99 protein-coding genes and 4 pseudogenes (1 of these 103 cut by a window edge) are annotated in these 112194 nt (G+C 71.3%); 44 read left to right on the top strand and 59 right to left on the bottom strand.

All coding sequences use genetic code 11. The annotated features are described in order from the left end of the window. Positions 1 to 144 carry the 3' end of a methyltransferase domain-containing protein gene (locus tag ACGFZK_RS05595; protein WP_393847539.1) on the top strand. The gene continues 678 nt to the left of window position 1, outside the view, so 144 of the gene's 822 nt are visible here — the last part of the coding sequence; its start codon lies off the left edge, out of view; it ends in the stop codon at positions 142 to 144. 22 nt (positions 145 to 166) lie between these two features. Here the strand turns inward: ACGFZK_RS05595 and ACGFZK_RS05590 are convergent, their stop codons facing one another. The 3 genes from ACGFZK_RS05590 to ACGFZK_RS05580 all read right to left on the bottom strand — a co-directional run bounded on the left by ACGFZK_RS05590 (position 167) and on the right by ACGFZK_RS05580 (position 3720). After that, entirely contained in the window at positions 167 to 2134 is a 1968-nt protein-coding gene (locus ACGFZK_RS05590; RefSeq protein ID WP_393847538.1) for a DUF5107 domain-containing protein, read from the bottom strand. Positions 2135 to 2237: 103 nt separating this feature from the next. Further along, positions 2238 to 3137 carry an arginase family protein gene (locus tag ACGFZK_RS05585; protein WP_393847537.1) on the bottom strand — a complete coding sequence of 300 codons (900 nt, stop codon included), beginning with the start codon at positions 3135 to 3137 and terminating at the stop codon, positions 2238 to 2240. 4 nt (positions 3138 to 3141) lie between these two features. Further along, positions 3142 to 3720 carry a GNAT family N-acetyltransferase gene (locus tag ACGFZK_RS05580; protein WP_393847536.1) on the bottom strand — a complete coding sequence of 193 codons (579 nt, stop codon included), beginning with the start codon at positions 3718 to 3720 and terminating at the stop codon, positions 3142 to 3144. Between the two features lie 86 nt (positions 3721 to 3806). Between ACGFZK_RS05580 and ACGFZK_RS05575 the strand changes: the two genes are divergently transcribed. Beyond that, positions 3807 to 4544 carry a hypothetical protein gene (locus tag ACGFZK_RS05575; RefSeq protein WP_393847535.1) on the top strand — a complete coding sequence of 246 codons (738 nt, stop codon included), beginning with the start codon at positions 3807 to 3809 and terminating at the stop codon, positions 4542 to 4544. Positions 4545 to 4568: 24 nt separating this feature from the next. Beyond that, positions 4569 to 5111 carry a hypothetical protein gene (locus ACGFZK_RS05570; protein WP_393847534.1) on the top strand — a complete coding sequence of 181 codons (543 nt, stop codon included), beginning with the start codon at positions 4569 to 4571 and terminating at the stop codon, positions 5109 to 5111. On the opposite strand, the gene ACGFZK_RS05565 is transcribed toward ACGFZK_RS05570, so the two are convergent. From ACGFZK_RS05565 to ACGFZK_RS05545, 5 genes are all read right to left on the bottom strand, one after another. Then, the gene (locus ACGFZK_RS05565) at positions 5108 to 7135 is read right to left on the bottom strand and encodes a prolyl oligopeptidase family serine peptidase (protein ID WP_393847533.1); all 2028 of its coding nucleotides are present in this window, start codon (positions 7133 to 7135) and stop codon (positions 5108 to 5110) included. The genes ACGFZK_RS05570 and ACGFZK_RS05565 overlap by 4 nt on opposite strands. Before the next feature lie 13 nt (positions 7136 to 7148). Continuing rightward, complete coding sequence (locus ACGFZK_RS05560) at positions 7149 to 8573, bottom strand: M20/M25/M40 family metallo-hydrolase (protein ID WP_393847532.1); 1425 nt, start codon at positions 8571 to 8573, stop codon at positions 7149 to 7151. 1 nt (position 8574) lies between these two features. Further along, complete coding sequence (locus tag ACGFZK_RS05555) at positions 8575 to 9408, bottom strand: M55 family metallopeptidase (protein WP_393847531.1); 834 nt, start codon at positions 9406 to 9408, stop codon at positions 8575 to 8577. Positions 9409 to 9569: 161 nt separating this feature from the next. Further along, positions 9570 to 10013: an SRPBCC family protein gene (locus ACGFZK_RS05550; RefSeq protein ID WP_393847530.1), complete on the bottom strand. Its 444-nt coding sequence runs from the start codon at positions 10011 to 10013 to the stop codon at positions 9570 to 9572. 96 nt (positions 10014 to 10109) lie between these two features. Continuing rightward, complete coding sequence (locus ACGFZK_RS05545; protein ID WP_393847529.1) at positions 10110 to 10268, bottom strand: hypothetical protein; 159 nt, start codon at positions 10266 to 10268, stop codon at positions 10110 to 10112. Between the two features lie 102 nt (positions 10269 to 10370). On the opposite strand from ACGFZK_RS05545, the pseudogene ACGFZK_RS05540 reads away from it, so the two are divergent. Then, positions 10371 to 10769, top strand: a pseudogene (locus ACGFZK_RS05540) (radical SAM protein); the annotation flags it as partial. Between the two features lie 98 nt (positions 10770 to 10867). Here the strand turns inward: ACGFZK_RS05540 and ACGFZK_RS05535 are convergent. Together ACGFZK_RS05535 and ACGFZK_RS05530 are read right to left on the bottom strand one after the other, a co-directional pair. Then, positions 10868 to 12037, bottom strand: coding sequence for a methyltransferase domain-containing protein (locus tag ACGFZK_RS05535; RefSeq protein ID WP_393847528.1), 1170 nt, complete (start codon positions 12035 to 12037; stop codon positions 10868 to 10870). Between the two features lie 6 nt (positions 12038 to 12043). After that, positions 12044 to 12190: a hypothetical protein gene (locus tag ACGFZK_RS05530; protein WP_393847527.1), complete on the bottom strand. Its 147-nt coding sequence runs from the start codon at positions 12188 to 12190 to the stop codon at positions 12044 to 12046. Positions 12191 to 12868: 678 nt separating this feature from the next. Here ACGFZK_RS05530 and ACGFZK_RS05525 point away from each other — a divergent pair. The 4 genes from ACGFZK_RS05525 to ACGFZK_RS05510 all read left to right on the top strand — a co-directional run bounded on the left by ACGFZK_RS05525 (position 12869) and on the right by ACGFZK_RS05510 (position 15400). Next, positions 12869 to 13123 carry a hypothetical protein gene (locus ACGFZK_RS05525; RefSeq protein WP_393847864.1) on the top strand — a complete coding sequence of 85 codons (255 nt, stop codon included), beginning with the start codon at positions 12869 to 12871 and terminating at the stop codon, positions 13121 to 13123. Beyond that, a complete protein-coding gene (locus ACGFZK_RS05520) occupies positions 13095 to 13610 on the top strand; it encodes a DUF6879 family protein (protein ID WP_393847526.1) in 516 nt (171 codons plus the stop codon). Before ACGFZK_RS05525 ends, ACGFZK_RS05520 begins: the two co-directional genes overlap by 29 nt. 21 nt (positions 13611 to 13631) lie before the next feature. Next, positions 13632 to 14477: a helix-turn-helix domain-containing protein gene (locus tag ACGFZK_RS05515; RefSeq protein WP_393847525.1), complete on the top strand. Its 846-nt coding sequence runs from the start codon at positions 13632 to 13634 to the stop codon at positions 14475 to 14477. 161 nt (positions 14478 to 14638) lie between these two features. Next, the gene (locus tag ACGFZK_RS05510) at positions 14639 to 15400 is read left to right on the top strand and encodes a hypothetical protein (protein ID WP_393847524.1); all 762 of its coding nucleotides are present in this window, start codon (positions 14639 to 14641) and stop codon (positions 15398 to 15400) included. 2552 nt (positions 15401 to 17952) lie between these two features. Here ACGFZK_RS05510 and ACGFZK_RS05505 read toward each other — a convergent pair. Next, positions 17953 to 19599: a recombinase family protein gene (locus ACGFZK_RS05505; protein ID WP_393847523.1), complete on the bottom strand. Its 1647-nt coding sequence runs from the start codon at positions 19597 to 19599 to the stop codon at positions 17953 to 17955. A 41-nt stretch (positions 19600 to 19640) separates the two neighbouring features. Between ACGFZK_RS05505 and ACGFZK_RS05500 the strand changes: the two are divergent. Then, positions 19641 to 20288, top strand: a pseudogene (locus ACGFZK_RS05500) (radical SAM protein); the annotation flags it as partial. A gap of 112 nt (positions 20289 to 20400) precedes the next feature. Beyond that, the gene (locus tag ACGFZK_RS05495) at positions 20401 to 21981 is read left to right on the top strand and encodes an alpha/beta hydrolase (RefSeq protein WP_393847522.1); all 1581 of its coding nucleotides are present in this window, start codon (positions 20401 to 20403) and stop codon (positions 21979 to 21981) included. Between the two features lie 138 nt (positions 21982 to 22119). On the opposite strand, the gene ACGFZK_RS05490 is transcribed toward ACGFZK_RS05495, so the two are convergent. After that, on the bottom strand, positions 22120 to 22671 hold the full coding sequence (locus ACGFZK_RS05490; protein WP_393847521.1) for an adenylosuccinate lyase: 552 nt from the start codon (positions 22669 to 22671) through the stop codon (positions 22120 to 22122). A gap of 391 nt (positions 22672 to 23062) precedes the next feature. Here ACGFZK_RS05490 and ACGFZK_RS05485 point away from each other — a divergent pair, with 391 nt between their 5' ends. From ACGFZK_RS05485 to ACGFZK_RS05430, 12 genes are all read left to right on the top strand, one after another. Then, positions 23063 to 24862 carry a 3-hydroxyacyl-CoA dehydrogenase family protein gene (locus ACGFZK_RS05485; protein WP_393847520.1) on the top strand — a complete coding sequence of 600 codons (1800 nt, stop codon included), beginning with the start codon at positions 23063 to 23065 and terminating at the stop codon, positions 24860 to 24862. A gap of 163 nt (positions 24863 to 25025) precedes the next feature. Then, complete coding sequence (locus ACGFZK_RS05480) at positions 25026 to 25838, top strand: TetR family transcriptional regulator (RefSeq protein WP_393847519.1); 813 nt, start codon at positions 25026 to 25028, stop codon at positions 25836 to 25838. A gap of 406 nt (positions 25839 to 26244) precedes the next feature. Then, complete coding sequence (gene ccrA, locus ACGFZK_RS05475; RefSeq protein ID WP_393847518.1) at positions 26245 to 27582, top strand: crotonyl-CoA carboxylase/reductase; 1338 nt, start codon at positions 26245 to 26247, stop codon at positions 27580 to 27582. 31 nt (positions 27583 to 27613) lie between these two features. Next, positions 27614 to 29683 (top strand): protein meaA, encoded by a 2070-nt coding sequence (locus ACGFZK_RS05470; RefSeq protein ID WP_393847517.1) that lies wholly within the window; start codon positions 27614 to 27616, stop codon positions 29681 to 29683. Further along, positions 29680 to 30672 carry an HpcH/HpaI aldolase/citrate lyase family protein gene (locus ACGFZK_RS05465; protein WP_393847516.1) on the top strand — a complete coding sequence of 331 codons (993 nt, stop codon included), beginning with the start codon at positions 29680 to 29682 and terminating at the stop codon, positions 30670 to 30672. The genes ACGFZK_RS05470 and ACGFZK_RS05465 overlap by 4 nt, the downstream gene beginning before the upstream one ends. Positions 30673 to 30677: 5 nt before the next feature. Further along, the gene (locus ACGFZK_RS05460; RefSeq protein ID WP_393847515.1) at positions 30678 to 31190 is read left to right on the top strand and encodes a MaoC family dehydratase; all 513 of its coding nucleotides are present in this window, start codon (positions 30678 to 30680) and stop codon (positions 31188 to 31190) included. Positions 31191 to 31192: 2 nt separating this feature from the next. After that, positions 31193 to 32398: an acyl-CoA dehydrogenase family protein gene (locus tag ACGFZK_RS05455; RefSeq protein WP_189967951.1), complete on the top strand. Its 1206-nt coding sequence runs from the start codon at positions 31193 to 31195 to the stop codon at positions 32396 to 32398. A gap of 186 nt (positions 32399 to 32584) precedes the next feature. Continuing rightward, positions 32585 to 33241 carry a phosphatidylserine decarboxylase gene (locus ACGFZK_RS05450; protein ID WP_030010161.1) on the top strand — a complete coding sequence of 219 codons (657 nt, stop codon included), beginning with the start codon at positions 32585 to 32587 and terminating at the stop codon, positions 33239 to 33241. After that, positions 33228 to 34088 (top strand): CDP-diacylglycerol--serine O-phosphatidyltransferase, encoded by an 861-nt coding sequence (gene pssA, locus ACGFZK_RS05445; protein WP_189740836.1) that lies wholly within the window; start codon positions 33228 to 33230, stop codon positions 34086 to 34088. The genes ACGFZK_RS05450 and pssA overlap by 14 nt, the downstream gene beginning before the upstream one ends. 144 nt (positions 34089 to 34232) lie before the next feature. Continuing rightward, positions 34233 to 35717, top strand: coding sequence for an AlkA N-terminal domain-containing protein (locus ACGFZK_RS05440; RefSeq protein ID WP_393847514.1), 1485 nt, complete (start codon positions 34233 to 34235; stop codon positions 35715 to 35717). Between the two features lie 12 nt (positions 35718 to 35729). Then, a complete protein-coding gene (locus ACGFZK_RS05435) occupies positions 35730 to 36281 on the top strand; it encodes a methylated-DNA--[protein]-cysteine S-methyltransferase (protein ID WP_393847513.1) in 552 nt (183 codons plus the stop codon). Between the two features lie 27 nt (positions 36282 to 36308). Then, entirely contained in the window at positions 36309 to 36704 is a 396-nt protein-coding gene (locus tag ACGFZK_RS05430; RefSeq protein ID WP_393847512.1) for an SHOCT domain-containing protein, read from the top strand. 25 nt (positions 36705 to 36729) lie between these two features. Here ACGFZK_RS05430 and ACGFZK_RS05425 read toward each other — a convergent pair whose 3' ends face one another. From ACGFZK_RS05425 to ACGFZK_RS05415, 3 genes and pseudogenes are all read right to left on the bottom strand, one after another. Next, positions 36730 to 37158: a hypothetical protein gene (locus tag ACGFZK_RS05425; protein ID WP_393847511.1), complete on the bottom strand. Its 429-nt coding sequence runs from the start codon at positions 37156 to 37158 to the stop codon at positions 36730 to 36732. A gap of 63 nt (positions 37159 to 37221) precedes the next feature. Further along, complete coding sequence (locus ACGFZK_RS05420) at positions 37222 to 37722, bottom strand: NUDIX domain-containing protein (protein WP_393847510.1); 501 nt, start codon at positions 37720 to 37722, stop codon at positions 37222 to 37224. After that, positions 37706 to 37951 (bottom strand): annotated as a pseudogene (locus tag ACGFZK_RS05415) (BCCT family transporter); the annotation flags it as partial. The gene ACGFZK_RS05420 and the pseudogene ACGFZK_RS05415, both read right to left, overlap by 17 nt. A 298-nt stretch (positions 37952 to 38249) precedes the next feature. Between ACGFZK_RS05415 and ACGFZK_RS05410 the strand changes: the two are divergent. After that, a complete protein-coding gene (locus ACGFZK_RS05410) occupies positions 38250 to 39398 on the top strand; it encodes a glycerate kinase (RefSeq protein WP_393847509.1) in 1149 nt (382 codons plus the stop codon). 233 nt (positions 39399 to 39631) lie between these two features. Here ACGFZK_RS05410 and ACGFZK_RS05405 read toward each other — a convergent pair whose 3' ends face one another. Then, positions 39632 to 40213 (bottom strand): cysteine hydrolase family protein, encoded by a 582-nt coding sequence (locus ACGFZK_RS05405; protein ID WP_393847508.1) that lies wholly within the window; start codon positions 40211 to 40213, stop codon positions 39632 to 39634. A gap of 106 nt (positions 40214 to 40319) precedes the next feature. Between ACGFZK_RS05405 and ACGFZK_RS05400 the strand changes: the two genes are divergently transcribed. Both ACGFZK_RS05400 and ACGFZK_RS05395 read left to right on the top strand, forming a co-directional pair. Then, complete coding sequence (locus ACGFZK_RS05400) at positions 40320 to 41315, top strand: GlxA family transcriptional regulator (protein ID WP_393847507.1); 996 nt, start codon at positions 40320 to 40322, stop codon at positions 41313 to 41315. A 41-nt stretch (positions 41316 to 41356) separates the two neighbouring features. Continuing rightward, positions 41357 to 44122, top strand: a complete 2766-nt coding sequence (locus tag ACGFZK_RS05395) for a SpoIIE family protein phosphatase (protein WP_393847506.1) — start codon at positions 41357 to 41359, stop codon at positions 44120 to 44122. A gap of 30 nt (positions 44123 to 44152) precedes the next feature. Here ACGFZK_RS05395 and ACGFZK_RS05390 read toward each other — a convergent pair whose 3' ends face one another. From ACGFZK_RS05390 to ACGFZK_RS05375, 4 genes are all read right to left on the bottom strand, one after another. After that, positions 44153 to 46219, bottom strand: coding sequence for a SpoIIE family protein phosphatase (locus ACGFZK_RS05390; RefSeq protein ID WP_393847505.1), 2067 nt, complete (start codon positions 46217 to 46219; stop codon positions 44153 to 44155). 74 nt (positions 46220 to 46293) lie between these two features. Then, a complete protein-coding gene (locus tag ACGFZK_RS05385; protein WP_393847504.1) occupies positions 46294 to 47406 on the bottom strand; it encodes a molybdopterin-dependent oxidoreductase in 1113 nt (370 codons plus the stop codon). Positions 47407 to 47452: 46 nt separating this feature from the next. Beyond that, a complete protein-coding gene (locus tag ACGFZK_RS05380; protein ID WP_393847503.1) occupies positions 47453 to 48724 on the bottom strand; it encodes an aromatic amino acid transaminase in 1272 nt (423 codons plus the stop codon). Further along, positions 48717 to 49694, bottom strand: coding sequence for a DMT family transporter (locus tag ACGFZK_RS05375; protein WP_393847502.1), 978 nt, complete (start codon positions 49692 to 49694; stop codon positions 48717 to 48719). The genes ACGFZK_RS05380 and ACGFZK_RS05375 overlap by 8 nt, the downstream gene beginning before the upstream one ends. Before the next feature lie 134 nt (positions 49695 to 49828). On the opposite strand from ACGFZK_RS05375, the gene ACGFZK_RS05370 reads away from it, so the two are divergent. Beyond that, a complete protein-coding gene (locus ACGFZK_RS05370) occupies positions 49829 to 50314 on the top strand; it encodes an Lrp/AsnC family transcriptional regulator (protein ID WP_393847501.1) in 486 nt (161 codons plus the stop codon). A gap of 22 nt (positions 50315 to 50336) precedes the next feature. Here ACGFZK_RS05370 and ACGFZK_RS05365 read toward each other — a convergent pair whose 3' ends face one another. The 4 genes from ACGFZK_RS05365 to ACGFZK_RS05350 form a co-directional block, all read right to left on the bottom strand. After that, entirely contained in the window at positions 50337 to 50855 is a 519-nt protein-coding gene (locus ACGFZK_RS05365; RefSeq protein WP_393847500.1) for an O-acetyl-ADP-ribose deacetylase, read from the bottom strand. Next, positions 50855 to 52273 (bottom strand): phytoene desaturase family protein, encoded by a 1419-nt coding sequence (locus ACGFZK_RS05360; RefSeq protein WP_393847499.1) that lies wholly within the window; start codon positions 52271 to 52273, stop codon positions 50855 to 50857. Before ACGFZK_RS05360 ends, ACGFZK_RS05365 begins: the two co-directional genes overlap by 1 nt. 81 nt (positions 52274 to 52354) lie before the next feature. After that, on the bottom strand, positions 52355 to 53179 hold the full coding sequence (locus tag ACGFZK_RS05355; RefSeq protein WP_393847498.1) for an inositol monophosphatase family protein: 825 nt from the start codon (positions 53177 to 53179) through the stop codon (positions 52355 to 52357). Between the two features lie 113 nt (positions 53180 to 53292). Then, positions 53293 to 54114 carry a helix-turn-helix transcriptional regulator gene (locus tag ACGFZK_RS05350; RefSeq protein WP_393847863.1) on the bottom strand — a complete coding sequence of 274 codons (822 nt, stop codon included), beginning with the start codon at positions 54112 to 54114 and terminating at the stop codon, positions 53293 to 53295. 141 nt (positions 54115 to 54255) lie between these two features. On the opposite strand from ACGFZK_RS05350, the gene ACGFZK_RS05345 reads away from it, so the two are divergent. Continuing rightward, positions 54256 to 55668 carry an MFS transporter gene (locus ACGFZK_RS05345; protein WP_393847497.1) on the top strand — a complete coding sequence of 471 codons (1413 nt, stop codon included), beginning with the start codon at positions 54256 to 54258 and terminating at the stop codon, positions 55666 to 55668. A 159-nt stretch (positions 55669 to 55827) separates the two neighbouring features. On the opposite strand, the gene ACGFZK_RS05340 is transcribed toward ACGFZK_RS05345, so the two are convergent. The 7 genes from ACGFZK_RS05340 to ACGFZK_RS05310 all read right to left on the bottom strand — a co-directional run bounded on the left by ACGFZK_RS05340 (position 55828) and on the right by ACGFZK_RS05310 (position 62884). Further along, entirely contained in the window at positions 55828 to 56829 is a 1002-nt protein-coding gene (locus ACGFZK_RS05340; protein WP_393847496.1) for a TIGR03842 family LLM class F420-dependent oxidoreductase, read from the bottom strand. Positions 56830 to 56851: 22 nt separating this feature from the next. After that, a complete protein-coding gene (hydA, locus tag ACGFZK_RS05335) occupies positions 56852 to 58252 on the bottom strand; it encodes a dihydropyrimidinase (protein ID WP_393847495.1) in 1401 nt (466 codons plus the stop codon). 9 nt (positions 58253 to 58261) lie between these two features. Beyond that, entirely contained in the window at positions 58262 to 59557 is a 1296-nt protein-coding gene (locus tag ACGFZK_RS05330; protein ID WP_393847494.1) for an aspartate aminotransferase family protein, read from the bottom strand. Next, the gene (locus ACGFZK_RS05325; protein ID WP_393847493.1) at positions 59554 to 60396 is read right to left on the bottom strand and encodes a nitrilase-related carbon-nitrogen hydrolase; all 843 of its coding nucleotides are present in this window, start codon (positions 60394 to 60396) and stop codon (positions 59554 to 59556) included. Before ACGFZK_RS05325 ends, ACGFZK_RS05330 begins: the two co-directional genes overlap by 4 nt. 167 nt (positions 60397 to 60563) lie before the next feature. Continuing rightward, a complete protein-coding gene (locus ACGFZK_RS05320) occupies positions 60564 to 62000 on the bottom strand; it encodes a hypothetical protein (RefSeq protein ID WP_393847492.1) in 1437 nt (478 codons plus the stop codon). A gap of 45 nt (positions 62001 to 62045) precedes the next feature. Then, positions 62046 to 62426 (bottom strand): PPOX class F420-dependent oxidoreductase, encoded by a 381-nt coding sequence (locus ACGFZK_RS05315; protein WP_393847491.1) that lies wholly within the window; start codon positions 62424 to 62426, stop codon positions 62046 to 62048. A 206-nt stretch (positions 62427 to 62632) separates the two neighbouring features. Continuing rightward, positions 62633 to 62884 (bottom strand): helix-turn-helix domain-containing protein, encoded by a 252-nt coding sequence (locus ACGFZK_RS05310; protein ID WP_393847490.1) that lies wholly within the window; start codon positions 62882 to 62884, stop codon positions 62633 to 62635. Positions 62885 to 62948: 64 nt separating this feature from the next. Here ACGFZK_RS05310 and map point away from each other — a divergent pair, with 64 nt between their 5' ends. Next, positions 62949 to 63716, top strand: coding sequence for a type I methionyl aminopeptidase (gene map / locus ACGFZK_RS05305; RefSeq protein ID WP_393847489.1), 768 nt, complete (start codon positions 62949 to 62951; stop codon positions 63714 to 63716). 12 nt (positions 63717 to 63728) lie between these two features. Here map and ggt read toward each other — a convergent pair whose 3' ends face one another. Further along, entirely contained in the window at positions 63729 to 65528 is a 1800-nt protein-coding gene (gene ggt, locus ACGFZK_RS05300) for a gamma-glutamyltransferase (RefSeq protein ID WP_393847488.1), read from the bottom strand. Positions 65529 to 65661: 133 nt separating this feature from the next. Between ggt and ACGFZK_RS05295 the strand changes: the two genes are divergently transcribed. Continuing rightward, on the top strand, positions 65662 to 66387 hold the full coding sequence (locus ACGFZK_RS05295) for a hypothetical protein (protein ID WP_393847487.1): 726 nt from the start codon (positions 65662 to 65664) through the stop codon (positions 66385 to 66387). Here ACGFZK_RS05295 and ACGFZK_RS05290 read toward each other — a convergent pair. The 6 genes from ACGFZK_RS05290 to ACGFZK_RS05265 all read right to left on the bottom strand — a co-directional run bounded on the left by ACGFZK_RS05290 (position 66347) and on the right by ACGFZK_RS05265 (position 73250). Beyond that, complete coding sequence (locus ACGFZK_RS05290; RefSeq protein ID WP_393847486.1) at positions 66347 to 67606, bottom strand: cytochrome P450; 1260 nt, start codon at positions 67604 to 67606, stop codon at positions 66347 to 66349. The genes ACGFZK_RS05295 and ACGFZK_RS05290 overlap by 41 nt on opposite strands. A gap of 91 nt (positions 67607 to 67697) precedes the next feature. Beyond that, positions 67698 to 68231, bottom strand: a complete 534-nt coding sequence (locus ACGFZK_RS05285) for a hypothetical protein (protein ID WP_393847485.1) — start codon at positions 68229 to 68231, stop codon at positions 67698 to 67700. After that, the gene (locus ACGFZK_RS05280; RefSeq protein ID WP_393847484.1) at positions 68228 to 69673 is read right to left on the bottom strand and encodes an ATP-binding protein; all 1446 of its coding nucleotides are present in this window, start codon (positions 69671 to 69673) and stop codon (positions 68228 to 68230) included. Before ACGFZK_RS05280 ends, ACGFZK_RS05285 begins: the two co-directional genes overlap by 4 nt. A 6-nt stretch (positions 69674 to 69679) precedes the next feature. Next, positions 69680 to 70363 (bottom strand): response regulator, encoded by a 684-nt coding sequence (locus ACGFZK_RS05275; protein WP_393847483.1) that lies wholly within the window; start codon positions 70361 to 70363, stop codon positions 69680 to 69682. Positions 70364 to 70404: 41 nt separating this feature from the next. Beyond that, positions 70405 to 72084, bottom strand: coding sequence for a murein biosynthesis integral membrane protein MurJ (gene murJ, locus ACGFZK_RS05270; protein ID WP_393847482.1), 1680 nt, complete (start codon positions 72082 to 72084; stop codon positions 70405 to 70407). Next, positions 72081 to 73250 carry a lipid II:glycine glycyltransferase FemX gene (locus ACGFZK_RS05265; RefSeq protein WP_393847481.1) on the bottom strand — a complete coding sequence of 390 codons (1170 nt, stop codon included), beginning with the start codon at positions 73248 to 73250 and terminating at the stop codon, positions 72081 to 72083. The genes murJ and ACGFZK_RS05265 overlap by 4 nt, the downstream gene beginning before the upstream one ends. A 247-nt stretch (positions 73251 to 73497) precedes the next feature. On the opposite strand from ACGFZK_RS05265, the gene ACGFZK_RS05260 reads away from it, so the two are divergent. Beyond that, entirely contained in the window at positions 73498 to 74673 is a 1176-nt protein-coding gene (locus ACGFZK_RS05260; RefSeq protein ID WP_393847862.1) for an Ig-like domain-containing protein, read from the top strand. A gap of 136 nt (positions 74674 to 74809) precedes the next feature. After that, positions 74810 to 76396 carry a CocE/NonD family hydrolase gene (locus tag ACGFZK_RS05255; protein WP_393847480.1) on the top strand — a complete coding sequence of 529 codons (1587 nt, stop codon included), beginning with the start codon at positions 74810 to 74812 and terminating at the stop codon, positions 76394 to 76396. Positions 76397 to 76448: 52 nt separating this feature from the next. Here ACGFZK_RS05255 and ACGFZK_RS05250 read toward each other — a convergent pair whose 3' ends face one another. The 9 genes from ACGFZK_RS05250 to ACGFZK_RS05210 form a co-directional block, all read right to left on the bottom strand. Then, the gene (locus ACGFZK_RS05250; protein WP_393847479.1) at positions 76449 to 77192 is read right to left on the bottom strand and encodes an amino acid ABC transporter ATP-binding protein; all 744 of its coding nucleotides are present in this window, start codon (positions 77190 to 77192) and stop codon (positions 76449 to 76451) included. A 141-nt stretch (positions 77193 to 77333) separates the two neighbouring features. Then, on the bottom strand, positions 77334 to 77774 hold the full coding sequence (locus tag ACGFZK_RS05245) for a DUF6278 family protein (RefSeq protein WP_393847478.1): 441 nt from the start codon (positions 77772 to 77774) through the stop codon (positions 77334 to 77336). Between the two features lie 88 nt (positions 77775 to 77862). Next, entirely contained in the window at positions 77863 to 78642 is a 780-nt protein-coding gene (locus ACGFZK_RS05240) for an exodeoxyribonuclease III (RefSeq protein WP_393847477.1), read from the bottom strand. A 30-nt stretch (positions 78643 to 78672) separates the two neighbouring features. Next, positions 78673 to 79305, bottom strand: coding sequence for an MBL fold metallo-hydrolase (locus ACGFZK_RS05235; protein WP_393847476.1), 633 nt, complete (start codon positions 79303 to 79305; stop codon positions 78673 to 78675). Between the two features lie 19 nt (positions 79306 to 79324). Beyond that, entirely contained in the window at positions 79325 to 79915 is a 591-nt protein-coding gene (locus tag ACGFZK_RS05230; protein ID WP_393847475.1) for a hypothetical protein, read from the bottom strand. Next, positions 79912 to 81084 carry an ROK family glucokinase gene (locus ACGFZK_RS05225; RefSeq protein WP_393847474.1) on the bottom strand — a complete coding sequence of 391 codons (1173 nt, stop codon included), beginning with the start codon at positions 81082 to 81084 and terminating at the stop codon, positions 79912 to 79914. Before ACGFZK_RS05225 ends, ACGFZK_RS05230 begins: the two co-directional genes overlap by 4 nt. Next, entirely contained in the window at positions 81081 to 82058 is a 978-nt protein-coding gene (locus ACGFZK_RS05220) for an ATP-binding cassette domain-containing protein (protein ID WP_393847473.1), read from the bottom strand. Before ACGFZK_RS05220 ends, ACGFZK_RS05225 begins: the two co-directional genes overlap by 4 nt. Next, positions 82025 to 83071, bottom strand: a complete 1047-nt coding sequence (locus tag ACGFZK_RS05215) for an ABC transporter permease (protein ID WP_393847472.1) — start codon at positions 83069 to 83071, stop codon at positions 82025 to 82027. The genes ACGFZK_RS05220 and ACGFZK_RS05215 overlap by 34 nt, the downstream gene beginning before the upstream one ends. Beyond that, positions 83068 to 84048: a substrate-binding domain-containing protein gene (locus tag ACGFZK_RS05210; protein ID WP_393847471.1), complete on the bottom strand. Its 981-nt coding sequence runs from the start codon at positions 84046 to 84048 to the stop codon at positions 83068 to 83070. The genes ACGFZK_RS05215 and ACGFZK_RS05210 overlap by 4 nt, the downstream gene beginning before the upstream one ends. Before the next feature lie 225 nt (positions 84049 to 84273). Between ACGFZK_RS05210 and ACGFZK_RS05205 the strand changes: the two genes are divergently transcribed. Continuing rightward, the gene (locus tag ACGFZK_RS05205) at positions 84274 to 85287 is read left to right on the top strand and encodes a Gfo/Idh/MocA family oxidoreductase (protein WP_393847470.1); all 1014 of its coding nucleotides are present in this window, start codon (positions 84274 to 84276) and stop codon (positions 85285 to 85287) included. Between the two features lie 62 nt (positions 85288 to 85349). Here the strand turns inward: ACGFZK_RS05205 and ACGFZK_RS05200 are convergent, their stop codons facing one another. Then, complete coding sequence (locus tag ACGFZK_RS05200) at positions 85350 to 86270, bottom strand: DMT family transporter (protein ID WP_393847469.1); 921 nt, start codon at positions 86268 to 86270, stop codon at positions 85350 to 85352. 133 nt (positions 86271 to 86403) lie between these two features. Here ACGFZK_RS05200 and ACGFZK_RS05195 point away from each other — a divergent pair, with 133 nt between their 5' ends. Beyond that, positions 86404 to 86772, top strand: coding sequence for a hypothetical protein (locus tag ACGFZK_RS05195; protein WP_393847468.1), 369 nt, complete (start codon positions 86404 to 86406; stop codon positions 86770 to 86772). 292 nt (positions 86773 to 87064) lie between these two features. On the opposite strand, the gene ACGFZK_RS05190 is transcribed toward ACGFZK_RS05195, so the two are convergent. After that, on the bottom strand, positions 87065 to 87679 hold the full coding sequence (locus tag ACGFZK_RS05190) for a dihydrofolate reductase family protein (protein WP_393847467.1): 615 nt from the start codon (positions 87677 to 87679) through the stop codon (positions 87065 to 87067). Between the two features lie 200 nt (positions 87680 to 87879). On the opposite strand from ACGFZK_RS05190, the gene ACGFZK_RS05185 reads away from it, so the two are divergent. Beyond that, positions 87880 to 88614 (top strand): SDR family oxidoreductase, encoded by a 735-nt coding sequence (locus ACGFZK_RS05185; protein WP_393847466.1) that lies wholly within the window; start codon positions 87880 to 87882, stop codon positions 88612 to 88614. A gap of 52 nt (positions 88615 to 88666) precedes the next feature. On the opposite strand, the gene ACGFZK_RS05180 is transcribed toward ACGFZK_RS05185, so the two are convergent. Both ACGFZK_RS05180 and ACGFZK_RS05175 read right to left on the bottom strand, forming a co-directional pair. Further along, entirely contained in the window at positions 88667 to 88903 is a 237-nt protein-coding gene (locus ACGFZK_RS05180) for a transposase (RefSeq protein ID WP_393847465.1), read from the bottom strand. Positions 88904 to 89363: 460 nt separating this feature from the next. Further along, positions 89364 to 89573, bottom strand: a pseudogene (locus ACGFZK_RS05175) (IS5/IS1182 family transposase); the annotation flags it as partial. A gap of 572 nt (positions 89574 to 90145) precedes the next feature. Between ACGFZK_RS05175 and ACGFZK_RS05170 the strand changes: the two are divergent. The 3 genes from ACGFZK_RS05170 (at position 90146) to ACGFZK_RS05160 (ending at position 93839) form a co-directional block, all read left to right on the top strand. Next, the gene (locus ACGFZK_RS05170) at positions 90146 to 92473 is read left to right on the top strand and encodes a glycoside hydrolase domain-containing protein (RefSeq protein ID WP_393847464.1); all 2328 of its coding nucleotides are present in this window, start codon (positions 90146 to 90148) and stop codon (positions 92471 to 92473) included. A gap of 248 nt (positions 92474 to 92721) precedes the next feature. Then, a complete protein-coding gene (locus ACGFZK_RS05165; RefSeq protein WP_393847463.1) occupies positions 92722 to 93153 on the top strand; it encodes a hypothetical protein in 432 nt (143 codons plus the stop codon). Then, the gene (locus ACGFZK_RS05160) at positions 93150 to 93839 is read left to right on the top strand and encodes a hypothetical protein (protein ID WP_393847462.1); all 690 of its coding nucleotides are present in this window, start codon (positions 93150 to 93152) and stop codon (positions 93837 to 93839) included. The genes ACGFZK_RS05165 and ACGFZK_RS05160 overlap by 4 nt, the downstream gene beginning before the upstream one ends. A 13-nt stretch (positions 93840 to 93852) precedes the next feature. Here ACGFZK_RS05160 and ACGFZK_RS05155 read toward each other — a convergent pair whose 3' ends face one another. From ACGFZK_RS05155 to allB, 3 genes are all read right to left on the bottom strand, one after another. Continuing rightward, complete coding sequence (locus tag ACGFZK_RS05155; protein ID WP_393847461.1) at positions 93853 to 94329, bottom strand: pyridoxamine 5'-phosphate oxidase family protein; 477 nt, start codon at positions 94327 to 94329, stop codon at positions 93853 to 93855. A gap of 187 nt (positions 94330 to 94516) precedes the next feature. After that, positions 94517 to 95635 carry an allantoicase gene (gene alc, locus ACGFZK_RS05150; protein ID WP_393847460.1) on the bottom strand — a complete coding sequence of 373 codons (1119 nt, stop codon included), beginning with the start codon at positions 95633 to 95635 and terminating at the stop codon, positions 94517 to 94519. A 2-nt stretch (positions 95636 to 95637) separates the two neighbouring features. Beyond that, entirely contained in the window at positions 95638 to 96972 is a 1335-nt protein-coding gene (allB, locus tag ACGFZK_RS05145; RefSeq protein WP_393847861.1) for an allantoinase AllB, read from the bottom strand. Positions 96973 to 97309: 337 nt separating this feature from the next. Between allB and ACGFZK_RS05140 the strand changes: the two genes are divergently transcribed. Continuing rightward, positions 97310 to 98113 carry an IclR family transcriptional regulator gene (locus ACGFZK_RS05140; protein WP_393847459.1) on the top strand — a complete coding sequence of 268 codons (804 nt, stop codon included), beginning with the start codon at positions 97310 to 97312 and terminating at the stop codon, positions 98111 to 98113. A gap of 63 nt (positions 98114 to 98176) precedes the next feature. Here the strand turns inward: ACGFZK_RS05140 and ACGFZK_RS05135 are convergent, their stop codons facing one another. Next, the gene (locus tag ACGFZK_RS05135) at positions 98177 to 98869 is read right to left on the bottom strand and encodes an ABC transporter ATP-binding protein (protein WP_393847458.1); all 693 of its coding nucleotides are present in this window, start codon (positions 98867 to 98869) and stop codon (positions 98177 to 98179) included. Further along, on the bottom strand, positions 98866 to 99951 hold the full coding sequence (locus ACGFZK_RS05130) for an ABC transporter permease (protein ID WP_393847457.1): 1086 nt from the start codon (positions 99949 to 99951) through the stop codon (positions 98866 to 98868). The genes ACGFZK_RS05135 and ACGFZK_RS05130 overlap by 4 nt, the downstream gene beginning before the upstream one ends. Positions 99952 to 100085: 134 nt before the next feature. Between ACGFZK_RS05130 and ACGFZK_RS05125 the strand changes: the two genes are divergently transcribed. Together ACGFZK_RS05125 and ACGFZK_RS05120 are read left to right on the top strand one after the other, a co-directional pair. Further along, positions 100086 to 101369, top strand: coding sequence for a sensor histidine kinase (locus ACGFZK_RS05125; protein ID WP_393847456.1), 1284 nt, complete (start codon positions 100086 to 100088; stop codon positions 101367 to 101369). Next, complete coding sequence (locus ACGFZK_RS05120) at positions 101366 to 101995, top strand: response regulator (protein WP_393847455.1); 630 nt, start codon at positions 101366 to 101368, stop codon at positions 101993 to 101995. The genes ACGFZK_RS05125 and ACGFZK_RS05120 overlap by 4 nt, the downstream gene beginning before the upstream one ends. Here the strand turns inward: ACGFZK_RS05120 and ACGFZK_RS05115 are convergent. Further along, positions 101992 to 104400, bottom strand: a complete 2409-nt coding sequence (locus ACGFZK_RS05115) for a WD40 repeat domain-containing protein (protein ID WP_393847454.1) — start codon at positions 104398 to 104400, stop codon at positions 101992 to 101994. The genes ACGFZK_RS05120 and ACGFZK_RS05115 overlap by 4 nt on opposite strands. A 309-nt stretch (positions 104401 to 104709) precedes the next feature. Next, positions 104710 to 106194: a PLP-dependent aminotransferase family protein gene (locus ACGFZK_RS05110; RefSeq protein WP_393847453.1), complete on the bottom strand. Its 1485-nt coding sequence runs from the start codon at positions 106192 to 106194 to the stop codon at positions 104710 to 104712. A 250-nt stretch (positions 106195 to 106444) separates the two neighbouring features. Here ACGFZK_RS05110 and ACGFZK_RS05105 point away from each other — a divergent pair, with 250 nt between their 5' ends. The 3 genes from ACGFZK_RS05105 to ACGFZK_RS05095 all read left to right on the top strand — a co-directional run bounded on the left by ACGFZK_RS05105 (position 106445) and on the right by ACGFZK_RS05095 (position 110437). Continuing rightward, a complete protein-coding gene (locus tag ACGFZK_RS05105) occupies positions 106445 to 107065 on the top strand; it encodes an NTP transferase domain-containing protein (RefSeq protein ID WP_393847452.1) in 621 nt (206 codons plus the stop codon). A 252-nt stretch (positions 107066 to 107317) separates the two neighbouring features. Beyond that, positions 107318 to 108937, top strand: a complete 1620-nt coding sequence (gene aceB / locus ACGFZK_RS05100; RefSeq protein ID WP_393847451.1) for a malate synthase A — start codon at positions 107318 to 107320, stop codon at positions 108935 to 108937. A 309-nt stretch (positions 108938 to 109246) separates the two neighbouring features. Beyond that, the gene (locus tag ACGFZK_RS05095) at positions 109247 to 110437 is read left to right on the top strand and encodes a GDSL-type esterase/lipase family protein (RefSeq protein ID WP_393847450.1); all 1191 of its coding nucleotides are present in this window, start codon (positions 109247 to 109249) and stop codon (positions 110435 to 110437) included. Between the two features lie 103 nt (positions 110438 to 110540). Here the strand turns inward: ACGFZK_RS05095 and ACGFZK_RS05090 are convergent, their stop codons facing one another. Continuing rightward, positions 110541 to 110927 (bottom strand): VOC family protein, encoded by a 387-nt coding sequence (locus tag ACGFZK_RS05090; RefSeq protein WP_393847449.1) that lies wholly within the window; start codon positions 110925 to 110927, stop codon positions 110541 to 110543. Between the two features lie 129 nt (positions 110928 to 111056). On the opposite strand from ACGFZK_RS05090, the gene ACGFZK_RS05085 reads away from it, so the two are divergent. Beyond that, entirely contained in the window at positions 111057 to 112028 is a 972-nt protein-coding gene (locus ACGFZK_RS05085; protein WP_393847448.1) for an MTH938/NDUFAF3 family protein, read from the top strand. Positions 112029 to 112194 lie beyond the last annotated feature (166 nt).

The following is a 112194-nucleotide window of genomic DNA, read 5'->3' as shown; positions in this document are numbered from 1 at the left end:
TCCGCCTACGCGGGCGTCGCCACCCTCGACGGCCGGACGACGGCCGAGGACCTGGCGGCCGTCGCCGCCTCCTGGCACGCCTGGGGCGCGGACCCCGACGCGTGGTTCTCCGTCCTGAACGCCGAGATCCTGTGCCGGGCCTGACCCTCGGGGACCCGGGCGGGCCTCAACCCGACGGCTTCATACGGAAGTCGTAGCGGGCGGGCAGCGGGCAGTCGGTGAGGCTGGACCAGACCTCGGACAGGGTCTCCTCGCCCTCCCGGAGGTCCGGCAGTTCGAAGCCGTCCTCGAAGACCCGGCGGGCCGCCCGCACATGGCCCTCCGCCGCGAGCAACCGGGCGGCGAGCAACCGGAAGCGGCCCTGTTCGCGCAGGGCGGGCCGGAGCCGGTCCCAGACGGCCCGGGCCTGCGGGAGCCGGCCCGCCGCGAGGAGGGCGGCCATCGCCTCCTGGCCGAGCGCCGACTCCGCGGCCGTCCACGGCTCGCCGCCGCGGCTCTCCACGGCCAGGTCCTCGAAGGCCGCCTCGAACCCGTCGGCCGCCCGCGCCGCATCGCCCGCCAGGGCGTCCGCCACCGCCAGGCACCGCAGCAGCGGCCACCGCGAGGGGGCCAGTGCCAGGCCGCGTTCCCAGCTGCGTACCGCCTGGGCCACGTCCCCGGCGTGCCACTGGGCCACCCCCAGGTGGTACTCGGTCAGTGGATCCGCCGGGGCCGTCTCCAGCATGTCCCGCCAGTGCGCGGCGACCAGGCTCGGCCCCGGCGGGGCCACCCGGCGCGGCGCGGGCAGGACACCCGTGCGCCACAGCTGGAGCCACGGCTCCTGCTCCTCGCCGAGCACGGATTCCTCGAAGGGGGTGCCCGGCAGCTCGATGCCCCCGCACAGCACCTCCAGCGCGCCCCAGCCCGAGCCCTGCGCCAGCCGCTCCCCCGGTTCGGTGTCGGCGCAGCCGCGCCACGCCTCGTACGCCGCGTCGACCCGCTCCCGGGGCAGTACGGCGTCCAGCGCGCCCTCGGCCGCGCCGCGGGCCGCCGCCCAGTCCGCGCCGTGCACCTGCGCGGGCTCCGCCGACAGCGGCCCGTACGCCTCCAGCCAGCTGAACTCGGCGCCCGCCTCCAGCCGTACGTGCTCCAGCTGGGTCCGGGCCAGCCCGGCCTGGATCTCCGCGTAGCCGCCCGTACCCGGCTCCGTCAGCCACTCCTGCCAGCGCCGGCCGCCGACGCTCGCGCCCCACACGAACAGCTTGCGCCCGCGCAGCTGCCCGGTGGAGGTCTGCACGAGCCCGTGTCCGGCGGCGTCCAGCGAGGCGATCCAGGGCCGGGCCGCGCCCTGGACCTCGTAGAAGAAGTCGGCCGGGTACTCGCCGCGCAGCGGGTACGTGCGGTCCGCGCCCTCCCACTCCGGGACGGGAATGCGGCGCAGCGAGCGCTCGTACCCGAAGTGCCAGGCCTCGTCGGCGGGGGCGAGCACCCGGGTGCCCTCGTCCTCCGGGACGGCGATGTTGGACCACCAGTACACGGGGGCGGGCCGCTCGTGCGGGTTGCGCACGCGGACGCCGACGTAGAGGAACTCCGAGTCCTCCGGCAGCCACAGGTCCACCTGGAAGGGCAGGTCGCGCAGGCGCTCCCACTCCCACAGCCGGACCATCACGCCCCCGTCCGGGGCCGGGACGAGCGCGGCGTGCAGGGGCGCGCAGGAGAGGGTGGTGTGCCCGGTCGCGCCGGTGTTCCACTCGATGCCGCCGGAGTACCAGGCCCCGTTGAGCGCGAAGTTGGCGGGCTGGAACACCGGGTTGCGGTAGAGGAGTTCCCGCCCGGTGGGCAGGTGCACGAGCGAGTGGACGCGGCCGCCCAGCCCGGGCAGCACGGTGACCCGCAGGTGGTCGTTCTCGATGACGATCGACTCGAACTCCTGGTCCGCGCGCTCCCGTCCGTACCCGTCGCGGATCCGCACGGGCAGCAGCGAGCGCAGCGGCTCGTACCCGATCTGCCGCGCCATGTCGCGCGGCATCCCCTCGCGCGCACGCTCGTCCAGTTCGTGCACGTCGTCGGGGGCGCGCAGTGCGGGCAGCGGGTTGTCGGAGCCCAACGGGGCTGCGGGGAGGGTCAGTACGGCGCGTCGGACGGTGGTGGCCATGAAGGAAATGGAACACGCCACGACGGCCGGTGCACAGGGGTTCCGCGCATGACCACCGGTCAGGATTACGCAAAGAGAAGGCACCCGACCGGCAGGACACCCCCTAGGCGAAGGCGCCCGCCACGAGGTCGGCGAGGAGGGCGCCCGCGCGTCCGTCCGGGTCCAGGTCCGGGTCGTAGATGGTGACGTTGATCCCCGCGCAGCGCGGCGAGCGCACCAGCACCGCGAGGAGCTCGGCGAGTTCGTCGGGGACCAGACCGCCGGGGTCGGGGCTGTCGACGGCCGGCATGACGCCCGGGTCCAGTACGTCGGCGTCCAGGTGCACCCAGAACCCGGCGGTGTGGGGCGGGTGCAGCCCGTCCAGCGCCGCCCGGGCCACCGGTCCCGCGCCGCGGCGGCGGATCTCCCCGACGGTGGCCACGGGGATCCCGGCCGTGTGAAGCTCGGCGAGGTCCGGGTCGCCGTCCCGGAGCCCGATGAGGCGTACGTCCTCGTCCCGCAGGTACGGCGAGAGTCCCTCCAGGTCCGAGAGGCCGGCCTGGCCGCGTCCGGTGGACAGGGCGAGCTCCTCGCCGCCGGCCGCGCCGACGGGGCCGTTCACGGCCTCGTTTCCGGGGTGGCGGAAGTCGGCGGAGCCGTCGATCGCGGCCAGTCCGTAGCGCCCCAGGCGGCGCATCGCGAGGGCCGCGCCGAGCTGGATGGAACAGTCACCGCCGAGCACGACCGGGAACACCCCGGCCCGCAGGTACCGTTCGATCCGGTCGGCGAGGGTGACGGTGTACGCGGCGAGGGCTTCGGCATGGAACACGCCGTCGCCCTCCTGCCAGTCGCCGCGGTCGTAGCGCGGCGGCACCACCACCCCGCCCTCACGGGCACCGAGCCGGGCCAGCAGTCCCTGTTCGCGCAGGGCCCCGGCGAGCTTGTAGACGCCCGGTACGGCGCCGGGCGCGGGCGGGCGCAGGCCGAGGTTGGAGGGGGCGTCGAGGAGCACGAGGGTTCGCATGTCCTCATCCTGTGCGATGGGGCCCGCCGGGGTCCTGCATTTCGGCCGTGACGGCCCAGCGCTCGTGGTCGCGCCAGGCGCCGTCGACCTTCAGGAAGTCCGGGGAGAGCCCCTCCAGCCGGAAACCGGCGCCCCGGACGAGGGCGATCGATGCGGTGTTGCCGGGCTGGACGTTGGCCTCCAGCCGGTGCAGCCCGAGGCCGCCTTCCGCCTCGGGGGCGAAGGCGTGCGCGCGGACGAGAGCGAGGCCCTCGCGGAACAGACCCCGCCCGGCGGCGTGCGCGAAGGCCCCGTAGCCGAGGGCCCCGCACTGGAAGGCGCCGCGCACGATGTTGTTGACGTTGACGAAGCCGGCGATGGCCCCGGTCCCCCGCTCGCACACGAGGAATCCGGCGCGGCCCTCACCCTCGGTCAGCCGGGCGGCGTAGGGCTCGTACTCCTCGATGGTGCCGGGCGGGGACAGCCAGGGGTGGCGCAGCTCCCGGCTCTCGTGCACGCGTGCGATGAACTCGGGCCCGTCGGCGAGCCGAAAGGGCCGCAGGCCCACCCGGCCGCCCTCCCGCAGGTAGATCGAAAAGGTCATCACCCCAGGCTACGAACCCACGCCCGGCCGCGCACGGTCCGCCGCGTCCCGTCGTCGAGGAGTGTGGAAGCATCATCGACGTGATCATGGACGAGACGGGAATGACGCCGCTCCGCAGGGCCGCGCTGAACAACGCCGCGTGGTGCGGGGCGGTGTGCCGTGCGCACGGTCTGGCGCCGCAGTACGACGGCCGGGGGCTCTGGTTCAGCGCGCGGCGGACTCCGCCGTCGTATCCCGATGCCGTGACCCTGGAGCCGGGCGTGCCCGCAAGGAGCGTGGTGCGGGGGGTCGACACCGGCTCGCCCGGCTGCTCGGTGAAGGACAGCTTCGCCGATCTCGATCTGGCCGGGGAGGGCTTCGAGGTGCTGTTCGAGGCGCAGTGGATCCACCGGCCGGCCGGGGCGCCGCTCCCGAAGGCGAATGCGGGACGCCTGGCGTGGTCCGAGGTGTCGGGCGCCGGGGAGCTGGCGGCCTGGGAGGCGGCCTTCGACGGCGAGGTGAGCCCGGAGGGCGATGCGCTGTTCCGGCCGGCCCTGCTCGGCGGGGGCACCGTCTTCCTCGCCGGTCGCGCCGGGGGCAGGATCGTCGCCGGGGCCGTCCTGAGCACCGGCGGGGGCGTGGTCGGCGTCTCCAACCTGTTCGGCGGCGATGCCGCCTGGGCGGGTGTCCTCGACGCGGCCGCCGCCCGGTGGCCGGAGGGGGACATGGTCGGCTACGAGCACGGGGAGGACCTGGAGGCGGCGGTCCGGAGCGGCTTCACCGCGATCGGCCCGCTGCGTGTGTGGCTCCGCACGAGCGACGAGCCCCGCCTTTTGGCGGATTGATCAACTTCGGGTGAGACTGACGCCGTGACATCGAATCAGGCCAGTCGGCTCATAGGCGCCGTGTTCGGGCTCGTCTTCGTCCTGGCGAACGCCGGAGCGCTGCCCACGGCCGCCGCCGTCGCGCTGCGCGTGCTCGCGGTCGCCGTGTTCATCGGGCTGTTCATCGCCCTGCGGCGGACGCGCGCGCCCCAACCCGCCGACGGCGCGGCGCCGAAGCCGTTCGGCCGGGGGTACCGCCTCGTGGTGGCCGCCGAGGTGGTGGCCGCGCTGGCCGGTGCGTTCGTCGTCAACCGCGTGCTGCACGCCCCGCAGGCCACGGTCGCCTGGATCAGTCTCGTCGTCGGCCTGCACTTCTTCGGCCTCGCGGCCGTGTGGCGCATGCCGCCGCTGCGGCTGCTCGCCGCCGCCATGGCCGCATGCGGCGCCGCCGGGCTGGTCCTGGCCGCCTCCGGAGCCTCCCTCGCCGTCATCGCGACCGTCGCGGGCATCGCCCCCGGCGCCCTGCTCCTCGGCTCGGTCTGGTGGACCGTGCGCACCACTCCGGCAGCCACGGCCGTGACCCCCTAGGTTTCCAGTTCCAGCCGGGGGACGTCGGTCCGGTCGATGCCGAAGACCTGGGCGTACAGCGACAGTTCGGCCTCCAGCGCGCGGATCATGGTGTCGGCCCGCCGGAAGCCGTGGCCCTCGCCCTCGAAGGTCACGTACGCGTGCGGCACCGGCCGGCCCTGCAGGGCGGTGAGCAGCCGCTCCGCCTGGGCCGGCGGGCAGACCGGGTCCTCCAGCCCCTGCAGCAGGACGAACGGCGCCGTGATCCCGTCGGCGCGGGCCACCGGGGAACGCTCCCGGCTCAGTACGGCAAGGGTCTGCGGCGGCCCGGCCAGGCTCTCGATGTAGCGGGATTCCAGGTCGTGGGTCTCCTCGGCGAAGCCCACCAGGTCCAGCACCGGGTAGATGATCGCGGCGCAGGCGTACAGGTCGGTGGCGGCCAGCGAGGCCGCCGCGGTCCAGCCGCCCGCGCTGCCGCCGCGGATGGCGAGCCGGGCGGGGTCGGCGGTGCCCTCGGCGGCCAGCGCCCGGGCCACCGCCGCGCAGTCCTCCACGTCCACCACGCCCCACTGCTCGCGCAGCCGCTCCCGGTAGGCGCGCCCGTACCCGGTGGACCCGCCGTAGTTCACCTCGGCCACGCCGATGCCGCGCGAGGTGAAGTAGGCGATGTGCAGGTCCAGTACGGGCGGCACGTGGTCGGTGGGGCCGCCGTGCGCCCAGACCACGTACGGGGGCAGTTCGTCGGCGGCAGCCCTGCACGCCGGGTGGTGCGGCGGGTAGACGTGCGCATGGATCTGGCGGTTGTCGGGGCCGAGGAAGGTGCGGCTCTGCGGCTCCGGGTAGTAGGCCGGGTCCACCGGGTCCGGGCGCTGCGCGCCGACCGCCCGGGCGTGCCCGGTGGCGGTGTCCAGCTCGACCACCTCGTACGCGCTGCGCGGGCTGGCGGCGACCCCGTAGACCCGGGTGCCGTACACCGCGAGGGTGGGCTGCCAGGCCGTCCACGGTCCGGCGGCGTCCACCAGGTCGCCGCTCTCCGGGTCGAGGATGCCGAGCACCGGGGAGCCCTGCCCGTGCAGGACGGCGACGAGCTCGCTCCCGGAGCCCGCGGCGTGCGGGGTGTCCCCGGGCAGCGGTGCGAGCCAGCGCAGCCCCGGCTTCCACAGCGGGCCGCCGAACTCCTCCTCCCTCGGGCAGAGGTTGATGGCCCAGCCGGTGCGCGGGTCCACGCTGTACGGGTTCCACCAGCCGCCGCGGTCGCTGACCGCGAGAAGGGCCCCCTCGGCCGTCCACTCGACCTGGGCGACGGCCTCGTCGGGGCCGCCGAGTACGGTCCGGGCGTCGGCCAGCTCCCCGTCCGCGGTGACCTCGGCCACCCGCAGCTCGGTGCCGTCCCAGGGCATCCGGGGGTGGTCCCACACCAGCCAGGCGGCCCGCCGGCCGTCCGGGGAGAGCCGGGGCCCGGTGGTGAACCGGTACCGGTCGTGCGTCAGCTCCCGCACCGCGCCGCGGTCCGTGGCCGCCGAGCCGTCCAGCGGTACGGCGGCCAGCACCCGGCGCACATCGGTCGGGGCGGGCCCGGTGAACTCCTCCAGCACGCACCAGACTTCGCCGCCACGCAGCACCGGGTCGGCCCAGCGCAGGCCGCCGCCGGAGCCGGAGAGCGGGGTGAGGGGCCGCGGTTCGGGCCCGCCGGGCCCGCCGGGCGCGTCGGGCTCGTACGCGTACAGCCGCTGGTCGGCGAAGTGGACGAAGACCAGCAGGGGCCCGCCTTCGGGCCGCTGCGCCCCGGCCCAGGGCAGGCCGCCGTACTCGGTGACGCGGCTGCGCACGTTCCAGGGCGCGGCCAGTTCGGTGACCTCGGGCCCGCCGTCGGCAAGGCGGCGGCGCACCAGGGTCCGGCGGCCGGCCTCCTCGGGCCGGGGCTCGGTCCACCACACCTCGGGACCGACGGTGCCGAGGTACTCGGGGCGCCCGTCGAACGAGGCCGCGAGGCCCGCGTCGATGGGTGAGGGCCAGCTGCCGTAGGGCCGCGTCGTCGCCGCCATCACCGGGCCCCGCTCACAGGGACCGCAGCGCGTGGTCGAGGACGCGGACGCCGAAGTGCAGGGCTTCGACCGGGACCCGCTCGTCCACGCCGTGGAAGAGGGCCCAGTAGTCGAAGCCGGGCGGCAGCTTCAGCGGGGAGAAGCCGTAGCCGGTGATGCCGAGGCGGGAGAACTGCTTGGCGTCGGTGCCGCCCGCCATGCAGTAGGGGACCACGTGCCCGGCCGGGTCGAACCGCTCGACGGACTCGCGCAGGATCCCGTACGTGCGCCCGTCCACGGGGGCGGCGAGGGCGACCTCCCGGTGGTGGAACTCCCAGCGCACGTCGGGGCCGGTGAGTGCGTCGAGGGTGGCGATGAACTCGGCCTCGCCGCCGGGCACGGTCCGGCCGTCGACGTAGGCGGTGGCGCGCTCGGGGATCACGTTGAGCTTGTAACCGGCGCTGATCATGGTCGGGTTGGCGCTGTTGCGCACGGTAGCCCGGACCAGCGCGCCGGCCGGCCCGAGCTCGTCGAGGAGCTCGTCGACGTCGAGGCCGGGCCGCCGCGGGTCCACCGACAGGCCTTGCAGGGCGGCGAGTTCGGTGATGCAGGCGGTGACGGTGTCGGTGAGCCGGACCGGCCACTCGTACTCACCGATCCGTGCGACGGCGGCGGCGAGCCGGCTGACGGCGTTGGCCCTGTTGGGCTTGGAGCCGTGACCGGCGGTGCCGTGCGCGGTCAGCTTCAGCCAGGCGGTGCCCCGCTCGCCGGCCGCGATCGGGTAGAGGGCGCGGCCGCCGGGGCCGGAGTGCACGGTGAAGGCGCCGGACTCGCTGATGCCCTCGGTGCAGCCTTCGAAGAGGTGCGGATGGCGCTCGGCGAGGAAGCCGGAGCCGTCGACCGCACTGTCCTCCTCGTCGGCGGTGTAGGCGAGCACGATGTCCCGGCGCGGTTTCACCCCCGCGCGCGCCCAGGCCCGTACGACGGCCAGCACCATCGCGTCCGTGTTCTTCATGTCGACGGCGCCCCGCCCCCAGACCACGCCGTCCCGGATCTCGCCGGAGAAGGGGTCCGTGCTCCAGTCGGCGGCTTCGGCCGGGACCACGTCGAGGTGGCCGTGTACGAGGAGGGCTTCGGCGGAGGGGTCGGTGCCCTCGATCCGGGCGACCACGTTGGTGCGGCCCGGACTGCGCTCCAGCAGGACCGGCTCCAGGCCGGCGGCGGCGAGCCGCTCGGCGACGTACTCGGCGGCGGGGCGCTCGCGGCAGTCGCCGCCGCCCCGGTTGGTCGTGTCGATCCGGATGAGACCGGAGGTGAACTCGACGGCCTCGTCGAGGGCCACCCCGTCCACCGCGTCCACCCCGTCCACCGCGTCCACCGCCTCCCCCGTGTCCACCGCCTCCTCCGCGTCCACGGCGTCGACGGCACCGGCGGGGCGCTCGGCGTTGATTGCGCACATGTCAGCCATACTGCTCCTCCACTGCCGCCGAGACGACCGTCGTGACCGCTTTGAAGGCCCGGATCCCCTCGTACATCGTTTCGCTGGTGTACGCGACCCGGCGCTCCCCGCACCGGTCCACACCCGGGACCACCGTCGCGGCCATCGCGAGGTGCGCGGCGTCGAACTCCAGCTCCACGGTGAAGGGCCCGCCGCGGACCGGATCGTGGCGTACGGCAAGGGCGGCGGCCTCCTTGGCGGCGGCCCGGATGTCGGCGGCGGTACGGGCCGGGGTCCGGCAGACGGCGGCATAGCGCGAGACGTGGTCCTTGACGGCGACGGTCGCGGCTCCCGGGGCGTATCCGGCGGCGTCCACGCAGGTGAGGTCGTCGCCGGTGACCAGGACGACGGGGACCCCGTACTCGGCGACGACGTGGGCGTTGAGCAGCCCCTCGCCGGCGCGCGTCCCGTTGAGCCAGACCCCGGTGATGGAGTTGGCGAGGTAGGTGTGGGCGAGGACCCCCTCGGAGCCGGCCCCGGTGTGGTAACCGACGAAGGCGACGCCGTCGACGTCGCCGTGCTGGACGCCCTCGACCATGGAGAGGGTCTTGTGGCGGCCGGTGAGCATCTCGGCGCGGGCGTCGAGCTTCTCCAGCAGCAGGTTGCGCATGGTCCAGTGCGCCTCGTTGATGACGACCTGGTCGGCTCCGCCGTCGTAGAAGCCGAGCACGGCGGCGTTGACGTCCGAGGTGAACATCGCGCGGCAGCGTTCCCACTGGGGGGTTCCGGGCAGCACGTCCGCGGGCCAGGTGACGCCGGTGGCGCCTTCCATGTCGGCGGAGATGAGGATCTTCATCGGGCCCCCGGGCGGTCGGTTGCGCTCAGGGGCCCACCCTAGCCGCCGGGGCCTGAAGTGGCCGTGGGGCTCGCGCCCCGGCGCGTTGCGCGGCCCGCAGGCCGCCGCATTCACCCGATCCGGTGAGGCCGCCGCCCCGGCCTCACCGTCAACGCCGTTGCTCAGGACTCCACTTCGGTGGCCAGGTTCTCGAGCACGGTGTCGTAGATCCGGCCGAGGCCCTTGGGCGCGAAGGTGCGCTCGAAGAAGCCGCCGATGCCGCCGGCGCCGTTCCACACGGTGGTGACCACGGCCTTGGACTTGCCCTCACCGGCGGGGGTGACCACCCAGGTGGTGACCATGGAGGAGTTACGGTCCTTCTCCACCAGCTGGCCGTCGGTGGGCTCGGTGACCTCCAGCAGGCAGTCGCGCACGCGCTTGCTGGTGGCCTGGAGCTTCCAGTGCACCAGGGTGCCCTCGCCGTCGCCGCCCTCGCGCACCTCGTACTCGCTGAAGTGCTCGGGCAGCAGCTTCCCGCGGGTCCCGGTGTAGTCCGCCAGCGCGTCGAACACGGTCTCCGCGTCAGCCGCGATGATCCGCTCCGTGGTGGCCTCGACCTGCGCCATAGCTGTTCCTCCAGCAGTTGTGTCGGCTCGTCACGGCGAAGCCAACCACCTCCGGGGCGGGGGCCCAAATCCGGTCCGGGGACCGGCACCGGCGCGTCAGCCGCGGCAGCGCACGTTCACCAGGAGCGTGTCGGGCGGCAGCGCCTCCAGGCAGGCCTGCGCGGCGGCCATGGCCTCGGCCACCGCCTCCCGGGCCCGGTCCCGGGCGCGCCCGGGCAGGCACACCGTCATGCTCCATCCCGCCAGGGCGGTCACCCTCGCACGTCCGTCCGGCGCCGACCAGCGGATGTACCGTGCCGCACGATCATGGGAACGTTTGTTCTATTCTCGGCCGGTGAGCAACCGAGGGAGGCGCACATGCGCTGGGACAACCTGACCGACGGCACCACGGGTCCGGCCGGGCTCTTCGGGGCCGACGCCGTCGTGACCCGCACCGTCGACACCCCCGAGTTCCGGGGGATCACCTTCCACGAGGTACGGGCCCGGTCGATCGTGAACCGGGTGCCCGGGGCCTCGCGCATGCCGTTCGAATGGACCGTGAACCCGTACCGGGGCTGCAGCCACGCCTGCGTGTACTGCTTCGCGCGCAAGACGCACAGCTATCTCGACCTCGACACCGGCATCGGCTTCGACTCGCAGATCGTCGTCAAGACCAACGCCCCCGAACTGCTGCGCCGCGAGCTCGGCTCGCCCCGCTGGACCGGCGCGCACGTCGCCATGGGCACCAACGTCGACTGCTACCAGCGCGCCGAAGGCAGTTGCACACCCCCCGAAGCATGCTTGACCTGCAAAAACACCAAACCGCCCCGCCATGCGTCCGGTGGAGGCACACAAACGGGGCGCTTCAGCGGACGTCAGCCCACTACCGGGACGGGGTGGTCCGGGGAGTCGAGCCAGGCCCGTTCCCCGTCGCTGTCCACGGTCAGGCCGAACCGCTCGAACCCGGGTTGTCCCTGCCCCTCCCACCAGAGGTAGGCGGCTTCCGTCTCGTCCCACAGCCTTCGCGGGCCGGACTGCACCACGTCCAAGGAGTCGGCCCCCGGCTCATAGTCGACGGACGCCCAAGACAGGGTGTCAGCGCTGTAGGTCCACAGCGTGTAGGCGCCGTCGTCATAGCGCTCCACGGTCCAGAACGCCCCGGCCATCTGTAGCCCGATCGCGAACTGTTCCACCCATCCGCCGACCTCAGCGGGGGAAAGCCTCGTGGTGCTCCTGGCGCCGTCTGCGGGCCACTCATGACCCTTGAGGTAGGCGTCATGGGGATGCAGTGCCGGGCGCTGCTGTCGAAGCCGCATGAAGGCGCTGGAGCGCGTGAACGGGCCGCTCGCGGCCCCACCGGCCACAGTCAGCCGGGCAATCGCCTCCCCTCCATACAGGGGCCCCCAGGGGGCCACGATCAGCCCGCCGGCCAGGGTCTGGTCCACCCAAGCCCGTGGAACTTCCCCGATCGAACAGGTAGCGATCACTCGATCGTACGGAGCGCCCCCGACGTAACCCAGCCTTCCGTCCCCGACGATCACCAGCGGGGAGATTCCGGCGGTGCGCTGATTCTCTGCGGCCCCCCTGGCGACAGCAGGGTCGAACTCAATGGAGACGACGTTCTCAGCGCCGAGTCGATGAGCGAGGAGCGCCGCATTCCAGCCCGTTCCCGTCCCGATCTCCAGAACCCTGTGGCCGTCCTTCACATCAAGATCGGTCAGCATCGAGAACACCATGTGAGGCTGAGAACTGGAGCTTGAAGGCGTCTTGCCCAACCCGTCCCCGGTATGGCTGCCGTCGTCCCACTGAGTGGTGAGCGGGATATCAGAGTGCACGGCCCTGAGCCACGCGTCCGGGTCCTTTGCGCGGTCCACCACGGGGTTTTGCCGGGTGCCGTCAGCGATGCCAGGCCAGATGCGGTCAGGGACGAACATGTCCCGAGGGACTGCCTTGAACGTCGGCAGCCAATCCGATTGGAGAGCGCCCGAAGCAACGAGCGCAGAGGCGAGCCCCGAAGGACCCACCTCCTCTTTGCGCGCGGTCATCCGGTGCTACTTCTTCGCGGGGCCGGAACCGTCAGAGCTGTTCCCGCCGCTTCCCGTGTCGGTACCGCCGCCCCCGTGTCCGCGCCCGCTGCTGCCGTCGTCCTGCTGGCTGCCGCCCTGACCGCTTCCGGAACCGCCACCGTGCTTGGGCATCTGCTACTCCTCAACTCGTGATGGATGTGGGGGCTTGCTGGCCCGCCCTGACGGGGCGGGAGTCTGCCTCAGGTCTTCGCGACCCGATGGACAACGGCGATGTCTTCGAACCCTCGGAGAAACCGACTGTGCCCCTGATTCAGAGCCGTGTGGGTCATGCACTGGCGGTCTACTGCGGCCACGTCGGGACCGGGCACAGCAGACCATCCACAGTCCGTAAAGAGGCAGCTTGCTACCACGGTGGGTACGGTCTCCGGGTCCCGGATGATCCGGTGTTCGGCGTGCCGGATTACGGATCTCACGGCCGACCCCCGCCAACCTTGACGCACCGGAGATGCCAGTAGGCGACGCAGGGCGGGCCCTCCTTGCGTGCGAGCATCCCCCGCCGGGCGGGCAGGTGCAGGGGGATCGACTTGCGGCAGGCCGGGCAGGTCTCGCGCTTCGCGGTGAAGGTCACGTAATCGAACTCGTCCTCTGCTGCAACAGCCTTACTCACCATGCCCGCCGTCCCCTCGCTGCTGTCGTGATGACGGCGACGCTAGGGGTGGCACAACGGCAGTTCCCAGCAACTTGCATCAGCTTGCGCGTCAGTTGCTCGCAGGCGGCCTTGACTGTCCACGTTGGAACGAGAAGATGGCCATGCAAGTTCAGGCAAACCACATCCGGAGAGAGGCCGTCATGGCGCTACGGTTCGTTGGGATCGACCCGAACACTGACCTTGAGCACTGCCCCACCGTCTGGGCCGACGAGGAGGCCGGCGAGCTGGTGTTGCAGGGGTGGAAGGCGGGCCCTGCACTCCGCGCAACCTGTGAGGCGAATAGCCCGGCCAGGGGTTCCATCCCTGACAGCGAGGAAGTCATCAGGATTCCGGCACGCATGGTGCCGATGATCAGGAAAGCGTGCGATGCCGTCGAGCGTTCCGCCGTTCAGTGAGCTACTGGCCAACACCCGTGAATCGGCCGTCCATTTGGAACTGCGAGACGACTATGGGAGCAACCCCCGGCTAGAAGCATGGCAACGCGGTGAACGCGTCGACTGGGACGACCGCGAATCCTGGTGGCATCCGTTCCACCAGACCATTGCGGATGCCGTAGCCCGTGGTGTGGCCATTCGTCGTGCCCGAGTGGTATCGGAGCCTGTCAGCGGGTACATCCGCTGGGAGCACTACGCGACGCGCGCAAACGTCATGGCTGGCGAGGACGTGCGCTGGCTGCCCCGCAGTCACGCAACGGGGTTCCTGGTACCCGCCAATGACTTCTGGCTGTTCGACGGAAACCTAGTCCGCTTCCACCACTTCGCCGGAGACGGCAGCCACGTCACGGATGAACTAAGCACTGACGCCAGCACTTTGAAGCTCTGTGTCAGTGCGTTCGAGGAAGTCTGGCAGCGCGCAACTCCACACAGCCGATACACGATCTGAGCCGAACCGGACAGCCAACCAATGTCATCCCCTTCGTCCAAAGCCCAAGAAGCCAGGGAAGCCGTAGCCATGCGGTTGCGGGAGATGAGGCTTGACGCGGGAATCACCGCCCGCGAGTTGGCTGTCCGGTGCGGGTGGAGTGAGTCCAAGTCGTCGCGGATTGAGCACGCCAAAACACCGCCCAGCGATGCCGACATAAAGGCATGGTGCACAGCATGCGGCATGCCAGGAAATGCCGATGACTTGATCGCTGCCAACCGGCAAGCGGATTCCATGTACGTCCAGTGGAAGCGGCTGCAACGCACAGGGCTCCGGCGGCTACAAGAGTCGGGCGTACCGCTCTACGAGCAGACACAGCAGTTCCACGTCTATTGTTCCAACGTGGTGCCAGGATTCTTCCAGACCCCCGGTTACGCAACTGCCTTGCTGACCTCCATCGCGCAGTTTCGGGGGACACCCGACGACGTGTCGGACGCTGTGAAAGCGCGCATGAACAGATCACATGTAATCCGCGAAGGTAACCACCGGTTCGCTGTGCTGGTTGAAGAATCAGTGTTGCGGTACCGCATCGGCAGCGCCGAAATAATGGCTGCTCAGCTAGGTCATCTATTTTCCGTGATGGCGCTGCCTTCCATCTCGCTGGGAATCATTCCGTTCACAGCACCCCGGCAAGCATGGCCGTTGGAGACGTTCACCATTTTTGATGGCCAGCGTGTTCACGTGGAAACTCTTTCGGCGGCTATTAAAGAAACTCAGCCGAGTGACGTAGCTCTGTACCTCAAGGCATTTGGGAAGCTGAAAGAGGTTGCCGTGTACGGGGCTGATGCTCGAACATTGCTCACGTCTGGCATCAACGCACTGGCGTAGTCGATGAGACGCCAGTAGTTGGAACGAGCTCCGCGCCGGGGATCAGGAGGCCGCGAACACGGGCAGGCTGGCGTGGCCCGGTACGGTGCCCCCTGACTTGAAGTCCACCCAGTTGCTCGAAACGCCTCCCTGAGGCGCACGCCGCGTGCATGATGGCGCTCATGCTGACAAGTCTCCTGCCGGGCTTCCGCCACTTTCGGACGCCGTTCGCCCTTGGCGTGCTATTCGCGTTTCAAGTATGGATCTTGATAGGTGAGCACGTTCCCAGCCGGTCGGAAGCACAGGGTTTTATCGATCGGGTTTACGCGTTGGGCAGCGTCGCTGGTAGTGCGGCCGTCACGGCCGCTATCTCATTCCTGCTGTACCTAGTAGGAGATATCGTCCGGCTGTCGTCGAATCAAATGATGGGCATTCTGTCGCGACTTAAGCTTCCGCAAGTGGCCCCTCATCGATTTGCCACCCTCTCGGCTCAATCGAAAGCCGCGCTATTCGAATTTGCTTCGACTGCATTCAAGGTGAGGAAAGATACGGCCTCTGATGACGATTTCAGGAAACTAAGGGATGAAATCGTGCTCGAGTTCACTGAGATCAGAATGGGTCTGATTGCCAATCATTTGGATGTGTACTTGGAGCATGACCGATTCGATGCCGAGGCCGACTTTCGTTTGAATGTAGGCTTCTATTCAATTTCTCTCTGGCCGATCCTTGCTTGGTGCTGGACCCCATGGATGCTTCTCGGAGTATTCGCCTCGGTGGTCCTGTTCGGTAACGGATTGAGGGCCCTTAGGGATGCTAATGAGATCTTGGTGCAGGCAATTGTGTCGGGAATTGCGTCATCCCGAGTCTATCTTGACGAAGCGGATCGAGATTTTCCGCGTTCCTCAGGGAGTGTGACTATTGGGCCTAGGACAAGCAGGCGCTGAGGTTCCGCGCAAATTGCTTGAGTTGCGGCGCCAGAGTTCTGCCTCCCTGCCGGTCGATCTCAGGGCCGGGAGGGGGTCACCCCCCAGGGGGTAGGCGCGATCAGTACGGCGGAACGTCATTCGACTTTGGCTTGGGCCTTCTCGGCAGCCCATCCGCCCGGCTGGTTCTTAGCCGTTTCCTGGTTGTGGCAAGCAGTACACAACGGCCTAAGATGCTTTGGCGCATCAGGCATTACCTCACCTCTTGCCAGCAATTTCTTACGGCTCAATGGCCAATGGTCAGCAACGTTGGCGAGTACATAGGACACACCATGGATTCGCGTAGAGGTACGCCTTTCGCTTTCGCTGCCAACCAACGTCATAGCCGCGCTTGCCTGCTGATCCTCGCTGTTGCTCTCTCTGCCGCTTGTGTTCAGCGCACGGACCGCCATCCGTGAGTTCTCTACAACCTGGTTGGCTGCATGGCTTCTTGGGCTTTCGGGGCATGGCTACTCCAAAGGGTCTGGCTGCCAGCCCGAGGCCCGGTGGCAGGGCAGGGTTAACGCCAGCGAAGGGGGCAGGTGTCGTGGCCTCGGAGCATGAGTGCAGGTCATCCAGGGTGGGGCCCAAATGCCGGCGGGAGGGCGCAGGTTGCGCAGGGGAAGGCCCCGCTTGTTGGCGTGCGGCCCCCTTGACTGTTCGACTTCTGAGCCAAGAAGGTTGCCCGCATGGACGCAGGATTGGCAGCAGTGCTCGGGGCGTTGGCAGGTTCGGTGGCAACCATCGGTGCAGCCATGAGCACGGGGTGGGCGCAGCGTGAAGCTGTTCGCATTACAGCGCGCGCAGAACATCGGAAAGAAAGGCGAGAGCCGCGACACGGTGGCTAGTGGGGCGGCCGGGTAATCAGTCCGATTCCGACTACGTGTGTGTTGGCAGTCCTGAGACCCAGCGCGCGAAGAGTCCGCGTGAATGCCCCGAGCGGAACGGAGGGCCGGTCCTTCGCGGCTAGCCAATCCTGGATAACCGCATAGACGTTGCCGATCCGCTCATAAGCTCCGGGAATTGGCTTCACGCTGACATCTAGGGCAGCGCAAATATTCGCCACGTGTGGAAGGCCTTCGGGGCGGAACTCAGCCATTGGCGTCGTCCCCTTCGAAAGTCAGACGGTGAAGCACCGTGAATGCGGCCAGCACGTCAGCGCGGTCCGTCGCGTCCCGAGGAATTCGGGTATGCGTTTCAAGGACGTTGAGCGCCTGAGCTATCTCCTCATCGTTCAACGTTCCGCCTTCCTGTGTCCGCGTTCGCGTATGCCCTGACTAGTATTTCCATGGTCGCCTTCTTTATTTCCGGCGAAACTGCCGGGAACTGCTTGGGTGGAGTTGCCGCATCCCATATCCGCATCGAATTGACGCAGGACACCTCAACATTCTGTCTGGTCTCGTCCGGGTATCGGTCCCGCCCGGCTTCCGTCAGAGCGTCGATGACAGCAGGAAGCACCGCCTTTCCGTGCTGGCGGAATGCACGGTCATACGCCCGGTGGTCCCGCTTGCACAGCGGCATGTAGTGCGCTGTGGTGTCGCTCCATAGACAGCCATCTCGGAAAGTCTCGCGCGGGTCCTGGTGGTCGTATGCCCATTCCTTAGCGAAAGCGCCACAGAAGGCACACGGCTTGAGATTCGCCGGACCCTTCGCATTGACCACCCGCCGGTGAGCCTGTCGATATTCATGCCGTGCAGTAGCCACGGGTAAGTCCTCGTTCCTGCAGAAAACAAGAAAACCCCGCACCCGGGGAGTACACGCCTTCGCCTGCCAGGGCTCGAAGGAATGCGCTAAACCCGGGTACGGGGCTGATTGTGGGGCCGCGCGGATACCCTGGCAGGCACGCGACGATGAAGACGTAAGGGTGTCTTCGTAAGAGGTCTAGTGAGTGGACCGCCTGCCGCAGGTCGAAAACTCGACTTTCCCGGCCGGCCGTGACGCGACTCACAAAAGAAAGCAGCGGGGGCGGGTTGCTGTGGAAAATCTGGCCAGTACCTAAGCAACCGACAATCACCGCACTGTGTAGAAGTGTAGGTTCACGGTGAGGTCTCAGTTTTGCTTAGACGTTCCTAGAGCTAAACCTGAGAGAGATATCTTTCTACACTTCTACATTAGTGCAGGTCAGTTAGAGTTATCTGGCGGACTGTCAGAACTCCTTCTACATCAGTCGGTTTTCGTACCTGCTGCGCTGACTCCTCAAAGCGTCAGATGCCCGTCTAGGCGTCCCTCAGTGGTCCGTCAGTCCCGGACTCAGCGACCGAGCGAGAAGCTCTCAGGGGGCAACTCAGGGCACGAGAGAGCCTCCGCTGGCCAATGACCAGGCGGGAGCCACCCAGAGCCTGAGCAGTAGCCGCCGGTTCGCCACGCACCCGGAACGGCACACATACGGCCTCAAGACGGCCCACTCGCTCCCTAGCTAGCTAGACCGTCCCCGGCCGGTCCGGGCGGCAGGGATTCACGTTGGCGCGCTTCGGCTTCCCGGGGCACAGCAAAGGCCCCGCCCGGATCTCTCCGAACGGGGCCCTGGTCGCTCCCTACACAGCCGTGTCCCATGCGGGCTCGTCAAGCCAGTTGATCTCCATACGGGAATCTCCGTCGAACTGGACTCCTCGCTTGGGTGCGCGATGCACTCGGATACGTCGGATTGCCAGCCTCAGGAGGTCACGTTTCAGCGGGAGGTCTGCTGCTTCCCACGCTTCCCGCTGGTCCTCCAGTTCCAACAGGAACGAGATATCTACCGGCCCGCTACCGCTTATGCCGTCAAGGGTCCTTTGGGCTGCTGTAACTGCCGCGTTGGCCTCGGACAGTTGGGGGGCGAAGAATCGTTCCGAGGGACCGTCAAAGAGACCTGCCCGCCGGTCCTGCCACAGGCGGGAGAGAACTCGCTCAGCGTCCGCCAGAGCGGCCCTAGCGGTCTGTTCCTCCTCGGATGCCTGCGGGTCCTTCCTGGCTGCCCAGCGGGCCGCCACGATAGCCAGCAGCGGATCTTCCGGATCGCTGGCGTGCAGACGGGAGGTCCAAAACTGAAATACGTACTGCTCAGCGCTGTATGCGGCTGCATTCGCGGGCGCTGGGCACACACCGCCGGCACGGGAGCGCCAGCAGGCGTAGGAGGTTCCGGCGCTGGGCATGGACGAATTGCACCCAGAGCATTCGAGTAGGTCAGTGAGCAGATGCTTTGGCTTCCATGACTCGGCGTCGGCCGGGGGGCCGCTACCGCGCGAGGCGGCCTGGGCCTCGTTGTACTCCTCCTCAGTAAGCAGTGCAGGGCCGACCATCACACTTACCTTTTCGCCATCTTCATTGAGGTACAGCATTCGCCGTGACCTGTTGTCCGAGCGTCCAGTGATCTGCCACCCGGCATATGCGGGGTTGCCGATCATGTTTGCCACGGTGCTGAACGCCCAATTTCCCCCGCTAGGTGACGGAACAGCGCGATCATTCAGACGGCGCGCCATCTCTCGTTTGGTCACCCTCGCTACAGGCCATTCGTGCGTGACCAATCGGGCAATCTCCATCTTGGTCACGTGAGGCTCACCCGGGATACCAGCGAAGGTCTCCGGGTCGCGCTGGAGCTTCCGCTCCTCTATCTCTTCGCCGTCCTCATCGAAGGCAGAGACCATGACGACACGCAGACCATAGGGAGCGAGTCCGCTGAGCCACTCGCCATTTTCGAGCTGGAACGTCTTGGTGTTCCTCACCCGCTCGCTCAGCACCTCGGTTTCCTCGCGAGCATCCTCAGCGCGCCGGATGAGTTCCGAACGGTCACGGGGGTTCGCACTGTCGAGTCCGATTCCGGGGTTGTCTGCGTCGCCGTTGTCGACCAGCAACCGGCGGGGTCGGCCGTCTGCGGGCTCTACGATCGAGAGAATGGCACCGGCACCCCGGCGCGTCCATCGGTCCAGGCGGAAGACCCACAGCGCACCGATTTCACCTCGGTCTAGCGCCTGTAGAGCTAGATCCTGCTTGGGCACCTTCTTGGACCGGCGAAAACGGGAGGCCGATCCAACCTCACGCCATACGTGGCGAACCGTCAGGCCAAGCAGTTCGGCCGTCTTGCGGCCTCGGGCCTCCTGTGCGCTGACCGAGATTTCGCGGCGCCCGGTCTTGCTCTTGACCGCCTGACTCTTGCGGCACACCAGGTCGATGAGGTGGCTTGTGTCGTCCGTCTCCGTGCTCATGGCGGGCATATTTGCACGTCAAAGGCACTTAGGGAAGTGTGCAACTTACTGAGGGCCGCTGCCGGCTGATGCCCGGGATCATCGAAGCGCTGCGCGACCACGCGAACCCCTTCTCGATCCTCACCAAGGGCACGCTGATCCTGCGCGACCTCCCCCTCCTGCGGGAGGCCGCCGAGGTCACCGAGGTCGGCATCTCCGTGTCCGTCGGCTTCACCGACACCTCGCTGTGGCGGACCGTCGAGCCCGGCACTCCCTCCCCCGCCGCCCGGCTGGGCGCCGTACGGACCCTCACGGACGCCGGCATCGAGTGCGGGGTGCTGATGGCTCCGGTCATCCCCTTCCTCGGGGACTCCCCGGAGCAGCTGCGGGCGACCGTACGCGCCGTGGCCGAGTCCGGCGCGACCTCCGTGACACCCCTGGTACTCCATCTGCGGCCCGGGGCGCGCGAGTGGTTCACGGCCTGGCTGGGCGCCCACCACCCCCACCTGGTCCCCCGGTACGAGCGGATGTACGCGGGCGGCTCGTACGCGCCCACCTGGTACCAGCGCCGGATCACCCGCCAAGTCCACGAACTGGCGGCCGAATTCGGCATCGGCCCGTCCCACCGGAACCCGGCCCGCAAGATCGTCACACCGGAGCGCCCGGACCCCTCCGCGCCCGCCGGAGCCACGCAGCTCAGCCTCCTGTGACGGCCTGCGCCGCCCGAACGGTCATCACATCGGGCCAATAGGCAGCCCAATCCCGCCTTCCAGGCGCGGTTTCCGGGACGATTCCGCCCAGAACCCTCGGCTGGGAGGCCCCATGCTCCACCCCTTGAAGAAGCGCGCCGCTGTCCTGCTGTCGATCTCCACCGTCGCCGCCGCCCTGGCGAGCCCGGTCACGGCCGCGCCCGCCGCACCGGCCGGTCGGGCCGCCCCCGCGCCGGCGCAGGCCGCGCTGCGCTGGACCGGCTGCGCGACCCCGCGGTACCCCACGCTGCAGTGCGCGTCCCTCAAGGTGCCCCTCGACCACGCACGTCCGGGCGGCCGGCAGATCGCCCTCGCCCTGACCCGGGTCCCCCACACCGGCGCCACCTCCCAGGGCCCGCTGCTGGTCAACCCCGGCGGCCCGGGCGGCAGCGGCCGCAGCCTGGCCGGGTACATCGCCTCCGCCCTGCCCAAGGAGGTGGCCGCCCAGTACGACGTGATCGGCTTCGACCCCCGGGGCGTCGGCAAGAGCGAGCCCGTCCTGGACTGCGCGTCCGGGCACTTCAAGCCCGTCCGGCCGGACTCGGTGCCCCTGGACGAGGCGACCGAACGGGCCAACCTGGACCGGGTCCGGTCCTTCGCCGAGTCCTGCGGGTCCAAGCACGCGGACGTGCTCCCGTACATCGACACCGTCTCGGCCGCCCGGGACATCGAGGCGCTGCGCGGCGCCCTGGGCGCGGAGCGGATCAGCTACTTCGGCTACTCGTACGGGACCTACCTGGGCGCGGTGTACGCCAAGCTCCACCCGGGCCGCGTGCACCGGCTCGTCCTGGACTCCGTGGTCGACCCCGGCGGGGTCTGGTACGAGGACAACCTCGCCCAGGACCACGCCTTCGACGCCCGCCACAAGGCCTTCCTGGCCTGGGTGGCCCGGTACGACGCCACCTACCGGCTCGGCACCGACCCCGCGGTGGTCGAGGAGCGCTGGTACGCGATGCGGGACGCGCTGCGCGAGACCCCGGCGGGCGGCAAGGTGGGCCCGTCGGAGCTGGAGGACACCTTCATGCCGGGCGGCTACTACAACGGCTACTGGCCGAACCTCGCCGAGGCCTTCGCGGCGTACGCGGTGAAGCAGGACCCGAAGCCGCTGGTGGCGGCCTACGAGCGGTTCGGCGCCGTGGAGCCCTCCGCGGGCAACGGCTACAGCGTCTACACGGCGGTGCAGTGCCGGGACTCGGCCTGGCCGAAGGACTGGAACCAGTGGCGCGCGGACATGTGGCGCACCCACACCGAAGCCCCGTTCATGACCTGGAACAACGCCTGGTACAACGCGCCGTGCGCGTTCTGGCCGACGGAGGCGCTGCGGGCTCCGGACGTGACCAACGCGGATCTGCCGCCCGCCCTCCTCCTCCAGGCGACGGAGGACGCGGCGACCCCGTTCGGGGGCGCGCTCAGCATGCGGGACAAGCTGAAGGGCTCGGCACTGGTGGTGGAGGAGGGCGGCGGCAACCACGGCATCGCGCTCAGCGGCAACAAGTGCCTGGACGAGAAGGTGTCGGCCTACCTGACGACGGGCAAGGCCACGGACGCCACCTGCCCCGCCCAGGAGGCCCCGAAGCCGACCACGGCGACCCGCGCCGTGCCCGCGTCCGCGGGCGGCGCGGCCCTGCACGGCCTGCTCGGCTTCCGGGGCTGACGCCTCCGCGCGCGAAGACGAGGGCGAAGACGAGGGCGAAGGCGAGGGCAAAGGCGAGGGCGAGGGCCTCGGTCCGGTCCCAATTGCCGTTCCGGATCGAGGTCTTCGCCCTCGCCGCCGAGCGGCCCGGCCCGGCGCTCAGCCCAGGTTGCGCAGCGCGGCCGTCGCCGCCACTGCCAGGCGGGGGTGGGACTGGGCCCGGACGAGGAGTTCGCGTGCGCGGGGGTCGGCGAGGGCGCCGAGCCCCTCGACGCAGGCCAGGGCCACCCGCCAGTACGGGTCGTGCGGGGACAGCAGCCGCGCCAGGGTGGCCATCAGGGCCGGTACGGACTCGGGGGCGCGCAGGGCGGTGAGCAGCCGCACGGGCTGCAGGGCGTAGGCCGTGCGGAGGCTGTTGGTGGCGAGGGCCGCCGCCGCGCGGGCGGTGCGCGGGTCGTCCAGGACGGCCAGTGCCTCGGCGGCGGCCGCGCAGCGGGCCGGTTCGCGGTGGTTGAGGAGCAGGACGAGGGCTTCGAAGGCGCGGCGGTCTCCGGCGAGGCCGAGCCGGTACGCGGCCAGTTCGCGGGCCCACAGCGGCGCTCCGGCCGAGGTCAGGGAGGCCGCCAGGCCATCGGGGGCGGCCGTGAGCAGCACCTCGTACTCGGGCGACGGTCCCGCCTCCGCCCGCAGGCGCTCCAGCACGTCGTTCACCCGGCCACCCTAGGGGGACACAGCGGTCGCCGTGCCGGGTTTCGGGACATCGGCGCCGGTTGATCGATGATCGATGATCGGTACATTTGGGCGGTACAGGTCACATCTCCGCGCTCTGGCGGACCAGTTACCGGCGAGTTACTGTCGTTCCAACACGTACGAGGGCGGCCTGGTGACGCAGCCGCCTCGTGCCGGTCGGTTCGTATGCACGGTGAGACCCCGGGACAGGGTTCCGCCGCTTCCGCCCCAGGGACTCGTTCCCCGTGGGCTCCTCTCCTCCTCGGGCCCGCTCACCCCGGACCCTTCACCGCACGGCTCTTCCGTACGGCATCCGCGCGCGCCGTGCGCCGCGCGCCCCCAAGTCGTCACCCTCTTCCACTGGAGTCCCTCGATGGACCGTCAGTCCAGTCACCCCACCCTCCAGACCATCGCCGTCGTCGGCCTCGGCACGATGGGCACCGGCATCGCCGAGGTCCTCGCCCGGGCCGGCCGCGAGGTCATCGGCATCGACATCAGCGAGGCCGCGGCCCACCGGGCCACGACCGCCCTCGCCGGTGCCACGGCGCGCTCCGTCGCCCGGGAGCGGCTCACCGAGCAGGAGCGGGCGGACGTGCTCGCCCGCTTCCGCACCTTCACCGACCTGGCCGCGGCCGCCGATGCCGATCTCGTCATCGAGGTCGTGCCCGAGTCGTACGAGATCAAGCAGCAGGTGTTCCGCGAGCTCGACGCGGTCGTCCGGCCCGACGCCATCCTGGCCACCGGCACCAACGCCCTGTCCGTGACGCGCATGGCCGCCGAGTCCCTGCGCCCCGAGCGGGTGCTGGGCCTGCACTTCTTCAATCCGGCCCCGGCAATGAAGCTGGTCGAGATCGTCTCCTGTGTCCTGACCGCCCCGCCGGCCGTCGAGGCGGTCACCGAACTGGCCCGCGAGCTCGGCAAGGAGCCCGTCCCGGTCGGTGACCGGCCCGGCTTCGTCGCCGACGGCCTGCTCTTCGGCTACCTCAACCAGGCCGCCGCCATGTACGAGGCGCGGTACGCCTCCCGCGAGGACATCGACGCGGCGATGCGGCTCGGCTGCGGCCTGCCCATGGGCCCGCTCGCGCTGCTCGACCTGATCGGCGTGGACACCGCGCGCACCGTCCTGGAAGCCATGTACACCTCCTCCGGCGACCGGCTGCACGCCCCGGCCCCGATCCTGGGCCAGCTGGCCGAGGCCGGCCTGACCGGGCAGAAGTCGGGCCGCGGCTTCTACACGTACGAGGCTCCGGGCAGCTCGGTGATCGTCCGCGACCTCCAGACCCCGCTCGACGGGTCCCTGGTCGGCGCGGGCCGCCCCGTCAGCTCGGTCGGCGTGGCCGGCTCGGGGACCATGGCGAGCGGGATCGCCCAGGTCTTCGCGCAGGCCGGCTACGGCGTGGTGCTCGCCGCGCGCAGCCAGGAGAAGGCGGAGGCCGCGAAGGCCGCGATCGGGAAGTCCTTGGGCCGTGCGGTGTCCAAGGGCCGCCTGACCGAGGAGGGCGCCGCCCAGACGCTGGAGCGGATCACCCCGGCCGGTTCGCTGGACGCCTTCGCCGAGGTGGACCTGGCCGTCGAGGCCGTCGCCGAGGACCTGGCGGTCAAGCAGGAGCTGTTCGCGGCCCTGGACAAGGTCTGCAAGCCGGGTGCGGTGCTGGCCACCACCACCTCCTCGCTGCCGGTGATCGCGATCGCCCGCGTGACCTCGCGTCCCGAGGACGTGATCGGCATGCACTTCTTCAACCCGGCCCCCGCCATGAAGCTGGTCGAGGTGGTCCGGACCGTCCTGACGGCCGACGACGTGCACGCGACCGTCCGCGAGATCTGCGTCAAGGTGCGCAAGCACCCGGTGGACTGCGGCGACCGGGCCGGTTTCATCGTGAACGCGCTGCTGTTCCCGTACCTCAACAACGCGATCAAGATGGTCGAGCAGCACTACGCCGACATCGACCAGATCGACGCGGCGATGAAGCTGGGCGGCGGCTACCCGATGGGCCCGTTCGAGCTCCTCGACGTGGTCGGCCTCGACGTGTCGCTGGCCATCGAGAAGGTCCTGCACAAGGAGTTCCGCGACCCGGGTCTGGCCCCGTCCCCGCTGCTGGAGCACCTGGTGGCGGCGGGCTGCCTGGGCCGGAAGACCGGCCGCGGATTCCGTGAGTACGCCGCCCGCCGGTAATCGGTCGGGCCACGAGCCGGATGCGTGGGGAGGGCTGCTCGGGCCCGCCGGACCCTCACGGCGGGCCAACCCTCACGAGCCCAGTGCGGGCTCTCCCCCGCATCCACCCCTCTCCCACCCCCCGCAGGCGCGCTCCCCTGCACGAATGAAGTACTTTCGCTCTATGTCCCAGCCCGCCAAGAACTCGCCCCGCGCCGCCACGGCCTCCGACACCCCGGAGAGTCCGGCCGGCACCAAGGCGGCCGCGCAGCGGCTCAAAATGCGCCGCGAGCTCGCCGCCGCGGCCATGGAGCTCTTCGCGACCAAGGGGTACGAGGCGACGACGGTCGACGAGATCGCCGCGACCGCCGGAGTGGCGCGCCGGACCTTCTTCCGGCACTTCCGGTCCAAGGAAGAGGCGATCTTCCCGGACCACGACGACACCCTGACCCGCGCCGAGGCCGTCCTGGACGTGGCCCCGGCGCACGAGCACCCGCTCGACACGGTGTGCCGCGGGATCAAGGAAGTCATGAAGATGTACGCCGCCTCGCCGGCGGTGTCGGTGGAGCGCTACCGGCTGACCCGTGAGGTACCGGCGCTGCGGGAGCGGGAGATCGCCTCGGTGGCCCGGTACGAGCGGCTGTTCACCCGGTACCTGCTGGCCCACTTCGACGAGCACGACCACCACGACGGCAACGACGACCCGCTGCTGGCCGAGGTGGCCGCCTCCGCGGTGGTCACGGCCCACAACCACGTGCTGCGGCGCTGGCTGCGTGCGGGTGGTCAGGGGGACGTGGAGGCGCAGCTGGACCACGCCTTCTCCATCGTCCGCAAGACCTTCGGTTCGGGCATCGGCGCGGGCCGCACCCCGGGCTCGGCGCCGGCCGCGCCCGCGGCGGTCCGTACGCAGGGCGAGGTGCTCGTGGCGGTGGCCCGCACCGACGCTCCGCTGGACGAGGTCATGCGGACCATCGAAGAGGCCCTGCGCGCCAAGTAGCCGCTCCCCCGGCCATCGCCGGGGGTGCCCCTCGTCACAGCGGCCGCTCCCGATCCGGGAGCGGCCGCTTTCGTTTGTCCGGCTTGCCCCTACTCGCGGGTAACTCTGATCGATCATCGCTCATCGGTGCAGGTCAATCGGCAAATGAGAGAAAGTTTTGGCACGCGGTGCCTTGCCGGGTGACACGGGGTGCCATACGTTGAAGTCGTCCGGATGTCCCCGCGACCCACGCCCACACGGCACGGAACGCGCCCCGGATGCGCCTGCGTCACCAGGCACCGCACGCCTCACCACGGGCGTCGCCCAGCACCACCGCACCAGCCGGACCGACGGCACACCACCTGCACCACGCACCCCCCCCGTTTACCTCAGCGCACCCTCATCAGCGCTAGCCGGAGGCTCTACCGTGAAGGACATCCTGGACGCGATTCAGTCGCAGTCCGCCACCGCCGCAGACTTCGCGGCCCTGCCGCTGCCCGACTCGTACCGCGCGATCACCGTGCACAAGGACGAGACGGAAATGTTCGCGGGGCTGACGACACGCGAGAAGGACCCGCGCAAGTCCCTTCACCTGGACAACGTCCCGGTGCCGGAGCTGGGCCCGGGCGAGGCCCTGGTCGCCGTCATGGCCTCCTCGGTCAACTACAACTCCGTGTGGACCTCGATCTTCGAGCCGGTCTCCACCTTCAGCTTCCTGGAGCGCTACGGGCGCCTGTCGGAGCTCACCAAGCGCCACGACCTGCCGTACCACATCATCGGCTCCGACCTCGCGGGCGTCGTGCTGCGCACCGGCCCCGGCGTCAACGCCTGGAAGCCGGGCGACGAGGTCGTCGCCCACTGCCTCTCGGTCGAGCTGGAGTCCTCGGACGGCCACAACGACACGATGCTCGACCCCGAGCAGCGCATCTGGGGCTTCGAGACCAACTTCGGCGGCCTGGCGGAGATCGCCCTGGTCAAGTCGAACCAGCTGATGCCCAAGCCCGACCACCTCAGCTGGGAGGAGGCCGCCTCCCCCGGCCTGGTCAACTCCACCGCCTACCGCCAGCTGGTCTCCCGCAACGGCGCCGGCATGAAGCAGGGCGACAACGTCCTGATCTGGGGCGCGAGCGGCGGCCTCGGCTCGTACGCCACCCAGTTCGCGCTCGCCGGCGGCGCCAACCCGATCTGCGTGGTCTCCAGCCCCGAGAAGGCCGAGATCTGCCGGGCCATGGGCGCCGAGGCGGTCATCGACCGCAACGCCGAGGGCTACAAGTTCTGGAAGGACGAGCACACCCAGGACCCGAAGGAGTGGAAGCGCTTCGGCAAGCGCATCCGCGAGCTGACCGGCGGCGAGGACGTGGACATCGTCTTCGAGCACCCGGGCCGCGAGACCTTCGGCGCGAGCGTCTACGTCACCCGCAAGGGCGGCACGATCGTCACCTGCGCCTCGACCTCGGGCTACAACCACGAGTACGACAACCGCTACCTGTGGATGTCCCTCAAGAAGATCGTCGGCTCGCACTTCGCGAACTACCGCGAGGCGTGGGAGGCCAACCGCCTGGTCGCCAAGGGCAAGATCCACCCCACCCTGTCGAAGGTCTACTCCCTGGAGGACACCGGCCAGGCCGCCTACGACGTCCACCGCAACCTCCACCAGGGCAAGGTCGGCGTCCTCGCGCTGGCCCCCGAGGAGGGCCTGGGGGTCCGCGACCACGAGCTGCGCGCGACGCACCTCGACGCGATCAACCGCTTCCGCAACGTCTGAGTCCGTTCAAAGGCCTAAGGGACAGCCTGAGATGACAGAGCGCCAGAAGGACCGTCCGTGGCTCATGCGGACGTACGCCGGCCACTCCACGGCCGAGGCGTCCAACGAGCTGTACCGCCGCAACCTCGCCAAGGGCCAGACGGGTCTGTCGGTCGCCTTCGACCTGCCGACCCAGACCGGATACGACCCCGACCACATCCTCGCCCGCGGCGAGGTCGGCCGGGTCGGGGTCCCGGTCTCCCATCTGGGCGACATGCGGAGGCTGTTCCAGGACATACCCCTGGAGCAGATGAACACCTCGATGACGATCAACGCCACCGCCATGTGGCTGCTGGCGCTCTACCAGGTGGCCGCCGAGGAGCAGGGTGCGGACATCACCCAGCTCCAGGGCACCACCCAGAACGACATCGTCAAGGAGTACCTCTCGCGCGGGACGCACGTCTTCCCGCCGGGGCCGTCCCTGCGGCTGACGACGGACATGATCGCGTACACGGTCAACCACATTCCCAAGTGGAACCCGATCAACATCTGCTCGTACCACCTCCAGGAGGCCGGGGCCACCCCGGTCCAGGAGATCTCGTACGCGATGTCCACGGCGATCGCGGTCCTCGACTCGGTGCGCGACTCGGGCCAGGTGCCCGAGGAGCGCTTCGGCGAGGTCGTCGCCCGGATCTCCTTCTTCGTGAACGCGGGCGTCCGCTTCATCGAGGAGATGTGCAAGATGCGCGCCTTCGGCCGTATCTGGGACAAGGTCACCCAGGAGCGTTACGGCATCGAGAACGCGAAGCAGCGTCGCTTCCGTTACGGCGTCCAGGTCAACTCCCTGGGTCTGACCGAGGCGCAGCCGGAGAACAACGTCCAGCGCATCGTGCTGGAGATGCTCGCGGTCACCCTCTCAAAGGACGCCCGCGCCCGCGCCGTGCAGCTGCCCGCCTGGAACGAGGCGCTGGGCCTGCCCCGGCCCTGGGACCAGCAGTGGTCGCTGCGCATCCAGCAGGTCCTGGCGCACGAGAGCGACCTGCTGGAGTACGAGGACATCTTCGCCGGGTCCCACGTCATCGAGGCCAAAGTCGACTCCCTGGTCGCCGACTGCCTGGCCGAGATCGACCGGATCCAGGAGATGGGCGGCGCCATGGCGGCCGTCGAGTCCGGGTACCTCAAGGGCGAGCTGGTCTCCTCGCACGCCGAACGGCGGGCGCGGATCGAGGCCGGCGAGGACAAGATCGTCGGTGTCAACTGCTTCCAGCAGACCGAGGAGAACCCGCTCACGGCCGACCTGGACGGCGCCATCATGACGGTCGACAGCGCCGTCGAGGCACTGACCGTGGAGCGCATCGCCCGCTGGCGCGCCGAGCGCCAGGAGTCCTCGGACCGCCAGGGGAACGGCGACCCGTTCGTCTTCCCCACCACCCAGCAGGCGCTGGAGCGCCTCAAGGAGGCCGCGGCGGGCACCGAGAACCTGATGGAGGCCACGCTGGAGTGCGCCCGCGCCGGTGTCACCACCGGCGAGTGGTCCAGCGCCCTGCGCGAGGTCTTCGGCGAGTTCCGCGCCCCGACCGGGGTCTCCTCGGCCCCGGTGGCCGTCACCGCCGAGCCCGGTACGCCGATGCACGAGGTCCGCGCGAAGGTGTCCCGTACGGCCGACGAGCTCGGCTCGGGCCGGCTGCGCCTGCTGGTCGGCAAGCCCGGCCTGGACGGGCACTCCAACGGCGCCGAGCAGATCGCCGTGCGGGCCCGCGACGCCGGCTTCGAGGTGGTCTACCAGGGCATCAGGCTGACGCCCGAGGAGATCTCCACCGCGGCGCTGGCCGAGGACGTGCACTGCGTGGGACTGTCCATCCTGTCCGGCTCGCACAGCGCTCTCGTCCCGGACGTCCTGGAGCGGCTGCGACTGGCGGGGGCGGGTGACATCCCCGTCATCGTCGGCGGCATCATTCCGAACGCGGATGCCGTGGCGCTCAAGGCGGCCGGAGTCGCCGCCGTCTTCACCCCGAAGGACTTCGGGATCACGGAGATCATCGGACGTATCGTCGACGAGATCCGCAAAGCGAACAAGCTCGACCCTCTCGAAATCGTTGCAAGCACGGAGGTCCCCGCATGACCACGCCTGTCCACCCGGTGAACCGTCTCCGCCCGCGCCGCTCCTGCCTCGCGGTGCCCGGCTCGAACCCGCGGTTCCTCGAGAAGGCCCAGGGCCTGCCGGCCGACCAGGTCTTCCTTGACCTGGAGGACGCCTGCGCCCCGCTCGCCAAGGAAGGCGCCCGCCACACGATCGTGGACGCGCTGAACAACGGCGACTGGACCGGCAAGACCCGCGTCGTGCGCGTCAACGACTGGACCACGCACTGGACCTACCGTGACGTCATCACGGTGGTCGAGGGCGCCGGCCAGAACCTCGACTGCATCATGCTGCCGAAGGTCCAGGACGCCCAGCAGGTCGTGGCGCTGGACCTCCTGCTGACCCAGATCGAGAAGACGATGGGCTTCGAGGTCGGCAAGATCGGCATCGAGGCGCAGATCGAGAACGCCAAGGGTCTGGTGAACGTCGACGAGATCGCCGCCGCCTCGCCCCGGCTGGAGACCATCATCTTCGGCCCGGCCGACTTCATGGCCTCGATCAACATGAAGTCCCTGGTCGTGGGCATGCAGCCGCCCGGCTACGGCGCGGACGCCTACCACTACATCCTGATGCGGATCCTGATGGCGGCCCGCATGCACAACCTGCAGGCGATCGACGGACCCTTCCTCCAGATCCGCGACGTGGACGCCTACCGCGAGGTGGCCGGCCGGGCCGCCGCACTGGGCTTCGACGGCAAGTGGGTGCTGCACCCGGGCCAGGTCGACGCCGCCAACGAGGTCTTCTCCCCCTCCCAGGAGGACTACGACCACTCCGAGCTGATCCTCGACGCGTACGACTGGTGCACCTCGGAGGCCGGCGGCAAGAAGGGCTCCGCGATGCTCGGCGACGAGATGATCGACGAGGCCAGCCGCAAGATGGCCCTGGTCATCGCGGGCAAGGGCCGCGCGGCGGGCATGCAGCGCACCAGCAAGTTCGAACACCCCTCGACCGAGAAGACGGCGGAGGCCTGATCCCGATGCAGTTCGGACGCACGTACGAAGAGTTCGAGGTCGGGGCGGTCTACAAGCACTGGCCCGGAAAGACGGTCACCGAGTACGACGACCACCTCTTCTGTCTGCTGACCATGAATCACCACCCGCTCCACATGGACAGCAATTACGCCGAGAACACCACCGACTTCGGCAAGAACGTCGTCGTGGGCAACTACATCTACTCGCTGCTGCTCGGCATGTCCGTGCCGGACGTGTCCGGGAAGGCGATCGCCAACCTGGAGATCGAGTCCCTGCGGCACGTGGCGCCGACCTTCCACGGCGACACGATCTACGGCGAGACCACGGTCCTCGACAAGACCCCGTCGAAGTCGAAGAGCGACCGCGGCATCGTCTACGTGGAGACCAAGGGCTACAAGCAGGACGGCACCCTCGTCTGCGTCTTCCGGCGCAAGGTGATGGTCCCGACCGAGACGTACATCAAGGAGCGCGGCGGCGAGCAGCCCGGCCGCCCCACGCTGAAGGAACAGGGGAAGTAGCCATGGCCCGACTCGCCCAGACCGCCGGGCTGACCGACGTCCAGCGGGAGATCCTCAAGACCGTCCGGGAGTTCGTCGACAAGGAGATCATCCCGGTCGCGACCGAGCTCGAACACCGTGACGAGTACCCGCAGCAGATCGTCGACGGCCTCAAGGAGCTCGGCCTCTTCGGCCTGATGATCCCGGAGGAGTACGGCGGCCTGGGTGAGTCGCTCCTCACCTACGCCCTGTGCGTCGAGGAGATCGCCCGCGGCTGGATGTCCGTCTCGGGCATCATCAACACCCACTTCATCGTGGCGTACATGCTCAAGCAGCACGGCACGCAGGAGCAGAAGGACCACTTCCTTCCGCGCATGGCCCTGGGCGAGGTGCGCGGCGCGTTCTCGATGTCCGAGCCGGCGCTGGGCTCCGACGTGTCGGCCATCTCGTCCAAGGCGGTGAAGGACGGCGACGAGTACGTCCTGAACGGCCAGAAGATGTGGCTGACGAACGGCGGCAGCTCCACCCTGGTGGCCGTTCTGGTGCGAAGTGACGAAGGACACCCCGAGGGCACGGCGCCCCACAAGTCGATGACGACCTTCCTCGTCGAGAAGGAGCCGGGCTTCGGTGAGGTCCGTCCGGGTCTGACCATCCCGGGCAAGATCGACAAGATGGGCTACAAGGGCGTCGACACGACCGAGCTCATCATGGACGGACTGCGCATTCCGGCCAATCGGGTCCTCGGAGGCCAGACCGGCCGAGGGTTTTACCAAATGATGGACGGGGTCGAGGTCGGCCGCGTCAACGTGGCGGCCCGTGGCTGTGGCGTCGCTCAGCGTGCTTTCGAGCTGGGTGTCTCGTATGCCCAGCAGCGTCACACTTTCGGCAAGCCGATCGCGGAACACCAGGCGATTCAGTTCAAGCTGGCCGAGATGGCTACCAAGGTCGAAGCCGCCCATGCGATGATGGTCAATGCAGCACGCAAAAAGGACTCCGGGGAACGAAACGACCTCGAAGCAGGGATGGCGAAGTACCTCGCCTCCGAGTACTGCAAGGAGGTGGTCGAGGACGCCTTCCGCATCCACGGTGGGTACGGGTTCTCGAAGGAGTACGAGATCGAGCGCCTCTACCGGGAGGCCCCGATGCTGCTGATCGGTGAAGGTACCGCCGAGATCCAGAAAATGATCATCGGGCGACGCCTGCTCGAGGAGTACCGACTTCAGGGCTGAAAGTCCCTTTTGCGGCGAATCGTCCATGGGTTCGTTGCGAAAGGATCACTCGCAGTGACTGGCTGACGGTCATCGACTCGGCTTCTGGCTTGCCCAGTTGTTGCGTGCAACCGATAGCATTCCAGTAAAGCCGCCGTCCCGTCCCCCTGTTTGCGGCGCGGCAATCACCCGCTACGAAGGTCATCCATGCCCCACAGCCAAACCTCTGCACCTCGCGACAGCCTCCTTGGCGTACGCCTCGCGCGCGGAGCATCGCCGTGGCTTCTGCCGACCGTCGCCACCGCGGCGCTCAGCCTCACCCGGGCCCGCAAGTCCGGACGCTGGGCCGCGGCGGCCGTGCCCGCCACCGCACTCGCGGCGGGCATGCTGTGGTTCTTCCGCGACCCCGAGCGCGAGATCGCTCAGGGCCGTGTCATCTCGCCCGCCGACGGTGTGGTGCAGAGCATCATGCCGTGGAAGGACGGACGGACCCGGGTCGCGATCTTCATGAGCCCGCTGAACGTCCACGTCAACCGCGCGCCCCTCGCGGGCACGGTGACGTCCGTGGAGCACATCCCCGGCGGATTCGTCCCGGCGTTCAACAAGGAGAGCGAGAACAACGAGCGCGTTGTCTGGCACTTCGACACCGAACTCGGTGACATCGAGATGGTGCAGATCGCCGGCGCCGTCGCCCGTCGCATCGTCCCCTACCTGCCGGCCGGCACCAAGGTGGAGCAGGGCGAACGCATCGGTCTGATCCGCTTCGGCTCCCGCGTCGACATCTACCTCCCCGAGGGCGTCGAGGTCGCGGTCGAGGTCGGTCAGGCCACCACCGCGGGGGTGACACGAATTGACCGTGACTGACCCTGAGACTCCGGCCGCAGGCTGGGTTCCCGAACCTGCCGAGGAGGAGTCCGCCGAGGACGACATGCCGCTCTCGCTGCGGCTGTCGATAGCAGACACCCTCACCCTCGGCAACGCGACGTGCGGATTCATGGCGGTGTACTTCACCACCACCGGGATCCTCATTCCGCACCTCACCGGCAGTGGCGAATCGGGCATGGCCCGTAACAGCGCCGCGACGGCAGTGATACTGATGCTGCTCGCCGCGGTCTTCGACCTCTTCGACGGGATCGTGGCCCGCAAGCTGCGCAGCTCGCCGATGGGTGCCGAGCTGGACAACCTGTCCGACCTGATCAGCTTCGGCCTCGCGCCGGCCTACTTCGTGCTCGTCTACGGCATGGTCGCCGTCGACGCGCACCAGAAGATGTCGGCGCTGGCCGCGATCGTCGTGCTGCTCGCGGTCGTGCTCAGACTCGCGAGATTCAGCTGCGTGACGATGAAGGACGGCATGTTCCAGGGCATGCCGAGCCCCTTCGGCGCGCTGACGGTCGTGTCGATCGTGCTGCTCGAGCTGCCGTTCGTCCCGACGCTGCTGGCGATCATCGGGGTGGCCTGGCTGATGGTGAGCCGGGTCGAGTACCCCAAGCCGCGGGGCGTTCTCGCGGTGGCGATGCTCTGCTGGATCATCAGCGCGATGGGGCTGCTGGCGGCCTGGGCGTTCGACGCCCCGGGCGGTCAGCTGCTGCTCCAGACCGGCTGTGCCCTGCAGATCGCCATGGCGGCGACGATTCCGCTCTTCGCGACGACCCGGAAGGCCAACACCTTCCGGCACAACCGCCGCGAGGCCCGCGCCACGACGCTGCGCTAGCCGTACCAGGAGAAGCCCCGGATGCCCTTGGCATCCGGGGCTTCTCGCGTTCCGGGGCTCAGCCCCGGACCCCGCCACGGAGCCGTAGGCTTGATGTCGGAAAACCGCCAGCCCGGCGGTACTGCGACACCGGATCCTAGAGCCATGCACACCGACACCGAGCGCTGCGTAAGGGCCGTGCAGTCGAAGGACGCCCGCTTCGACGGCTGGTTCTTCACCGCCGTCCTGACCACCCGGATCTACTGCCGGCCCAGCTGCCCCGCGGTGCCGCCGAAGGTCGAGAACATGACCTTCCTGCCCAGCGCGGCGGCCTGCCAGCAGGCCGGATTCCGGGCCTGCAAGCGGTGCCGGCCCGACACGAGTCCCGGTTCGCCCGAGTGGAACGCACGGGCCGATGCCGTCGCCCGCGCGATGCGGCTGATCCAGGACGGGGTGGTGGACCGGGAGGGCGTTCCGGGCCTGGCCGTCCGGCTGGGTTACTCCACCCGCCAGGTGGAGCGGCAGCTGAACGCCGAGCTCGGGGCCGGGCCGCTCGCCCTGGCCCGGGCCCAGCGCGCCCAGACCGCCCGGCTGCTCATCGAGACCTCCGAGCTCCCGATGGGCGACGTGGCCTTCGCCGCCGGCTTCTCCTCCATCCGGGCCTTCAACGACACGGTCCGCGAGGTCTTCGCCCTGTCCCCGAGCGATCTGCGGGAGCGGGCCACGAAGGCCGGCCGCACCAAGGACACCCCGCCCCGCATCCCCGGGACGATCAGCCTGCGGTTGCCGTTCCGGGCGCCCCTGAACCCCGACAACCTCTTCGGGCACCTCGCCGCGACCGCCGTGCCCGGCGTCGAGGAGTGGCGTGACGGCGCCTACCGCCGCACCCTGCGCCTGCCCCACGGCACCGGTGTCGTCGCCCTGACCCCGCAGCCCGACCACATCGGCTGCCGGCTCGCCCTCACCGACCTGCGCGACCTCACCATCGCCATCAGCCGCTGCCGCTGGATGCTGGACCTGGACGCCGACCCCGAGGCCGTCGACGAGCAGCTGCGCTCCGACCCGCTGCTGGCCCCGCTGGTGGACAAGGCCCCCGGGCGCCGGGTTCCCCGTACGGTCGACGCGGCGGAGTTCGCCGTACGGGCGGTGCTGGGCCAGCAGGTCTCCACTGCGGCGGCGCGCACCCACGCGGCCCGGCTGGTCACCGCGTACGGCGAGCCGGTCGAGGACCCGCTGGGCGGGCTGACCCACCTCTTCCCCTCCCCGCAGGCGCTCGCCGGGCTGGATCCGGAGTCCCTGGCCCTGCCGCGCAGCCGGCGCGGCACGCTCACCACCCTGGTCTCGGCGCTCGCCGACGGCTCGCTGCCGCTCGGCATCGACAGCGACTGGGAGGCGGCGCGGGCCCGGCTCGCGGCACTGCCCGGCTTCGGCCCGTGGACCACCGAGGTGATCGCGATGCGGGCGCTCGGTGACCCGGACGCGTTCCTGCCGTCCGATCTGGGGGTCCGGCGGGCGGCCCGGGAGCTCGGGCTGCCGTCCACCCCCGTGGCGCTGACCGCGCGGGCGGCCGGCTGGCGGCCCTGGCGTGCGTACGCCGTCCAGTACCTGTGGGCGACAGACGCCCACCCCATCAACCACCTGCCCGTCTGAGGAGCACCAGCGATGCGTACCACCACGAACGGCACCAAGCGGCACACCGTCGTCGACAGCCCCTACGGCCCGCTGACCCTGGTCGCCACGGACGGCGTCCTCAGCGGCCTCTACATGACCGGGCAGCGCCACCGGCCCGTCGAGGAGTCCTTCGGCGCACGGGTGGCCCCCGCCGATGAGCCCTTCCCGGAAGTGGTGCGCCAGCTGACCGCGTACTTCGCCGGGGAGCTCACCGAGTTCGCCCTCCCGCTGCGGCTGGAGGGCACGGACTTCCAGCGCAGCGTCTGGGAGCAGCTCGCCCGGATCCCGTACGGCCGGACGTGGTCGTACGGGGAGCTCGCGGCCAGGCTGGGCAAGCCCAGCGCCTCGCGCGCGGTGGGCCTGGCGAACGGGAAGAACCCGGTCGGGATCATCGTCCCGTGCCACCGGGTGATCGGCGCGTCGGGCGGGATGACCGGCTACGGCGGCGGAGTCGACCGCAAGGTGCGGCTGCTGGCCTTCGAGTCCGGCGAGCGGGGCCTGACCGCTCCGCATGCGGACCTCATGGAGCGGCTGTATGAATGAAATACCGCTACATGATCGGAGTCGGGCATGGACGACTATCCGCTTCTCAACATCTTCTGGACGATGCTGTACCTGTTCCTGTGGATCATGTGGTTCTTCCTGCTCTTCAAGATCATCACGGACATCTTCCGTGACCACAGCCTCAGCGGCTGGGGCAAGGCGGGATGGCTGATCTTCGTGCTCCTGCTGCCCTTCCTCGGCGTGTTCGTCTACCTCATCGCCCGGGGCAAGAGCATGGGCGAGCGGGATCTGAAGCAGGTCCAGGAGAACGAGGCGGCCTTCCGGGAGTACGTCCAGAAGACGGCGGGTCCCGGCGGTGGTGGCGGTTCGGCGGAGGAGCTGAGCAAGCTCTCGACGCTGAAGGAGCAGGGCCACATCACCCAGGAGGAGTTCGACCGCGCCAAGGCCAAGATCCTGGCCTGACCCCGCGGGGCCGGACGGCCGGGGGTCAGACGAGGAGGAGCGGGACGAGCAGCGCGAAGGCGGCGCCCGCCTCCACCGCGTAGCCGTACAGCGAGGGGTGCTGGACCGGGGCGGCGAGCAGGACCACGCTCTCCTGGGCGGCGGCCGCCGCCACCCAGTCGGCGTCGGCGCCGAGGTTGCCCTGGTACCAGCCCTCGCAGGAGCCGGGCCCGGTGACGGCGAGGAGGTCGTCCTCGCGGCGGTAGAAGGCCTGCCAGCCGGCGGCGGGCACCGACCAGCCCTCGAAGTCGGTGAACTGCACCCAGCCGCCCTCGCGTATCGCGGTGTCGAACAGCCAGACCGGAGTCCCTTCCGGAGTGACTTCACCACCGGCCTGCTGGTCGGTGGTGAAGTGCACCATGGGGAGGGCGTCGGGCCCGTCGGCGGTGCTGGGCCAGGCGTACATCGTGATCATCTGCTGATTCTGTCCTGGTCGAAGTAAGCCCGGTGTTACGAGGCCGCTGCTACGAGGCCGCTGTCACGAGGCGTCCGGGCGCCGGCCGTTCTCCAGTTCCGCGGTTCCCTCGCCCGACTGCTGGACCCGGTAGGCCTCTTGGACGCGCAGTCCGAGCGCTTCGGGCAGGTGGGCGGGAAGTTCGCCGGGCTCGACCAGTCGCCAGGAGATCAGCTCCTCCTCCTGGAGCCTGATCGAGGCGAGCTGGGCCTCGTCGAGCACACCGCCGTCGTAGATGTACGAGACCAGCGGCGGGCGGGCGGCGCCCAGCACCCAGTCGACGGCGAGGAGGCGGCCGAGCGGGAGGTCGAGGCCGATCTCCTCGGCGCTCTCGCGGCGGGCCGCGGTGCGCGGTGACTCGCCCCGGTCCGACTCGACGGTGCCGCCCGGCAGGACCCATCCCTCGCGGTAGTTGGGCTCGACGAGCAGGACCCGGCCGGTGGCGTCCCGGTAGAGGGCGGCCGCGCCGGCCAGCACCCGGGGCAGGCTCGCGATGTACGTGGCGTAGTCATCCGTGGTGGTCACCGGGCCACCCTACCGAGGTCAGCGCCGGGGCCCGCCGGGCCCGTCCTCGCGGTCCCGTGAGGGCGTCACCGACCATCGCCCGGACCGCGTCCCGCATCCCGTGCAGGGCGTGGTGGCGGGCGGGTCCGGCGCCGTGGTCCGTGCGGAGCTCCTTCACCTGGGCCCAGCAGAGCAGCAGCATGACGACGACGAAGGGCAGCGCGACCAGGATGGCGGCGGTCCGTGTCGAAGGAGTCCTTGGCCAGGGCCGCCCACGCGACGACGGCGGGCACGGCGATCACACCCACGGTGGCGACCGCCTGGTCGGGCGCGCGGTCCGCGGGGCCACCGGATCCCCATCCCGGGGTGTCCGGACGTGGCTGTTCCAGTGATTCCGCGCTCATGCGGCCACGCTATGCAGGCGTATATCCCTGTTTAGGGGCATGGCGCGCCGGGTGTGGCCCAGGCCACTCATGGGCATAGGAGGATCCTCCGGATAAGCTCATGGCGGGCGCGACTGCACTGTTCGATAGCAAGGGAATAGCAAGGTGACGGACGGAGCAGTAACTGAGACCGCGCGCGTGCTCATCGCCGCGGACAAATTCAAGGGCTCGCTCACGGCCGTTCAGGTCGCGGAGCGGGTGACGGCCGGCCTTCGCAAGGCCGTCCCGGGCGTGGAGATCGAGACCCTCCCCGTCGCGGACGGCGGCGACGGAACGGTCGCGGCAGCCGTGGCAGCCGGTTTCGAACGCCGGGAGGTACGGGTCACCGGACCCCTCGGCGACCAGGTCACGGCCGCCTTCGCGCTGCGCGAGGGCACCGCGGTGGTCGAGATGGCGGAGGCCTCCGGGCTGCAGCTGCTGCCGGCGGGCACCTTCGCCGCGCTGACGGCGACCACGTACGGCTCGGGCGAGCTGCTCAAGGCCGCGCTGGACGCGGGCGCGCGCTCCATCGTCTTCGGCGTGGGCGGCAGCGCCACCACCGACGGCGGCGCCGGCATGCTGGCCGCGCTCGGCGCGGTGTTCCTGGATGCGAACGGCGAACCGGTCGGTCCGGGCGGCGGCGCGCTGGCCGAGCTGGCCTCGGCCGACCTGTCCGGCGTCGACCCGCGCTTCGCCGAGGTGGAGTTCGTCCTCGCGAGCGACGTCGACAACCCGCTGACCGGCCCGAAGGGCTGCGCCGCGGTCTACGGCCCGCAGAAGGGCGCCTCGCCCGAGGACGTGGCGACGCTCGACGCGGCGCTGGCGCACTTCGCGGTGGTGCTGGAGAAGTCGATCGGCGCGAAGGCCGCCGAGTGCGCGGTCCTCCCGGGCGCGGGTGGTGCGGGCGGCATCGGCTACGGCGCCCTGCTGCTCGGCGCGACCTTCCGTCCGGGCATCGAGCTGATGCTGGAGGTGCTGGGCTTCGCCCCCGCGCTGGAGCGGGCCACGCTGGTCATCACCGGGGAGGGCTCGCTGGACGAGCAGACCCTGCACGGCAAGGCCCCGGCGGGTGTCGCTGCCGCGGCGCGCGCGGCGGGCAAGCCCGTGGTGGCGGTCTGCGGCCGGCTGCTGCTGAGCCAGGAGGCCCTGGAGGGCGCCGGCATCCGCAAGGCGTACCCGCTCACGGACCTGGAGCCCGACCCGGCCAGGTCCATCCCGAACGCGGGCCCCCTGCTGGAGCAGGTCGCCGCCACCATCGCCGCCGACGTCCTCTGACCAGTCGCCCGGCCGCTGAGGGCCCGGCCCCCCTTACGCGGGGTTCCGGGCCCTCAGCCGTTCCGGCTCCGCCAGACCCAGCCTCGCCGGCGTTTGAGGCGCGGGTCCGGGCAGAGCCCGGTGCCCGGCGGAGCCGGGTTTCCTGGGGCGCGGCCCCAGACCCCGCGCCCTGCCGGCGAGGCTGGATGGTCCGCCGGCGCGGCGGGAAACGGCCCGGCGAGACGGAATCGGGGCTACGCCGCCAGGAGGTCGGCCGTGGTGACCACGCGGGCGAAGCCGCCGCCCTGGAGGTTCACCGCGGTGGCGGTGGCGAGCTCGTCCGCCGTCAGGCCGAGGCCCTCCGGCCCTGCGAGGTCGAAGGTGTGGGTGGCGTCGAGCGGGACGAGCACGTCGTAGCCCAGGTTCCCCGCCATCCGGGCCGTGGTCTCGACGCACATGTTGGTCTGGATGCCGACCACCACCAACTGCCCGATGCCCTGGGCCGTGAGCCAGCCGGCGAGGTCCGGAGTGCCGTAGAAGGCGGAGTTCACGGTCTTGGTGATCACCAGGGAGCCGCGGCGCCGCTCCTCGACCAGGTCCTTGAAGGCGTGGCCGGGCTGGTCCGCGGCGAGGACGGAGCCGGGCTGCACGGACGCGTGCCGGACCAGGACCACCGGGCGGCCGGCCGTCTGCCAGTCGTCCATCAGGGCCGCGATGTTGTCCTCCGCCGCCGGATTGTTGCGGGGCCCCCAGAAGGACTCCTCGTCGAAGCCCTTCTGCACGTCGATGACCAGCAGGGCACTGTCGGGGGCGATCTCGATCGCGGTCGTTGTCATGCCTCCATGCTGTCCGCCGGGCCGGGGGACCGACAGCGCCGACGGGGCCGCGTACCGATGGGATCCTGCCAGACTGGCAGTTCCGGCTGCCTGACAGACTGGCCTCATGCGCCGCGTCGCCATCGTCGTCCAGCCCGGTATCCGCGGCTTCGACCTCGCCGTCATCACCGAGGTCTGGGGCCCCGACCGCAGCCGCGCCGGGGTGCCCGGCTTCGAGCTGCGCCGCTGTGCGCTGGAGTCCGGCCCGATCCCGCTGCCCGGCGGGCTGACCCTGGCCCCCGACCGGGGGCTCGACTGGCTGGCCACGGCGGACCTGGTCGTCGTACCGGCGCTGGCCGAGCCGGCCGATCCGACGCCCGGGCCGGTCCTCGCCGCCCTCCGCGAGGCGCACGCCCGGGGCGTGCCGGTCGCCGCCCTGTGCGCCGGGGCGTTCATCCTGGCGGAGGCCGGCCTGCTGGAGGGCCGCCGGGCGGTCACCCACTGGTGGCTGGCCCCGCAGCTCGCCGCCCGCTACCCGGGGATCGTGGTCGAGGACGCCCCGCTCTACGTCGAGGACGGCGGGCTGTGGACCTCCGCCGGGGTGGCCTCCGGGATCGACCTGTGCCTGCACCTCGTCCGGGAGGCGCACGGCGCCGAGGCCGCCGCCGCCATCGCCCGCTCCATGGTGACGGGCCCCTTCCGCACCGGGGACCACGCCCAGTACCTGGACCGGCCCGTCCCGGCCGCGGACCGCACCGCCGAGGCGCTGGCCGCCGTACGGGAGCGCGCCCTGCGCTCGCTGCACGAGCCGCTGTCCGTGGCCACCATGGCGGGCTGGGCCGGGATGTCCCCGCGCTCCTTCGCCCGGCACTTCGCCGCCGCCACCGGCACCACCCCGCACCGGTGGCTGCTGGGACACCGGCTGGACGCGGCCCGCAAGCTGCTGGAACGCACCGACCACCCGGTGCCGGAGGTGGCCCGCAGGGCCGGTTTCGCCAGCGAGGTCACCTTCCGCCAGCACTTCACCTCGTACGTCGGCCTCGGCCCCCGCGCGTACCGTGCGGCCTCCTGCGCACCGACAGCCGCACCAAACCCTCCGGACAGTGTTAGAAAGGGCTCATGACCGGACGTTTTGGTCGCCAGCCGACCGGGTGGGGCTCGCGCATGATCGCGCGCCCGTCCCGGTGGGGGCACAGCGTCGCCGGTCAGGTCTTCGCCCTCCAGGCGGTGATCGTGCTCCTGCTCATCGCCGCCGCCACGGTGGCCCTGGTGATCCAGGCCCGGTACGACAGCGAGCGCGACGCCCGCCACCGCTCGCTCGCCGCGGCCGAGGCCTTCGCGCACTCCCCCGGCCTCGCGTCGGAGCTGGGCACGGAGGATCCGACCATCCGGCTCCAGCCGCTGGCCGAGGCCGCCCGCCGGGGCTCGGGCGTCGACTTCATCGCCGTCATGACCACCGAAGGGGTCCGCTACACCGACTCGCGGCCCGAGTTGATCGGCCGGCGGGCCACCGGTGACCTCAGCCGCGCCGTCGCCGGGGAGGCCTTCATCGAGACCTTCAGGGGCGCCCCGAGCGACGCCGTCCGGGCCGTCGTCCCCGTGCGGAACGCCGAAGGCGCCGTCATCGGCCTGGTCGGCACCGGCATAGAGGTCGAGAACGTCTCCCAGGTGGTCGAGGGCCAGCTCCCGCTCCTGTTCGCCGCAGCGGCGGGCGCCCTGCTGCTGGGCACCGGCGGCGCCGCCCTGGTCAGCCGCCGGCTGCGGCGCCAGACCCGCGGCCTGGGCGCGGCCGAGATGAGCCGGATCAACGAGCACCACGAGGCCGTGCTGCACGCCGTGCGCGAGGGCGTGGTCATCATCGGCGCCGACCACCGGCTCGTGCTGGCCAACGACGAGGCCCGCCGGCTCCTGGGCCTGCCGTCCGAGGCCGAGGGCCGGCACGTCGTCGACCTCGGCCTCGACCCGCGCACCGCCGAGCTGCTCGCCTCCGGCCGGGTCGTGACGGACCACGTGCACCTGGCGGGCGACCGGCTGCTCGCGGTCAACGTACGGCCCACCAAGGAGTACCGGGGCATGCCCACGGGCAGCGTCGTGACCCTGCGCGACTCCACCGAGCTCGCCGCCCTCTCCGGCCGGGCCGAGGTGGCCCGCGGCCGGCTCCAGCTGCTCTACGACGCCGGCGTGCGGATCGGTACGACCCTGGACGTGGTGCGCACCGCCGAGGAGCTGTCGGAGGTCGCCGTCCCCCGGTTCGCGGACTTCGTCACGGTGGAGCTGCTGGAGCCGGTGCTGCACGGCGACGAGCCCTCACTCGTCACCGGCATCTACACGGAGATGCGCCGCGCGGCCATCTCCGGCATCCGCACCGACTCCCCGCTCCAGCCGGTCGGCGACATCATCCGCTTCGTGGTGCCGACGGCCCCGATGGCGGCGGCGCTGGACGCCGGGCACGCGGTGCTCGCGGCCGACCTGAACGCGGCCATGGGCTGGCGGGCGCAGGACGCGCAGGGCACCCGTGTGGCCCTCGACTACGGGCTGCACTCGCTGATCTCCGTACCCCTGCGGGCCCGGGGCGTGGTCCTGGGCATGGCCAACTTCTGGCGGGCCGACACCCCGGAGGCCTTCGACGAGGAGGACCGCTCCTTCGCGGCGGAGCTGGGGGCCCGCGCGGCCGTATCCATCGACAACGCCCGCCGCTTCACCCGCGAGCACGCGATGGCCGTGACGCTCCAGCGCAGCCTCCTGCCCCGGGTGCTGCCCGCGCAGAACGCGGTGACCGTCGCCTACCGCTACCTGCCCGCGAAGGCGGGGGTGGGCGGGGACTGGTTCGACGTGATCCCGCTGCCTGGCGGCCGGGTGGCCCTGGTCGTCGGCGACGTCGTCGGGCACGGGGTGCACGCCGCGGCCACCATGGGCCGGCTGCGGACCGCGGTGCACAACTTCTCCACCCTGGACCTGCCGCCCGACGAGCTGCTCGGCCACCTGGACGAGCTGATCAACCGGATCGACCAGAACGAGACCGGGATCGCGGGCCTGGGCGGCGCGGGCGGGGAGGGACCGGACGAGGAGGCCTCGGACGGGGTGGCCGAGTCGGCCGGGGTCACCGGTGCCACGTGCCTCTACGCGGTCTACGACCCGGTCTCCGGACGGTGTCTGATGGCAAGCGCCGGTCACCCCGGGCCCGCGCTGATTCCCCCCGACGGGGACGTCGAGTTCCCCGAGCTGCCGGCCGGACTGCCCCTGGGCGTCGGCGGCATGCCCTTCGAGGCCGCCGAGTTCACGCTCCCCGAGGGGAGCCGGCTGGTCCTGTTCACCGACGGCCTGGTGGAGGACCGCAACCGGGACTTCGACACCGGGCTGCACCTGCTGGGCGAGACGCTGGCCCGGCCGGGCCGCAGCCCCGAGCAGGCCTGTGCGGACGTGCTCGCCACGATGCTGTACCCGGTGCCGAGCGACGACATCGCCCTGCTGATCGCCGACACCCGGCGGCTGGAGGCCGAACGGATCGCCGAGTGGGAGGTACCCGGCGACCCCTCGGCCGTCTCCCGCGTGCGCAACGCGGGCGCGGCCCAGCTCGCCGCGTGGGGGCTGGAGCACATCTCGTTCACCACCGAGCTGATCCTCAGCGAGCTGATCACCAACGCCATCCGGTACGGGAGCGCGCCCGTGCGGGTACGTCTGCTGCGCGACCGCAGCCTCATCTGCGAGGTCTCCGACGGCAGCAGCACCTCACCGCACCTGCGGTACGCGGCCACCACCGACGAGGGCGGCCGCGGGCTGTTCCTGGTCGCCCAGTACGCCGACCGCTGGGGGACCCGCTACACCGAGCGCGGCAAGGTCATCTGGGCGGAGCTGCCGCTGACCGGGGGGCCGGAGCCGCAGGAGGCCGAGCCGCTGGACCTGGATGCGCTGGAGGACCTGGCCTGGTGAGCCGGCGGCCCCGGAGGGCCGCGGGAGGCGTCACACCTGCCGGGCGCGGGCCAGCAGCACCGCCACGTCGTCCTGCTGGGCGCACGGCAGCATCCGCCGCAGGATCCCGTCGCACAGCTCCTCCAGGGGCTGCTCCACCCGGCGCAGGGCCACCGCCAGCTGGGCCATGCCCTCGTCGAGGTCCCGGTCCCGGGCCTCGATCAGGCCGTCGGTGTAGAGCGCGAGGAGGGTTCCCGGAGGCAGTTCCACCTGCTCGGTGCGGAAGTCCCGGCCGCCCGTGCCCAGCGGGGTCCCGGGCGGGCCGTCGAGGAAGGTGATGTCCCCGTCGGGGGTGACCACGGCGGGCGGCGGATGGCCGGCGCGGGCGATCACGCAGACGCCGGACGCCGCGTCGTGGACGGCGTACACGCAGGTGGCCATCTCGTCCTCGCCCAGGTCGGCCACGACGGCGTCGAGCGAGCCGAGCATCTGCGCCGGCGGCACGTCGTGGCGCGCGAGGGTCCGTACCGCCGTCCGCAGCTGGCCCATGACGGCCGCCGCGTGGATCCCGTGGCCCATGACGTCCCCGATGACCAGACCGGTCCGGCCGCCGGGCAGCGGGATGGCGTCGAACCAGTCCCCGCCCACGTCGTGGTCGCTGGCGGGCAGGTAGCGCCCGGTGAGTTCGAGGCCGGGGACCTCGGGCAGCGCGCTGTTGGTGAGGCTGCGCTGGAGGGTCAGGGCGGCCTGGCGCTGCAGGGTGTACATCCGGGCGTTGTCGATGTTGAGGGCGGCGCGGGCGACCAGCTCGTCGACGAGGACGCAGTCCTGCTCGTCGAAGGGCTCCCGTTCGCGCGTGCGCGTGACGGCGACCGCGCCGAGCACCGTGCCACGGGCGACCAGCGGGATCAGCCGGGCGGAGCCCAGGGTGGCGAGGTAGGTGCGCAGGGCCTCGGCGCGCGGGGAGGTGATCAGGGCCGGGATGTCGGCGAGGTAGAGGTTCATGGGCCGCCCGTCGGCGATGACCTGCTCGTAGGTGGTGCCCTCGGGGATCTGGAAGGTCTGCCCGGCGGCGAGTTTCGCGGTGGGGGCGGTCGGGTCGGGGAACTGGGCTGCCAGGCGGCGCAGGACGCCGCGCGTGGAGGCCGCGGGGACCGGGCCCTCGTCGGGGCCCAGTACCGCCTCGAGCAGCTGTACGTCGGCCGAGTCCGCGAGCTGTGGCACCAGCACGTCCACGATCTCCTGGGCGGTCTGGTGGAGGTCCAGGGTGGTGCCGATGCGGGTGCCCGCCTCGGCGAGCAGGGCGAAGCGGTGCCGGGCCCGTTCGGCGTCGGCCTGGGCCTGCTGGCCCTCGGTGATGTCGATGAGCGAGGCGATCACGCCGAGGGCGCGGCCGGAGCCGTCCAGCAGCGGGGCGTAGGAGCAGGACCAGGTCCGGTCGTTCTCCGGGTCGGCTGGGGTCCGTCCGGTGCGGCGGACGTCGACGACGGCGGTGCCCCGTTCGAGGACCTGCCGCATCGTCGCCTCCAGCGCGACGGCGTTGACCCCGGGCACCACCTCGGTGAGCCGTTTGCCGAGGTGCTCGGCGGCGGAGACGCCGTTCATCCGGGCCAGGGCGTCGTTGACCCGGAGGAACCGCAGGTCGGTGCCGAGGGTGGCGAGGCCTATCGGCGACTGGGTGAAGAGGCTCTGGAGGGCGGCGAGCGAGTCGCGCATGTGGAGGACCTCGGAGGTCTCCACGGCGATGAGCATGGCCCCCGTGCGGCCCTGGGGGTCCACGGCGGGGACGATCCACATCTCCATCGCGACGCGGTGACCGTCGCGGTGGCGCACGGGCAGGGTGCCGACGACGGTCTCGCCGGACTGGACGCGCCGGGTCAGCTGGTCGGCGAGCTCGCGATTGGCCTCGGGGACGAGCACGGCGGCGCCGGGGAGGCCGATGATGTCCTCCGGGCGGTGCCCGAGCAGGTCCTGGGCGGCCAGCGACCACTCCACGATGCGCCCGTCGGCGTCCTCGCGCCACAGGGCGATCGGCAGCAGCTCGCGCAGTACGCCCGCGTACCCGACAGCCGCGATCGGCTGTTCCGGCACCTCGCTCGTCGACTGGTAAGTGTCCAACGCACCGACCTCACCCCGGGGGGCCTGATTCCTACCGAATCACCCTATCCGAGGCGTGGGCGCGGGGCTCTATGTCATACGGCGACCACGTCGACGGAGCCCACCGGGTTGCAGCCGTAGCCCCGGGCGTTCCACGGGGCGCGCGACGGCTGGGTCTCGCCGTGGCCGTCGGTGGCGCGGGACAGCAGCCGGTACGGTCCGGGCCGCTGCGGTGTCCACCGGTACGACCAGCCGGTCCAGCCGTAGGGGCCGGCGGGCGGTTCCAGCAGGGCCGCGTGCCAGCCCCGCTCGCGGTGGCGGTCGTCCTCGTACTCGTCCTCGTACTCGGCCCGCACTTCGACGTTCCGCAGCGGCTCCCCGTCGCCCGACCAGGCGCGGCCGCGGACGAGGGTCTCGTGGCCGCGGCGCACGGCCGTGTCCGGTTCGGGCTCGGTGATCAGCGACTTGACCCGCACGCTCGTCACCGGGCCCTCGGGGGTGCCGCGGGAGGCCTCGTAGAGGTACTCGCGGGCCTGGAAGACGCCGGTGAACGGCCGGGTCACGGCCCGCGCCCCGACCAGCCACTTCACGTCGGCGACCGCGTAGCGGCCGGGCACCACCAGCCGGACCGGGGCCCCGTGCTCGGGGGCGAGCGGCTCGCCGTTCATGCGGGTGACCAGGAGGGTGTCCGGGTGGAGGGCCACGGCGAGCGGGAGGCTGCGCTCGAAGGCCGTCCGCCGGCCGCCCACCGGGCCGGAGTCGGCTCCGGTGAAGACGATCTCCACGGCCGCGGGACGGATCAGGGCCCGGCCGGCGAGGGCCCGGAAGGGCACTCCGGCGAAGTGCGCGCAGCCCACCGCCTGCTGGCTCCACGGCAGGCCGGGCGGGCGGGGTGTCATCAGGCCGCGGCCGTTGCCCGCGCACTCCACCACGACGTCGAGTTCGCGGTGGTCCATCGCGAGCAGCTCTTCGTAGCCGATGGCGAAGGGGGCGGCCGCGGCGCCGCCGATCCGCAGCCGCCACCGGCCGGGTGCGGTCCGCGGGATGCCGAAGTGGTCGCGTACGAAGAAGGCGCCCACGGGAGTGACCGGTTCGGCCAGCGCGGCCGACGGCGTCTGGGCGTTGTACGGGTCGGCGGTGACCGTTTCGGGCGCCCAGACGGTGGCGCCGCGCCCTGGGCCACCTCGTGAAACCGGCCATGCGGTCATGGCTGCACCTTCCGTCGGGCTCGTGCCGAGCGCGACGCGGATCTCCTTACAGACTACGTCCGGACGGGGCCTGGAGGGCGGCGGCGGATCCGGACTGCTGGCGCGGGAACGTCCGGGGCCGGTCGGCCGTCTCGCCCGTCCGGAGGACGCCGGCGATGCCCCGGGCGAGGTCGGGGATCCGGTGCGCCGGGATGCCCGCGATGTTGATGCGCCCCGAGGTCGTGCCGTAGACGGCGTACTGCCTGCGCAGCAGGAGCATCTGGGGCGAGGTCAGCGGCAGCATCGAGAACATCCCCTTCTGCAGGGCGAGCGAGCGCGCCTGCTCCGCGCAGCCGAGCGCGCTCAGGTGGGCGATCAGATCGGCCCGGTTGTCCATGATCCGGCCCCGCATGACGTCCAGTTCCGCCCGCCAGGCAGCGCGCAGGCCGTCGTCCTCGAGGATCGTGGTCACGACGGCCGCGCCGTGCTCGGGCGGCATCGAGTACAGCGTCCGGGCGGCGTTCTGCAGGGCGGTCTCGGCGTGCCGGACGGCCTGGCCCGAGGCGCCGAGGACGATCGCGCAGCCGACGCGGTCGCTGTAGAGGCCGAAGTTCTTCGAGCAGCTGACCGCGATCAGCATTTCCGGGACGCGCGCCGCCAGCATCCGGGTGGCCAGCAGGTCGGCCTCCAGGCCGTCGCCGAGCCCGTGGTAAGCCAGGTCGACGAAGGGCACCCAGCCGCCGCGGACGGCGGACTCGGCGAGCGCCTCCCAGTCGTCCAGCAGCGGGTCCACGCCGGTGGGATTGTGGCAGCAGCCCTGGAGCAGGACGACGTCGTCCCGCTGTGCGTCCCGCAGTTCCCGCAGCACGCCGGCCGTGTCGAAGCCGCCCTCGGCGTCGCGCCAGCCGTAGGTGCGCACGCGCAGCCCGGCGGCCTCCAGGATGGGGCGGTGGTTGACGTAGGCCGGATCGCTGATCCACACCGTGGTCCCGGGGCGGGTCCGGCAGATCAGGTCGGCCAGCAGCCGCAGCGCGCCGGAGCCCGCGACGGTCTGGACGGCCGTGGCCCGGTCGGTCGGTCCGCTCGCGCCCAGGACCAGCTTCAGCAGGGAGCGGTTGAAGGCGGCGTTGCCGGAGAGCCCGCGGTATTCCTTGGAGTCGGAGCGCTCCGCCAGGCGGATCTCGGCCTCGCGCACGGCGGTCATGACGGGTGTGGTCCCCGTCTGGTCCCGGTAGACGCCGAGGACGAGGTTCAGCCGTTCGGGCCGCTCGTCGCTGCCGAACTCGTAGGTCAGGTCCCACAGCGGGTCGGTGGGCGGCGGGGGGAGGAGCTCAAGCATCTGCGGGAACCTTGGGTCGTGGGCGGCGGTTGGCGAGGACGACGCCGGCGGTGATGAGGGGTACGCCGACGAGCACGGCGAGGGTCGGTGTCTCGCCCAGCAGCGGGACGGCGAGCAGGACGACGGCGACGGGGCTGAGGCTGCCGACGACGGCGCTGCGCTCGGCGCCGAGCCGGCGGATGGCGAAGGCGTACAGCAGGCCGGCGCACAGTCCGACCCCCAGCCCCTGGACGACGAAGAAGAGCGCGATGTCGCTGCCCTCGGCGTGCGCGATGCCGGTCGGGAGGACCCCGGTGAGGACCAGGGCCCCGATCACCGCGAAGGAGGGCAGGCACAGCAGGCCGATCGATCCGACGGGATCGAGGTCCACCTCCCGCAGTCCCACCGTGTAGAGGGCCCACAGCCCGCTGGCCACCAGGAGGGTGCCGGCGCCGGCGAGTACGCCGGTGTCCACCGGGACGACGTAGCGCCAGACGAGGGCGGCCACGCCGGCCGCGATCAGCACGAGTCCGGCCGCCTGCGTTCCCCGGGGGACGCCGTGGCCGCGGCGGATCATGATGAGGGAGACGAAGAGCGGGACCATGCCGGGGACGATGGAGCCGACGAAGGCGGCGGAGGTCAGGGCGCCGCCGTGCATGGCGGCGAGGAAGAAGGGCACCCCCGCACCGCAAATGATCTTCACGGCGGGGCCGGGCCGCACCGCGGCGAGGGCGCGACGGCGCCGCCACAGGGCGGGGAACAGGACGACGAGCGGGACGCCGAACCGCAGCAGCCCGGCGTCGGCGGGGAGCAGCGAGGAACCGCTCAGGGCCCGGGCACTGAGCGCGAAGGCCGCCCAGATCGACACGGTGACCAGCAGGGCCAGCATGCCCTCGGCCTGGGGGGAGAGCCCGCGCCGGCCGGGGTGTCCGGCCCGCGGGCCCGCCGCATCGGGAGGCAGGGTCGCCCGGGTGGTGTGCGTCGCGACCAAGGAAATGCTCCAGCCTCTGAGACCCGGACCGATCCGGTCCGTGCGGGGCAACGGTAGGGCTTCGGCCGGGGCAGGCGATTGCCACTTCTGTCTCTCGGACATACGTTTGGGGCAGAATCTGCCAAGGAGTGGTCATGGACGCAGTCGATCTGCAGATCATCAGGGAATTGCAGGCCGACGGGCGCCTGTCCAACCAGGACCTCGCCGACCGCGTCCGGCTGTCCCCGTCGCCCTGCCTGCGCCGGGTACGCCGGCTGGAGGAGGCGGGCCTGATCCGCGGCTACACGGCCATGGTCGACCAGGTCGCCTTCGGGCTCCCGGTCACCGTCTTCGTGCGGATCCGCCTGGAACGCCACACGGCGGAGGCGGTGCGGCTGTTCGAGGAGCACGTCGCGGTCATCGAGCACATCCAGGACTGCTACCTGATGGCGGGCAGCAGCGACTACCTGCTGCGGGTCGTCATCGAGGACCTGGAAGCCTACGAGTCCCTGGTGCGCCACCGGATCCACGCCATCCCCGGCATCGCCTCGATCGAATCGAGCTTCGCGTTCGGCAGCGTCAAGCAGTCCCGGACCTATCCGCGTCCCGCCCCGGGCGCGGCGAGGCGATCGGCGCGCTGACGGGTCCGCGTCCGCGTACGGCTCAGCCGCAGGCTTCCAGCGCAGCCTGGAAGACCTCGAACGCGGCCGCGTCGAAGAGCACGAACCGCACCTCCTGCACCTCGGTGCGGGCCGCGCGCACGGTCTCCACCGCGATCCGCGCCCCGTCGTCCAGCGGCCAGCCGTAGATGCCGGTGGAGATGGCCGGGAAGGCGACCGTACGGGCGCCCAGCTCGTCGGCGACCCGCAGCGATTCGCGGTAGCAGGAGGCCAGCAGCTCCGAGCGGTCCTCGTCGCGCGACCAGACCGGGCCCACCGTGTGGATGACGTGCCCGGCGGCGAGCCGCCCGGCCGTGGTCGCGACGGCCCGGCCCGTCGCCAGGCCCTTGCCGTAGTGCGACCGCCGCAGGTCCTGGCAGGCCGCGAGGATCTCCGGGCCGCCGCGCCGGTGGATGGCGCCGTCCACCCCGCCGCCGCCGAGCAGGGAGGAGTTCGCGGCGTTGACGATCGCGTCGGCCTTCTCGGCGGTGATGTCGCCGAGGACCAGGGTGATGACGGCCATCAGGAGTCCCTCCTCAGGTGGCGCCAGACCGCCTTGGCGGCGTTGTGCCCGGACATGCCGTGCACGCCCGGGCCCGGCGGGGTCGCCGAGGAGCACAGGAAGACCGCCGGGTGGGCCGTCGTGTACGGGGAGAGGGAGAGCTTGGGGCGCAGCAGGAGCTGGAGTCCCGAGGCGGCTCCGCAGGCGATGTCCCCGCCCACGTAGTTGGGGTTGCGGGCGGCGAGCTGGGGCGGGCCCGCCGTGGCCCGGGCGAGGACCAGGTCGCGGAAGCCCGGGGCGAAGCGCTCCAGTTGGGACTCGACGGCCTCGGTGAGGTCGCCGTCCCAGCCCGCGGGGACGTGTCCGTACGCCCAGAACACGTGCTTGCCCTCGGGCGCCCGGCCGGGGTCGACCAGGCTGGGCTGCGCCGTGATGAGGAAGGGGCTGCGCGGGGCCCGGCCGCCCGAGGCGAGCTGCAGGGCGGCGTCGATGTCCCGGGCGCGCGGGCCGATCTGGACGGTGCCGGCGCGGCGCGGCTCCTCGGCCGTCCACGGGACCGGGCCGTCCAGCGCGTAGTCGAGCTTGAACACCGAGGCGCCGTACCGGTAGCCGTCGTACGCGCGTCCCAGGCGGGCGATCCGGGCCAGCGCGGTCGGCGAGGTGTCGAAGACGTAGGTGCGGGCGGGCGGGAGGTCGTCGAGCCGCTTGACCTCGAATCCGGTGTGGAGGGTGCCGCCGAGGTCGCGCAGGTATCCGGCGAGGGCGTCGGAGACGGACTGCGAGCCGCCGCGCGGCATCGGCCAGCCGTTCGCGTGCGCGGCCAGCGCGAAGACCAGGCCGACGGCGCTGGTGGCGATCCCGCCGAGGGGGGCGATGACGTGGGCCACGAGGCCCGCGAACAGCGCCCGGGCCCGTTCGTCGCGGAAGCGGCTCAGGAGCCAGGTGGAGGGCGGCAGTCCGGCGAGCCCGAAGCGGGCGAGGGTGAGCGGATCCCGGGGCAGCGCGGTGCTCGGCAGGGACATGAAGTCCCGGGCCAGGGTGTCCCATTTGCCGAGGAACGGCCCGACCAGGCGCCGGTAGGTTCCCGCGTCGCGGGGGCCGAGGGACGCCGCCGTCTCCGCGACCGAGCGGGACAGGACGGCGGCCGTGCCGTCGTCGAAGGGGTGCGCCATGGGCAGCGGGGCGTGCAGCCACTCCAGCCCGTACTGCTTCAGCGGCATCGTGGCGAAGACCGGCGAGCCGATGCCGAGCGGGTGCACCGCCGAGCAGGGGTCGTGCCGGAAGCCGGGGAGGGTGAGCTCCTCGGTCCGGGCGCCGCCGCCGACCGTGTCGGCGGCTTCGAAAACGGCCACCGAGAAGCCGCGCCGGGCCAGTTCGACGGCGGCGGTGAGCCCGTTCGGTCCCGCCCCCACCACGACCACATCGAGAATCGACGGCACTTGCGACTCCTTCGTCTCCGGCGGCGCCTGCGCCCCCAGGATATTCCGCCGCGCACGGCGGCCCGGACACCCCTCACCCGCTCAGGCGCCCCTGAGCAGCTCCCGGATGCGTACGGCGGTGGCCTCGTCGCGCCCGACCGCGAACGGCAGCGCGTTGTCCCGGTCCACCCGGAAGGGGACCCCGTCGACCGTGCTCTGCGAACCGCCGGCCTCGTCGACCAGCAGCAGTCCGGCCGCGTGGTCCCAGGCCGAGGGCCAGGTGAAGGCCAGGCCGTCCATCTCGCCGCGGGCCACCTTCAGGTACTCCAGGCCCGCCGAACCGCACGGCCGGGCCGCGACCCCCGGCACGTCCAGGCGGGCCAGCGTCCGCTTGTTCTCGTCGCTGGTGTAGAGCGGGTGGGCGATGGCGACCCGCAGTGCGGCGCCGGGCTCCGGCGAACCGCTGTGGATCCGCTCGCCGTTGACGTACGCGCCCTGCCCGCGCACGGCGGTCGCCAGCTCCTCCAGCGCCGGGGCGAAGGTCCAGGAGGCGAGGATCTCCCCGTGCCGGGCCAGGGCGACCAGGGTGCAGAAGGCGGGGTCGCCGTTCACGAACTGACGGGTACCGTCGACGGGGTCGACGATCCACACCGGGGCGTCGTCGCGCAGCGCCGCGTACACCCCGGGGTCGGCGTGCACGGCCTCCTCGCCGACCACGGCGGAGCCGGGCAGCAACCGCGTCAGGGCGGCCGTGAGGTGCTCCTCGGCCTTGCGGTCGGCCACGGTCACCAGGTCGTGCGGGCCGCTCTTCTCGTCGACCTCGTGCTCGGCGAGCTGCCTGAATCTCGGCATGATCTCGATCGCCGCCGCCTTGCGGACGGCCTCTTCCACATCGGACAGGCCATGGGCCAGGAACTCATCGATCATGCCCCCAGCAAAGCACGCCCGACCGACAAACCCCACCGCCGATGCGGACGGGCACCCGGACACCGGGTGACCGTGAGCTGAACCGCCCCCGGGAAGGCCCGTAGGGCACGGGCTCAGCCGGCGAGGGGGAACATCGACCTCCGCCTGCCCTCCGGCGAGGTCAGCCACTCCAGCTTCTCGGCCGTGCCGGTGCCCGGCATCGGGGTGTGGAGCACGATCGCCAGGTCGGGGCGGGCCGGCACGCGCAGCTGCGTCGCCTCCATGTGCAGCGTGCCGGTGACCGGATGCTCGATCTGCTTCTCGGTCTGCCCGCCGGGCCGTACGTCCCCCCGCTCCCACAGCTCGGCGAACTCCGGGCTGAGCTCCCGCGCCTCCTCGATCACGGCCCGGAAGCCCTCGTCGTTCGGGCTCTCCGAGCAGGCGGCCCGGAACTGGGCCACCACCAGGCATGCGATCTCCGCCCAGTGCGGCGACCGGGACCGGTAGATGGGGTCGGTGAAGAAGGCGATCAGGCAGTTCTGCACGATCTCGGGGCGCATTCCGAAGACCAGCGCGGCCGCGTCGTTGTACATCACGGTGTTCCAGTACCGGTCCATGATGTGCGCGGGAAACGGCATCCACGCCTCGATCAGCCGCCTCAGGCCGTCGCACATGCCCCGGTCGGCCGGGGCGACCTCCAGGGCGGGCGGATTGAGCCCCGCGAGCACGTACAGGTGCCGGCGCTCTGCGCTGGTCAGCTTCAGCACCCGGCCCACAGCGTCCAGGACCTGCGAGGACACCGTGATGGCGCGGCCCTGCTCCAGCCACTGGTACCAGGAGGCCCCGACCCCGGCGAGCACGGCGACCTCCTCGCGGCGCAGGCCCGGGGTGCGCCGGCGGGCTCCGCCGTCGGGCAGTCCGGCCTCGGTCGGGGTGATCCTGGCGCGTCTGCTCATCAGGAACTCGCGCAGTTCGGTGCGCCGGTGTTCCTCGGTCGCTGTGGCCACAAACTCCCCCTGTTCGGCTGCCTGGTGCTGCCGCCAACAGGATAAGTTCCCACTCTGCACGGGCATTCCCGGGCCACGAAGGTGGTGGCCATGGCGATCGACACACAGACACCGACCACCGGGCCGCTCCCGGCGGCCTCCCCGAACGAGCGGCTCTCCGGCCGGGCCCGGCTCGTTCTCTTCGTCCTCTGCGCCGCCCAGTTCATGGTGGCGCTCGACTTCTCCGTACTGAACGTGGCCCTGCCGGTGCTCGGCGAGGACCTGGGGCTCGGCCGGTCGGCCCTCCAGTGGGCCATCACCGCCTTCGCCCTGCCGTCCGGCGGCTTCCTGCTCCTCTTCGGGCGGGTCGCCGACCTGTACGGCCGCAGGAAGCTCTTCCTCACCGGCCTCGTGGTCTTCGGCGCGGCCTCCCTGCTCGCGACCCTCGCCTGGGACCCGGCCTCCTTCCTGACCGGGCGCGCCCTGCAGGGGCTGGGCGCGGCGATCATCGTGCCCACCGGCATGTCCCTGCTGACCACGACCTTCCCGGAGGGCCCGCTGCGCGAAAGGGCGCTCGGCATCTCCGGCACTCTGCTGTCCCTCGGCTTCACCGTCGGCATGGTGCTCGGCGGTGTCATGACCGACACCCTGGGCTGGCGCTCCACGATGGGCCTGCTGGCGGTCGCCGCGGTGGTCGTGCTGGCCCTCGCGCCGGGGCTGCTGACGGAGTCGCGCACCACGGAGCGGCCGCGGCTGGACGTGCCCGGGGCCGTCACCGTCACCGGCGGTCTGCTCGCGCTGATCTACTCCCTGTCGACCGCGGCCCAGCGCGGGTTCGGGGACCCGGACGTCTGGGGCACGCTGGTGCTCGGACTCGTCCTGCTGGCGGCGTTCGTGGTGGTGGAGTCGAAGTCCCCGGCCCCGCTGGTCTCCCTGCCGATGCTGAGGCGGCGCACGGTCGCCTGGGGCAATGCCGGCGGTCTGGTGACGTTCTCGATGATGACGACGGTCGTGTTCGTCCTGACGCTCTACCTCCAGGAGACGCTGGAGCTGTCGTCCTTCCGCACGGGTCTGGTCTTCGGCGTCCAGGGCGTCGCCTCGGTCGTCGCGGGGTCGTACGCCGCGAAGGTCATCGGCCGCTTCGGCGCCCGCCGCACCCTGGTCGGCTCGCTGCTCGGTCAGGGCCTGCTGGGCGCCGCGCTGCTGGGCGTGGGCGCGGAGTCGGGCGCCCTGCTGGCGACGGTGGCCGTCTCGCTGGCCAGCATGTGCCACCTCGGCGCGATCATCTCGTACGGGGTCGTGGTGACGAGCGGTGTCCCCGACGAGCAGCAGGGCCTCGCGACCGGCCTGGTCACCACCACCCAGCAGATCGGCCTCACCATCGGCATCCCGCTGCTGGGTGTGCTGGCCACCACGCAGGCCTCGCTCTTCGACGGGGTGCGGACGGTCCTGGCGGTCGACGCGGTGCTCGTGATCGCGGCGGCGGTCCTGGTGGGCATCGGCCTGGGCCGCGGGAAGGCGTAGCTCGTGGCCCCGCTGCGTCTCCGCCGGATCCTCGCCGCACCACCGCGCATGCCGGGAGAGCCGAACCGTCCGACGGCGCAGGCCGCCTCCCCCGCCCGGGCGGTGGCCCTGGTGGGGGAGGCGGCCTGCGGTGGTACGGCCGGGGGCGAGTGCGGTGGGTCAGTCGCGCAGCACCGGGACGACGTGCTGGCCGTACGCGTCGATCGTGGCCTCCCGGGCGTCGTGCATGGCGTAGACGGCGAACTGGTCGACGCCCAGGTCGCGCAGGGCCCGCAGCTTCTCGATGTGGGCCTCGGCCGGGCCCAGCAGGCAGAAGCGGTCGACGATCTCGTCGGGGACGAAGTCGGCGGACGGGTTCCCGGCCCGCCCGTGGTGGCTGTAGTCGTAGCCCTGGCGGGCCTTGACGTACTCGGTGAGCTCGTCGGGGACCATCGAGGAGTGCTCGCCGTAGCGCGAGACGAGGTCGGCGACGTGGTTGCCGACCATGCCGCCGAACCAGCGGCACTGGTCGCGGGCGTGCACGAGGTCCTCGCTGACGTACGCGGGGGCCGCCACGCAGATGGTGATCTCCGCCGGGTCGCGGCCGGCGGCGACGGCTGCCTCGCGGACCGACTTGACCATCCACTCGGTGAGGTAGGGGTCGGCGAGCTGGAGGATGAACCCGTCGGCCTTCTCCCCCGCCAGGGCCAGGGCCTTCGGCCCGTACGCCGCCATCCACACGGGGAGCTTCCCGTCGCGGACCCACGGCAGGCGGACCGGATTGCCGTCGACCAGGGCCTCGCGGCCCTCGGCGAGGTCCCGGATGACGTCGATGGCCTCGCCGAGCCGGGCCAGGGTGTTGGGCTTGCGCCCGGCGACCCGCATCGCCGAGTCGCCGCGCCCGATCCCGCACACGGTGCGGTTGCCGAACATGTCGTTGAGGGTGGCGAAGGTGGAGGCGGTCACTTCCCAGGTGCGGGTGCCGGGGTTGGTGACCATGGGGCCGATGTGCAGCTTGCGGGTGTGTTCCAGGATCTGGCTGTAGATGACGAACGGCTCCTGCCACAGCACGGCGGAGTCGAAGGTCCAGCCGTAGCGGAAGCCGTTGCGCTCGGCGCGCTTCATGAGGCTGATGACCTGGGAGGCGGGCGGGTCGGTTTGCAGGACGAGGCCGAAGTCCATACGGGCGGCTCCTTGACGCTCTTTACAGGTACTGGCAGGTGGAGCGGGGGATGAAGACCCCGTGGCCGGCCCGTCCGGTGTACTCGCGCTGGTCGATGACGAGTTCGCCGCGCGAGAGCACGGTGTCGACGCGTCCGGTGATCCGCTTGCCCTCGTACGCCGAGTAGTCCACGTTCATGTGGTGCGTCTCGGCGGAGATGACCTGCTCGGCATGCGGATCGTAGAGGACGATGTCGGCGTCGGAGCCCGGCGCGATGGTGCCCTTCTGGGGGTAGAGGCCGAACATCCGGGCCGGGGTCGCGCAGGCGATCTCGATCCAGCGGCGGCGGCTGATGTGCCCGTCCAGGACGGCCTGGTGGAGGAGGTCCATACGGTTCTCCACCCCCGGCAGCCCGTTGGGGATCTTGGAGAAGTCCCCGCGGCCCAGCTCCTTCTGGCCCCGGAAGCAGAACGGGCAGTGGTCGGTGGAGACCACCTGGAGGTCATTGGTCCGCAGCCCCCGCCACAGCGCCGCCTGGTGCTCGCGGGGGCGCAGCGGTGTGGAGCAGACGTATTTGGCGCCCTGGAAGTCGGGCTCCTCCAGGTTGTCGGTGGACAGGAAGAGGTACTGCGGACAGGTTTCGCCGAAGACCGGCAGGCCCTTGTCGCGGGCGGCGGCCAGCTCGGCCACCGCTTCCTCCGCCGAGACGTGTACGACGTAGAGGGGTGCGCCCGCGACCCGCGCCAGCTGGATGGCGCGGTGGGTGGCCTCGGCCTCCAGCAGCACCTTGCGGACCTCGCCGTGGTGGCGGGGGTCGGTCTCCCCGCGGGCGAGGGCCTGTTCGACGAGGACGTCGATCGCGATGCCGTTCTCGGCGTGCATCATGATCAGCCCGCCGTTGGAGGCGCCGCGCTGCATGGCCCGCAGGATCTGCCCGTCGTCGCTGTAGAAGACGCCGGGGTAGGCCATGAACAGCTTGAAGGAGGTGACCCCCTCGCCGACGAGGTGGTCCATCTCCTTGAGCGTTCTCTCGTTGACGTCCGAGAGGATCATGTGGAAGGCGTAGTCGACGGCGCAGTTGCCGTCGGCCTTGGCGTACCAGGTGTCGAGCCCCTCGCGCAGGGAGTGGCCCACGCTCTGCACGGCGAAGTCGACGATGGTGGTGGTGCCGCCCCAGGCGGCGGCTCTGGTTCCGGTCTCGAAGGTGTCGGAGGCGGAGGTGCCTCCGAAGGGGAGTTCCATGTGGGTGTGTGCGTCGACCCCGCCGGGGATGACGTACTTCCCGGTCGCGTCGATCGTACGGTCGGCCGTCCAGGCCCCGGCGGCCGCCGAGCCGTGTGCGGCGAGGGCCGCCACGCGGCCGTCCTCGATCAGGACGTCCGCGTGCACTTCGTCGGCGGCGGTGACGACGAGGCCGCCGCGGATCAGGGTGCGGATGCTCATGTGATCCCCCTACTGGATGCTGCGCAATGCCTGTTCGAGGATCTCGGCGCCCTCTTCCGCCTCGGCGACGGTGAGGGAGAGCGGCGGCGCGATGCGCAGCACGCTCGTGTTGTACCCACCGCCCTTGCCGAGCAGCAGGCCGCCTTCGCGGGCCGCCTCCAGGACGGCGGCGGCCGCGTCCGGGTCGGCCTCGTCGGTGCCCGGCCTGGTGAGTTCCAGGCCGGCCATCAGGCCCCGGCCGCGGACCTCCCGAACGGCGGGCACGGTGGCGGCGATCGCGCGCAGCCGCTCCAGGAGCAGGCCGCCGACGCGGCGGGCGTTGCCCTGGAGGTCGTGTTCCAGCAGGTACGCGAGGTTGGCGACGCCGGCCGCCATGGTGACGGGCGAGCCGCCGAAGGTGGAGATGGAGTTGGAGTCCAGGCAGTTCATCACCTCGGCGCGGGCCACGACCCCGCCGATGGACATGCCGTTGCCGATGCCCTTGGCAAAGGTGAGGATGTCCGGCGGCCCGTTCTGCGCGTGTGCCTGCCAGCCCCAGAAGTTGTCACCGGTCCGGCCCCAGCCGGTCTGCACCTCGTCGCTGATCCACAGGATGCCGTGGCGGTCGAGGACCTCGCGGAAGGCTCCGTAGAGGCCGTCGGGCGGGGAGGTGAACCCGCCGACGCCCTGGATGGGTTCGGCGATGAGGGCGGCCACTCCCCCGCGGGCCTGGCCGAGCACGTCCTCGAGGTCCTCGACGGCGGCGGCGGTGAAGGCCGCGTCGTCCAGGTGGGCCAGGGGGCCGCGGGTGCGGACCGCACCCTGGACGTAGTACGTCTGCAGCGGCGAGAGGCTGGTCGGGGACCAGCCGCGGTTGCCGGTGATCGAGACGGTGGAGAAGGACCGGCCGTGGTAGCTGTTGCGCATCGCCAGGATCTGGTTGGAGCGGCGGTACGTCGTCGCGAGCAGCAGCGCGGTGTCGTTGGCCTCGGTGCCGGAGGTGGTGAAGAAGACCCGGGCGTCGGGGATGCCGGACAGGGCGGCAACCCGCTCGGCCAGCTCGATCATGGGCCGGTTGAGGTACAGGGTGGAGGAGTGGATGATCCGCCCGGCCTGCTCGGACACGGCCTTGGTGACCTCGGGCAGGGCGTGGGCGGTCATCGTGGTGAGGATGCCGCCGAAGAAGTCCAGGTAGCGGTTGCCGTCGGCGTCCCAGACGTGACGGCCCTCGCCGTGGGTGAGCTCGATGGGGTGCTTGTAGTAGAGCGCGAGCCAGTCGGGCAGCACCGTGCGGTGGCGACTGTGGAGCGGGGTCGGGTTGGTCACGGCTGTACGAGTCCTCCGTAGGCGTCGGGACGGCGGTCGCGGTAGAAGGCCCACTGGTCGCGGACCTCCTTGATCAGGTCGAAGTCGAGGTCACGGACGACGAGTTCCTCGTCCTTGTCGCTGGCGACGTCCCCGACGAACTTGCCGCGCGGGTCGACGAAGTAGCTGGTCCCGTAGAAGTCGTTGTCCCCGTACTCCTCCTGGCCCACCCGGTTGATGGCGGCGATGAAGTACTCGTTGGCGACGGCGGAGGCGGGCTGTTCCAGCTGCCAGAGGTGGGCGGAGAGGCCGCGATGGGTGGCGGAGGGGTTGTAGACGAGCTGGGCTCCGGCCAGGCCCAGCTGGCGCCATCCCTCGGGGAAGTGGCGGTCGTAGCAGATGTAGACGCCGATCCGGCCGACGGCGGTGTCGAAGACGGGCCAGCCGAGATTGCCCGGACGGAAGTAGTACTTCTCCCAAAAGCCTTTGACCTGGGGGATGTGATGCTTGCGGTACTTGCCGAGGTAGCTGCCGTCGGCGTCGATGACGGCGGCGGTGTTGTAGTAGAAGCCCTCGGACTCGAGCTCGAAGACCGGTACGACGATCACCATGCCGGTCTCGCGGGCGAGGTCCTGCATACGGCGTACGGTCGGGCCGTCGGGGACGGCCTCGGCCCAGCGGTAGTGCTCGGGCTCCTGCACCTGACAGAAATAGGGGGCGTTGAAGACTTCTTGGAAGCCGATGATCTGCGCGCCCTCGGCGGCTGCCCGGCGGGCGTACTCCTCGTGTTTGGCGATCATCGATTCGGTGTCTCCGGTCCAGGTGGCCTGGACCAGCGCGGCGCGGACGACTTGGGCCATGAGCTGCTCCTCGCGACGGGAACGCCGAGTTCTACGCACGTAGACGGTGTGCGTAGGGAGTAGAACGTAGGCCTCGTCACAGCGTGGGGCAAGACCGCCGTGCGCGGTTGGAGTAGTCGATCACGTTACGTCGCCCCGCGGTCGAATGCGGTCAGGAGACGGGCGCGTTACGCACCGGCGATGCCCGCCACCCTCAGTGCGTGGACCAGATCGCGGTGCCGGGGTCCGGGCAGTGCCCGGGCCGCCCGGAGCAGGCGCGGGGCGAACCACTGCGGGTCGTACCGGGCCAGGTCCGCCGTCTCCTCGGCGGTGCGGACCCGGACGAAGGCGCCGAGCAGGGCGTCGGCCTCGCGGATCCGCCCGGCCCCGCCGAGGGCGAGCGCCGCGTCCGCGACCTCGACCGCGGGGCGGGCGACGCCCTGACGCAGCAGGGCGTCGCAGTCGGCCTCCCGGCCGGCGGCGCCGAGGGCGGCCGCGGCCGCCGCGAGCTGCTCGGGCGGGAGCGAGGCCGCCTCCCACAGCAGGGTGGCCCAGTCGGCCGCGAGCCCGGCCCGGGTCAGTTCGGCGGCGAGGGCCGGCAGGTGCTCGGCGGGACGGGCCGCGGCCTCGCACAACAGGACGTGGGCCTCGCCGCTGCGGCCCTGCGCGCGCAGCGTGAGCAGGGCGGCGGCCACGGCTCCGGGGGCCCCGGCCGGAGCGGGGGGCGCCGGCGGGTGCTGGTCGGTGGAGTCGCCGCCCGGGGCGCTGGGTTCGGGGTCCGGGACGGCGAAGCGGGCCCCGCGCGGCGCGGGGAGAGCGGCGCCGGGACCGGAATCCGGTGTGCCGTCCCCGCCGGGGTGGCCCGGCGGCGGGGTGAAGGCGGGGGCTTCGGGGGCCGCCGAGCCCGCGTACCGGGCGCCTCCGGCGCGCCGCGTACCGCGCAGCCACCGCCCCTCGGCCCGGCCGACCGGCGCCTGACCCGGCGCGGCGGGCTCGGCCACCTCCGCCACCTCCGCCGCCTCTGCCACCGCCGCCCGTTCCTCCCGTTCCTCCCGTTCCTCCCGGGACACCCCGGGCAGCCACTCCGCGGTCTCCGGCCGGGCGGGCCACGGCCCTTCCGGACCCGCCCGCAGGGATCGCAGGCGGGCCGCCAGGTCCTCGTGACGGGCCACGGCGCGGGCCACGTCGTCCTGGGCCCAGGAGAGTTCCCGGGTGAGGGCGTCCGTCTCCGCACGGTCGGTGGCTGCGCCGAGCCGGACCGTCAGGCTTCGCAGGGCCGTCTGCGACTCCGCCCGCTGCCCGTCGGCCGCCGCGAGCAGGGCCCGCAGCTCCTCCTCGCCGCCCGGCAGTCTGTCCCACACGGTGACGGCAGCGGCCCGCAGCCGGGCCGCGTACCCGGTCTCCCGCGCCGCGAACTCCGCGCCCCGCGCCCCGGCCAGATCCCGCAGCAGCGATTCCATCACGTCCCACGGGGGCATCGCCGCCCCGTCGAGGCAGGCCCGCATGCCGTCCGGATCCCGGCGCAGGAACTCCCCGTACCAGCCTGCCCCGGGATCCAGCCTCTGCGTCAACCCCTGTAAATATCCCGAGAGTTGACTGATCGCCAGTGAAGTCGCGGTCTCCATGACCGCATTGGATCCCACCTGTGTTACGGGCGGGCTACGGGAGTCTCAAAGCTTGACGGCGATCGCGGTGTGCGGACGCTTGCCCCGGCGCGCCAGGGTGGCGGGCACGTCCACCACCCAGTACTGCCACGTGTACTTGCGCGACATCAGCTTGCGCACCCGCCGCAGCCCCGCCTCGTCGAGCAGCCGGGCGTCGCCCTCGTACGCCCGCGCCCCTTCCTGGACGCGCCCGCGCACGTCGCAGGCCGCGACGGAGACCCGCCCGTTGTTGCGGATCCGCTTGACCTTCCACGTTTCGGTGCGCGTCCACACGAACAGCTCACCCCCGTCGACCACGGCCCACACCGGGGTCGCCACGGGCGTGCCGTCCTTGCGGAACGTGGTGAGACTGACGTACCGCGCTCTGCCGAGCTCCTCGAGATCCATACCGGCACCCTAGGTGCGCCCCGTGGGCGGTGTCAGGCCGGTAGGGCCTCTCCGTGGCTGACCGTCTCCCAGGCCACGAACAGCTCGTCCGTCGCGGCCGGTCGCGTCTTCTCGACCAGTGCCCGGATGTACGGGAGCTTCGCGCCGGTCCGCGTCTCGTAGCCGTAGCTGTCGTCGTGCGCCCGCCGGGGATTACGGGACAGCCCTTAGGCGGGGACGACGGCGCAGCGTCGCAGTACGTCGTCCAGGGAGAGCCCGAGGGCCTCGGCGAGGGCGGCGACGGTGAAGAAGGCGGGGGTGGGCGCCCGGCCGGTCTCGATCTTGCGCAGGGTCTCGGCGGAGAGTCCGGCGCCGGCCGCGACCTCGACCATGCTGCGGCTGCCGCGGGCCTCGCGCAGCAGGACGCCCAGGCGCTCGCCGCGCTCGCGCTCTTCGGGGGTGAGAGGGGTACGGACCATGCCCTCATCCTACCCCGCACGCCAATAACTATCCCGTTATTGTTATACCGGTATAGTTATTGGCATGGTGAAACTGAAGACGGACCGAGAGATCGACGAGATGCGCGCCGCGGGCCGGGTGGTCGCCCGCGCCCTGGCCGCCGTACGGGAGGCCGCACACGTGGGGGTGGCTCTGCTGGACCTGGACCGGGTGGCCCGCGAGGTGCTGCGCGAGGTCGGGGCGTCCTCCCCCTTCCTGGGCTACCGGCCGAAGTTCGCGCCGGTGCCCTTCCCCGCCGTGGTGTGCATCTCGGTGAACGACGCGATCGTGCACGGCATCCCCGGCGACTACCGGCTGCGGGACGGCGACCTGGTCAGCGCCGACTTCGGGGCGAAGCTCGGCGGCTGGGCCGGGGACGCGGCGGTCAGCTTCACCGTCGGCCGCGCCCGCCCCGCCGACCTCCGGCTGATCGAGACCTCCGAGGCGGCCCTCGCGGCCGGGATCGCCGCCGCCGTGCCCGGCAACAGGATCGGCGACATCGCCCACGCCATCGGCACCACCTGCCGCGCCGCCGGGTACGGCGTTCCCGACGGCTTCGGCGGTCACGGCATCGGCCGCGCCATGCACGAGGACCCGGGCGTACCCAACGAGGGCCCGCCGGGGCACGGTATGAAGCTGCGCCCCGGCATGGTCCTCGCCATCGAGCCGATGGTGATCGCGGGCGGCACGGACGACTACACCTGCGACGAGGACGGCTGGACCCTGCGCACCGTCGACGGCAGCCGCGCCGCCCACTCGGAACACACGGTCGCGATCACCACCGACGGTCCGCGGATCCTCACCGCCCTCTGAGCCCTACGAGCCCTACGGCCTCCCGTGCGGGTGGACCACCATCGCCGAGCCGCCTCCCCGGCGGCTGGTCTCGGCCGCCGCCAGCCAGCGCCCGTCCGGCAGCCGTTGCACGCCGGTCGCCGCGCCGATCTCCGGGTTCTGCCGGAAGCCCTGGCCGATCGCCTCCAGCTCCGCGCGCAGCGGGCTGTTCCACAGGCCCGGTTCCAGCTCGGTGGTGGTCTGGTTGCGCTGGCTGGCCCGCGGCGCGGCGATGGCGTCGACCAGCGGCAGACCCCGGTCCAGGTGCCCGGTCAGGGTCTGGAGCACGGTGGTGATGATGGTCGCGCCGCCCGGAGAGCCCACCGCGAGCACCGGCCGCCCGTGCTCCAGCACGATGGTCGGGGCCATCGAGGAGCGCGGCCGCTTGCCGGGACCGGGCAGGTTCGGGTCCGGGACCCCGGGCGCGGCCGGGGCGAAGGAGAAGTCGGTGAGCTCGTTGTTCAGCAGGAAGCCGCGGCCCGGGACGGTGATCGCGCTGCCGCCGGTGGACTCGATGGTCAGGGTGTAGGAGACCACGTTGCCCCAGCGGTCGGCGGCCGTCAGGTGGGTGGTGTTCTCCCCCTCGTACGGGGTCGGGGCGGCCCGGCCGGTGGTGGCGCAGGGCGCCGGGCTGCGCGGGTCACCTGGGGCGAGCGGGCTGGTCAGCGTACGGTCAGGCGCGATCAGGCAGGCGCGCGCGTCGGCGAAGCGCTGCGAGAGCAGCTCACGCGTCGGCACGTCCACCGCCGCCGGGTCGCCGACCCAGCGGCCCCGGTCGGCGAAGGAGATCCGCGAGGCCTCGATGAAGCGGTGCAGGTACTGCGTCTCGGACAGCTTCGAGAGGTCGGTCCGCTCCAGGATGTTCAGCGCCTCGCCGACGGTGGTGCCGCCCGAGGAGGACGGCGCCATGCTGTAGACGTCCAGGCCGCGGTAGCTCACCCGGGTGGGGTCCTGCCGCTTGGTCGCGTACGCGCGCAGGTCGCCGGTGGTCAGATCGCCGGGGCGGACCTTGCGGGCGGCCGCCGGGTCCACCGGGGGTGTGCGGACGGCGCGGACGATGTCCTCGGCGAGGGGCCCGCGGTAGAGGGCGCCGGTGCCCTTGCGGCCGAGTTCGGCATAGGTGGCGGCCAGATCGGGATTCTTGAAGGTGGAGCCGACCACCGGCAGGGCGCCGCCCGGCAGGAAGAGCTTCGAGGTGTCCGGGAAGTCCTTGAAGCGGTCCTGGTTGAGCTCGGTCTGGGACCGGAAGGTGGCGTCCACCGTGAAGCCGTCGCGGGCCAGCTTCTCGGCGGGTTTCAGCAGTTTGTCCAGCGGGCGGGTGCCCCAGGCGTCGAGGGCGCTCCTCCAGGTGGCGGGGGTGCCGGGCACGCCGACGCTTCGGCCGCTGGTCTGGCCCTCCGCGAAGGGGATGGGCAGGCCGTTCTCCTGGAACAGCCCCTCGGTGGCCGTGGCGGGGGCGGTCTCGCGGCCGTCGATGGTGTGCACCCGGCGCGAGCGCGCGTCGTAGTAGACGAAGTAGCCGCCCCCGCCGATGCCCGCCGAGTAGGGCTCGGTCACCCCGAGCGCGGCGGCGGTGGCGACCGCGGCGTCCACGGCGTTGCCGCCGGAGCGCAGGACGGCGATGCCCACGGCGGAGGCGTCGGCGTCGACGCTGGCGACCGCGCCGCCGTACCCGACGGCGACCGGTACCTTGGCCGGCGGGGCCGCGGTGGTGGGCGGGGCCGCGGCCCCGGTGGAGACGAGTGCGGCGACGAGGGCCAGCAGCGGTAACGTGCGGGCGGCGGGACGGTGCATCCGGACCTCCTGTGGCAGCGTGCGCCGAGCCTAGCCGCCGCCCCGCCGTCCCGTCAGGACGTCGGCCCGGCCGTGCGGTTCACCGGCGCACCTGCCGCTGACCCCGGGCGCGGGATGCCCTAGCATCCCGCGCATGAACGACGACGTGCGCAACATCGTGCTCGGGGTGATAGCCACCGCCCTCAGCGGCGGCTTCGGCTGGTTCACCCGGACCTACAAGTGGCGCCGCGCGCTCCGCCGCAAGCAGACGTTCTTCGGCCTGCCGACCGGCTCCGACTGCCTGTTCGTGGTCAACCGGCAGATGGGCGGCACCGAATCGTCGCTGCACCGAAACGACGCTTTCGCGCTGCTGGAGATATCGGCCCTGATCAAGGACTGCGGCGCGAACGTGCAGATCGTCACCCACGACGGGGCCCGTCAGGGTTTCGGCGCCCGGGCGGAGTTCTGCGTCGGCGGGCCGGTCTCCAACTCCCGGACGACGGCCCACCTGACGTCCATGCTGCCGGGCGTGCGTGTGGACACCTCCAGTGAGCCCGGGCCGGACCGCGGGGCCATCTTCGTCGGCGGGGAGGCGTACTCCTGGCAGCCGGGACTGGTCGAGTACGTCCTGCTGGCGCGGCTGACGACCGAGCAGGGCTCCCGGCCGGTGTTCCTGCTGTCGGGACAGACCGCCAACAGCAACCAGGCGGCGGCCCGGTACCTGGCCAGGCACCACGAAGGGCTGGCCCGCAAGTACGGCAACCGGTCGTTCTGCATCATGCTGAAGGTGATCAACTCGGATGCCTACGGGCCGGACGTGACCGAACTGGTCGCTGACGTCACCGCGGCGGCCCGGACACCCGAACCGGCAGCCGCGTGATCCCGTTGATGAAGTTGGAGACCAGCCGGCGCGGCGGGCCGGCCAGTTCCGGTGCGGGCATGGCCGCGACCCACTCCTCGTAGAGGGTGCGCAGCTGGAGCCGGGCGAAGTGGGCGCCGAGGCAGACGTGCGGGCCGTCCCCGAAGGAGACGTGCGGGTTGGGCGTCCGGGCCAGGTCCAGGCGGCCGGGGTCGGCGAAGACGCGCTGGTCGTGGTTGGCGGAGGCGTGGAAGACGACCACCTTGTCCCCGGCGCGGATCGGCTGCCCGGCCAGCTCGGTGTCGACGGCGGCGGTGCGGCGGAAGCTGAGCACCGGCGGATGGACGCGCAGGAGTTCGTCGACGGCCCGGTCGAGCGGGACGGTGCCGCCGGCGAGCCGGCCGTAGGCATCGGGGTCCCGGGCCAGTGCGAGCAGGCCGCCGGGGGCGGAGCTGCGGACGGTGTCGTTGCCCGCGACGGTGAGCAGGAAGAAGAACATCTCCAGGTCGGCCGGGTCCAGGCCGGCCTCGGCGAGGGCGGTCATCACGTCGTCGCCGGGGTGGGTGCGCTTGTGGGCGGCCAGTTCGCGGGCGTACGCGAACATCTCGCCGAGGAGGGCCGGTGAGCGCGGGTTGAGCGGGGTGCCGTCCGGGCCGAGGACCGGCGCCGGGGCGTCGTCGGGGTCCTGGTACCCGATGATCCGTACGGTCCACTCCAGCAGCAGGGCCCGGTCGGCGGCCGGGACGCCCAGCAGGTCGGTGAGGTTCAGCAGCGCGTATTCGTCGGTGACGGTGCGCACGAGGTCGGCGGCGCCGTCCTCGGCGCCCTCCCGGGCGGCGGCGAGCAGGGCGCGTGCGCGCTCCCGTACCCGCCCGGCAAAGGCGTCGACGCGGACGGGGGTGAAGGCGCGGGAGACCAGCCGCCGCAGCCTGCCGTGGTCCGGAGGGTCCTGGTTGAGCATGGTGCGGCGCAGGAAGGGCAGGTCGGCCGGGTCGGGGTCGCGGATCTGGGTGGCGCCCAGCCAGGAGGAGTACGTCCGGTGGTCGCGCAGGACCCGTAGGACGTCGGCGTGCCGGGTGACCGCCCAGAAGCCGGGGCCGGCGGGCCAGCCCTGGATCTCCGGTTCCGGCTGCCAGGCCACGGGGTGCCGCTCGCGCAGCAGCCGGTAGCGCTCGTGCGGGATACCGGCGGCGTAGATACGGGGGTCGAAGACGTCGGGGACGTCCGCGGCATGATCCATGGGGCCACCGTGACGGGTGCGCGGCCCCGCCCGCAAGAGCGCGGCCGGACCGGGCCGACCGCGCCCGTCAGCCCGTCAGCCCGTCAACGCTTCAGCGCTTCAGCGCGCATTCGGCGGAAGGGAGGGTGGTGTCGGTGCCCTGGAGGATGACGGGGCTGAGGGTGTCCGCCACGGCGGAGACGCCGACGGTGCACACGAGCTGATTGCGGGCCAGTTCCGGCAGGTCGCCCACGGGGAACGGCACGTGGACCGTCATCCCCCGTTCCTGCGCGTACGGGGTCACCGTCACCTGGTCCCCCTTGCCGGCGGGCACCCGGGGCAGCGCCGTGGTGAGCCCGGCCTCCGCGGCCCGGCCGCCCGGGCCGTCCAGCAGCAGGCGGACGAGCGCCGCGGGCGCGACGGTGTAGCCGTCGAACAGGGTGAAGGGGGCCGGGACCAGCCGGTCGCCCTCCTTGGAGAGGAAGTAGAGGACGGTGCTCTGGCCGGCTCCGGGGACCTTGACGGTGGCGGCGTGGCCGCTCTCGATCACCCCGGTGGTCTTGATCCCGCATCCGGCGAGCAGGAGGGAGCAGCACGCCAGCGCCGTGGCGGCCAGGGCCCGGGACCTTGTCCTGCGCCCGGTCATGCCTGGGCCTCCAGCGGCATGTCGAGGGTGAAGACCGCGCCCCCGAAGGGCCCGTTGCCCGCGAGGAGGGTGCCGCCGTGCAGGCGGACGTTCTCCAGCGTGATGGCGAGCCCGAGGCCGCTGCCGGCGGAGCGGGTCCTGGCCGCGTCGGCCTTGAAGAAGCGGTCGAAGATGTGCGGCAGCACCTCGGGGGCGATGCCGGGCCCGCTGTCTGCCACGTCGATCAGCAGCCGTTCGCCGACCTCCCCCGGTGCGGTCCGTACGGTGACGCGTACGGGGGCGCCGCCGTGCCGCAGGGCGTTGCCGACGAGGTTGGCGAGGACCACGTCGAAGCGGCGCGGGTCGAGCCGGGCGCGCACCCCGTCCGGCAGCTCCGTGACGACGCGCTCGTCGACCCAGTGGCGGCGTTCGAGGGTCTTGCGCACGGCTTCGGCGATGTCCACGTCGTCGAGGTTGAGCTCGGCGGCCCGGGCGTCGAAGCGGGAGATCTCCATCAGGTCCTCGACGAGGACGGCCAGTTTGCCCGTCTCGGAGCTGACCAGGCGCAGGGCCTTCGCGGTGTCGGCGTCGAGTCGCTCGGCGTCCTCGTCGAGGACCTCGGTGACGGCGAGCATCCCGGCGAGGGGGGTGCGCAGTTCGTGGGAGACGTCGGAGGCGAAACGGCGGGCCCGGACCTCCGCGTCCCGGAGCTCGCTCACGGACTGTTCCAGGGCGCGGGCGGTCTCGTTGAAGGTGCGGGCGAGTCCGGCGAGTTCGTCGGCGCCGCGGACCTCGATGCGGGTGTCGAGGCGGCCGCGGCCCAGCCGCTGGGCGGCCCGGCGCATGTCGCGGACGGGCCGGAGCACGCTGCGGGCGGCCAGCAGGGCGGGCACGATGGCGATGGCCAGCCCGGGGACCGCGCCCTGCTTGGCGGCATCGACCATGGCCTCGACGGTCTGCTTCTCGGCGGACAGCGGGATGCTGGCGTAGAAGACGACCCCGGTGGATTCGGTGTAGCCGTTGTGCTTGAAGAGGGCGGGGACACCGACCGTGAGCCACGGGTTGCCGCGCGGGTCCTCGACCCGCTGGAAGGCGGTGTAGGGGTTGTTGCGGACCTTGGTGCGCAGACTGTCGGTGATCACGCCGGAGGTGGGCGTGTCCGGGTTGGTGGAGACGCGGATGCCGCCGTACTCGCCGAAGATGATCCACGGGTGCGGTTTGCCGCGCTTGCCGAGTTCGATCACGATGCGCTGGAGCTCCGGCTGGTCCAGGGGCAGGCGCATCTCCTGCTGCTCGATCTGGTCGCGCAGGCTGCTGACGGCGGTGTCCTGGGTCTGCTTGAGGATCGCGTTGCGCGCCTGCTGGTAGGTGAGGGCGGCGGTGGTCACGGCACTGATGGCGGCGACCAGCAGGAAGGCCGCGATCAGCCGGGTGCGCAGGCCGAGTGGCGCTATGCGTCTCACGGCGGCCTACAGGGGACCGAAGCGGTAGCCGAAGCCGCGCACGGTCTGTATGTAGCGGGGGCTCGCGTCGGGGTCCTCGACCTTGTGGCGCAGCCGGCGGACGCAGGCGTCCACGAGCCGGGCGTCGGCGTGGTAGCTGTGGTCCCAGACGTACTCGAGGAGCTGCTGGCGGGAGAAGACCTGCTCGGGCGAGGCCGACAGGTGCAGCAGGAGCTTGATCTCGCTGGGGGCGAGGGGAACGCGCCGGCCGTTCTTTGCGACGCTCAGCCCGGCGCGGTCGATGGTCAGCTCGGCGTGGTGCTCGACCCCGGGGCGGATGCCCACGGGGTCGGTGAGCCGGCGCAGTACGGCTTTGATGCGGGCCTCGATGACCTCGGTGCGGGCGGGCTTGACGATGTAGTCGTCGGCGCCGGCCTCGAGGCCGACGACTATGTCGAAGTCGTCTCCGCGTGCGGTGAGCATGATGATCGGCACCTGACTGGTCTCGCGGATGCGGCGGCAGACCTGGACCCCGTTGACTCCCGGCAGCATCAGGTCGAGCAGGACGAGTTCGGGGCGGAAGGCCGCCATCAGGGCGAGCCCCTCCTCACCGGTCTCGGCGGAGCTCACCTCGTGGCCCCGGCGACGCAGGCCCAGGCCCACGCCCTCCCGGATGGAAGGGTCGTCCTCGATCAGCAGTACGCGTGGCATCCGGACAGTATCCCAAGGTCTTGCGTGGGCTTTGCCTCCCGCTACCGCCCGGTCTTGCGTCGCAGGGAGTCCAGCAGGTCGGTGATCTCCGTCAGGCGCAGCGGCCCGGCAAGGAGTACGACGACCAGCGCGAGGGCCGCGGTTCCCGCCCCGACCGCGGCGAAGTTGCCGAAGGGGTCGGCGGCCCGGGCGGCCGCGTACGCCGCGACGCCCGCCGGGACACAGGCGACCAGCAGTCGCACGTGAGTCCGTACGGCACTCACGCGCCGTTCGGTACGGGTGCCCGCGCGCGGGCCGAGTCTGCGGGTGAGGGTGTACGCGGTGACGGCGGCGCCCGCGAGGAAGGCGACGGAGGAGGCCGCGGCCATGCCCGTGACCGCCCAGCGCGGGGACAGCAGGAAGTAGGCGGCGGCCGACAGCCCGGCGTTGAGCCCGGCGATGACCAGGTTCAGGAAGAAGGGGGTCCGGGTGTCGGAGAGGGCGTAGAAGCCGCGCGAGAGGACGTACTGCGCGGAGAAGGCGATCAGGCCGGGCGCGAAGGCGACGAGCATGCCCGCCATGACGTCGATGTCGGCGGCGCCGGTGCGGCCGTACTCGAAGACGCTGCCCATGACCCAGGGGGCGAGGGCGGCGAAGAGCGCGGCGGCGGGCACGACGAGGGCGGCGCTGGAGCGAAGGGCGTAGGAGATGTCGCGGCGCACGGCGCCGAGGTCGCCGTCGGAGGCGGCCGAGCTCATCCGCGGCATCAGGGCCGTCACGAGGGAGACGGTGATGATGCCCTGCGGGACGATCCACAGCTGGTAGGCGTTGCTGTACGCGGTGTAGCCGGCGCCGCCCGCGAGTCCGGCCTCCACGGCGTGCCGTCCGGTGGTGGTGGAGAGCCGGGTGACGACCCAGTAGGCGATCTGGTTGGTGAGGACGAGCATGACCAGCCAGCCCGCGTTGCGCAGCGGGCGGCCGAGGCCGCTGCCGCGCCAGTCGAAGCGGGGGCGCCAGCGGAAGCGGGCGGCGCGCAGCGACGGGACGAGGGCGAGCGCCTGGATGACGATGCCCACGGTGGTGCCGAGGCCCAGGAGCCGGGTCTCGGCGGCGGTGAGGCCGTCCGTCGCGTCGTGGGAGACGTAGAGGAAGAGCCCGAAGACGGCGATGATCACGAAGTTGTTCAGGACCGGGGTCCACATCATCGCGCCGAATCGGCCGCGGGCGTTCAGCACCTGGCCGAGCAGGGTGAAGAGCCCGTAGAAGAGGATCTGCGGGAGGCAGTACCGGGCGAGGGCCACGGTGGTGCTCGCCTGGGCCCCGTCGTAGCCGGTGTACACCGAGACGATCAGCGGGGCGGCGAGGACCGCGGCGGCGGTGAGGGCCACGAGGGCCGCCGTGCAGGCGGTGAGGAGCCGGTCGGTATAGGCGGATCCGCCGTCCGCGTGCTCCTTGGCGGCCCGGACGAGCTCGGGGACGAAGACGGCGTTGAGCGCGCCGCCGATGAGCAGCATGTAGATGATGTTCGGGACCGTGTTGGCGACGGCGTAGCTGTCGCCGAGCAGTCCGGTGCCCAGCGCGGCGACGACGACGGCGGAGCGGATGAAGCCGGTGGCGCGGGAGACGATCGAACCGGCCGCCATGAGGGCGCCGCTGCGCAGCACCGAGGTCTTGACCGGTGCGGCGGCGCCGGTGTCCGGGGCGGGCGCTCTGGTGCCGCTGTCGGTGTCGGTGGCCGTCACCGGCGGGCCAGGTATGCCTGGAACGCCTTGTAGAGCGCCGTGTTGGCGACTCCGTCCATCGGTTTCTCCCACTCTCCCAGCGTCTCGACGACCTGCCCGCCGGTGCCGAGCTTCCAGCGCAGCAGACCGTACGAACGCGTCGAGGGATCAAGGGTGGAGGGTACCCCGCGCATGTCGTACTCCTCCGCGCCGAGGGCGTGGGCGTCGCACATCATGCGCCACTGCAGGGCGTTGCTGGGGCGTACTTCGCGCCGGTGGTCGGCGGAGGCGCCTGTCTGGTACCAGACCCGCTTCCCGGCGGTGATCATCGTGTGGGCGGCGAGGATCTCCCCTTGGTGGATGCCCAGGTAGAGCCGCATGCGGCCCGGCTCCTCCTCGTTCAGGACCCGGTACTGCTGCTCGTAGTACGCGAGGGAGCGGCCGAGCCGGAAGCCGTCGCGCTCCTCGGTGATGCGCAGCAGCCGGTAGAACTCGGGCAGGTCCTCGAAGGTGCCGATGACCGTCTCCACACCGGCCTTCGTGGCCTTGCGCACGTTGCGCCGCCATTCCTGGTTGAGGCCCGCCCACACGTCGTCGAGGGAGCGGCCGGCCAGCGGTACGCGGAAGACGTGTCGGGGCTGGGCGTCGCCGTCGTCCTCGCCGCCGCACCGCGTCCAGCCGCGGGTGCGCAGCCGGTCGGCGAGGGCGGCGCCGACCGGGTCGACCTCGGTGGCGAGGACGTCGGATATCTGCCGGCCGGGCCCGGAGCCGGACTTGGCGGCGGCCGCGTCCCAGCGGCGGTAGGCGGGGGTGGGGCCGATGCGGACGGCGAAGGCGCCGGAGGAGCGCAGGTGGCGCATGAGCGGGGTCAGCCAGCCGTCTATGTGCGGGTCGGACCAGTCGGCGACGGGGCCCTCGGGGAGGTAGGCGAAGTATTTCCGGGTTCCGGGGAATTGCCGATAGAGAACGAGCCCGGCACCCTGAATCTCTCCGTCCGGATAGTGCCATCCGATCCTTTCCGAACGCCAAAGGTCCTTGACGCGGGCCCAGGACGGGTACTGGAGGAAGCTCGCACCTCCGTGCCGGGAAAGGAACGCCTGGTATTCCGCGACGGACAGGGCGCGCACCCGGAGCTCCCGGTCCTGGTCATGGTCCTGCTGGGCGGGGTTCACGAGCAGTGCACACACGGCTGACGGCCTTCCTGTTCGTCCTGACGGGCTCTCGCAGGACTCTCACAGCCGACCATGACCGCTGTGCGCGGCGATTGTGACCGGACGATGACCGTTTCGCTGCGGTCGACGTCACAACCGAAAGCACGAGCTTTTCCACCGATTGCGGAACCTAAAGTCGACTCGTTCGCATCTCCTTTTGCGAAGGTTCATCACCACTGCTACTCGAAGGGGCCCTTCGTTGAGCCGTATACGCCGCACCGCCATGGCGGGCACCGCACTTCTGGCCGCCGCCGCGCTGAGCGCCTGTTCGGGCGGGGGTGGCGGTGGCGACGGCAAGGACGGGGCCAACGCCGAGCTGAAGCCGAAGCCCGACATGGCGATAGCGGTGAACCTCACGGGCGATCAGGTGAAGGCCGGGGAGCCGGTGAAGGTGACGCTGGCCGAGGGCAAGCTCGCGCTGGTGAAGGTGACGGACGGCAAGGGCGGGGAGCTGCCCGGCCAGATAGCCGCCGACGGCAAGACGTGGACCTCGGAGCGCAACGCCGCGCCGGGCTCGGACTACAAGGTCGAGGCGCAGAACACCGACAGCCAGAGCGCGGCCACCCAGTTCAAGACCGGCGCCGCCGACAAGGTCAACAAGATCAAGATCAACCTGCCCAAGGGCAGCACGGTGGGCGTGGCCATGCCGGTCTCGATCGTCTTCGACAACCCGGTGGCCAACAAGGCCGAGGTGGAGAAGGCGCTGAAGGTCACCACCTCGAACAACACCGAGGGCTCCTGGGGCTGGTTCAAGGACTACTCGGGCAGCGACCGCGTGGACTGGCGGCCCAAGGAGTACTGGAAGTCCGGCACCGAGGTGAAGGTCGACCTGAACCTGAACGGTGTGGACTCCGGCAAGGGCGGCGGGCTCTTCGCCCGTGACTACAACACCGACTTCAAGATCGGCAAGGACCGCCGGATGGAAGTCAGCCTCGACACCAAGAAGATGAAGGTCGACGAGGACGGCGCGACGGTCAGGACGATCCCGATCTCGGCCGGCACTCCCGGCGGCCAGAAGGCCTCCTGGTCCGGGAAGATGGTGCTGATGTCCAAGGAGGGCACCATCCGCATGGACTCCCAGTCGGTGGGCCTGGGCGACGCCTACGACAAGATGGTCGACTACTCGATGCGGCTGACCTGGTCGGGCATGTACGCGCACGCCGCGCCGTGGAACAGCGGCGCCTTCGGCCGCACCAACAGCAGCTCGGGCTGCGTCGGGATGAGCGACGCGGACGCCGCGTCCTTCTACGGCCAGGTGCAGGTCGGCGACCCCTTCGAGGTCGTCGGCTCCGGCTCCAAGGGCAATGCGGACATCGGCAACGGCTACGGCGAGTGGAACCTGTCGTGGGACCAGTGGAAGGCCAAGAGCGCCCTGTCCGGCGCCCCGCAGAACGGCTGACCGGCGGGCCGCACCCGGTCCACCTCAATCGTCCAATCGTTACCAGCGCGTAACTTACTCACGGGTTACCTTCGGTAACCCGCTCCCGTTACCGTCGGGTCACTTTGACAACCCCGGCGTACGCGAGGAGCGATAGATGAGACGCACCACCACCGCCGCGGCCGTGGCGACCCTGCTGGCGGCAACCGCCCTGGGCCTGGCCCCCCACCAGGCCCAGGCGGCTCCCGCCACCACCGCGGCGGCCGCCGCCGACGCCTCGTCGCAGGTGCGCTTCCACGACATCCCCGGCTCCGGCGGCATCACCCTCAAGGGCAACGTCTTCACCCCGGCCGGCGCCCAGAGCGGTGGCAAGTACCCGTTGATCGTGCTGCCCACCAGCTGGGGCATGCCGCAGATCGAATACATCGCCCAGGCCAAGAAGCTCGCCGACTCCGGCTATGTCGTGGTCAGTTACACCTCCCGAGGCTTCTGGCTCTCCGGCGGCAGCATCGAGGTGGCCGGCCCGCCCGACATCGCCGACGTCAGCGCCGTCATCGACTGGGCCCTCGCCAACTCCCCCGCCGACGCGGACCGCATCGGCCTCGGCGGGGTCTCGTACGGGGCCGGCATCAGCCTGCTGGCCTCCGCACACGACCCGCGCGTCAAGGCCGTGGTCGCGATGAGCGGCTGGGCCGACCTCATCGAGTCCATCTACTCCGGCCGCACCCAGCACCTCCAGGCCGCCGGGATGCTCGGCGCCGCCGGCTACCTCACGGGCCGCCCCGGGCCCGAACTCCAGTCGATCCTCGGCGACTTCCTCGGCTCCCGGCTGGACCGGGAACAGCAGATGATCGAGTGGGGCAGGAAGCGTTCGGCCGCCGAGCAGGTGGACCGGATCAATGCCAACGGCGCCGCGATCATGCTCGGCAACGCCTGGGGCGACACCATCTTCCCGCCCAACCAGTACGCGAAGTTCTACGAGCGCCTCACCGGCCCCAAGCGGCTGGAGTTCCGGCCGGGGGACCACGCCACCGCCGAGGGCACCGGCCTGCTGGGGCTGCCCAACGACACCTGGACCAACGCGCACCGCTGGTTCGACCGCTACCTCAAGGGCGAGCGCAACGGCGTCGACACCGAGGCCCCGGTACAGATCAAGTCCCGTAGCAACGACGGGTACGAGGGCTACCCCGACTGGAAGTCGGTCGGCTCCGGGGGCACCGAGAAGCTGGCGCTCTCCGACAGCGAGCACCTCTTCACGGGCGTCGACTCCGGCGCCAACGGCGGCGTCATCTTCCTCTCCAGCATCCTCGACCAGTTCGTGAAGGCGCCGCCGATCGCCTCCGTCCCGCTGCTGCCCCGGGCCTTCGCGGCCGTCTGGCAGTCGGAGCGCCACGACACCGCCCGCCGGGTCCGCGGCACCGTGAAGCTGCACACCACCGTGACGCCCACCAAGGCCGACGGCACCTTCGTCGCGTACCTCTACGACGTGGGCCCGCTCGGCATCGGCAAGCTCGTCAGCAACGCCCCGTACACCTTCCACGGGAAGGCTCCGGGCCAGGCCTTCGGCGTGGACCTGGAGCTGTTCTCGACCGCCTACGACGTCCCCGCGGGCCACCGGCTCGCCCTCGTCGTCGACACCGTCGACCCGCTGTACATCGAGCACAACCCCATCGGTGCGCAGCTGACCTTCTCCTCGCCGCGCACCGACCCCAGCTACGTGTCGGTGCCGCTGCGCGAGCAGTGATCCACGGCTGCTGCCGGGTCCGTACCCGGCAGCGGCCCGCCGGCGCTGCCGGTCAGTGCTTGAGGATCTTGGAGAGGAAGTCCTTGGCCCGGTCGCTCTCGGGGTCGGTGAAGAACTGCTCCGGGGTGCGGTCCTCCAGGATCTGCCCGTCGGCCATGAAGACCACCCGGTTCGCGGCGGAGCGGGCGAAGCCCATCTCGTGGGTGACCACGACCATCGTCATGCCCTCGCGCGCGAGCTGCTGCATGACCTCCAGCACCTCGTTGATCATCTCCGGGTCGAGCGCGGAGGTGGGCTCGTCGAAGAGCAGGGCCTTGGGGTCCATGGCGAGGGCGCGGGCGATGGCCACGCGCTGCTGCTGGCCGCCGGAGAGCTGGGCCGGGAACTTCGCGGCCTGGTCGGCGAGGCCGACCCGGTCCAGGAGTTCGCGGGAGCGCCCGTCCGCCTCGCTCCTCCCCCGCCCGCGGACCTTGACCTGCGCGAGCGAGACGTTGGCGAGGACGGTCTTGTGCGCGAAGAGGTTGAAGGACTGGAAGACCATCCCCACCTCGGCCCGCAGCCGGGCGAGCTCCTTGCCCTCGGCGGCCAGCGGCTCGCCGTCGAGCAGGATCGTGCCCGACTCGATGGTCTCCAGCCGGTTGATCGCCCGGCACAGGGTGGATTTCCCGGATCCGGAGGGGCCGATGACCACCACCACCTCCCCGCGGCCGACGGTGAGGTTGATGTCCCGCAGTACGTGCAGCGCTCCGAAGTGCTTGTTGACGTCGCGCAGCTCGATCAACGGTTCGACGGCCATGTGCTGCCCTGCCCCCTTGGCGGAGTCGGAGTCGGAGTCGGAGTCGGTGTGTCGAGGTGTGTATCGGGTTGTATCGGGTCAGCGCAAACTATCCAGCCGCGGAAGGGCACTTCGCGCGGAGCGGCCCCGACACGCCGGACGTCAGCCCTCGGAGGCCTCCGCGTAGGCCTGGCTGAGCTCGGGAGATCCGGTCATCGCCCAGGACACCCCCGACTCGATCACGTTCAGCTCCCGGCCCGAGACCAGCCGGATCACCGGCTGGCCGTTGGGCCACACCTGCCAGGCCGCCCCCGGGATGGTCCGGATGATCACGGTCCCGAGGTAGAAGCCGGCGTCGTTGCCGAGCCAGGGCACCGCCTCGGGGTCCCGGCGCCAGCGGGGCATCAGCTGGTCCAGGGCCTCCAACGAGGTCTGGCTCTCATCGAGTTCGAGCCCGGCCGCCCGTGCCTGGACGCGCAGCATCTCGCACTCCGAGAACAACTCGGCGACGCCCTCGGGGTCGTCCGCGAGGGCGGCGGCGAGTCCCGCACCCTGTTCCGTTTCGCGTCGGTTCAGCCAGTTGTCCAGGAAAGGGATGTTCATACCGCCCAGCGTCGCACCAGGATCCGCCGCTGGCCACAGGGCGCGCCTGGATCCGTCGGCCCGGATGGCCGCCGCCGGACGGCTGCCGTCAGAGATCCAGGTCCACGACGACGGGCGCGTGGTCGGACGCGCCCTTGCCCTTGCGCTCCTCGCGGTCGACGTAGGAGTCGGTGACGGCCTTGGTGAAGGGCTCGTTCCCGTAGACCAGGTCGATGCGCATGCCCTTGTTCTTGGGGAAGGCCAGCATCCGGTAGTCCCAGAAGGTGTACGGACGGTCGTACTTCAGCGCGCGCGGGAACACGTCCGAGAGGCCGGCGGACCGCAGCGCCTCCAGGGCGGCCCGCTCGGCGGGGGTGACATGGGTGAGGCCCGCGAAGACGGCCGGGTCGTAGACGTCCTCGTCGGTCGGGGCCACGTTGAAGTCGCCGAGCACCGCGAAGGGGCGCGGGCCGGCCGCGTCCTCGGCGATGGCCGCGGCCAGGGAGCGGAACCAGTTCAGCTTGTAGCCGTAGTGGTCGTGCTCGACCTCACGGCCGTTGGGCACGTACACCGACCAGACCCGCACGCCGCCGCAGGTGGCGGAGATCGCGCGGGGCTCCTGGACGCCCTCGTAGTCGGGACCGTCGGGCAGCCCGAGGACCACGTCCTCCAGGCCGACCTTGGAGAGCAGGGCCACGCCGTTCCAGCGGCCGGTGGCGTTGACCGCCGCTTCGTAGCCCAGCTCGCGCAGCTCGGCGTGCGGGAACTGCTCCGCCGAGCACTTGGTCTCCTGGATGCACAGGACGTCCGTGCCGGAGCTCTCCAGCCAGGCCAGCAGGCGCGGCAGCCGGGCGGTGATGGAGTTGACGTTGTAGGTGGCGATACGCATACGTGCCAACCTACCGCCCGGCACCGACAGTCACAGTTCGGCGGAGTCCCCGGCGGTGAGTCGCCCGTGATCGGTGCCGCCCAGGGCGTCCAGGGCGAAGTCGTAGATCGGCCGGGCGATGTCGGAGAGGTAGGCGTCGTGGATGTCGAGGGCCCGGCGCGGCTTGACCTCGCGCAGGTAGTCGATCACCTCGGAGACCTTGTTCCAGGGGGCGTGCACCGGGACCATCAGGGTCTCCACGGGGACCCCGGGCACGGTCAGCGCGTCCCCGGGGTGGAAGAGGGAACCGTCCACGAGGTACCCGACGTTCGTGACCCGCGGCATGTCCGGGTGGATCACCGCGTGCAGCTCGCCGTGCACCTGGACCTCGAACCCGGCCGCGGTGAAGGCGTCACCGTGGCCCACGGTGTGCACCCGGCCCGGATAGGCGGGGGCGAGCTTCTCGGCGACGCTGCGCAGGGTCCACAGCTCGACGGCGGGATCGGCGTCGAGGGCGGCCCGCAGCCGGCCCTCCTCGAAGTGGTCGGGGTGCTCGTGCGTGACCAGCAGGGCGTCCGCCCCCAGCCCCGCGTCCGGTTCGCTGAAGGCGCCCGGGTCGATGACGAGCGTGCGCCCGTCCTTCTCCAACTGGACGCAGGAATGCAGCCGCTTGGTGAGCTTCATGATCCCAGGCTAAGGGCTGTCAGGGGGTGGTGGAGGAGACCACGTAGACCTTGGAGACCTTGGGATCCGAGAGGTCGACGGTGATGTCCCGGGTGGGCCGCGGATCGTCCTGTTCGAGGGTGGTCCCCAGCCAGCCGCTCCGCCGCTTCCAGTCCCATCCCGCGACCGAGGTGTCGTGCGGGGAGATCGACACCCCGGGGGTCAGGTCGTCCCGGCGGATGCCGAGGGAGGCCAGGAACGTGTCCAGGTCCGGCGGGGTGACCGCGAACTGGACGTACAGCCGGCTGGCGCGCCAGTTGTTGGTCTCCAGGAAGCCGACGCGCCAGGCCGTCTCCGGGACCGGGACCTCGTAGATGCTGCGCTGCACCTTGGACGGCCAGCCGGGGCGCACCTCGGACGCGCCGACCCGGGCGGCCTTGTCGCGGCCGCTCTCGCGGCTCTGCTGGGTGGAGATCGCCAGGTAGCCCGCGGGGACGCCGACCAGCAGCAGGATGATGATCGCGGTGATCCAGCGGCGCTTGACGACGTGCCTGCGGTCCTCGGCGGTGGGCGGCGGCGTGCCGTTCGCATCGGGGGCGGAGGCCTGGTGGGGCAGGGTGGGCGGGTTCACTGGCCGTCCTGCCCCTCGGGGTCCGCGGGGTCGCGCCGGCCCAGCTGCTGCGCGTAGCGCTCGTACCGCTCGTAGCGCTCGACCCGGCGGCGGGTGGCGCGGCGGAAGCGGCGTGCGACGAGGCGGGCGAGGTCGGCGGCGCCGACCATGCCCGCCTCGGGGCCGAGCTGGGCCTTGGCGATACGGGCCTCCGGGCGGTAGCCGCGGCCGGTGAGGTGGCGGCGGAAGGCGTCCCGGGCGGGGCCGATCAGCAGGTCGTCGGCGGCGCTGACGCCGCCGCCGATGACGAAGCAGGACGGGTCGAGGGCCGCGGCCAGGTTGGCGATGCCGACGCCCAGCCACTGGCCGATGTCCTGGAGGAGCTCGACGCACATGGCGTCGCCCTCGCGGGCCAGCTCGGTGATGAGCGGCCCGGTGATCTCGTGGACGTTGCCGCCGACCCTGGCGATGATGTTGTACGCGACCGGCGAGTCGGCGGCGGCCAGCTCGCGGGCCTCGCGGACCAGGGCGTTTCCGGAGCTGTACTGCTCCCAGCAGCCGCGGTTGCCGCAGGGGCAGCGGTGGCCGCCGGGAACGACCTGCATATGGCCGAATTCGCCAGCGACCCCGTACCGGCCGCGCTTGACCTGGCCGCCTTCGAGGATGGCCCCGCCGATGCCGGTGCCGAGCGTGATCATGACGAGGTGGTCCTCGCCGCGCCCGGCGCCGAAGCGCCACTCCGCCCACGCGGCGGTGTTGGCGTCGTTGTCGACCATGACCGGGACCGCGAGCCGGGACTGGAGCGCGTCGCGCAGCGGCTCGTCGCGCCAGGCCAGGTGGGGTGCGAACAGCACGCGGGAGCGGTCGGCGTCGACCCAGCCGGCCGCCCCGATGCCGACCGCGTGCACGTCGTGCCGGTCGGAGAGGTCGAGCACCAGCTCGACGATGGTGTCCTCGACGACCTTGGGGCTCTTGGACTTGTCCGGGGTCTCGGCGCGGATCTTCTCCAGGATGATCCCGTCGGCGTCGACGACACCGGCCATCACCTTGGTGCCGCCGATGTCGATGCCGACCGTGGGGACGCGCGGGGCCGTCAGGTGCGACCGGCGCTCCCGGGTCCCGATGGTCCGCAGGACGGTGCCTCGCGCCGACCCCCGGTGGGTGAGCGTGAAGTCCCGGTACGTGCTCATCGAGTCGTGTCGTCCCTCTTGGGTGCGGTGGTTCGGGGAGGCCGGTCGGCCTCGTCGGCCGGGCCGTTTCGACCGGCCGAGCCGTCCGTGGCGGCCGTGGCGTGTGGGGTGCCTGCCCCTGATTCTGCCACTCGCTCCAGTTCGTGGCTCAGTTCGTCGAGCTCGGAGCCGCCCGCCATCTGCCGGGTGAGCTCGTCGAGGGTGATCGAGTCGCGGGTGTGGCTGCCCGCCATGGTGCCGCGCTTGAGGAGTACGAAACGGTCTCCCACCAGGTAAGCGTGGTGCGGGTTGTGGGTGATCAGGACCACGCCGAGGCCCGCGTCCCGGGCGGCGGCGACGTACTTGAGGACCACTCCGGACTGCTTGACGCCGAGGGCCGCGGTGGGCTCGTCGAGTACGAGGACCTTCGCTCCGAAGTAGACGGCGCGGGCGATGGCCACGCACTGCCGCTCTCCGCCGGACAGGGTGCCGATCGGCTGGTCCACGTCGCGCAGGTCGATGCCCATGCGCAGCAGCTCGGCGCGGGTGGTCGCGCGCATGAACTCCACGTCGAGGCGGCGCAGCGGGCCGCGGCCCTTCGTGGGCTCGGAGCCGAGGAAGAAGTTCCGCCAGACGGGCATGAGGGGGACGACGGCGAGGTCCTGGTAGACGGTGGCGATGCCGTGGTCGAGGGCCGCGCGCGGGTTGGCGAGGACGGTTTCCTCCCCCTCGATCTCGAAGGTGCCGGCGTCGTGCCGGTGCAGCCCCGCGATGATCTTGATGAGGGTGGACTTGCCGGCACCGTTGTCGCCGAGGACACAGGTGATCTCGCCCGCCGAGACCTCCAGGGAGACCCCCTGGAGGGCGCGGATGTTCCCGTAGAACTTGCTGACGTCGGTCAGCTTCACCAGGGCGGCGCCCGCTCCGGGCGCGGTCGCGGTCGTGGTCTTGCCGGTCGCGGTCACTTGGTCGCCTCCGCCCGCTTGCGGACCCATGCGTTGAGCAGCGTGGCCAGCAGGAGCATCGCGCCGAGGAAGAACTTGAACCAGTCCGGGTTCCACTGGGCGTACACGATGCCGTTGCTGGTCATGCCGAAGATGAAGGCGCCGACCGCCGAGCCGATGGCGGAGCCGTAGCCGCCGGTCATCAGACAGCCGCCGATGACGGCCGCGATGATGTAGAGGAACTCGTTGCCCACGCCCTCGCCCGACTGGACCACGTCGAACGAGAAGAGGATGTGCTGTCCGGAGATCCAGGCGCACAGGGCGACGCCCATGTAGAGCCCGATACGGGTCTTCACGACGGGCACGCCGGTGGCGCGGGCCGCGTCGGCCCCGCCGCCCACGGCGAAGATCCAGTTGCCCGCGCGGGTGCGCAGCAGGATCCAGGTGGCGACGGCGACGATGGCGAACCACCACAGGATGGTGACCTTGAGGGTGACCGAGCCGATGGTCCACTGCGAGGCGAAGAGCGCGCGGGCGGAGGAGAAGCCCTCCATGTCGGCGATGGTCTTGGTGGAGACCGTGCCGGTGATCAGCTTGGTGAAGCCGAGGTTCAGGCCGGTCAGCATCAGGAAGGTGCCGAGCGTGATGATGAAGCTCGGCAGTTTCGTGCGGGTCAGCATGAACCCGTTGAAGAGGCCGATGGCCAGGGTGACCAGCAGGGACACGCCGACGCCGACCCAGACGTTGGCGGTCATCTGGTAGCTGAACATCGAGCTCACCAGCGCCGAGGTCGTGACCATGACACCGGCGGAGAGGTCGAACTCGCCGCCGATCATCAGCAGGGCCACCGGGGCGGCCATGATCCCGATGGTGGAGGCCGAGTACAGGATCGTGCTGAGGCTGGAGGCCTGCAGGAAGCTGGGGGCGACGAGGGAGAAGAAGACGAAGACGGCGACGGCGCCGACGACCGATCCCAGCTCCGGACGGCCCAGGAGCCTGCGCAGGGTGGAGGTGGGGGCGAGCCGTTCGTCGCGCCCGCCGGCGGGGGTGGTCGCCGTACTCATCGGCTGCCCCGCTTGATGTACTCCTCCAGCTTGCCCGCCTCGGCGGCCGTGACGATCTGCGGGCCGGTGAGCACCGGGCGGCCGCCGCCGAGCACGTTCGCGTTGTAGCGGTAGAGCCAGAGCAGGTCGATGGCCTCGTAGCCCTGCAGGTAGGGCTGCTGGTCGACGGCGAAGCCGAGGGCTCCGGACTTCAGGTCGCGGGCGACCGACTCGTTGAGGTCGAAGGTGTCCACCTCGGCCTTGCTGCCGGCCGCGTCCTTCGCCTTGACCGCGGTCGGGGCGAAGGGCGCGCCGAGGGTGACGATCGCGTCGACGGAGGGGTCGGCCTGCAGCTGGGCCTGGATCGCCGCCTGGACGGAGGGCATGTTGGTGCCCTCGACGTACAGGTTCTCCATCGTCCCGGAGAAGGTCTTCTTCGCCCCGGCGCAGCGCTGCTCGTGGCCGACGTTGCCCTGCTCGTGCAGGACGCAGACGGCCTTCTTGCGGCCGCGCTTGTTCAGCTCCGCGCCGACCGCCTCGCCCGCGATCTCCTCGTCCTGGCCGATGTGGGTCAGGGCCCCGTACGCGGCGGACTGGGCGGAACCGGAGTTGACCGTGATCACGGGGATCCCGGCCTTCACCGCCTTGGCGAGGACGTCCTTCAGGGCGTCGGGCTTGGCCAGGCTGACGACGATCCCGTCGACCTTCTGGTCGATGGCGTTCTGCACGAACTGCGCCTGCTGCTGTGCCTGGTCGTCGTGGGCGTAGACGAAGTTGATGTTGTCCTTCGCCGCGGCCTCCTTGGCACCCTTCTGGACGATGTCCCAGAAGGTGTCGCCGTCGCCCGCGTGCGTGACCATCGCGAAGGTCCAGCGCGGGGTGGAGACGGCGGGCCGGCCCGCCTGCGCGGCCTTCGCGCGCTCCTCGGCGCGCTTGCCGCCCGTACTGCTGCAGCCCGCGAGCGAGGCCCCCAGTACCACCGCGAGCACGGCGCCCACGACGCGTACCCCTGTCCGAACCCTAGCCACGTCGCCGCGCCCTTCCCTCGTCACCAATTCGGTCCGTCGTCGAGCCGGTCACCAATCCGCTCATTCCGGCTCCATTCCGGTCCAGCCGCTCAGTATCCGCCACAGTCGACCATGAAGGGTCATCGGGGCACGCACGGGCAGGTTGACATGCGCGGGCGGATTGACAGGTTCCGCCGACAGGGTCAGGTTGAGTGCATGCGCATCGGGCTCATCGGAACGGGCCGGATCGGGTCCTTCCACGCCGCGGCACTGGCCCGCCACCCGGAAGCCGGCTCGCTCCTGCTCGCGGACGCCGATCCCGCGCGGGCGGCGCGCCTGGCCGACCGGCTCGGGGCCACCGCCGCGCCCTCCGTCGAGCAGGTCTTCACCTGGGGCGTGGACGCGGTGGTGGTGACGTCCGCGACCGAGGCGCACGCGGACCTCGTCGTACGGGCGGTCCGCGGCGGGCTGCCGGTGTTCTGCGAGAAGCCGCTGGCCCCGGACCTGAACCGGACCCTGGCGGCGCTGCGGGAGGTCACGGCCGCGGGCGGACTGCTCCAGGTGGGCTTCATGCGCCGCTTCGACGCGGGCTACGGCACGGCCCGCGCGCTGGTCCGTTCGGGCGCCCTGGGGCGGCTGCACACCATCCGGACGATGACGGCCGATCCGGCCCCGCCGACCGCCACGTACCTGGCGACCTCCGGCGGGCTGTACCGGGACTGCCTCGTGCACGACTTCGACATGGTCCGCTGGGTGACCGGGCACGAGGTGGTCGAGGTGTACGCGGCCGGGTCGGACGCGGGCCCGGCGCTGTTCCGGGAGACGGGCGACATCGACACGGCGGCGGCCGTGCTCACCCTGGACGACGGGACCCTGGTCACGGCCACCGGCACCCGGTGCAACGGCGCCGGGTACGACGTGCGGATGGAGCTGGCCGGAGAGCTGGACCAGGTCTCCGCGGGGCTGGACGACCGGACGCCGATCGCCTCCACCGAACCGCACGGCCCGCCCCCGGCGAGCAAGCCGTGGACGAGCTTCCTGGAGCGCTTCGCCCCGGCCTACGAGGCCGAGCTGGCGGCCTTCGTCCAGCTGGTGCGGGGCGAGGGCGCCAATCCGTGCGACGGCCGGGAGGCACTGGCGGCGTTCCGGGTCGCTGAGGCCTGCGAGATCTCGCGCCGGGAGCGGCGCCGGGTACGGCTGGAGGAGCTCCCGGACCTGCCGGCTCTGTAAGGGGGGCACGGGGTCACCCTACGGCGGTGATCACCCGTGGCTGCGACGCTTTCCGGCCACGCTCAGGCGGCGGTGACGGCGCGCCGCCCCCATGCGGTGCCGGCCAGGACGAGGAGGGCTCCGGCATAGCCGAGGAGCCCCGGCTCCTCCCCTCCGATGGCGATACCGGCGACGGCCGCCCACAGGGGCTCGGTGCCGAGCAGCAGGCTGACGCGGGAGGGCGAGGTGCGGCGTACGGCCCACATCTGCACGAAGAAGGCGAAGAGGGTGCAGAAGACGGAGAGGAAGGCGAGCCCGGCCCATTGGGCCGGTCCGAAGTCAGCGGCGGCGGCCAAGGGGCTGTCACCTGTGCCGGGCAGGGCGGCCAGCAGGGCGAAGACGAGCACGGCGGCGCCGAGCTGCACGGTGGTCAGGGACAGCGAGTCGGCGTCCTGGACGGCCTCGATCCGGGCCATCAGCAGCACGTGCAGGGTCCGGGCCAGCGCGGCGCCGAGGATGAGCAGGTCACCGGGGCTGGGCGCGGTGAAACCGGCGCCCTGGGTCAGCAGCACGACCCCGGCGACGGAGACGGCCGCGGCCCCGAGGAAGCCGGCGGAGGGCGCCCGCTTGCGTACGGCGGCCTCGGCGAGCGGGGTGAAGATCATCGTCAGGCTGATGATCAGCCCGGCGTTGGTGGCGGAGGTGTGGACGACCCCGTAGGTCTCCAGGAGGAAGATCCCGCCGAGTACGAGGCCCAGTGCCCCGGCGCCGCGCAGCTGGGCGGGACTCAGCGCGCGCAGCCGCGCCCACCCGGCGACGACCAGGACCGGCAGCACGAGCGCGAACCGCAGCACGAGCACGGCGACGACGGTGTGGGTGGTGGTGATGCCCTTGGCGGCGAGGTAGCTCCCGCCCCAGACGACGGCAACGGCCAGCACGGGCAGATCGGCGAGCCAGGCCCGGCGGGGGGCTTCGACTTCGAGGGCTGGCGAGAGCACGGTCATGGGGGGTCTCCGACGGCACGGGGGAGGTGGAGACTTCGGCGGCTCGCACGGATGCGCGCTCACGCTACCCGAGCCGATCATGCGGGGCGACCCCTTTGCCGGCCGCCCCCGCGGGACCCGTAGCATCGGCGGCATGGCTGATCTCTACGCCCTGGACCTGGCGTTCGACCTGCTCGACAGCACGCCCGACGACGTGCTCGCGGAGGTGCGGCGCCAGCTGACGGGGGACGGACTGCTCTCGACCCGGGGCCCGGCGTGGCGCGTCGGCGGCATGCTCGTCGGAGAGTTCGGACCGGCCGAACGCGGCGGCTGGGCCCTGACCACCCGCCAGGAGGTCCACGAGGAACAGCTCCCGGAGCTGGAGGACCTCCTGCTGCTCCTGGCCCCCCACGTCCGCCCGCCGGGCCCGCTCGGCCGCCTCCGCCACTACGAGAACGAGGCCCCGGACCTCCTGGTCCTCCGCGAGGGCCGCGTGGTCCAACTGGCCCTGGACCGGCGGTAGGGGGCGCGCCACGCGGCAGCCCGCCCCGGACCGTAACGGCTGAGTGACGGCCTCACCAATGCCGACAGCAGTCCGCACTCAACTCACTCCCGGGGCTACGACCACCCCTACGGCTGTGCTGGGGCGGCCGGTCCGGAGAGTCCGCAGACCTCGGCCGGACCTCGCAGGGGGCTCGACACCGGCAAACACCACCGGGCCGCCGGACCGGGCCAGTGGCTCCGATGACGTCCGGGCACGTGAGCACGGGGCCGCCGCCCTCCACCTGCCCGGTCCGCCGCCGGGATGCGCACGCTCAGCCGACCGTACCGAAGGCGGGCCGCCCCGTGGGCCGGTAGGTCTGGATCGCCGTTCCGGCCGGGGTCGTACGGGAGCTCGTCAACTCGTACGCGGTCGGCAACCCGCCGGTGGGGAACAGCCGCTGCCCCGTGCCGAGGACCACGGGGAAGACCAGCAGGTTCAGCTCGTCGACGAGGTCCCGCGCCAGCAGCCACTGCGCGAGCACGCCGCTGCCGTGCACCTGCAACTCCCCCTCCATCGTGTCCTTCGCCCGCACGATCTCGCTCGGCAGGTGCTCCCCGTCGAGCACGGTGGCCGGCCCCCAGGCCGGTTCCTTGAGCGTGGTGGACGCCACGTACTTGTGCAGCCGGTTCAGCTTGCCCGCGACGGGGTCGGTGGGATCGTCGTGCTCCGGCCAGTACGCGGCAAAGATCTCGTACGTCCGCCTCCCGAGCAGGAACGCCTCGGCCCGCCCGAACACGTCGGTGATGAACTCCCCCATCCCCTCATCGGCGAACGGCGCGACCCACCCCCCGTACTCGAACCCGCCGGTGCGGTCCTCGTCGGGCCCCCCGGGCGCCTGCATCACGCCGTCCAGCGTCACGAAGGTGGTCAGGGTCAGCTTCCCCATGGCTCTGCGCTCCCTTGCTAGGTCCGTCCCTACACGCATGCAGACTCCCCGACCCGCCGGAACTCATCGCCACGCCACGCGAGACCCCACCCGTTTCGACCGTCCTGGTGCGGCGAAACGCGAGGTCGCATTCCTGCCAGCGGGGTGGAGGGCAGGGGGATTTGATTGATCTCGCAACCACTTGATGCGGGAGGAACGACATGAACAGCAACACTGTGGCGCTGGTGACCGGTGGCAGCAGGGGGATCGGGGCGGCCGTCGCACTGCGGCTCGCCGAGGACGGGGCCGACGTCGCCATCACCTACGTCAACGACGCGCAGGCCGCGGCCGAGGTCGTCGGGAAGGTCGAGGCGCTCGGGCGCCGGGCCGTCGCGCTGCGGGCCGATGCGGGGGACGCCGCCCAGGTCGTGAACGCCGTCGGGGAGACCGTACGGCGGTTCGGGCGGCTCGACGTGCTGGTCAACAACGCCGGCGCGGGCGTGCTCGGGCCGCTGGCGGATCTGGCCCCGGCCGATGTGGAGCGCGTCCTCGCGGTCAATGTGCGCGGGGCGTTCCTGACGACGCAGGCGGCCGCCGCGCACCTCGGCTCCGGCGGGCGGATCATCACCATCGGCAGCTGCATGACCCAGCGGGTGCCGGGGCCGGGCGGGACGCTCTACGCGATGAGCAAGTCGGCTCTGATCGGGCTGACCAAGGCCCTCGCCCGGGAGCTGGGCGACCGCGGGATCACCGCGAACATCGTGCACCCGGGGCCGGTGGACACGGACATGAACCCGGCGGACGGACCGTACGCGGGGCCGCAGGCGGCGATGACGGCGCTCGGGCGGTTCGGCGCGGCGGGCGAGGTGGCCGCCGTGGTGGCCTTCCTGGCCGGGCCCGGGGCGGCGTACGTCACCGGGGCGGAGTTCGCCGTCGACGGCGGCCACGCCGCCTGACGAGCTCGCTCATGGTTGACGGTGAGACGTCGAGTGCCGGCCGGGCTGGGTTTCAGTTCGCTCGCTCCCGATCGACGTCCACGGTCTGCTGGTGAGAGAGCAGGCCTGCGACGGCCTGGACGGGATCGCTCATGTGCTCGTGGCGGCCGAGGCGGCGGGCGAGTGTTCGCCGGTTCTTGAGGTGGGCGATCCCGTGCTCGACGCGGATGCGGCGTGAGGAATGGGCCTTGCGCTGCAGCTCGCGGATGTCCTCGTACCAGTCCGGCGGGTTCTTCTTGCATTGCAACAAGGCCGACGCCCACGTCCAAGGGCTGTCCCGTAATCCCCGGTGGATCGGCGCACGGCGTCAGATGCGGTGCATCGCAAGGCGGAGGAGCGTCCTCATACTGTGCGTATTCGGGCGTTCCGGCAACGCAGCGAGGTGCCGTAGCTGTCGTCGTGCGCCCGCCGGGGATTACGGGACAGCCCTGAGGGGGAGCCGGACCCGCCGGCGAAAGGCAATGGAGCTTCTCGCGGCGCTCCTCGTCGGGCGGATCAGGCTGACCGGTGAACCGGCCGCCACCGAGGACCCGTACCGCCGTGCCCGCGTGACAGCCGAGGCCGCCGCCTGGTCCGGGGCGGAGCCGGCCGCACTCGGCGCCGAGGAGCCCGCGCGTCGGCCGTGCGGCCGGCCGGCACGGCCGAGCGCGAAGGCCGCGGGCCCCCCGGAGGCGGACACCGGTACGGGGATTCCGTCGCAGCACCCGTCAACGCCCCAGGTGAGCGCAGTCGCAGCCTTCGTCTGCGTGGAGCTTTCCGGGGGTGCGTCGTCGGCGTCCGCGGCGTGAGCGGATAGGCGGTGTTCCGCGTACGAGGGGTTCGAGTCCCTGGCGGTCGTGCAGGTTCGCTCCTGAGATGCCGACGGACAGGGGCAGACCGGTCCGCTCCGTGATCAAGGGGATCTTCGAGCCGAACTTGCCCGTGCCGGCGCCGGCCGCCACCCTGAGACTGCGACAGAATTCGGCCAACTCTTGCCGCATATTCGGCCACCACACCGAAGGGTGCAGCGGGTGGTACTAGTTGACGATCCATCAATGTCGCTTGTACGAAGCTCACTTGTCGACCGGGCTCGACCTGGCCCACACCGTCGAGGCCGGGACCAGCGTTCGAACACCTGTCCGCTCATGTCATTACGCTTCGTCAGATGCCGACCGCGGTAGCGCCTCACATCCGGGCGTTGCCTCGTGTCGCTACCGGGTCCATCGGGTCTCCCTCACGATGACCGGCGTATATCCCGGGACCACTTGGCCCACAGAGGCCGCACCAGTAGTACGTGAAAGTACCCTGCCGCTTCCCAGCGGGACCACTTTCCAGAAAAACGTCGTGGCGGGGGCTCGACGGAACAAGGGATGCCCTTCGGCTGGCCGCAGGTGGCGGACCGCTGTAACTCTCGGCCGGAGTCGGGATACCGGGATCAGTCGTTCATCGCGACCGGTTCGCGCCCGCCACTTCCCCACACGTATCGAAAAAGTCGAAGGAACGAATTTCCGCCATGGCTGACCAAATGGTTCTTCAGGCCCAGAAATGGGTCAACGCGACGTACAAGAGTGTCGCCGGCTACAACCCCGTGACGGAGGACGGGAAGACCGGATGGAACACCATGTACTCCCTGACCCGGGCGTTGCAGCACGAACTCGGGATCACGACACTCTCGAACGCGTTCGGTCCCACCACACTGTCGACGCTGGCAGCCAGGGGGCCCATCAAAGTCGGCGAGTCGAACAAGAACATAGTCAAGATCATCCAGTGTGGCCTTTTTTGCAAGGGTTACAGCGCCGGTGCCATCGACGGGGAGATGTCGAACCCCACTTTGTTCGGCTTCAAGACGATGATGGAAAACATGGGCATTCCGGCAGAGGACATCGGCAATGCCCTGCCGGCCAAGGTCTTCAAGGCCTTGCTGACCATGGACGCCTACATCTTCCTGTCCGGCGGACTGGAGCAGATCCGCCTCATGCAGCGGTGGCTCAACGCCCGCTACTGGCAGAAGTCGACCTTCTTCATCGGCCCGTGCGACGGCTTCTTCTCCCGTGATGTCCAGCAGGCCCTGATGAAGGGGATCCAGTACGAGTCGGGCATTCCCGAGGGCTCGGCCAACGGCATCTTCGGCCCCGGCACGGAAGCGGGCCTGCGGGCCCACACGCTCGCCGAAGGCGACTCCGGGACCTGGGTACAACTGTTCTCCGCCGCCTGTGTGGCGAACGGTCCCTCGAACACCAGTGGCGACATCGCCAGCTTCAGCTATGAGTTCGGCCCGAAGCTCGCGAGCTGGGTGAAGAAGTTCCAGAGCTTCTCCGCGATCGGTGAGTCGGGCAAGGCCGACTTCGACACCTGGGCACAGTTGCTGGTCGCCTATGGCAACCCCGACCGGGACGTGGACTGTTGTGACACCCGCTTCACCATCACTCCCTCCCGGGCGAAGGCGCTCTACGCTGCCGGCTACCGCGCCGTAGGACGCTACCTCGACGAGCCGGCCGAGAGCACCCTGAACAAGGAGATCCAGCCCGGAGAGCTGGACGCGATCTTCTCCGCCGGCCTGAGCGTCATCCCGCTGTGGCAGTACGACGCACGGAAGCTCGCGGATTTCACGTACGCCAACGGCTACTCGCACGGGCGCAAGGCGCACGAACGGGCCGAAGGCTATGGATTCAACCGGAGCACGGTGATCTACTTCGCGGTCGACTATGACGCCACGCAAGCGGAGATGGACAAGATCGTCGACTACTTCATCGGCGTGAACGACGCCCTGAAGAGCAACGGCAGCAAGTACATCACCGGCGTGTACGGTTCGCGGAACGTGTGCGCCAGCGTGGCCGGAGGCGCCTTCGTGCCGTACGCGTACGTCTCGGGCATGTCCTATGGGTTCTCCGGCAACCTCGGATTCCCCCTCCCGCAGAACTGGGCGTTCAACCAGATCAAGGAGTTCAACTTCTCCGCGGGTTCGGACACCTTCGCGCTGGACCGGGTGTCGCACCGCCCCGGAGCGGATTTCGGGCAGAAATCGGTCAACCAGTCGGGAAGTTCAACGGTCGACCAGTTCATCGCGTATGTCCAGAAGGTGTACGACGCCGCCGTCGCGTACGGAAAGGGCAACGCGAACGAACTGTGCCTGCAGTTCATGCGCTGGGAGAAGTACACAGACTCCCGCTGGGGATCGCTGTTCGGTGACGTGGACAGCGCGTTCATACAATTCTGCGTCAACCGGGGACTGGGCCGCGCGAGGGATCAGGCGTACCTCGACCCGTCGATGGGCGTCACCATCAGCCCGGACCACCTGATCGCGAGCGCCGCAGGCTATTTCCTCAAGGGGAACGCCGGAGTCGGCAAGGCGAATCGTGCCGAACTCGCCAGTTGGGGCGGGGACCTGCTCACGTTCTACGGAGAGTGGAGTCGTTCGGACAACGCATCCCCGCTGGACTTCTGCCGCAGGACACTGGCCAGGCCCGACGTCGCGTCCACGTTCTCGCTCAGCGACCTGATCGAGGACATCGACGGGTACACGGTCGCGATGAAGCTGAAGGCCGGTGGCACGAACATCGTCACCGAACTCAGGAAGATTCTGCTCGGCGGGGGTCACAAGACGCGTTTCAGTGACTTCAAGGCGGCCAGGTTCGGCAACACCACCGACGGCGTCAAGAAGACGGCGAAGGCGTTCCTCGAGGACGACATCAGCGACACCCTGCTGTCCAGTACGCGCGCACTGCTGATCCAGCGGAACTGCCCGATCCACAAGAAGCCCTGGCTCGAGTCCGACTCCGTGATGGACGAGTTCTACCGCGGGTTCGCCGAAGTCCTGCAGCGTCTCATCGACCAGCAGTGAGCCGCTCAAGCCGGCGTCCCGGCCGACGGGTCGTCCCCGTTGTCCAGAATCTCACGGAAGTGACCTTTAACTAAAGGTATGCGCATTCTTCATCACACGCAGGATGACAGCAGATCCGGACGCCCGTACCCGTCGAAAGCGGCTTGCCGGGTATCTTGCCCGGCCATGGGGAATCGCTTGGCGCGGGAGGCGCGGAGAACCATGCGGTTCCGCGTGTCCGCGACATCGGATCAGGAGGAGGGGACGCAATGCCGACGCCTTTGATGGGCCTGCTGCTGCTCGTAAGTGTGGTGGCGGTGCCGGCGTGCATCGTGGTCATCGTTCTCATGCTGAGGAACCCGCCCCGTTCGCTGCCCGGGATCTGTGCGGTTCTCGCCCTGCTCTTCGGTTTCTCGGCTGCTGCCGTGTACTGCTACGGCTGGTTTTCCGTCACCCTCGGGGGGCCGTTCCCGGAGCTGTGCGAGGACAGGAGCATGTCCGGCGCCCCGCTGGCGAGCCTGAAGCAGGATTACTGGCCCCTTCGCAACGCCTGCATCTACTCAGACGGCTCGACGGTGGAGCACGTTTCCATGTCGATCAACGCGTTCGTCTACGTGCCGGCTGGTCTTGCCGTCGTCCTGACCTGTGCCGCCGCGTTCCTGTACCGGCGGGCACGACACATTCCCGAAGGGACCCCATGAGCATCGAATTCTCGCGTCGCACCGTACTCAAGCAGTTCACCGGCGTTGCTGCCGGAGCCGCTCTGGTATCCGCCGGAGGCACACTGCTGGCTCCCGCCACCGCCGCCGCCGCGGACAGCACGTGGCGCAGATCCACCTCGGCGAACAGATGGAGCATCCCGAACGCCCGCTCCTCGTTCACCGGCACCTGCGACATCCAGGGAACCGGCCTGTCCGTCGTCCTGCGCCCAGGGGACACCGCAACGGTCCTGGCCTACCTGGCACAGCGTTTCCACTACGACGTCGCCCGGCTGGAGAGCGGTCGCGGCGAGATCGTCGGATATCGCGCCGATCGCAAGGTCAGGGCGGACTTCGAGTCCAACCACCTGTCAGGAACCGCACTGGCGCTGTATCCGGAAATCTACCCGCTGGGAGTCACGGGGAACTTCTTCCCGTACCAGGTCACGGCGATCCGGGACATCCTCGCGGAACTTGGAGGCGTGGTGAAGTGGGGCGGTGACACGAAGCCGTCCATGGAATCCATGTTCTTCATCGACGTGCCGCCGCAGTCGCAGCAACTCAAGCAGGTCGCAGCGACGCTCAGGGCATGGCAGCTCACTCCGAGCAAGGGCGCCGGGACTCAGAACGTCGAGGACCCCAAGCGCGTGAAGGCGTCGAAGGAACTGGCGAAGAGCCAGAAGGCGTAAGTCCGTTGTGGCATCAGGGCAGCCAGCGGCCGTCCGTCATCAGCTGACGGTCCGCCAGCTCGTTGACCTCGCGCCACGCCTGGATCCACACCGGCGCGATCCGGAAGTACGGGTAGGGCGTCGCGAAACCGCTCGGGTCGAAGCCCGTGTGGGCCGCGAAGGCCTCCCGTACGGCCGGCGCGAGGTCGGTCGCCTCCGCCGTCTTCGCGGCGCCCTCCACCAGGACCACGTCCCGGGTGCCGCCGAAGGCCAGGCGGACGCGGCCGTTCGCGATCAGGTTGCGGGCGGTGGGGTTGGCGCGCTGGGTCGAGACGAGGAAGGTCTCGCCGTCCCAGAGGAAGGAGAGCGGGACCATGCAGGGGACGCCGTCCGCGTCGGCGGTGGCCACCCACACGTCCACGTCGTTCTCGAAGCGGGCCAGGGTGTCCTTGAGGCGCTCCTCGTGCGTGCGCGGCGGCGCGGGGATGGTCGGGATGGTCTGCTCCGTCATACGGGCCTGCTCCTGTCCGTACCGGCCGGCCCCCGGGGCGGAGCCGCCGCACCCCACTGTGCCCCACCCGTAAGGGAGTTCGTACGGCAGGGCGCATGCCGATGGGGCGCACCGCTTCGGGGTGCGCCCCATCGGGCCGGGCGTGACCCCGGGAGTGTCGGCTCCCGGGGCTGTCGAACGGGTGGCGTCAGCCGCCCAGCTCCTGGTGACGGGCGGTCAGCGCGGCGGCGCCGGCCTCCGTCAGGGAGCCGTACAGGCGCAGGCGGGAGAAGCCGCCGTCCGGGAAGATGTCGATCCGGACGTGCGTGCCGACCGCCGGGGCGTCCAGCACGAAGCGGTGGTTGGTGTCGGGCTGCAGGCGGGTGCGCGGCAGGAATTCCGTCCACTCGCCCTCCTCACCGGTCTTGACCGACAGCGAGGCCCAGCCGGCCGAGTTGCCCTTGAGGTACGCGGTGTCGATCTCGACGGCACGGATCTCGGACTCGGCGACGAGCTGGTAGCGGATCCAGTCGTTGCCGTTGTCGCGGCGGCGCGCGGTCTCCCAGCCGTCGTCCATCTTGCGGGAACGGCCCGGGTTGATGGTGTTGGTCGGCGGGGAGTAGAAGCGGTTGGAGGCGTCCTGGACGGAGCCGCCGTTCTCCAGGGCCGCCACGTCGAACGAGCCGAGCGCGTCGAGCCACTTCGGGTCGGGCAGGACCTCGCCGTAGACGCGCAGGCGGGCGATGCCGCCGTCGGGGTGCTGGTTGACGCGCAGGTGCGTGAAGCGCTGCTCCACGTCCACCTCGAAGCCGTTGGCCGCGTGGCCGCCGACCGGGGTGCGGGCGACGATGGTCGTCCACTTCACGTCGTCGCCCTGGAGCTCCTCCGGGGTCGGCGCGAGGGCGCCCGCCCAGTTGGTGGCCTCGATGGAGACGGCCTGCGGCATGTTGCCGCGGAAGTGGGCGGTGTCGACGACGATGCCGCGGATGACGCCGGGGGCGCCCAGGCGTACGAGCGCCCAGTCGTGGTCCTCGGGGGTCGGCCAGGGCTGGGTGGCGGAGATGCCGCGGCGGCGGCGGGTCTCCCAGCCGTCCATGACCTTGCCCTTGTGGCCGAAGTCCTCGGGGTCGAAGTGCGCGGCCTCGGAGATCAGCAGGTTCTCGCGCTGGGCGAAGAACTCGTCGTTGGCGGCGATGACACCGGCGCCCAGCTCACGGGCGGCGAGGTTCGCGTACTGGGTGAAGGGGAAGTCCGCGGTGCGGTAGTCCGCGTACGGGTCGCCGCCTCCGTACGGGTTCGCGTTGCCGGTGAAAGAGGGAATCGCCACTGTCAGTTCTGCCTTTCGAGGAGGAGGCCCGTGGGCTCGGTCGGGGTGCCGTGGTCGGCGATCTGCGTCCCGCGCAGCCAGGTGGACTTCACGACGCCGTGCAGGGTCTTGCCCGCGTACGCCGTCACCTGGTTGCGGTGGTGGAGTTCGGCCGGGTCCACGGTGAACGTTTCTTCGGGGGCGAGCACGGCGAAGTCGGCGTCGCGGCCGACCTCGATCGCGCCCTTCTGAGCAAGGCCTGCGAGCTCGGCCGGGGCCGCGGACATCCAGCGGACCACGTCCTCCAGGGTCCGGCCGCGCCGGCGTGCCTCGGTCCAGATGGCGGGCAGGCCCAGCTGGAGGGAGGAAATGCCGCCCCACGCCGTGGAGAAGTCGCTGGTCTTCAGGTCCGCGGTGGACGGCGAGTGGTCGGAGACGATGCAGTCGATCGTGCCGTCGGCGAGCGCGTCCCACAGGAGGTCCTGGTTGGCGGCCTCGCGGATGGGCGGGCAGCACTTGAACTCACTGGCTCCGTCCGGCACTTCCTCGGCCGTGAGGGTGAGGTAGTGCGGGCAGGACTCGACGGTGATCCGGACGCCCTCGGCCTTGGCGGCGGCGATCAGCGGCAGCGCGTCGGAGGACGACAGGTGCAGCACGTGCACGCGGGCGTTCAGCCGCTTGGCCTGGGCGATCAGGTTGCCGATCGCGGTGTTCTCGGCGTCGCGCGGCCGGGAGGCGAGGAAGTCGGCGTACTTGGGGCCCGGGACGACGGGAGCGGCGTCCAGGTGGTGCGGGTCCTCGGCGTGCACGATCAGCAGGCCGCCGAAGCCGGTGATCTCGGCGAGCGAGGTGGCCAGTTGCTCCTGGTCGAGCTCGGGGAACTCGTCCACGCCCGAGGGCGACAGGAAGCACTTGAAGCCGTAGACGCCGGCGTCGTGCAGCGGGCGCAGGTCCTTGACGTTGTCCGGCAGGGCGCCGCCCCAGAAGCCGACGTCCACGTGCGCCTTGGCGCCGGCGACCTCCTGCTTGACGCGCAGGTTGCCGGTCGTGGTGGTCGGCGGCAGGGAGTTCAGCGGCATGTCGAGGATCGTGGTGATGCCACCGGCCGCCGCTGCGCGGGTGGCCGTCCAGAAGCCCTCCCACTCGGTGCGGCCCGGGTCGTTCACGTGGACGTGGGTGTCGACCAGGCCGGGGAGCAGGACGTCGTCGCCGAAGTCCTCCAGCCGGGCTCCGGCCGGCACCTCGGCCTCGTACGCCAGCACGGCCGTGATCTTCCCGCCGGCGACGGCCACCGAAGCGGCGCGCGTCCCCTCGGGGGTGATGACGCGCGTCGAGCGCAGTACCAGTTCCACAGCCACGTCGACCACCGGAACCTCCCCATCTACTTCCACAGAGCGAAATTCAACGTTCTGTTGACGGAGTCTTCCCGGCGATCCGTACCCAGTCAAGAGCGCCCGGACGGACCACTGACGCACCAGGATCGCAATTGGAGGTTTCCACAGGATGGAATTAAGATTTCACCATACAGAATGTAGCTACCACCACCGGGAACCGGGCGGATAACTTCCCGAGCACGTCCACCACCAGGACAAACCCTCTCTGACCGGCGGCGACGACCACGACCCCAGCACTGGGACGGACGCCGGCCGCCGGGTAGGCTGCTCCCTTGCCTGCCAGCACCGAAAGGACCGCGCCGTGCCGACGTCCAGCGCCAGCACCACCGACGCTTCCTCGAAGACCCCCGCCGCCAGCGGTGGCGTCCAGTCCCTCGAGCGCGCCTTCGACCTGCTCGAACGCATGGCCGATGCAGGGGGCGAGGTCGGCCTCAGCGAGCTGTCCGCCGCCAGCGGTCTGCCCCTGCCCACGATCCACCGCCTGATGCGCACGCTGGTGGCGTGCGGGTACGTACGCCAGCAGCCCAACCGACGGTACTCCCTCGGCCCGCGTCTGATCCGCCTCGGCGAGTCCGCGTCGCGCCTGCTGGGTACCTGGGCCCGCCCCTACCTCGCCCGCCTGGTCGAGGAGACCGGAGAGACGGCGAACATGGCCCTCCTCGACGGGGACGAGATCGTCTACGTCGCCCAGGTGCCGTCCAAGCACTCCATGCGCATGTTCACCGAGGTCGGCCGCCGGGTGCTGCCGCACTCCACCGGCGTGGGCAAGGCGCTGCTCGCCTACACCCCGGCCGACGAGGTACGCGCCCTGCTGGCCCGCACCGGCATGCCGGCGGCGACCGAGAAGACCATCACCACGCCCGAGGGCTTCCTCGACGCGCTGGAGAAGGTCCGCGCGGCCGGTTACGCGGTCGACGACAACGAGCAGGAGATAGGAGTCCGCTGCCTCGCCGTGTCGGTGCCGAACTCTCCGACCGCCGCCGCGATCTCCATCTCGGGCCCGGCGGGCCGCGTCACGGAGGCCGTGGCCGAGTCCTTCGTGCCGATCCTGCAGGGCGTGGCCGCCGAGCTCTCGGTGGCCCTGTCCAACCAGAGCCCCGCCTAGGAGGTACCAGGGCCCCGGCGACCCCTCGCAGCGAGGGAGCGCCGGGGCCTTCGCGTACCCCGTTCAGGGCGCCGGGGCGGGCTCCGGGCTCAGCCGCAGGCTGCCGTCCGCCATCGTCGCCGTACGGTCCATCCGCTCCAGGTGCGCATGGTCGTGCGTGACCAGCACCGTGGCGGTCGAGCGTTCCCGGGTCAGGGTGACCAGCAGGTCCAGCACGGCCGCTCCGCGCTCGTGATCGAGTGCGCTGGTCGGCTCGTCGACCAGCAGCACCGCGGGCTCGTTCATCAGGGCGCGGGCGATGTTGATCCGCTGCCGCTGGCCGCCGGAGAGCTGGTGGGGGCGCTTGTCGGCCTTGTCGGCCAGGCCCACCGAGTCCAGCAGCTCCAGCGCGCGCCGGCGCACGGCACGCGCGGGGCGGCCCGAGAGGTGCGCCATGACCTGGAGCTGCTCGGCGGCGGTCAGCGAGGCCAGCAGGTTCGGCTGCTGGAAGACGATGCCGATCTCGTCCCGGCGCAGGGCCGACTTCCCGGCGGGGCTCAGCTCCGTGGTGTCCCGGCCCGCGACCACGACCCGGCCGGAGTCGGGGGTGACCAGGGTGGCGGCGACGGCGAGCAGGCTGGACTTGCCGGAGCCGGAGGGCCCGATGACCGCCGTCAGGGTGCCGGCGGGCACCTCGAGGCGAACCGCGTCGAGAGCGGTGAGCCGGCCCTCCCCGTCGGGGTAGGTCAGCGTGACGTCGTGGACGAGGAGGGTCATCGGGCGCTCCCGAGGGCGGTCAGCGGGTCGACGGCGGTGATCCGCCGGATGGACAGGGCAGCGCCCAGCGCGCCGAGCACGATCATGATCGCGGCGGGGACGAGCACCGTTGCGGCGTCGAGGACGAAGGGCACGGCGCCGCCACTGATCAGCGCGCCGAAGCCGGCGGCGAGTGCGGTGCCCAGCCCGGTGCCGATGGCGAGCATCACCACGGCCTGGCCGAGCGCGTCCTTCAGGAGGTACGGGGTGGAGGCACCCAGTGCCTTCAGGACGGCGACGTCCCCGCTGCGCTGGATCGTCCACACCGTGAAGAAGGCCCCTATCACCAGGGCCGAGATCACGAACAGGAAGCCTCGCATCAGCTGGAGCGAGCCGTTCTCGGCCTGGTACGAGCCTATGGCGCCCAAGGCTTCGTCCACGGTCTGAGCCTTGGTCGCGGCGGCCTTGTCCGCCGCGGCGAGGTCCACGCCGCTGCCCGAGACGGCGACGACGGTGGCCAGGGTGTCGATGGAGGTGCCGGGGTTGCCGATGCGCTGCCAGTCGTTCAGGTCCATCCAGACGACCGGGGTGTGGCTGTAGGCGGCGGTCCCGGAGACGGCGGCCACGGTCAGCTCGAGCGGGCCGATCTTGATCTTGGCCCCGGCGGTCAGGCCGCCCAGCTCCTTCGCGGCCTTCTCGGCGAGGACCACCTGGCCCTGGGCGAGCCCCGCGTCCCGCGGTGCGAGCCCCCCGGCGGAGTCCACGCCGAAGACGGAGACGGCGGCGGTGCGCTCACCCGATACGGCGTTGGTGGTGCGGATTCCGAGCGGCTCCGCCGACTTCACCCCGGGCTGCCCCCGCCAGGCCAGCCAGGCGGGCTCGGGCACCTGCGAGTTGGTGAAGGACACCTTCTGGTCCCCGGTGGGCGCGGCAAAGGCCAGGTGCGAGGCGGGCAGACCGGTGATGGCCGAGATGTTCTCCCGCGCCAGGCCGGAGGTGAGCCCGGACAGCAGGCCGACCAGCAGCGTGATGAGCAGGACGACCGAACCCATGAGGGCGAAGCGGCCCTTGGCGAACCGTAGATCTCTCCATGCGACGAACATGTCCCCCACCTTGGTGTTCCGCGTGGACACAAGGCATCGCGCCACAGTAGTGATCCTCGTATCGAAGGGTGCGTCCGGACATCAAACTTTCGGTTGACCGGGGGCGGTCCGCCCCCAATTACGCTGGTCCGGCCATGACTGCTCCCGTTTCCTCACCCGCACGTGCCCTCACCCCCGTCTCGAGGGTGCTGCGGCTGTGCCTGCACGCGCTGCTCTTCGGGCTGATCGCGCTCGCCGCCGGGCGGGCCGTCGCCGACTCCGCGCCCCGGGCCGGCTGGGCGGTCACCGCCTGCGCGGTGCTCGCCGCCGTCTACGCGGGCGGCGTACGGGCCCCCGTCGTGCACAGCTCGCCGCGCGCCGGAGCGCTGTGGCTGGCCGGGCTCGGCGCGGCCTGGGCGGCGCTGCTCGTGGTCTCCCCGGACGGGCTGTGGATCGCCTTCCCGCTGTACTTCCTGGAGCTGCACCTGCTGCGGCTGCGCTGGGGGGGCCCGGCCGTCGCGGTGACCGCTTGCGCGGCGATCGGCGGGTTCCTCGCACACAGCAACGCGGTGACCCCCGGGGCCTTCCTCGGGCCGCTGCTGGGCGGGGCGGTGGCGGTGGCGACCGTACTGGGCTACCAGGCGCTGTACCGCGAGAGCGAGCGCCGCCGGGAGCTGATCGACGAGCTGATCACCACCCGGGCCGAGCTGGCGGCGGCCGAGCGGGGCGCCGGGATCCTGGCCGAGCGGGAGCGGCTGGCCCGGGAGATCCACGACACCCTCGCCCAGGGGCTGTCCTCCATCCAGCTGCTGCTGCGGGCCGCGGAGCGGGCGCTGCCGCCCGAGGCTCCGGCGCTGGAACACATCGCCCGGGCGCGGGAGGCGGCCCAGGACAACCTCGCCGAGGCACGCCGTTTTGTACGGGCCCTCACCCCGCCGGACCTGGAGCACGGGTCGCTCCCGGCCGCGCTGGAGCGGCTGTGCGCGGGGGTTCCGGGGCCGCGCGTGCGGTTCTCGCTGAGCGGCGGCCCGCGGGTGCTGCCCACCCCCTACGAGGTGGCCCTGCTGCGGATCGCCCAGTCGGCGCTGGCCAATGTGGTGCGGCACGCGCGGGCCGGGCGCGCCGAGATCACCCTGACGTTCATGGACGCCTCGGTCACCCTGGACATCGTCGACGACGGGCACGGCTTCGACCCCTCCTCGATCGCGTCCGGCTCCACGGGCTCGGGCGACGGCGGCTTCGGGCTGCCGGCCATGCGCTCGCGCGCCGAGACCCTGGGCGGGCTGTTCACCGTGGAGTCCGACCCCGGGCAGGGCACGGCCGTGGCCGTCACCCTGCCGCTGCCGCTGGAACACCTGGAACACCTGCATCGCCCGGAACCGGAACATGCGGAACCCGCCGGACGCGCGGCACACGCGGATCCCGTGGAGGCCCTGTGACCATCCGTCTCCTGCTCGCCGACGACCACCCGGTGGTCCGGGCCGGGCTGCGCGCGGTGCTCGACACCGAACCGGACTTCGCGGTGGTCGCCGAGGCCGCGACCGCCGAGCGGGCGGTGGAGCTGGCCGCCGGCGAACCGGTGGACGTGGTGCTGATGGACCTCCGGTTCGGCCCCGGCATGCACGGTTCCGAGGCGACGGCCCTGATCACCGCGCGCCCGGGGGCGCCCCGGGTGCTGGTGCTGACCACGTACGACACGGACGCGGACATCCTGGCGGCGGTGGAGGCGGGCGCCTCCGGCTACCTGCTCAAGGACGCTCCGCCGGAGGAGCTGGCGGCGGCCGTACGGACGGCCGCGGCGGGCCAGTCGGCCCTGGCCCCGGCGGTGGCGCTGCGCCTGATGGACCGGATGCGGACTCCGGCGGAGGCGCTGACGAAGCGGGAGCTGGAGGTACTGCAGCTGGTCGCGGACGGGCTGTCGAACCAGCAGATCTCCAAGAAGCTCTTCCTCAGCCAGGCCACGGTCAAGTCCCACCTGGTGCACGTCTACGCCAAGCTCGGCGTCGACTCCCGCACCTCGGCGGTCGCGGCGGCCGCCACCCGCCGCCTGATCCGCACCCCTTAGGGGGTGTCTCGCCGCGAGCCCGGCCTGTTCCGCACCCCCTGGGCCGCGTCCAGCACGGCGACCTCCCAGCCGAAGCACACGACGAGCCGCCCGTCGGGGGGCCCCGCCAGGGCGGTGACCGGGTGCGGGAACGGCAGGGGGGCGCCGAGCGGCTCACCGGTGCGCAGGCTCCAGGCCCGTACCGTGCCCTCGCCGGTGAGGCCGGCGACGAGGGCGGGGGTGCCCTCCACCACCGCGGTGGTCATCGCACTCACCCAGCCGGAGCCGACCACCTCGGCTTCGCCGATGCCGAGGGGCCGGCCCACCTGCTCGCCGGTGTGCAGGTCCCAGACCCGCACGGTGCCGTCCCGGCTGCCGGTGGCGGCCACCGGCCGGCCGTCCAGCGTTCCGGGCGCCACTGCCCGCACCCAGGCGCCGTGGCCGCGGAGCGACCGGTCGAGCTGCTCGCCGGTACGCAGGTCCCGGATCCGCACGACGCAGTCCTCGTTGCCCACGAGCACGACCGGTCTGCCGTCCACCACAGCGGTCGCCAGGGCCTCGGCCTCCTCGGGATGTCCGGGCAGCGGCAGGCCGTGCGGTGTCCCGGTGCGCAGGTCCCAGATCCGTACGAGGCCGTCGTCACCACCGGTGACGGCCAGGGGACGGCCGTCCACGACGGCGGTGGCCACCGCCCGCACGGCGTACCCGTGCTGCACCGGCGGCTCGGGCATCGGGGCACCGGTCCGCAGGTCCTGGATCCGCAGGAGACCGTCGGCGCCGCCGGTGACGGCCACCGGGCTGCCCTCCACGACAGCGGTGGCCACGGCGTACACGGGGCCGTCGTGGCCCGTCAGCGGTCGGCCGAGCTGCTCGCCGGTGCCCAGGTCCCAGATCCGTACCGTACGGTCGTCGCCTCCGGTCACGGCGACGGGGCGGCCGTCCAGCACGGTCGTGGCGACGGATCTGATCCCGGCGGTGTGCCCGCTCACCGGGTCGCCGAGCGGCTCACCGGCGTCGGCGGCCAGGTCCCAGATGCGCACGACGCCGTCCTCGCCGCCCGTGACGGCCACCGGCCGGTCCTCCGCCCGGCCGCTCGCCACCATGTGCACGGGGCCGGTGTGACCGGTGAGGGGCCCGCCGAGCTGTCGGCCGGTGCCCAGGTCCCACATCCGTACCGTGCAGTCGTCGCCTCCGGTGACGGCGACGGGCGGCTCGTCCGGCGCGGTGGTGGCCACCGCCCGCACCCTGCCCTCGTGTCCGGGGAGCGCCGAACCGAGCTCCCTGCCGGAGTCCAGGTCCCGCACCTGGACGGCGCCTTCGCCGCTGCCGGTGACGGTGACGGGCCGGCCTGCGACCGTTCCCACGGCGAGGGCGGTGACCCAGCCGCCGAAGGGGTCGGCCACCGGGTAGTCGCGTTCCTCGCCGGTCGGCAGGTCCCAGACCCGCGGCGTTTCGTCGCCGTTGGTGACGGCGAGGGACCGTCCGTCCACCACCGCTGCCGCCACCCAGCCCGTGGCCTCCACCCCGTCGTCCCAGGTCGGGTGCTGGAGCGGGTGGCCGAGCAGCCGGTGGCCCAGCAGGTCCCAGATCCGTACGGTGCCCTCGTCGTCGCCCGTGAGGGCGACGGGCCGGCCTTCGCTCACCGCCGTGGCCAGGGCCGAGACCGCGCCGCTGTGACCGGCCAGCGGGTGTCCCGTCGCCGCCCCGAGGCGCAGGTCCCAGATCCGCGCCGTCCCGTCGCGGCTGCCGGTGAGGGCGAGCGGCCGCCCGTCGAGCACGATCGTGGCGACTGCCTCCACCGCACCGCCGTGGCCGGTGAGCGGTGGTCCCGTGGGGGCGCCGGTGCGGAGGTCCCACAGCCGTACGGTGCCGTCCTCGTGTCCGGTGACGGCGACCGGCAGGCCCGCCACGGCCGACGTGGCCACGGCCGCCACCGGACTGGTGTGACCGGAGAGGAAGCCCCGCAGGCGGGGGCTCACCTGGGATCCGGTGGCCCAGGCGACGTGCCGGGGGAAGCCCACGGACGGCGCGCCGGGAGGCCCGGCCGGATCCGCGGCCGGGGCGGAGGCCGGGGCGGAGGCCGGATCCGAGGGCAGGCCGGAGGGCAGGTCCGCAGCCAGGTCCGTGGCCAGCTGCCGGGCGCCCCAGCGTGCCGCGTCCAGACCCAGCAGCCACCGCCGCGCGTCGGGCCCGGCCCCGGCGTGCCGGTGGGCGGAGGTGCGGTAGACCGCCGCGGCCAGGCGGGCCGGTGCACTGCGGGCTCGCGCGAGGAGCGGCAGCAGCAGCTGCGGATCGGCGTGAACCAGGAACTGCGCCTCGGTCAGCAGCTCGTCGAGCCTCCCGGCCTCGGCGGCCTCACGGGCGATGTCGGCCCACGGGCCCGGTTCCGGCCACGGCCGCGGTGGTGGCGAAGCCTGTGCGTTCACCTGGCGCCTCCCGGACTGAGTCCCCGGACTGGGCCCCCGGGCGGTGGCCACTCACCGGGAGCGGGGCGTTGGACCACAGCTTCAGTATGTGGCGCCCGGCCGGCAGAACACCTCCTGGGCCCCGTCTTGCCGATCAGGCCGGGCCCTAAGGGCTGTCCCGTAATCCCCGGCGGGCGCACGACGACAGCTACGGCACCTCGCTGCGTTGTCGGAACGCCCGAATACGCACAGTATGAGGATGCTCCTCCGCCTTGCGATGCACCGCATCTGACGCCGTGCACTGATCCACCGGGGATTACGGGACAGCCCTTAGGCCACCCAGTGCGGCCGCTCCACCGCCGGCGCCAGCGGCACCCCGTCGTGGAAGGCGCTCGCCAGGCGGCGGACGCCCTCTTCCAGCCGGTCGGCGGGGAGCGTGTACGGGATCCGGAGCCGATGTTCGAAGGTTCCCGGGTCCACCCCGAAGCGCGCGCCGCGGCCGATGTGCACCCCGGCCGCCGCGGCCCGCTCGGACAGGGCGGAGCTGACCGGCTCACCCAGGTCGACCCAGAGCGAGAGCCCGCCCGGCGGGACCTGCCAGGACCATTCCGGGGTGTGCCGCTGGAGCGCCTGCACCAGGGCCTCGCGCTGGATCCGCAGCTGGGTCAGCCGCGCGGGCAGGGCGCGGTCCATGTCGTCCATCAGCGGGAGGGCGACCAGCTGGTCGAGCACCGAGCCGGTCATGTCGGCCGATACCCGCACCGCCGTCAGCTCCGTGATCATCTTCGCGGTGGCCCGGATCCACCCCACGCGCAGTCCGCCCCAGTGCGTCTTGCTCAGTGAGCCGATGGTGATCACGTGGTCCGCGCCGCCGCGCGGGGCGAGGGAGGCCAGCGGCGCCGGCGCGGGCACGTCCAGTGCGATGTCGGCGATCGTCTCGTCGACCACCAGCCAGCTCCCGGTCGCACGGGTCGCTGCGAGCAGCCTCAGGCGCTGCTCCGGCGGCATCAGCGCGCCCGTCGGGTTATGGAAGTCGGGGATCACGTACGCCAGCCGCGGCACGGTCTGGCGCAGCGTGGACTCGGCTATCTCCATGTCCCAGCCCGCGTCGGAGACGGCGATGGATCCGGTGCGCAGCCGCGCGTGGCGCAGGGCGTCGAGGGCGTTGGCGTAGGTCGGGTTCTCGGTGACGACCCGGTCCCCGGCCCGGCAGAGCAGGCTGACCACCAGGGCCAGGGCCTGCTGGGCCCCGGCCGTGACCAGGATCTGCTCGGGGCGCGTGGGCAGCCCGCGCCGGGTGAACCGGTCGGCGACGGCGCTGCGGAGGTCGGGCAGGCCGAAGGGGTGGTAGCCGGGGTTCCGGGCGAGCTGCGGCAGCCGGGGCGCGGCCCAGGCGAAGGCGTCGGCGAGGCTGCCCTCCGGGGCGCCCATGGCGGCGATGGCGAGGTCGACGCCGGGATCTCCGTCGGTGCGCGCGCCGGTGCCGACGAGGGCCGGAGAGCCGACGGGGCGGTGGCCGTCGGGGAGCTCGGTCCAGGTGCCGGAGCCGCGCCGGCTGCGGACGTAGCCGCTCTCGCGCAGCAGGTCGTAGGCGCCGGTGACGGTGGCCCGGCTGGCGCCGACCGCCTCGGCGAGTTCGCGCTCGGCGGGCAGCCGGACGTGCAGGGCGATCCGGCCGTCGAGGATCAGGGTGCGGACGGCGTCGGCGAGCGCCCGGTAACCGGGGCGGGCCAGGACGTCGACGGGCAGCAGGGCCGCGAGCTGGCGGCTGCCGATGGTTCTGTCCGCTGTCTGGACCACTCGCCCGTTTGCCATGCCAACCTCCCCTGATTGGCTCTGACGGCCAGGCCAATCGAGGACCAGACTCGCCTTATTGGCCCTCGATTGGCAAGGAGATACCGAAGATGCTGACCGACCGTGACGAACGCGCCCTGCTGGCCGCCGCCGAGAACCGGATCGCCCGTCCGTTGGGGATTGGGGCCGCACTGGCCGCCGTACGGCGCACCCTGGCGCGGCGGTCACCGGGGCGGCCGCGCGATCGCAGGCAGGGGCGAGAATCGGTGGCATGTCATCCCACCCCCCTTCCGATTCACCGGATTCACCCCTGATCGCGGGTCTGCTCCTGGCGGCCGGCGGCGGCCGCCGGCTCGGCGGACGGCCCAAGGCCCTCCTCCCCTACCGCGGCCGCCCGCTGGTCGAGAACGCCGTACGGGTCCTGCGCGAGGCGGGCTGCGGCCCGGTGCACGTGGTGCTCGGCGCCTCGGCGTCCGAGGTCCGCGAGCGTGCGGACCTGACCGGCTGCGTGGTCGTGGACAACCCGGACTGGGCGCAGGGGATGGGTTCCTCGCTGCGGGTGGGCCTGGCCTCGCTCGCCGGTACGGGCGCCCGCGCCGCCCTGGTCTCGCTGGTGGACCAGCCGGGCATCGGTCCGGCGGCCGTGGCCCGGGTGCTGGAGGCCTACCGCTCCCCCACGAGCCTGGTGGCCGCGGCGTACGACGGGGAGCGCGGCCACCCCGTGCTGTTCGGCGCGGACCGGTGGGCCGACATCGCGGCGACGGCGACCGGCGACAAGGGGGCGCGGGTGCACCTTGCGCGACATGCCGGAGAGCTCATGCTGGTGGAGTGCTCGGACATTGCGGAGGCCTTCGACATCGACACGCCGCCCGACCTGGTACGACTCCTCTGAGCACGGCGTGACGGCTATGGCACTGAGGGCCACCGGAAAGCGGAATCTGTCGACTCAGAGAATCTCGACATCAACAAACCATTGAACTTCCACCATGAGGAAATTACTATCCACTGGTCAGAAGCGCCCTGAACCCACAGACGGCGCCCGCGACCGTATCCCGGAACTCTCCACACCCGACGGCACTGCGTGCCGTCTTGCGCGAGCATTCCCCCGCGGCCGCCAGGCACCGCCGCTGAAGGAGTGACAGATATGTCCGCACCAGCGCCGTCCCCGCTGGCCATCGTCGACGCCGAGCCCCTGCCCCGGCAGGACGAAGTCCTCACGGAAGCGGCCCTCGCCTTCGTGGCCGAGCTCCACCGGCGGTTCGCCCCCCGCCGCGCCGAGCTCCTCGCCCGTCGCGGCGAGCGCCGCGCCGAGATCGCCCGGACCTCCACCCTCGACTTCCTCCCGGACACCGCACAGGTCCGCGAGGGCGACTGGAAGGTGGCGCCGGCCCCGGCCGCGCTGAACGACCGTCGTGTGGAGATCACCGGTCCGACGGACCGCAAGATGACCATCAACGCCCTGAACTCGGGCGCCAAGGTCTGGCTCGCCGACTTCGAGGACGCCTCCGCTCCCACCTGGGAGAACGTCGTCCTCGGCCAGCTCAACCTCATCGACGCCTACGAGCGCCGCATCGACTTCACCGACGCCCGCACGGGCAAGGCGTACGCGCTGAAGCCCGCCGACCAGCTCGCCACCGTCGTGATGCGCCCGCGCGGCTGGCACCTGGAGGAGCGTCACCTGCGGTTCGAGGGCGGACCGGCCTCCGGCTCGCTCGTGGACTTCGGCCTGTACTTCTTCCACAACGCGAAGCGCCTGATCGACCTCGGCAAGGGCCCGTACTTCTACCTGCCGAAGACGGAGTCCCACCTGGAGGCGCGCCTCTGGAACGAAATCTTCGTCTTCGCCCAGGACTACGTCGGCATCCCCCAGGGCACCGTCCGCGCGACCGTCCTCATCGAGACGATCACCGCGGCGTACGAGATGGAGGAGATCCTCTACGAGCTGCGCGACCACGCGGCCGGCCTGAACGCGGGCCGCTGGGACTACCTCTTCTCCATCGTGAAGAACTTCCGTGACGGCGGCGAGAAGTTCGTCCTGCCGGACCGCAACGCGGTGACGATGACCGCCCCGTTCATGCGGGCGTACACCGAACTGCTGGTCCGCACCTGCCACAAGCGCGGCGCGCACGCCATCGGCGGCATGGCGGCCTTCATCCCGTCCCGCAAGGACGCCGAGGTCAACAAGGTCGCCTTCGAGAAGGTCAAGGCCGACAAGGACCGCGAGGCGGGCGACGGTTTCGACGGCTCCTGGGTCGCCCACCCCGACCTGGTCCCGATCGCGATGGCCTCCTTCGACGCGGTGCTCGGCGAGAAGCCGAACCAGAAGGACCGCCTGCGCGAGGACGTCTCGGTGGCTCCGGGCGAGCTCATCGCGATCGACTCCCTGGACGCGCGGCCGACGTACGAGGGCCTGCGCAACGCGGTCCAGGTCGGCATCCGCTACATCGAGGCATGGCTGCGCGGCCTCGGCGCCGTCGGCATCTTCGGTCTGATGGAGGACGCGGCCACCGCCGAGATCTCGCGTTCGCAGATCTGGCAGTGGATCAACGCGGGCGTCGTGTTCGAGAACGGCCAGACGGCCACGGCCGAGCTGACCCGGAAGATCGCCGCCGACGAACTGGCCGCCATCCGCGCCGAGGTCGGCGAGGAGGCCTTCGCGTCCGGCAAGTGGAAGCAGGCCCACGACCTCCTGCTCCAGGTCTCCCTGGACGCGGACTACGCGGACTTCCTCACCCTCCCCGCGTACGACCAGCTGGTCGGCTGATACCCGGATTCGGCTGAAACGCACAGCAGCCGAAGCTGTCGGCTCCGCCCCCGTCGCCTCACGGCACGGGGGCGGAGTCGTTTGCGTTCCCCAAGCGGAACCTGCGCGCTGCGCGTCCGGACGGCCCGTCAGGGGCCCGGGGCCCGAACGACCGGTCGGTTGTTACTTGTTCGTAACTTACCTGTACCTAGCGGTAACAACCGGGCCCGTGTCACCTTTCCGATGCCACCGGCCGGCGGTACCCCCACTTCCCAGCCACGCGACGCAGTCGTCGCCGACTTCGGCGTGGCCGAACGCAGGAGTTCCGCAGTGATCGGATTCCGCAACGCCAGCAAGGACCGGGACCGCAGTCGGGTGCGACGACTGGCCGGGGCCGCCGTGGTCGTGCCGCTCACCGCCAGCGCGCTGCTGGTCGGCGGAGCCGGGACCTCCGCCGCCAGCCCGGGGAACGGACCCACCGCCGTGGTGTCCATGGGCGACAGCTACATCTCGGGCGAGGCAGGGCGCTGGAAGGGCAACAGCCTGACCAACAGCGGCAGTCGCAACGGAACCGACCGGGGCTGGGTCAGCGGCAGCACCTACGACCCGGCCAAGGTCTACGGGTCCACCGTCGGCGGCTGCCACCGGTCCGACTCCGCCGAGGTGCGCAGCGCCGGGGCGATCGCCGACGTCGCCGTGAACCTGGCCTGCTCGGGGGCTGTCTCGGACAACGTGTTCCGCGCCTCCAACGGCGGCGCCGCCTACAAGGGCGAGGCCCCGCAGGCCGATCAGCTGGCGTCGGTGGCCGCGAGCCACGACGTCAAGGTCATCGCCCTGTCCATCGGCGGGAACGACCTCGGCTTCGCGGACATCATCAAGGACTGCGCGCTCGACTTCGTCATCTGGAACTCGTACTGCTACGACGACCAGCAGTACGGCGTCGACCAGAAGATCGACGCCGTCATGGGCAAGGTCGGAAAGTCGGTGGACGAGATCCGGGCCGTGATGCGCGCGGCCGGCTACGCCGACTCCTCGTACCGGATCGTGCTGCAGTCCTACCCGTCGCCGATCCCGCGCGGCGCGGAGAACCGGTACACGCAGAGCGACTGGAGCCGGCTCAACACCGGCGGCTGCCCCTTCTGGAACCGGGACTCGGACTGGGCGCGGGACTCGCTCGTGCCGCAGATCGCGAACCGCATCAAAGGCGTCGCGGCGGCCAAGGGCGTGCAGTTCCTGGACCTGCGGGACATGATGCAGGGCCGTGAGGTGTGCGCGAAGGCGAGCAAGCAGGTGAGCTCGGCGGTGCCGGCCTCGGCGAAGACGAGCGAGTGGGCGCGCTGGATCGACAACAACGAGTCGCAGGGACTGATCCAGGAGTCCATGCATCCGAACTACTTTGGCCAGCTGGCCGCGGGGCGCTGCCTGGCCCTGGTCGTCGGGCAGCCCGCGAGCTCCGGCTTCTCGTGCAAGAACACCGCGGGCGGGGACCAGACGGGCATGTTCCTGACCCCGGCCAACTAGGCCCTGTCCGGGCGCGGGTGCACGGCCCTGCCGCTCGGGGCGGGGCCGTGCACCACGTGGGCCGCTGTGGCCGCTGCGGGCCCTCGCGGGTCGTCGCCGGCCGTCAGGGACCTCCGCTCAGCACCGACAGGATGTTGCCCGCCGGGTCCTTGAACCAGGCGATGGTGGGCATGCCGTCCTCACCGTGCACGATGCCCTTGCCGTCCGCCTCGAAGCCCTCGTAGCGCTCGAACGCGACACCGCGTGCGGTGAGCGCGTCGACCGCCCGCTCGACGTCGTCCACGGGGAAGTTCAAGATCGTGTACTCCGCGGGCCGGTGGTTCTCCTTCGGGTAGACCATGACCGTGGTGTCGCCCGCGAGGTGCAGGCTGAGCAGGCCCATCGTCCCGTCCTCCGAGACGCGCAGGCCCAGGGTCGTACCGTAGAACTCCTTGGCCTTGGCCAGGTCGTCGACCGCGAATCCGCTGAATGCCTTGCTGTCTGCGAACATGGCTGTTCCTTCGATCCGACGCCCCCCGTCTCCCATGGTCCCCCCTGGACGGTCGGGCGTCGATTCCGCGCCGCGGCGCCCCCGGAAATCAGGGTGATCGGAACGTGAGGTGCTGGCATGCTCGGGCGCATGGCAGCCCGCAGCTCACGTCCCAGTCTGTACATCTCCGTCGACATCGAGGCCGACGGCCCCATACCCGGACCGTATTCGATGATCAGCTTCGGGGCCGCGGTCGCGGGCCGGCAGGACGGCGCCGTTTACACGCCTGCCGATCCCGAACGGCTGACCTTCTACCGGGAGTTGCGGCCCATCAGTGAGGAGTTCGTGCCCGAGGCGCTGGCCGTGAGCGGGCTGGACCGTGACCGGCTGGTGGCCGGGGGCGCCGATCCGGCCGTGGCCATGGCCGAGTTCCGGGCCTGGGTGCGGGAGGTGTCCGCGGGGGCGCAGCCGGTGATGTGCGGCTATCCGGCCTCCTTCGACTGGACCTTCCTGTACTGGTACCTGATCCGCTTCGGCGGGGACAGCCCCTTCGGCCACTCCGGCTGCCTGGACATGAAGACCCTCTACGCGACGAAGGCGCGGGTGCCACTGCGGGCCGCCGTGAAGGGGCGGATGCCGCGCGAACTGCTGTCGAGGCGCCGCCACACGCACCACGCCCTGGACGACGCGATCGAACAGGCCGATCTGATGAGCAACTTGATGCTGTGGGATCCTGCGGCGGCCCCGGAACCGCCCGCCGATCGGTCCCCGCGCATCACCCAGGTCTCGTGGGGCCGGATCGAGGCCGAAGGGCTCGCGCCCGGCAAGGACTTCAGGCTCCACCCGGGCGGCGGCCGGCCCTGGGACTGGTCCGAGCACGGCACGCGGCACGAGCCCGGGATCGTCCCGCAGGAGGTGCGGGAGTTCCTCGATCTCGGGGTGACGGCGGTGGTGCTCGGCCAGGGCATGGACAAGCGCCTCGGGGTCGCACCGGAGACGCTGGAGGTGCTCCGGGCGGCGGGGGTCGAGGTACACGTGGCGGAGACGACCGCGGCCGTGGAGATCTACAACCGGCTGGCCGCGACCGAGCGGGTCGGCGGCCTCTTCCACTCGACCTGCTGACCGGAGCACGCAGCTCACTACACGGGGCGCGGAAACACCGAGCGCGGGCACGGAAACGGCGGGGGGGGGGGGGGGGGGGCGCCCGCCGCGGGGGGGGGGGGGGGGGGGGGGGGGGGCGGGGGGGGGGGGGGGGGGGGGGGGGGCGCCCCCCCGCCCCCCCGCCCCG

This window comes from Streptomyces sp. NPDC048257, from assembly GCF_043201855.1.
In the GTDB taxonomy this organism is placed as follows: Bacteria; Actinomycetota; Actinomycetes; order Streptomycetales; family Streptomycetaceae; genus Streptomyces.
The sequence above is the reverse complement of the archived record's forward strand: the minus strand, read 5'-3'. Positions and strand labels throughout refer to the sequence as shown.

What these genes read in the sequence shown, in the direction of transcription:
- ACGFZK_RS05590 (WP_393847538.1), bottom strand. Translation starts at nt 2,134, where the DNA reads ATGGCCACCACCGTCCGACGCGCCGTACTGACCCTCCCCGCAGCCCCG.
- ACGFZK_RS05315 (WP_393847491.1), bottom strand. Translation starts at nt 62,426, where the DNA reads ATGGATCTCGAGGAGCTCGGCAGAGCGCGGTACGTCAGTCTCACCACG.
- ACGFZK_RS05165 (WP_393847463.1), top strand. Translation starts at nt 92,722, where the DNA reads ATGCCGACGCCTTTGATGGGCCTGCTGCTGCTCGTAAGTGTGGTGGCG.
- ACGFZK_RS05450 (WP_030010161.1), top strand. Translation starts at nt 32,585, where the DNA reads ATGCCCCACAGCCAAACCTCTGCACCTCGCGACAGCCTCCTTGGCGTA.
- ACGFZK_RS05535 (WP_393847528.1), bottom strand. Translation starts at nt 12,037, where the DNA reads ATGACCGCGCGCAAAGAGGAGGTGGGTCCTTCGGGGCTCGCCTCTGCG.
- ACGFZK_RS05185 (WP_393847466.1), top strand. Translation starts at nt 87,880, where the DNA reads ATGAACAGCAACACTGTGGCGCTGGTGACCGGTGGCAGCAGGGGGATC.
- ACGFZK_RS05085 (WP_393847448.1), top strand. Translation starts at nt 111,057, where the DNA reads ATGGCAGCCCGCAGCTCACGTCCCAGTCTGTACATCTCCGTCGACATC.
- ACGFZK_RS05255 (WP_393847480.1), top strand. Translation starts at nt 74,810, where the DNA reads ATGAGACGCACCACCACCGCCGCGGCCGTGGCGACCCTGCTGGCGGCA.
- ACGFZK_RS05225 (WP_393847474.1), bottom strand. Translation starts at nt 81,084, where the DNA reads ATGAGCACGTACCGGGACTTCACGCTCACCCACCGGGGGTCGGCGCGA.
- ACGFZK_RS05440 (WP_393847514.1), top strand. Translation starts at nt 34,233, where the DNA reads ATGCACACCGACACCGAGCGCTGCGTAAGGGCCGTGCAGTCGAAGGAC.
- hydA (WP_393847495.1), bottom strand. Translation starts at nt 58,252, where the DNA reads ATGAGCATCCGCACCCTGATCCGCGGCGGCCTCGTCGTCACCGCCGCC.
- ACGFZK_RS05550 (WP_393847530.1), bottom strand. Translation starts at nt 10,013, where the DNA reads ATGGCGCAGGTCGAGGCCACCACGGAGCGGATCATCGCGGCTGACGCG.
- ACGFZK_RS05285 (WP_393847485.1), bottom strand. Translation starts at nt 68,231, where the DNA reads ATGACCGGGCGCAGGACAAGGTCCCGGGCCCTGGCCGCCACGGCGCTG.
- ACGFZK_RS05260 (WP_393847862.1), top strand. Translation starts at nt 73,498, where the DNA reads ATGGCGGGCACCGCACTTCTGGCCGCCGCCGCGCTGAGCGCCTGTTCG.
- ACGFZK_RS05465 (WP_393847516.1), top strand. Translation starts at nt 29,680, where the DNA reads ATGACCACGCCTGTCCACCCGGTGAACCGTCTCCGCCCGCGCCGCTCC.
- ACGFZK_RS05195 (WP_393847468.1), top strand. Translation starts at nt 86,404, where the DNA reads ATGGCTGATCTCTACGCCCTGGACCTGGCGTTCGACCTGCTCGACAGC.
- aceB (WP_393847451.1), top strand. Translation starts at nt 107,318, where the DNA reads ATGTCCGCACCAGCGCCGTCCCCGCTGGCCATCGTCGACGCCGAGCCC.
- ACGFZK_RS05480 (WP_393847519.1), top strand. Translation starts at nt 25,026, where the DNA reads ATGTCCCAGCCCGCCAAGAACTCGCCCCGCGCCGCCACGGCCTCCGAC.
- ACGFZK_RS05245 (WP_393847478.1), bottom strand. Translation starts at nt 77,774, where the DNA reads ATGAACATCCCTTTCCTGGACAACTGGCTGAACCGACGCGAAACGGAA.
- ACGFZK_RS05495 (WP_393847522.1), top strand. Translation starts at nt 20,401, where the DNA reads ATGCTCCACCCCTTGAAGAAGCGCGCCGCTGTCCTGCTGTCGATCTCC.
- ACGFZK_RS05425 (WP_393847511.1), bottom strand. Translation starts at nt 37,158, where the DNA reads ATGATCACGATGTACGCCTGGCCCAGCACCGCCGACGGGCCCGACGCC.
- ACGFZK_RS05485 (WP_393847520.1), top strand. Translation starts at nt 23,063, where the DNA reads ATGGACCGTCAGTCCAGTCACCCCACCCTCCAGACCATCGCCGTCGTC.
- ACGFZK_RS05460 (WP_393847515.1), top strand. Translation starts at nt 30,678, where the DNA reads ATGCAGTTCGGACGCACGTACGAAGAGTTCGAGGTCGGGGCGGTCTAC.
- ACGFZK_RS05295 (WP_393847487.1), top strand. Translation starts at nt 65,662, where the DNA reads ATGAACGACGACGTGCGCAACATCGTGCTCGGGGTGATAGCCACCGCC.
- ACGFZK_RS05395 (WP_393847506.1), top strand. Translation starts at nt 41,357, where the DNA reads ATGATCGCGCGCCCGTCCCGGTGGGGGCACAGCGTCGCCGGTCAGGTC.
- ACGFZK_RS05470 (WP_393847517.1), top strand. Translation starts at nt 27,614, where the DNA reads ATGACAGAGCGCCAGAAGGACCGTCCGTGGCTCATGCGGACGTACGCC.
- ACGFZK_RS05505 (WP_393847523.1), bottom strand. Translation starts at nt 19,599, where the DNA reads ATGAGCACGGAGACGGACGACACAAGCCACCTCATCGACCTGGTGTGC.
- ACGFZK_RS05370 (WP_393847501.1), top strand. Translation starts at nt 49,829, where the DNA reads ATGGACGCAGTCGATCTGCAGATCATCAGGGAATTGCAGGCCGACGGG.
- ACGFZK_RS05560 (WP_393847532.1), bottom strand. Translation starts at nt 8,573, where the DNA reads ATGTGCGCAATCAACGCCGAGCGCCCCGCCGGTGCCGTCGACGCCGTG.
- ACGFZK_RS05290 (WP_393847486.1), bottom strand. Translation starts at nt 67,606, where the DNA reads ATGGATCATGCCGCGGACGTCCCCGACGTCTTCGACCCCCGTATCTAC.
- ACGFZK_RS05585 (WP_393847537.1), bottom strand. Translation starts at nt 3,137, where the DNA reads ATGCGAACCCTCGTGCTCCTCGACGCCCCCTCCAACCTCGGCCTGCGC.
- ACGFZK_RS05105 (WP_393847452.1), top strand. Translation starts at nt 106,445, where the DNA reads ATGTCATCCCACCCCCCTTCCGATTCACCGGATTCACCCCTGATCGCG.
- ACGFZK_RS05250 (WP_393847479.1), bottom strand. Translation starts at nt 77,192, where the DNA reads ATGGCCGTCGAACCGTTGATCGAGCTGCGCGACGTCAACAAGCACTTC.
- ACGFZK_RS05235 (WP_393847476.1), bottom strand. Translation starts at nt 79,305, where the DNA reads ATGAAGCTCACCAAGCGGCTGCATTCCTGCGTCCAGTTGGAGAAGGAC.
- ACGFZK_RS05125 (WP_393847456.1), top strand. Translation starts at nt 100,086, where the DNA reads ATGACTGCTCCCGTTTCCTCACCCGCACGTGCCCTCACCCCCGTCTCG.
- ACGFZK_RS05090 (WP_393847449.1), bottom strand. Translation starts at nt 110,927, where the DNA reads ATGTTCGCAGACAGCAAGGCATTCAGCGGATTCGCGGTCGACGACCTG.
- ACGFZK_RS05325 (WP_393847493.1), bottom strand. Translation starts at nt 60,396, where the DNA reads ATGGCCCAAGTCGTCCGCGCCGCGCTGGTCCAGGCCACCTGGACCGGA.
- ACGFZK_RS05515 (WP_393847525.1), top strand. Translation starts at nt 13,632, where the DNA reads ATGTCATCCCCTTCGTCCAAAGCCCAAGAAGCCAGGGAAGCCGTAGCC.
- ACGFZK_RS05580 (WP_393847536.1), bottom strand. Translation starts at nt 3,720, where the DNA reads ATGACCTTTTCGATCTACCTGCGGGAGGGCGGCCGGGTGGGCCTGCGG.
- ACGFZK_RS05530 (WP_393847527.1), bottom strand. Translation starts at nt 12,190, where the DNA reads ATGCCCAAGCACGGTGGCGGTTCCGGAAGCGGTCAGGGCGGCAGCCAG.
- ACGFZK_RS05205 (WP_393847470.1), top strand. Translation starts at nt 84,274, where the DNA reads ATGCGCATCGGGCTCATCGGAACGGGCCGGATCGGGTCCTTCCACGCC.
- ACGFZK_RS05130 (WP_393847457.1), bottom strand. Translation starts at nt 99,951, where the DNA reads ATGTTCGTCGCATGGAGAGATCTACGGTTCGCCAAGGGCCGCTTCGCC.
- ACGFZK_RS05240 (WP_393847477.1), bottom strand. Translation starts at nt 78,642, where the DNA reads ATGCGTATCGCCACCTACAACGTCAACTCCATCACCGCCCGGCTGCCG.
- ACGFZK_RS05340 (WP_393847496.1), bottom strand. Translation starts at nt 56,829, where the DNA reads ATGGACTTCGGCCTCGTCCTGCAAACCGACCCGCCCGCCTCCCAGGTC.
- ACGFZK_RS05320 (WP_393847492.1), bottom strand. Translation starts at nt 62,000, where the DNA reads ATGGAGACCGCGACTTCACTGGCGATCAGTCAACTCTCGGGATATTTA.
- ACGFZK_RS05345 (WP_393847497.1), top strand. Translation starts at nt 54,256, where the DNA reads ATGGCGATCGACACACAGACACCGACCACCGGGCCGCTCCCGGCGGCC.
- ACGFZK_RS05400 (WP_393847507.1), top strand. Translation starts at nt 40,320, where the DNA reads ATGCGCCGCGTCGCCATCGTCGTCCAGCCCGGTATCCGCGGCTTCGAC.
- ACGFZK_RS05525 (WP_393847864.1), top strand. Translation starts at nt 12,869, where the DNA reads ATGGCGCTACGGTTCGTTGGGATCGACCCGAACACTGACCTTGAGCAC.
- ACGFZK_RS05110 (WP_393847453.1), bottom strand. Translation starts at nt 106,194, where the DNA reads ATGGCAAACGGGCGAGTGGTCCAGACAGCGGACAGAACCATCGGCAGC.
- ACGFZK_RS05510 (WP_393847524.1), top strand. Translation starts at nt 14,639, where the DNA reads ATGCTGACAAGTCTCCTGCCGGGCTTCCGCCACTTTCGGACGCCGTTC.
- ACGFZK_RS05220 (WP_393847473.1), bottom strand. Translation starts at nt 82,058, where the DNA reads ATGGGTCCGCAAGCGGGCGGAGGCGACCAAGTGACCGCGACCGGCAAG.
- ACGFZK_RS05170 (WP_393847464.1), top strand. Translation starts at nt 90,146, where the DNA reads ATGGCTGACCAAATGGTTCTTCAGGCCCAGAAATGGGTCAACGCGACG.
- ACGFZK_RS05215 (WP_393847472.1), bottom strand. Translation starts at nt 83,071, where the DNA reads ATGAGTACGGCGACCACCCCCGCCGGCGGGCGCGACGAACGGCTCGCC.
- ACGFZK_RS05575 (WP_393847535.1), top strand. Translation starts at nt 3,807, where the DNA reads ATGGACGAGACGGGAATGACGCCGCTCCGCAGGGCCGCGCTGAACAAC.
- ACGFZK_RS05380 (WP_393847503.1), bottom strand. Translation starts at nt 48,724, where the DNA reads ATGCTTGAGCTCCTCCCCCCGCCGCCCACCGACCCGCTGTGGGACCTG.
- ACGFZK_RS05430 (WP_393847512.1), top strand. Translation starts at nt 36,309, where the DNA reads ATGGACGACTATCCGCTTCTCAACATCTTCTGGACGATGCTGTACCTG.
- ACGFZK_RS05555 (WP_393847531.1), bottom strand. Translation starts at nt 9,408, where the DNA reads ATGAAGATCCTCATCTCCGCCGACATGGAAGGCGCCACCGGCGTCACC.
- ACGFZK_RS05190 (WP_393847467.1), bottom strand. Translation starts at nt 87,679, where the DNA reads ATGGGGAAGCTGACCCTGACCACCTTCGTGACGCTGGACGGCGTGATG.
- ACGFZK_RS05565 (WP_393847533.1), bottom strand. Translation starts at nt 7,135, where the DNA reads ATGGCGGCGACGACGCGGCCCTACGGCAGCTGGCCCTCACCCATCGAC.
- ACGFZK_RS05405 (WP_393847508.1), bottom strand. Translation starts at nt 40,213, where the DNA reads ATGACAACGACCGCGATCGAGATCGCCCCCGACAGTGCCCTGCTGGTC.
- ACGFZK_RS05365 (WP_393847500.1), bottom strand. Translation starts at nt 50,855, where the DNA reads ATGGCCGTCATCACCCTGGTCCTCGGCGACATCACCGCCGAGAAGGCC.
- ACGFZK_RS05455 (WP_189967951.1), top strand. Translation starts at nt 31,193, where the DNA reads ATGGCCCGACTCGCCCAGACCGCCGGGCTGACCGACGTCCAGCGGGAG.
- ACGFZK_RS05355 (WP_393847498.1), bottom strand. Translation starts at nt 53,179, where the DNA reads ATGATCGATGAGTTCCTGGCCCATGGCCTGTCCGATGTGGAAGAGGCC.
- ACGFZK_RS05310 (WP_393847490.1), bottom strand. Translation starts at nt 62,884, where the DNA reads ATGGTCCGTACCCCTCTCACCCCCGAAGAGCGCGAGCGCGGCGAGCGC.
- ggt (WP_393847488.1), bottom strand. Translation starts at nt 65,528, where the DNA reads ATGCACCGTCCCGCCGCCCGCACGTTACCGCTGCTGGCCCTCGTCGCC.
- ACGFZK_RS05520 (WP_393847526.1), top strand. Translation starts at nt 13,095, where the DNA reads ATGCCGTCGAGCGTTCCGCCGTTCAGTGAGCTACTGGCCAACACCCGT.
- ACGFZK_RS05435 (WP_393847513.1), top strand. Translation starts at nt 35,730, where the DNA reads ATGCGTACCACCACGAACGGCACCAAGCGGCACACCGTCGTCGACAGC.
- ACGFZK_RS05350 (WP_393847863.1), bottom strand. Translation starts at nt 54,114, where the DNA reads ATGAGCAGACGCGCCAGGATCACCCCGACCGAGGCCGGACTGCCCGAC.
- ACGFZK_RS05385 (WP_393847504.1), bottom strand. Translation starts at nt 47,406, where the DNA reads ATGACCGCATGGCCGGTTTCACGAGGTGGCCCAGGGCGCGGCGCCACC.
- ACGFZK_RS05160 (WP_393847462.1), top strand. Translation starts at nt 93,150, where the DNA reads ATGAGCATCGAATTCTCGCGTCGCACCGTACTCAAGCAGTTCACCGGC.
- ACGFZK_RS05135 (WP_393847458.1), bottom strand. Translation starts at nt 98,869, where the DNA reads ATGACCCTCCTCGTCCACGACGTCACGCTGACCTACCCCGACGGGGAG.
- ACGFZK_RS05155 (WP_393847461.1), bottom strand. Translation starts at nt 94,329, where the DNA reads ATGACGGAGCAGACCATCCCGACCATCCCCGCGCCGCCGCGCACGCAC.
- ACGFZK_RS05275 (WP_393847483.1), bottom strand. Translation starts at nt 70,363, where the DNA reads ATGCCACGCGTACTGCTGATCGAGGACGACCCTTCCATCCGGGAGGGC.
- ACGFZK_RS05200 (WP_393847469.1), bottom strand. Translation starts at nt 86,270, where the DNA reads ATGACCGTGCTCTCGCCAGCCCTCGAAGTCGAAGCCCCCCGCCGGGCC.
- map (WP_393847489.1), top strand. Translation starts at nt 62,949, where the DNA reads ATGGTGAAACTGAAGACGGACCGAGAGATCGACGAGATGCGCGCCGCG.